The organism is Amycolatopsis sp. lyj-109 (assembly GCF_046548995.1).
GTDB lineage: Bacteria > Actinomycetota > Actinomycetes > Mycobacteriales > Pseudonocardiaceae > Amycolatopsis.
In genome coordinates, this window is record NZ_JAJPWR010000017.1 from 1 (window position 1) to 115343 (window position 115343).

95 protein-coding genes and 1 pseudogene (1 of these 96 running past the window's edge) are annotated in these 115343 nt (G+C 71.4%); 44 read left to right on the top strand and 52 right to left on the bottom strand.

The window, feature by feature from the left end; genetic code table 11:
• Positions 1 to 108: 108 nt before the first annotated feature.
• From ACLJQF_RS32520 to ACLJQF_RS32535, 4 genes are read left to right on the top strand one after another with little or no spacing between them, the layout of a single operon-like run.
• Entirely contained in the window at positions 109 to 1164 is a 1056-nt protein-coding gene (locus tag ACLJQF_RS32520; protein ID WP_410614160.1) for a rhamnogalacturonan acetylesterase, read from the top strand.
• Between the two features lie 18 nt (positions 1165 to 1182).
• The gene (locus ACLJQF_RS32525; protein ID WP_410614161.1) at positions 1183 to 3000 is read left to right on the top strand and encodes a rhamnogalacturonan lyase; all 1818 of its coding nucleotides are present in this window, start codon (positions 1183 to 1185) and stop codon (positions 2998 to 3000) included.
• Positions 3000 to 5183, top strand: coding sequence for a glycoside hydrolase family 2 TIM barrel-domain containing protein (locus ACLJQF_RS32530; RefSeq protein WP_410614162.1), 2184 nt, complete (start codon positions 3000 to 3002; stop codon positions 5181 to 5183). Before ACLJQF_RS32525 ends, ACLJQF_RS32530 begins: the two co-directional genes overlap by 1 nt.
• A gap of 12 nt (positions 5184 to 5195) precedes the next feature.
• Positions 5196 to 6509, top strand: coding sequence for a right-handed parallel beta-helix repeat-containing protein (locus tag ACLJQF_RS32535; protein WP_410614163.1), 1314 nt, complete (start codon positions 5196 to 5198; stop codon positions 6507 to 6509).
• A gap of 8 nt (positions 6510 to 6517) precedes the next feature.
• Here the strand turns inward: ACLJQF_RS32535 and ACLJQF_RS32540 are convergent, their stop codons facing one another.
• Entirely contained in the window at positions 6518 to 7573 is a 1056-nt protein-coding gene (locus ACLJQF_RS32540; RefSeq protein WP_410614164.1) for a glycosyl hydrolase 53 family protein, read from the bottom strand.
• 194 nt (positions 7574 to 7767) lie between these two features.
• Between ACLJQF_RS32540 and ACLJQF_RS32545 the strand changes: the two genes are divergently transcribed.
• From ACLJQF_RS32545 to ACLJQF_RS32560, 4 genes are all read left to right on the top strand, one after another.
• Positions 7768 to 8166: a hypothetical protein gene (locus tag ACLJQF_RS32545; protein WP_410614165.1), complete on the top strand. Its 399-nt coding sequence runs from the start codon at positions 7768 to 7770 to the stop codon at positions 8164 to 8166.
• Positions 8167 to 8226: 60 nt separating this feature from the next.
• A complete protein-coding gene (locus ACLJQF_RS32550) occupies positions 8227 to 8631 on the top strand; it encodes a VOC family protein (protein WP_410614166.1) in 405 nt (134 codons plus the stop codon).
• Between the two features lie 84 nt (positions 8632 to 8715).
• Positions 8716 to 8871 carry a hypothetical protein gene (locus ACLJQF_RS32555; RefSeq protein ID WP_410614167.1) on the top strand — a complete coding sequence of 52 codons (156 nt, stop codon included), beginning with the start codon at positions 8716 to 8718 and terminating at the stop codon, positions 8869 to 8871.
• Positions 8868 to 9806: an anti-sigma factor RsbA family regulatory protein gene (locus ACLJQF_RS32560; protein WP_410614168.1), complete on the top strand. Its 939-nt coding sequence runs from the start codon at positions 8868 to 8870 to the stop codon at positions 9804 to 9806. The genes ACLJQF_RS32555 and ACLJQF_RS32560 overlap by 4 nt, the downstream gene beginning before the upstream one ends.
• Positions 9807 to 9917: 111 nt before the next feature.
• On the opposite strand, the gene ACLJQF_RS32565 is transcribed toward ACLJQF_RS32560, so the two are convergent.
• Positions 9918 to 10859: a lysyl oxidase family protein gene (locus ACLJQF_RS32565; RefSeq protein WP_410614169.1), complete on the bottom strand. Its 942-nt coding sequence runs from the start codon at positions 10857 to 10859 to the stop codon at positions 9918 to 9920.
• Positions 10860 to 11022: 163 nt separating this feature from the next.
• Between ACLJQF_RS32565 and wecB the strand changes: the two genes are divergently transcribed.
• Positions 11023 to 12183 carry a non-hydrolyzing UDP-N-acetylglucosamine 2-epimerase gene (gene wecB, locus ACLJQF_RS32570; RefSeq protein ID WP_410614170.1) on the top strand — a complete coding sequence of 387 codons (1161 nt, stop codon included), beginning with the start codon at positions 11023 to 11025 and terminating at the stop codon, positions 12181 to 12183.
• A 133-nt stretch (positions 12184 to 12316) separates the two neighbouring features.
• Here the strand turns inward: wecB and ACLJQF_RS32575 are convergent, their stop codons facing one another.
• Both ACLJQF_RS32575 and ACLJQF_RS32580 read right to left on the bottom strand, forming a co-directional pair.
• Positions 12317 to 13624: an NAD(P)/FAD-dependent oxidoreductase gene (locus tag ACLJQF_RS32575; protein WP_410614171.1), complete on the bottom strand. Its 1308-nt coding sequence runs from the start codon at positions 13622 to 13624 to the stop codon at positions 12317 to 12319.
• Positions 13625 to 13628: 4 nt separating this feature from the next.
• Positions 13629 to 14444: a glycosyltransferase gene (locus ACLJQF_RS32580; RefSeq protein ID WP_410614172.1), complete on the bottom strand. Its 816-nt coding sequence runs from the start codon at positions 14442 to 14444 to the stop codon at positions 13629 to 13631.
• A 312-nt stretch (positions 14445 to 14756) separates the two neighbouring features.
• Here ACLJQF_RS32580 and ACLJQF_RS32585 point away from each other — a divergent pair, with 312 nt between their 5' ends.
• Entirely contained in the window at positions 14757 to 16187 is a 1431-nt protein-coding gene (locus tag ACLJQF_RS32585; RefSeq protein WP_410614173.1) for an exopolysaccharide biosynthesis polyprenyl glycosylphosphotransferase, read from the top strand.
• Positions 16169 to 17527 carry a putative glycoside hydrolase family 15 protein gene (locus ACLJQF_RS32590; RefSeq protein WP_410614174.1) on the top strand — a complete coding sequence of 453 codons (1359 nt, stop codon included), beginning with the start codon at positions 16169 to 16171 and terminating at the stop codon, positions 17525 to 17527. The genes ACLJQF_RS32585 and ACLJQF_RS32590 overlap by 19 nt, the downstream gene beginning before the upstream one ends.
• Positions 17528 to 17663: 136 nt before the next feature.
• Here the strand turns inward: ACLJQF_RS32590 and ACLJQF_RS32595 are convergent, their stop codons facing one another.
• The 9 genes from ACLJQF_RS32595 to ACLJQF_RS32635 are packed head-to-tail and all read right to left on the bottom strand — an operon-like array spanning position 17664 to position 27539.
• Positions 17664 to 18794, bottom strand: a complete 1131-nt coding sequence (locus tag ACLJQF_RS32595; protein WP_410614175.1) for a glycosyltransferase family 4 protein — start codon at positions 18792 to 18794, stop codon at positions 17664 to 17666.
• Entirely contained in the window at positions 18791 to 19900 is a 1110-nt protein-coding gene (locus tag ACLJQF_RS32600) for a glycosyltransferase (RefSeq protein ID WP_410614176.1), read from the bottom strand. The genes ACLJQF_RS32595 and ACLJQF_RS32600 overlap by 4 nt, the downstream gene beginning before the upstream one ends.
• Positions 19897 to 21321 carry an oligosaccharide flippase family protein gene (locus ACLJQF_RS32605; protein WP_410614177.1) on the bottom strand — a complete coding sequence of 475 codons (1425 nt, stop codon included), beginning with the start codon at positions 21319 to 21321 and terminating at the stop codon, positions 19897 to 19899. The genes ACLJQF_RS32600 and ACLJQF_RS32605 overlap by 4 nt, the downstream gene beginning before the upstream one ends.
• Entirely contained in the window at positions 21318 to 22589 is a 1272-nt protein-coding gene (locus ACLJQF_RS32610; protein ID WP_410614178.1) for a glycosyltransferase 87 family protein, read from the bottom strand. Before ACLJQF_RS32610 ends, ACLJQF_RS32605 begins: the two co-directional genes overlap by 4 nt.
• Positions 22586 to 23434 carry a hypothetical protein gene (locus tag ACLJQF_RS32615; protein ID WP_410614179.1) on the bottom strand — a complete coding sequence of 283 codons (849 nt, stop codon included), beginning with the start codon at positions 23432 to 23434 and terminating at the stop codon, positions 22586 to 22588. The genes ACLJQF_RS32610 and ACLJQF_RS32615 overlap by 4 nt, the downstream gene beginning before the upstream one ends.
• On the bottom strand, positions 23431 to 24483 hold the full coding sequence (locus tag ACLJQF_RS32620; protein WP_410614180.1) for a glycosyltransferase: 1053 nt from the start codon (positions 24481 to 24483) through the stop codon (positions 23431 to 23433). The genes ACLJQF_RS32615 and ACLJQF_RS32620 overlap by 4 nt, the downstream gene beginning before the upstream one ends.
• Positions 24458 to 25744: an O-antigen ligase family protein gene (locus tag ACLJQF_RS32625; protein ID WP_410614181.1), complete on the bottom strand. Its 1287-nt coding sequence runs from the start codon at positions 25742 to 25744 to the stop codon at positions 24458 to 24460. The genes ACLJQF_RS32620 and ACLJQF_RS32625 overlap by 26 nt, the downstream gene beginning before the upstream one ends.
• Positions 25741 to 26706, bottom strand: coding sequence for a polysaccharide deacetylase family protein (locus tag ACLJQF_RS32630; protein WP_410614182.1), 966 nt, complete (start codon positions 26704 to 26706; stop codon positions 25741 to 25743). The genes ACLJQF_RS32625 and ACLJQF_RS32630 overlap by 4 nt, the downstream gene beginning before the upstream one ends.
• Positions 26703 to 27539 (bottom strand): hypothetical protein, encoded by an 837-nt coding sequence (locus ACLJQF_RS32635; RefSeq protein WP_410614183.1) that lies wholly within the window; start codon positions 27537 to 27539, stop codon positions 26703 to 26705. The genes ACLJQF_RS32630 and ACLJQF_RS32635 overlap by 4 nt, the downstream gene beginning before the upstream one ends.
• 412 nt (positions 27540 to 27951) lie before the next feature.
• Between ACLJQF_RS32635 and ACLJQF_RS32640 the strand changes: the two genes are divergently transcribed.
• The 3 genes from ACLJQF_RS32640 to ACLJQF_RS32650 all read left to right on the top strand — a co-directional run bounded on the left by ACLJQF_RS32640 (position 27952) and on the right by ACLJQF_RS32650 (position 29484).
• Positions 27952 to 28308, top strand: a complete 357-nt coding sequence (locus ACLJQF_RS32640; protein WP_410614184.1) for a hypothetical protein — start codon at positions 27952 to 27954, stop codon at positions 28306 to 28308.
• A gap of 106 nt (positions 28309 to 28414) precedes the next feature.
• Positions 28415 to 28765 (top strand): hypothetical protein, encoded by a 351-nt coding sequence (locus tag ACLJQF_RS32645; RefSeq protein WP_410614185.1) that lies wholly within the window; start codon positions 28415 to 28417, stop codon positions 28763 to 28765.
• Between the two features lie 365 nt (positions 28766 to 29130).
• Complete coding sequence (locus tag ACLJQF_RS32650; RefSeq protein ID WP_410614186.1) at positions 29131 to 29484, top strand: hypothetical protein; 354 nt, start codon at positions 29131 to 29133, stop codon at positions 29482 to 29484.
• Between the two features lie 278 nt (positions 29485 to 29762).
• Here ACLJQF_RS32650 and ACLJQF_RS32655 read toward each other — a convergent pair whose 3' ends face one another.
• Positions 29763 to 31391 carry a glycoside hydrolase family 27 protein gene (locus ACLJQF_RS32655; protein ID WP_410614187.1) on the bottom strand — a complete coding sequence of 543 codons (1629 nt, stop codon included), beginning with the start codon at positions 31389 to 31391 and terminating at the stop codon, positions 29763 to 29765.
• A 305-nt stretch (positions 31392 to 31696) separates the two neighbouring features.
• On the opposite strand from ACLJQF_RS32655, the gene ACLJQF_RS32660 reads away from it, so the two are divergent.
• The 3 genes from ACLJQF_RS32660 to ACLJQF_RS32670 all read left to right on the top strand — a co-directional run bounded on the left by ACLJQF_RS32660 (position 31697) and on the right by ACLJQF_RS32670 (position 36189).
• Positions 31697 to 34573: a glycoside hydrolase family 9 protein gene (locus ACLJQF_RS32660; protein WP_410614188.1), complete on the top strand. Its 2877-nt coding sequence runs from the start codon at positions 31697 to 31699 to the stop codon at positions 34571 to 34573.
• Positions 34574 to 34741: 168 nt separating this feature from the next.
• Positions 34742 to 35467 (top strand): ABC transporter ATP-binding protein, encoded by a 726-nt coding sequence (locus ACLJQF_RS32665; RefSeq protein WP_410614189.1) that lies wholly within the window; start codon positions 34742 to 34744, stop codon positions 35465 to 35467.
• On the top strand, positions 35464 to 36189 hold the full coding sequence (locus ACLJQF_RS32670; protein ID WP_410614190.1) for an ABC transporter permease: 726 nt from the start codon (positions 35464 to 35466) through the stop codon (positions 36187 to 36189). The genes ACLJQF_RS32665 and ACLJQF_RS32670 overlap by 4 nt, the downstream gene beginning before the upstream one ends.
• Before the next feature lie 113 nt (positions 36190 to 36302).
• On the opposite strand, the gene ACLJQF_RS32675 is transcribed toward ACLJQF_RS32670, so the two are convergent.
• On the bottom strand, positions 36303 to 37502 hold the full coding sequence (locus ACLJQF_RS32675) for a glycoside hydrolase family 5 protein (RefSeq protein ID WP_410614191.1): 1200 nt from the start codon (positions 37500 to 37502) through the stop codon (positions 36303 to 36305).
• Positions 37503 to 37808: 306 nt separating this feature from the next.
• On the opposite strand from ACLJQF_RS32675, the gene ACLJQF_RS32680 reads away from it, so the two are divergent.
• Positions 37809 to 38795, top strand: coding sequence for an ArsR/SmtB family transcription factor (locus tag ACLJQF_RS32680; RefSeq protein WP_410614192.1), 987 nt, complete (start codon positions 37809 to 37811; stop codon positions 38793 to 38795).
• Between the two features lie 8 nt (positions 38796 to 38803).
• On the opposite strand, the gene ACLJQF_RS32685 is transcribed toward ACLJQF_RS32680, so the two are convergent.
• Positions 38804 to 42025: a BTAD domain-containing putative transcriptional regulator gene (locus ACLJQF_RS32685; protein WP_410614193.1), complete on the bottom strand. Its 3222-nt coding sequence runs from the start codon at positions 42023 to 42025 to the stop codon at positions 38804 to 38806.
• Positions 42026 to 42237: 212 nt separating this feature from the next.
• On the opposite strand from ACLJQF_RS32685, the gene lanL reads away from it, so the two are divergent.
• The 10 genes and pseudogenes from lanL to ACLJQF_RS32735 all read left to right on the top strand — a co-directional run bounded on the left by lanL (position 42238) and on the right by ACLJQF_RS32735 (position 53227).
• The gene (gene lanL, locus ACLJQF_RS32690; RefSeq protein ID WP_410614194.1) at positions 42238 to 44970 is read left to right on the top strand and encodes a class IV lanthionine synthetase LanL; all 2733 of its coding nucleotides are present in this window, start codon (positions 42238 to 42240) and stop codon (positions 44968 to 44970) included.
• The gene (locus ACLJQF_RS32695) at positions 44967 to 46799 is read left to right on the top strand and encodes an alpha/beta hydrolase family protein (protein ID WP_410614195.1); all 1833 of its coding nucleotides are present in this window, start codon (positions 44967 to 44969) and stop codon (positions 46797 to 46799) included. Before lanL ends, ACLJQF_RS32695 begins: the two co-directional genes overlap by 4 nt.
• 271 nt (positions 46800 to 47070) lie before the next feature.
• Entirely contained in the window at positions 47071 to 47226 is a 156-nt protein-coding gene (locus ACLJQF_RS32700) for a hypothetical protein (protein WP_410614196.1), read from the top strand.
• 45 nt (positions 47227 to 47271) lie between these two features.
• Positions 47272 to 47406, top strand: coding sequence for a hypothetical protein (locus ACLJQF_RS32705; RefSeq protein ID WP_410614197.1), 135 nt, complete (start codon positions 47272 to 47274; stop codon positions 47404 to 47406).
• A 107-nt stretch (positions 47407 to 47513) separates the two neighbouring features.
• Positions 47514 to 49217: an ABC transporter ATP-binding protein gene (locus ACLJQF_RS32710; protein ID WP_410614198.1), complete on the top strand. Its 1704-nt coding sequence runs from the start codon at positions 47514 to 47516 to the stop codon at positions 49215 to 49217.
• The gene (locus ACLJQF_RS32715; protein WP_410614199.1) at positions 49214 to 50926 is read left to right on the top strand and encodes an ATP-binding cassette domain-containing protein; all 1713 of its coding nucleotides are present in this window, start codon (positions 49214 to 49216) and stop codon (positions 50924 to 50926) included. The genes ACLJQF_RS32710 and ACLJQF_RS32715 overlap by 4 nt, the downstream gene beginning before the upstream one ends.
• A gap of 120 nt (positions 50927 to 51046) precedes the next feature.
• Entirely contained in the window at positions 51047 to 51397 is a 351-nt protein-coding gene (locus ACLJQF_RS32720) for a UBP-type zinc finger domain-containing protein (protein WP_410614200.1), read from the top strand.
• 149 nt (positions 51398 to 51546) lie between these two features.
• A pseudogene (locus ACLJQF_RS32725) lies at positions 51547 to 51744 on the top strand (ATP-binding cassette domain-containing protein); the annotation flags it as partial.
• A 20-nt stretch (positions 51745 to 51764) separates the two neighbouring features.
• Positions 51765 to 52562: a sensor histidine kinase gene (locus ACLJQF_RS32730; RefSeq protein WP_410614201.1), complete on the top strand. Its 798-nt coding sequence runs from the start codon at positions 51765 to 51767 to the stop codon at positions 52560 to 52562.
• Positions 52559 to 53227 (top strand): response regulator, encoded by a 669-nt coding sequence (locus ACLJQF_RS32735; protein WP_410614202.1) that lies wholly within the window; start codon positions 52559 to 52561, stop codon positions 53225 to 53227. Before ACLJQF_RS32730 ends, ACLJQF_RS32735 begins: the two co-directional genes overlap by 4 nt.
• A 12-nt stretch (positions 53228 to 53239) precedes the next feature.
• Here ACLJQF_RS32735 and ACLJQF_RS32740 read toward each other — a convergent pair whose 3' ends face one another.
• Complete coding sequence (locus ACLJQF_RS32740) at positions 53240 to 54523, bottom strand: aKG-HExxH-type peptide beta-hydroxylase (protein ID WP_410614203.1); 1284 nt, start codon at positions 54521 to 54523, stop codon at positions 53240 to 53242.
• Positions 54520 to 55737, bottom strand: coding sequence for an FxsB family cyclophane-forming radical SAM/SPASM peptide maturase (locus ACLJQF_RS32745; protein ID WP_410614204.1), 1218 nt, complete (start codon positions 55735 to 55737; stop codon positions 54520 to 54522). The genes ACLJQF_RS32740 and ACLJQF_RS32745 overlap by 4 nt, the downstream gene beginning before the upstream one ends.
• A gap of 127 nt (positions 55738 to 55864) precedes the next feature.
• On the opposite strand from ACLJQF_RS32745, the gene fxsA reads away from it, so the two are divergent.
• The 4 genes from fxsA to ACLJQF_RS32765 all read left to right on the top strand — a co-directional run bounded on the left by fxsA (position 55865) and on the right by ACLJQF_RS32765 (position 62134).
• Entirely contained in the window at positions 55865 to 56032 is a 168-nt protein-coding gene (fxsA, locus tag ACLJQF_RS32750; RefSeq protein ID WP_310971163.1) for an FxSxx-COOH cyclophane-containing RiPP peptide, read from the top strand.
• Positions 56033 to 56087: 55 nt separating this feature from the next.
• Positions 56088 to 59807: an FxSxx-COOH system tetratricopeptide repeat protein gene (fxsT, locus tag ACLJQF_RS32755; protein ID WP_410614205.1), complete on the top strand. Its 3720-nt coding sequence runs from the start codon at positions 56088 to 56090 to the stop codon at positions 59805 to 59807.
• Positions 59808 to 59842: 35 nt separating this feature from the next.
• Positions 59843 to 60832: a hypothetical protein gene (locus ACLJQF_RS32760; protein WP_410614206.1), complete on the top strand. Its 990-nt coding sequence runs from the start codon at positions 59843 to 59845 to the stop codon at positions 60830 to 60832.
• A 93-nt stretch (positions 60833 to 60925) separates the two neighbouring features.
• A complete protein-coding gene (locus tag ACLJQF_RS32765) occupies positions 60926 to 62134 on the top strand; it encodes a hypothetical protein (protein ID WP_410614207.1) in 1209 nt (402 codons plus the stop codon).
• Here ACLJQF_RS32765 and ACLJQF_RS32770 read toward each other — a convergent pair.
• From ACLJQF_RS32770 to ACLJQF_RS32790, 5 genes are all read right to left on the bottom strand, one after another.
• Entirely contained in the window at positions 62064 to 64328 is a 2265-nt protein-coding gene (locus tag ACLJQF_RS32770; RefSeq protein WP_410614208.1) for a hypothetical protein, read from the bottom strand. The two genes, ACLJQF_RS32765 and ACLJQF_RS32770, sit on opposite strands and share 71 nt — an antisense overlap.
• A 4-nt stretch (positions 64329 to 64332) precedes the next feature.
• Positions 64333 to 65310 (bottom strand): hypothetical protein, encoded by a 978-nt coding sequence (locus tag ACLJQF_RS32775; RefSeq protein ID WP_410614209.1) that lies wholly within the window; start codon positions 65308 to 65310, stop codon positions 64333 to 64335.
• Complete coding sequence (locus ACLJQF_RS32780; protein WP_410614210.1) at positions 65307 to 66320, bottom strand: hypothetical protein; 1014 nt, start codon at positions 66318 to 66320, stop codon at positions 65307 to 65309. Before ACLJQF_RS32780 ends, ACLJQF_RS32775 begins: the two co-directional genes overlap by 4 nt.
• Positions 66321 to 66553: 233 nt before the next feature.
• Positions 66554 to 67318, bottom strand: a complete 765-nt coding sequence (locus ACLJQF_RS32785; protein WP_410614211.1) for a DUF1206 domain-containing protein — start codon at positions 67316 to 67318, stop codon at positions 66554 to 66556.
• Positions 67319 to 67471: 153 nt separating this feature from the next.
• Positions 67472 to 70258 (bottom strand): ABC transporter substrate-binding protein, encoded by a 2787-nt coding sequence (locus ACLJQF_RS32790; RefSeq protein ID WP_410614212.1) that lies wholly within the window; start codon positions 70256 to 70258, stop codon positions 67472 to 67474.
• A gap of 138 nt (positions 70259 to 70396) precedes the next feature.
• Here ACLJQF_RS32790 and ACLJQF_RS32795 point away from each other — a divergent pair, with 138 nt between their 5' ends.
• The 4 genes from ACLJQF_RS32795 to ACLJQF_RS32810 all read left to right on the top strand — a co-directional run bounded on the left by ACLJQF_RS32795 (position 70397) and on the right by ACLJQF_RS32810 (position 77702).
• Complete coding sequence (locus ACLJQF_RS32795) at positions 70397 to 71737, top strand: DUF4041 domain-containing protein (protein ID WP_410614213.1); 1341 nt, start codon at positions 70397 to 70399, stop codon at positions 71735 to 71737.
• A 3-nt stretch (positions 71738 to 71740) separates the two neighbouring features.
• Complete coding sequence (locus tag ACLJQF_RS32800; RefSeq protein ID WP_410614214.1) at positions 71741 to 72313, top strand: DUF2510 domain-containing protein; 573 nt, start codon at positions 71741 to 71743, stop codon at positions 72311 to 72313.
• Between the two features lie 69 nt (positions 72314 to 72382).
• Positions 72383 to 76552, top strand: coding sequence for a hypothetical protein (locus ACLJQF_RS32805; protein WP_410614215.1), 4170 nt, complete (start codon positions 72383 to 72385; stop codon positions 76550 to 76552).
• Positions 76553 to 76637: 85 nt separating this feature from the next.
• The gene (locus tag ACLJQF_RS32810; RefSeq protein ID WP_410614216.1) at positions 76638 to 77702 is read left to right on the top strand and encodes a TIGR01777 family oxidoreductase; all 1065 of its coding nucleotides are present in this window, start codon (positions 76638 to 76640) and stop codon (positions 77700 to 77702) included.
• Between the two features lie 322 nt (positions 77703 to 78024).
• Here the strand turns inward: ACLJQF_RS32810 and ACLJQF_RS32815 are convergent, their stop codons facing one another.
• Entirely contained in the window at positions 78025 to 78480 is a 456-nt protein-coding gene (locus tag ACLJQF_RS32815) for a VOC family protein (RefSeq protein ID WP_410614361.1), read from the bottom strand.
• A 146-nt stretch (positions 78481 to 78626) separates the two neighbouring features.
• Here ACLJQF_RS32815 and ACLJQF_RS32820 point away from each other — a divergent pair, with 146 nt between their 5' ends.
• Positions 78627 to 79532 carry a LysR family transcriptional regulator gene (locus tag ACLJQF_RS32820; RefSeq protein ID WP_410614217.1) on the top strand — a complete coding sequence of 302 codons (906 nt, stop codon included), beginning with the start codon at positions 78627 to 78629 and terminating at the stop codon, positions 79530 to 79532.
• Between the two features lie 3 nt (positions 79533 to 79535).
• Here ACLJQF_RS32820 and ACLJQF_RS32825 read toward each other — a convergent pair whose 3' ends face one another.
• The 17 genes from ACLJQF_RS32825 to ACLJQF_RS32905 form a co-directional block, all read right to left on the bottom strand.
• On the bottom strand, positions 79536 to 80153 hold the full coding sequence (locus tag ACLJQF_RS32825) for a TfuA-like protein (RefSeq protein ID WP_410614218.1): 618 nt from the start codon (positions 80151 to 80153) through the stop codon (positions 79536 to 79538).
• Positions 80153 to 81358: a YcaO-like family protein gene (locus tag ACLJQF_RS32830; protein ID WP_410614219.1), complete on the bottom strand. Its 1206-nt coding sequence runs from the start codon at positions 81356 to 81358 to the stop codon at positions 80153 to 80155. The genes ACLJQF_RS32825 and ACLJQF_RS32830 overlap by 1 nt, the downstream gene beginning before the upstream one ends.
• Before the next feature lie 86 nt (positions 81359 to 81444).
• A complete protein-coding gene (locus ACLJQF_RS32835; RefSeq protein ID WP_410614220.1) occupies positions 81445 to 81606 on the bottom strand; it encodes a hypothetical protein in 162 nt (53 codons plus the stop codon).
• Positions 81607 to 81653: 47 nt separating this feature from the next.
• Positions 81654 to 82562 (bottom strand): phytanoyl-CoA dioxygenase family protein, encoded by a 909-nt coding sequence (locus tag ACLJQF_RS32840; protein ID WP_410614221.1) that lies wholly within the window; start codon positions 82560 to 82562, stop codon positions 81654 to 81656.
• Positions 82563 to 82606: 44 nt separating this feature from the next.
• Positions 82607 to 83356 (bottom strand): class I SAM-dependent methyltransferase, encoded by a 750-nt coding sequence (locus tag ACLJQF_RS32845; protein WP_410614222.1) that lies wholly within the window; start codon positions 83354 to 83356, stop codon positions 82607 to 82609.
• Positions 83353 to 84630: an MFS transporter gene (locus tag ACLJQF_RS32850; protein ID WP_410614223.1), complete on the bottom strand. Its 1278-nt coding sequence runs from the start codon at positions 84628 to 84630 to the stop codon at positions 83353 to 83355. Before ACLJQF_RS32850 ends, ACLJQF_RS32845 begins: the two co-directional genes overlap by 4 nt.
• Before the next feature lie 16 nt (positions 84631 to 84646).
• Positions 84647 to 86179 carry an amino acid adenylation domain-containing protein gene (locus ACLJQF_RS32855; RefSeq protein WP_410614224.1) on the bottom strand — a complete coding sequence of 511 codons (1533 nt, stop codon included), beginning with the start codon at positions 86177 to 86179 and terminating at the stop codon, positions 84647 to 84649.
• Positions 86179 to 86394, bottom strand: coding sequence for an acyl carrier protein (locus tag ACLJQF_RS32860; protein WP_410614225.1), 216 nt, complete (start codon positions 86392 to 86394; stop codon positions 86179 to 86181). The genes ACLJQF_RS32855 and ACLJQF_RS32860 overlap by 1 nt, the downstream gene beginning before the upstream one ends.
• A 26-nt stretch (positions 86395 to 86420) precedes the next feature.
• The gene (locus tag ACLJQF_RS32865) at positions 86421 to 87533 is read right to left on the bottom strand and encodes an acyl-CoA dehydrogenase family protein (protein WP_410614226.1); all 1113 of its coding nucleotides are present in this window, start codon (positions 87531 to 87533) and stop codon (positions 86421 to 86423) included.
• Positions 87530 to 87946, bottom strand: a complete 417-nt coding sequence (locus ACLJQF_RS32870; protein WP_410614227.1) for a hypothetical protein — start codon at positions 87944 to 87946, stop codon at positions 87530 to 87532. The genes ACLJQF_RS32865 and ACLJQF_RS32870 overlap by 4 nt, the downstream gene beginning before the upstream one ends.
• Before the next feature lie 10 nt (positions 87947 to 87956).
• Complete coding sequence (locus ACLJQF_RS32875; RefSeq protein ID WP_410614228.1) at positions 87957 to 88235, bottom strand: hypothetical protein; 279 nt, start codon at positions 88233 to 88235, stop codon at positions 87957 to 87959.
• Positions 88217 to 88993, bottom strand: coding sequence for a hypothetical protein (locus ACLJQF_RS32880; protein WP_410614229.1), 777 nt, complete (start codon positions 88991 to 88993; stop codon positions 88217 to 88219). The genes ACLJQF_RS32875 and ACLJQF_RS32880 overlap by 19 nt, the downstream gene beginning before the upstream one ends.
• Positions 88994 to 89006: 13 nt before the next feature.
• The gene (locus tag ACLJQF_RS32885) at positions 89007 to 90332 is read right to left on the bottom strand and encodes a hypothetical protein (protein ID WP_410614230.1); all 1326 of its coding nucleotides are present in this window, start codon (positions 90330 to 90332) and stop codon (positions 89007 to 89009) included.
• 12 nt (positions 90333 to 90344) lie between these two features.
• On the bottom strand, positions 90345 to 91463 hold the full coding sequence (locus tag ACLJQF_RS32890) for a YcaO-like family protein (RefSeq protein ID WP_410614231.1): 1119 nt from the start codon (positions 91461 to 91463) through the stop codon (positions 90345 to 90347).
• Positions 91456 to 92703 carry a TfuA-like protein gene (locus ACLJQF_RS32895; protein ID WP_410614232.1) on the bottom strand — a complete coding sequence of 416 codons (1248 nt, stop codon included), beginning with the start codon at positions 92701 to 92703 and terminating at the stop codon, positions 91456 to 91458. The genes ACLJQF_RS32890 and ACLJQF_RS32895 overlap by 8 nt, the downstream gene beginning before the upstream one ends.
• A 91-nt stretch (positions 92704 to 92794) precedes the next feature.
• Positions 92795 to 92920, bottom strand: coding sequence for a hypothetical protein (locus ACLJQF_RS32900; RefSeq protein ID WP_360271263.1), 126 nt, complete (start codon positions 92918 to 92920; stop codon positions 92795 to 92797).
• 393 nt (positions 92921 to 93313) lie between these two features.
• Positions 93314 to 93493: a hypothetical protein gene (locus tag ACLJQF_RS32905; RefSeq protein WP_410614233.1), complete on the bottom strand. Its 180-nt coding sequence runs from the start codon at positions 93491 to 93493 to the stop codon at positions 93314 to 93316.
• A 39-nt stretch (positions 93494 to 93532) separates the two neighbouring features.
• On the opposite strand from ACLJQF_RS32905, the gene ACLJQF_RS32910 reads away from it, so the two are divergent.
• The gene (locus tag ACLJQF_RS32910; protein ID WP_410614234.1) at positions 93533 to 94276 is read left to right on the top strand and encodes a cupin-like domain-containing protein; all 744 of its coding nucleotides are present in this window, start codon (positions 93533 to 93535) and stop codon (positions 94274 to 94276) included.
• Between the two features lie 71 nt (positions 94277 to 94347).
• Here the strand turns inward: ACLJQF_RS32910 and ACLJQF_RS32915 are convergent, their stop codons facing one another.
• Complete coding sequence (locus ACLJQF_RS32915) at positions 94348 to 95241, bottom strand: LysR family transcriptional regulator (RefSeq protein ID WP_410614235.1); 894 nt, start codon at positions 95239 to 95241, stop codon at positions 94348 to 94350.
• A gap of 187 nt (positions 95242 to 95428) precedes the next feature.
• Between ACLJQF_RS32915 and ACLJQF_RS32920 the strand changes: the two genes are divergently transcribed.
• The 3 genes from ACLJQF_RS32920 to ACLJQF_RS32930 all read left to right on the top strand — a co-directional run bounded on the left by ACLJQF_RS32920 (position 95429) and on the right by ACLJQF_RS32930 (position 97810).
• Positions 95429 to 96364, top strand: a complete 936-nt coding sequence (locus ACLJQF_RS32920) for an SDR family oxidoreductase (protein ID WP_410614236.1) — start codon at positions 95429 to 95431, stop codon at positions 96362 to 96364.
• 61 nt (positions 96365 to 96425) lie between these two features.
• Complete coding sequence (locus ACLJQF_RS32925) at positions 96426 to 97160, top strand: SDR family NAD(P)-dependent oxidoreductase (protein ID WP_410614237.1); 735 nt, start codon at positions 96426 to 96428, stop codon at positions 97158 to 97160.
• Positions 97161 to 97186: 26 nt separating this feature from the next.
• Positions 97187 to 97810 (top strand): NADPH-dependent F420 reductase, encoded by a 624-nt coding sequence (locus ACLJQF_RS32930; protein ID WP_410614238.1) that lies wholly within the window; start codon positions 97187 to 97189, stop codon positions 97808 to 97810.
• On the opposite strand, the gene ACLJQF_RS32935 is transcribed toward ACLJQF_RS32930, so the two are convergent.
• Genes ACLJQF_RS32935 through ACLJQF_RS32950 form a run of 4 tightly spaced genes read right to left on the bottom strand, consistent with a single transcriptional unit; the run spans position 97800 to position 103081 of the window.
• Positions 97800 to 98333 (bottom strand): nucleoside 2-deoxyribosyltransferase domain-containing protein, encoded by a 534-nt coding sequence (locus tag ACLJQF_RS32935; RefSeq protein WP_410614239.1) that lies wholly within the window; start codon positions 98331 to 98333, stop codon positions 97800 to 97802. The genes ACLJQF_RS32930 and ACLJQF_RS32935 overlap by 11 nt on opposite strands.
• Positions 98326 to 98754 (bottom strand): HIT family protein, encoded by a 429-nt coding sequence (locus ACLJQF_RS32940; RefSeq protein WP_410614240.1) that lies wholly within the window; start codon positions 98752 to 98754, stop codon positions 98326 to 98328. Before ACLJQF_RS32940 ends, ACLJQF_RS32935 begins: the two co-directional genes overlap by 8 nt.
• A complete protein-coding gene (locus tag ACLJQF_RS32945) occupies positions 98751 to 100136 on the bottom strand; it encodes an alpha/beta hydrolase (protein WP_410614241.1) in 1386 nt (461 codons plus the stop codon). Before ACLJQF_RS32945 ends, ACLJQF_RS32940 begins: the two co-directional genes overlap by 4 nt.
• On the bottom strand, positions 100133 to 103081 hold the full coding sequence (locus tag ACLJQF_RS32950) for a CHAT domain-containing protein (RefSeq protein WP_410614242.1): 2949 nt from the start codon (positions 103079 to 103081) through the stop codon (positions 100133 to 100135). Before ACLJQF_RS32950 ends, ACLJQF_RS32945 begins: the two co-directional genes overlap by 4 nt.
• Before the next feature lie 212 nt (positions 103082 to 103293).
• Here ACLJQF_RS32950 and ACLJQF_RS32955 point away from each other — a divergent pair, with 212 nt between their 5' ends.
• Entirely contained in the window at positions 103294 to 106410 is a 3117-nt protein-coding gene (locus ACLJQF_RS32955) for a tetratricopeptide repeat protein (RefSeq protein WP_410614243.1), read from the top strand.
• Positions 106411 to 106457: 47 nt separating this feature from the next.
• Here the strand turns inward: ACLJQF_RS32955 and ACLJQF_RS32960 are convergent, their stop codons facing one another.
• Genes ACLJQF_RS32960 through ACLJQF_RS32970 form a run of 3 tightly spaced genes read right to left on the bottom strand, consistent with a single transcriptional unit; the run spans position 106458 to position 110611 of the window.
• Positions 106458 to 107363, bottom strand: a complete 906-nt coding sequence (locus tag ACLJQF_RS32960) for a type II CAAX prenyl endopeptidase Rce1 family protein (protein ID WP_410614244.1) — start codon at positions 107361 to 107363, stop codon at positions 106458 to 106460.
• A gap of 33 nt (positions 107364 to 107396) precedes the next feature.
• Positions 107397 to 109862, bottom strand: coding sequence for an ABC transporter permease (locus ACLJQF_RS32965; RefSeq protein ID WP_410614245.1), 2466 nt, complete (start codon positions 109860 to 109862; stop codon positions 107397 to 107399).
• The gene (locus ACLJQF_RS32970) at positions 109862 to 110611 is read right to left on the bottom strand and encodes an ABC transporter ATP-binding protein (RefSeq protein ID WP_410614246.1); all 750 of its coding nucleotides are present in this window, start codon (positions 110609 to 110611) and stop codon (positions 109862 to 109864) included. The genes ACLJQF_RS32965 and ACLJQF_RS32970 overlap by 1 nt, the downstream gene beginning before the upstream one ends.
• Positions 110612 to 110772: 161 nt before the next feature.
• Between ACLJQF_RS32970 and ACLJQF_RS32975 the strand changes: the two genes are divergently transcribed.
• Both ACLJQF_RS32975 and ACLJQF_RS32980 read left to right on the top strand, forming a co-directional pair.
• Positions 110773 to 111978 carry a sensor histidine kinase gene (locus ACLJQF_RS32975; RefSeq protein ID WP_410614247.1) on the top strand — a complete coding sequence of 402 codons (1206 nt, stop codon included), beginning with the start codon at positions 110773 to 110775 and terminating at the stop codon, positions 111976 to 111978.
• The gene (locus ACLJQF_RS32980) at positions 111969 to 112604 is read left to right on the top strand and encodes a LuxR C-terminal-related transcriptional regulator (RefSeq protein WP_410614248.1); all 636 of its coding nucleotides are present in this window, start codon (positions 111969 to 111971) and stop codon (positions 112602 to 112604) included. The genes ACLJQF_RS32975 and ACLJQF_RS32980 overlap by 10 nt, the downstream gene beginning before the upstream one ends.
• On the opposite strand, the gene ACLJQF_RS32985 is transcribed toward ACLJQF_RS32980, so the two are convergent.
• The 3 genes from ACLJQF_RS32985 to ACLJQF_RS32995 form a co-directional block, all read right to left on the bottom strand.
• On the bottom strand, positions 112594 to 114099 hold the full coding sequence (locus ACLJQF_RS32985; RefSeq protein WP_410614249.1) for an MFS transporter: 1506 nt from the start codon (positions 114097 to 114099) through the stop codon (positions 112594 to 112596). The two genes, ACLJQF_RS32980 and ACLJQF_RS32985, sit on opposite strands and share 11 nt — an antisense overlap.
• A complete protein-coding gene (locus tag ACLJQF_RS32990; RefSeq protein WP_410614250.1) occupies positions 114096 to 114782 on the bottom strand; it encodes an LppX_LprAFG lipoprotein in 687 nt (228 codons plus the stop codon). The genes ACLJQF_RS32985 and ACLJQF_RS32990 overlap by 4 nt, the downstream gene beginning before the upstream one ends.
• Before the next feature lie 235 nt (positions 114783 to 115017).
• Positions 115018 to 115343, bottom strand: the 3' portion of a protein-coding gene (locus ACLJQF_RS32995; protein ID WP_410614251.1) for an NADP-dependent oxidoreductase. It continues 574 nt past the right edge of the window; only the last 326 of its 900 coding nucleotides appear in the window; its start codon lies off the right edge, out of view — the gene reads right to left on this strand; the stop codon is at positions 115018 to 115020.

The following is a 115343-nucleotide window of genomic DNA, read 5'->3' on the forward strand; positions in this document are numbered from 1 at the left end:
CGAGCGCTTCGCGAGCTACCTGGCCGCCCACGGCTCGTGAGTGGTAATTCGGGTTCTAACCCGAATTACCACTCACGACCAGCCGCGGCAGACCACAAAGGAGTCCTCATGTCTCTCAGGCAGCGAGTGGTGATTCTCGCCGGCCTGGCCGCGGCCACCCTGGTTCCCGCACCGGTGGTGGCCGCGGCCGTCCAGAAAGCGCTTCCCGCTCAGTGTTCGGGCACGGCCCCGATCAAGTGCCACTTCGCCGTATCGCCGGGAAACTACGACGTCACCGTCGGCCTCGGCAGCACGACGAAGGCGGCCGTCACGTCGATGTCGGTGGAAGCGCGCCGTCAGGTCCTGAACGCCGTCTCGACCACCGCGGGTCAGGTCGTCTCCACGACCGTCACGGTCAACGTGCGCAACCCCGAGGGACAGCCCACCGGGCAAGGGGGCACGGGCACCGCGGGCCTGGACATCACCTTCGGCGGCAGCGCACCCGCGATCGGCTCGCTGACCGTGACGGCGGCCGCATCCCCGCTGGTGACGTACCTGGCGGGTGACTCGACGGTCTGCGACCAGCCGGTGGCGCCCTACACCGGCTGGGGCCAGGTCCTGCCCACGAGCGTGCGCAGCGGCGCGGTGATCGCCAACTACGCGGACTCCGGCGAGAGTTCGGGCAGCTTCCTGTCGAACAGCAAACTGTTCCCCACGCTCAAGCCGCTGATCAAGAGCAAGGACCTGGTACTCATCCAGTTCGGGCACAACGACAAGCAGACGTCGGCGACGGCGTTCCGCGACAACCTCACGAAGCTGGTCAACGGCGTCCGGGAGCGCGGCGGCATCCCGGTGCTGGTGACGCCACCGGTGCGGCGGCTGTTCAGCGGCACCAAGCTGACCTCGACCGCCTTGCACGTCAACGGCGTGGGCGTGGACCTGCCCGCGGTGATCCGGGCGCTGGGCAGCAGTGCGAACGTGCCGGTGCTCGACCTGACGGCCAAGAGCAAGGCCCTCGTGGAGTCCCTCGGCCCGTCCGCGTCGCAGAAGCTCTACCTGACCCAGGCCACCGACGGCGTCACCGACAACACGCACTTCTCGGCGTACGGGGCGACGCAGATGTCGAACCTCGTGGTGCAGGGCGTTCGCGAAAAGAACCTCCCGCTCGTCGCCTACCTCCGCTGAACCGGGAACGGAGCAACCATGCGCACATTCGGCAGGCGGCTCGTCGTGGCCGCCGTGGGGGTGGTCGCGGCGGGCCTGGTGCCCGCTGCGGCCACCGGCGCGGCCGCCGCGCCGCAGATCGACAGGCTGAACCGCGGGGTGGTCAGCGTCCACACCGCACAGGGCAACACCGTCGGCTGGCGCCTGCTCGCCGACGACCCGCCCGGCGTGGCGTTCGCCGTCTACCGCGACGGCACCAGGGTGACCGCGGCGCCCGTCAGCGGGCCGACGAGCTTCGTGGACACGGGCGCGCCCGCGGGAGCCCGGTACACCGTGCGCGCGGTGGTCGGCGGGGTCGAGCGGATGTCGGCTTTCGCCGCGGAGGAGTCGCTGACCCTGGCCGCGGGTGCCGCCGCGAGCACCCGGGACGTCCCGATCCAGCCGCCGCCCGGGGGCACGACCCCGTCCGGCGAGAGCTACACCTACACCGCGAACGACGCCAGTGCCGGTGACCTCGACGGCGACGGCCAGTACGAGCTCGTGCTGAAGTGGGATCCGACCAATTCCAAGGACAACTCGCAGTCCGGGTACACCGGCAACGTCTACGTCGACGCCTACCGGCTCGACGGCACCCGTCTCTGGCGGATCGACCTCGGGCGCAACATCCGCGCCGGCGCGCACTACACGCAGTTCCAGGTCTTCGACTTCGACGGCGACGGCAAGGCCGAAGTCGCGATGAAGACCGCGGACGGCACCCGGTCGGGCACCGGCCAGGTGATCGGCAGCGCGAGCGCCGACTACCGCAACTCGAGCGGGTACGTCCTGTCCGGCCCGGAGTTCCTGACCGTGTTCGGCGGGCAGACCGGCGCCGCGGTGGCCACGGTGAACTACGACCCGCCGCGCGGCACGGTGTCCTCGTGGGGTGACAGCTACGGCAACCGGGTGGACCGGTTCCTCGCCGGGACCGCCTACCTGGACGGGTCCCGTCCGAGCCTGATCATGAGCCGCGGGTACTACACCCGGACCGTGATCGCGGCCTGGGATTTCCGCGGTGGCGCGCTCACCGAGCGGTGGAAGTTCGACTCGAACTCGGCCGGCTCGCAGTACGCCGGCCAGGGCGACCACCAGCTGGCCATCGCGGACGCCGACGGCGACGGCCGGGACGAGATCGTCTTCGGCGCGATGGCGATCGACGACAACGGCAGTCCACTGTGGAACACGCGCAACGGCCACGGCGACGCCATGCACGTCGGCGACCTGATCCCCACGCGGGCCGGGCTGGAAGAGTTCAAAGTGGACGAAGACAAGGCCAAGCCGGCCGCCTGGATGGCCGACGCGAGGACCGGTCAGATCATCTGGCAGAACGCGTCCTGCACCTGCGACAACGGCCGCGGCGTCTCGGATGACATCTACGCCGGCAGCCCCGGTGCCGAGTCGTGGTCGTCCGCGGTGTCCGGGCTGCTGAACACCGGTGGCCAGAACATCGGGCGCAAGCCGTCGTCGACGAACTTCGTCATCTGGTGGGACGGCGACGCCCAGCGCGAGCTGCTGGACGCCACCCACATCGACAAGTACGGCACCGGCGGGGACACCCGGCTGCTGACCGGCTCCGGCGTGCACGCGAACAACGGCACGAAGAACACGCCGTCGCTGCAGGCCGACCTGTTCGGCGACTGGCGCGAGGAGGTCATCTGGCCGACGTCGGACAACCGGGCGCTGCGGATCTACTCGACGACGGACCCGACGAGCATCTCGCACGTGTCGCTGATGCAGGACCGGCAGTACCGGGAGGCCGTGGCCTGGCAGAACACGGCCTACAACCAGCCGCCGCACCCGAGTTTCGCGATGGCCCGGTGATGGCCGTGGCGACGCTCCGGAAACTCGCCGCCGCTGTGCTGGCGCTCGTGATCGTGCCGCTGACCGTGGTGTCCGGCACGGCCGACGCGGCCAACCGGTACCGGACGGTCACCGACTTCGACACCGGCTGGCTGTTCAACTACGGAGACGCCGGTGGCGCCGGTGGTGCGTCCTACGACGACGGTGGCTGGCGCAAGCTGAGCGTGCCGCACGACTGGAGCATCGAGGGCAAGAACCCGCCGGCGAACCCGTTCTCGCAGTCCGCGCCGAGCACCGGCCGGGGTGGGTACCTGCCGTCGGGCATCGGCTGGTACCGCAAGCACTTCTCGCTGGCCGGGGTGCCCGCGGGCCGTCGGGTCTTGCTGGAGTTCGACGGCGTGATGGCCAACGCGAGCGTGTACGTCAACGGGACGCTGATCGGTACTCACCCGTACGGCTACACCAGCTTCCGCTACGACATCACAGCGGCAGCAAAGCCGGGTGGCGACAACGTGGTGGCGGTCAAGACGGACACGACGTCGCAGCCCGCGTCGCGCTTCTACACCGGCGCCGGGATCTACCGCGACGTCCGGCTGATCGCGACCGATCCGGTGCACGTCGGCCAGTGGGCCACCCGGGTCACGACGCCGAACGCGAACACCGTGCACGCGGAGACCACGGTGGTCAACGAAGGCAGTGCGGCGGCGAGCGTCAGCGTCCAGGGCGTGCTCACCGATCCGGGCGGCGCGGTGCTGCCCGCGGTGACGACGGCGGCCAGGACCATCGCGGCGGGGGCGTCGGCGGCCTTCGCCTACGACATCCCGGTGAGCAACCCGAAGCTGTGGGACCTGGCGAACCCGAACCTGTACTCGCTGGCCACGAACGTCCTGGTGGGCGGCACCGTGGTGGACGACGACGTCACGTCGGTCGGCATCCGGACGCTGACGTTCAGCGCGTCGACGGGCATGAGTCTCAACGGCAAGAGCGTGAAGTTCCAGGGGGTCGCGCTGCACCAGGACCTGCACGGGCTCGGGATGGCGGCCCCGCAGCGGGCCGTGCAGCGGCGGCTGGCGCAGCTGAAGGCGCTCGGGGTGAACGCCATCCGCACCGCGCACGACCCGCCGAGCCCGGCGTTCCTCGACCTCACCGACCGGATGGGGTTCCTGGTCCTCGACGAGTTCTTCGACGTCTGGACCCAGCACAAGTACACCGACGTCGGCGACTACGCGACGTACTTCAACCGGACGGCGCCCGCACCGACCGGGACACCGGCGGTGCCCGGCGCGAGCGGCTCGGTGCCGTGGTACCAGGTGGACGCGACCAGCGTGGTCATGCGCGACCGCAACCACCCGAGTGTGGCGATGTGGAGCACCGGCAACGAGATCCGCGACCCGATCGCGACCCGGACACCGCTGCTGACCCGGATGGTCTCGATCGCGCACAGCCTCGATCCGGGCCGTCCGGTGACCCAGGCGCTGTTCCGGCCGGGCGACAGCGGCGACGTCACCGGGGCCACCCGCACGATCGTGGACGTCTTCGGCGGCAACTACCGCCCCGACGAGGTCATCCAGGCCGCGAAGACGGCTCCGGCGCGGGCGGGGCTGTTCACCGAGATGGGCACCGACACCTCGGCGTGGACGACGGTCCGCAACAACCCGATGGTCACCGGCCTGTTCCTGTGGACGGGTGCGGCGTACCTGGGGGAGGCCGACGGGCTGTGGCCGCGCGGCGAGTCCGATTTCGGGCTGCTGGACGGGGTCGGCACGGTCCGGCCGATAGGGTACTCGTGGCAGCGCACGTGGGGTGCGCCCACGACGTCGCCCCCGGCGAACGGCACCACGGCGAACCGGGTGCTGCTGTCGCCGGACCACAGCACCGTGTCGACCGATGTGGACGACGTCTCGTACGTGAAGGCGACCGTCGCCGATGCTTCCGGCCGAGTGGTGACCGGCTCTTCGGCGCCGATCACGTTCACGGTGAGCGGGCCGGGCGTGCTGGTGGCGGTCGACAGCGGGAGCCCGGTGCAGGAGACCTTCCGCGGCCCGGTGCGGAAGGCCTACCAGGGCGTCGCGTATGCCCTGGTGCGCGCGACGGGCGCGGGCACCATCACGGTGACCGCGAGTGCGGCCGGGCTGACCCCCGGCACGACGACGCTGACCGGCACCACGGCGCCGTTCGTCCCGTGTTCCGGCAGCTGCAACTGACTGGGAGTGTGCATGAAAACCGTTGCCTTGCTCGTGCTGTCCGCGGCCGTGGTGGTCGCGGGCGCTCCGGTGGCCGCCGGCAGCCCGGCGGCCGGGAAGACCTACTACGTCGCTCCGGCGGGCAACGACAGCGCCGCCGGGACGCAAGCCGCGCCCTGGGCGTCGGTCGCGCACGCCCAGGCCGTCGCGCAGGCCGGTGACACGGTGTACCTCCGCGGTGGCACCTACACCTATTCGCGCGCGAACAAGGCCTGCGCGAGCCAGACCGACCGGGTGGACGCGATCACGCTGAACAAGAGCGGCAGCTCGGGCAACCCGATCCGCTACTGGGCCTACCCCGGCGAAACGCCCGTCTTCGACTTCTCCCGCGTCAGCGACAACTGCCGGATCAAGGGCTTCGACGTCACCGGCAGCTACGTCCACCTCAAGGGGCTGGAGGTCAAGGGCGTCCCCCAGAACAACAACCTGAACCACGAATCGTGGGGCATCTGGATCTCCGGGAGCAACAACACGTTCGAAGCGCTCGACCTGCACCACAACATGGGACCCGGGTTGTTCATCCAGGACGGCGGCGGCAACCTCGTCGTCAATTCCGATTCCCACGACAACTACGACCCGCGCACGTCCAACGGAGCCGGGGAAAGCGCCGACGGATTCGGCGCGCACATCTCCGCCAACCACCCGGGCAACGTCTTCCGCGGCTGCCGCGCGTGGTGGAACTCCGACGACGGGTTCGACCTGATCAACGCCTTTTCGTCGGTGACCATCGAGAACTCGTGGGCGTGGCGCAACGGCTACCTGCCGCAGACGACCACGCCGTCCGGCAACGGAAACGGCTTCAAGATGGGCGGCTACGGCGGCAAGTACGTCAGCAACGGCGTCAAGCACTACGTGCGCACATCGGTGGCGTTCAACAACAAGGCAGCGGGCTTCTACGCCAACCACCACACGCTGGCCAACGACTACTTCAACAACACCAGCTACAACAACCACCCGGACTACAACATGCTCGGCATCACCTCGAGCGGCGGGGCGACCGGGCTGGGTACGTTGCGCAACAACGTCGCCTACGCGGGGACGTTGACGTCGAACATGTCCGGCACTTCCGCCGCGGCGAACTCCTGGAACCTGGGCGTGCCGATGTCGGACGCGCAGTTCCGGAGCGTGTCGACGTCCGGTTGGGACGCGCGTCGCCAAGCCGACGGCAGCCTGCCGGTGCTGCCGAACCTCCGCCTGGCGGCGGGCAGCGGCCTGATCGACAAGGGCACCGACGTCGGCCTTCCCTACCACGGCAGCGCACCCGACGTCGGCGCCTTCGAGTCCTGAACGGACGGTCAGGCCTCCCTGAAGCCGTCCATGATGGCGGTGGGCTTGCGGGTGGCGGAGTCCCAGGCGACGTTGGCGTAGCCGGTGAACGGGGAATAGCCCTCCGGCTCCCAGTAGAACAGGCCCTGGCCGCCGGTGCTCTTGAGCGCGCCGAGGTAGGCCACCAGCGAGGCCTTGGTGGCCGAAACCTTGGTCACCGGGCCGCCGAACTCGCTCTGGAGGAACGGTTTCCCGTACTGGCCGGAAATCTTCTGCATGTTCGCGACGATCCCGGCGGCCAGGTTCGCGCTGCCGTAGGAGGAGAACACGGACATGTCCCACTTGCCGCCGTTGCCGGCGTAGCGGCTGAAGAAGGTCTGCATCGAGTCGTACTTCTGCGGCTGGGCGAGGTGGATGCACACCGTGGAGCCCGGCGACACCTGCTTGACCTGGTTGTACGCGGCGTTGAGCAGGCCGGTCATCTGCGCCCCGTTGGAGACGCTGCCGACCGGGTGGCAGATACCGCTGTTGATCTCGTTGCCGATCTGCACCCAGGTCGGGAGGACGTTGTTGCTCTTCATGACGCTCATGGTCTGGTTGACGTAGGAGTTCATGGCGGACAGCATCTGGTTGTAGCTCAGGTTCTTCCACGCGGCGGGCGGGTTCTGGACGCCGACGGAGTTCCAGGTGTCGCCGAACATGTAGTCCAGCATGATGGACATGCCCGCGGCCTTGACCCGCTTGGCCAGCGCGGCGACCTCGGTGATGCCGCAGTGGCCGTCGGTGGCGCTGCCGGACGGGTTGACGAACGTGCGCAGGCGGATCGCGGTGATGCCGTATCCCTTGAGGATGGTCAGCAGGTCCTGCGCCTGCCCGGCGGCGTTCTTCCAGGTGTAGCCGTGGGCTTCCATCTGCGGGGCCCAGCTGATGTCGGCGCCCTTGAAGAACGCGGCCTCGGGGACGGCGGCCACCGCCGCGGCCGGGGCGGTCGCGCCCAGGACGAGCGCGCCGGCACCGGCGGCCGCTCCGCGCAACACGGTGCGACGGCCGAGCCCGGCCGGCACGATTTCCGGTTTTTCGTTCATGGGATGAGCTCCTTCGGCGTGATACGCACTGGTCTCGTAAAAAGGAAACCGCAATGGCGAGATCGAAGCAAGACTCCGTCGACGATTTCCGGAAAGCGCTTTCAGGCCAGGTCTTCGACGGGCGACCTCGACGGCCGGACGGAGATCAACTAGGGTGGGTGGTGCCTGGGGGAAGGCGAGGACGAGGAGCGACCGTGCCCACATTGACCGAATTGCCCCGGTGGACGATTCGGACCTCCGGCGACCAGGCCACCTTCACCCCCGTCCCCGAAAGCCGTGGCCTCGAGGCGCCGCGGGTCCGGGGCGGGCTGGCCCTGCGTGAGGAGGACCTCCCCGGCTTCGCCAAGGCGCTCGGCGAGGTGATGAAGCTGCCGACCTACTGGACCGCGCGGGCCCGGGCGGGCCGGTTGAGCCTCGACGGCGACCCCACCTGGTCGGAACCCCGGCACGACCCGGAAGACGGCTTCGTCCACGTCGCCGGGCCGTGCGACCCACCGCGGCCGGAGCCGGGCGGCTCGTTCACCGTGCACCTGGCCGACATCCGGGCCCTGCGCGTGCGGATCGCCGCCTACCTGCACCAGCGGGAGTGGTGAGCCCGCCGGGCGGGTAACCGGGGTGCGGCACGCAGCCGCCGGCAGGACGGGGAGACGACCATGGCCATCAGGCTGGGCAGCACGGTGATCAACTGCACGGACCTGGACACGATGACCCGCTTCTGGTCCGCGGCGCTGGGCCTCGAGCCGGCGTCCGAGGCCGGCGACTTCCGCCTGTTGCGCGGTCCGCACGTCAACCTGTCACTGCAACGGTCCTCGACGCCGGTGTCGGCGCGCGACCAGATGCACCTGGACCTCTACGCCGACGACCAGCGGCGCGAGGTGGACCGGCTCGTCGGCCTGGGAGCGCGGTTCGTGCGCCACGTCGACGACGACCCGGCCGACGACTGGGTCGTCCTGGCCGACCCGGAGGACAACCTGTTCTGCGTCTGCGTGAAACCGGCGGCCGAGGTCCGCGACCCGGCAGCGCGGGCGGGAACGCCGGGAGCCGGCCCGGCGGCGTAGTCTCGGGTCCGTGCTGATGCCGACCGAGCGTGACCGCGGACCGTCCGCGCGGGCCCGCGACCACGGGTGCCAGGGTTACCGGCGATGCGGCGACTTCGTGGCGCACGCGCCGTCACTCCGGGTGACGAGGCCGCGCTGACCGGCCGGCTGCGGGCAGACGAGGGCCCGAGTACCGGCCTCGCCTGCATCGACCACCGCCGGCCGGGCCTGGCCGGCGTGCGCGTGGAGCGTGCGGCGTGAGCGCCGGCCGGGACCGGGGGTACGACCACGCCGCCGTGCACTACAGCGGCGACGACGAACTGCTCGCTGTCGCGGTGCCGTTCCTGGAAGGCGGACTGGCCGCGGGCGAGCCGACGGTGGTGTCGATGGAGCCGGAACGCGCCGAGCTGGTGCGCGCCGCCCTACCGCCGTCGGCGCGGGTCGAGTACCTGTCCATTGGTGACCTGTACGAGCGCCCGGCCGCGGCGATCAAGTCCTACCGCAAGCTGATGGCGGGGTTCGTCGACGGCGGCGCGGCCGGGATCCGCGTCTTCGGCGAGCTCCCGCGGACCGCGATCGACTCGTCCTGGGACTGGTGGGCCCGCTACGAGTCGGCGGTCAACCACGCCTACGACGAGTTCCCGCTGCGCGGCATGTGCGCCTACGACACCCGCACGACACCGCGGCACGTCCTCGACGACGTGGCCAGGACGCACCCGTTCGTCGCGACTCCCGGCGGCCACCACCCGAACACCGGCTACGTCGACCCGCCGTCGTTCCTGGCGGACCCGCGGCCGATGAAGCCCCTCCCCATCGAAGGCACGGCCCCGCTGGCCGAGCTGACGGACCCCCGGCCCGCGGACGCCCGCCGGGCGGTGCTGGCGACGGCGCCGGTGGACCTGCCCGCGGCCGAGGTGGACGACCTCGTGCTGGCGGTCAGCGAGATCGTGGACAACGCCCTGCGCTACGGCCGGCCGCCGGTCCGCGTGCGGGTCTGGGCCGGGGCCGGGCAGATGGTCGTTTCGGTGCACGACGCCGGTGCGGGGCCGGGGGACCCGTTCGCCGGCCTGCTGCCCGCGGACCGGAGCATCGGCGGCCGGGGGTTGTGGATCGTGCACCAGATCTGCAGCCAAGTGACGTTGCACCGCGACGAGACCGGCTTCACGGCTCGCCTCACGGCGGGCCGCCCCTGGTAGCGCGCGGTCCGCACCCTTCCAGCGTCGCATCCCCGGCCGCCGGTGCCTTGAATGACTCATTCCTGGCGTCCCACGTCTTGAATGAGTCATTCAAGACGTCGGTGGCGGGGCTCAGGCGCAGCGGGGCCGGCCCGGGCAACTCCGCAGCAGCTTGACGATCGGCGCAGCCGGGACCGTCCCATCCGCCTTCGGCATCCCCTGCGGCCACGAAATCGACAACGCGATCGCCGAAGAATTGTTGCCGTAGTCGGTCTCCAGCAGCGTCCGGTCCGCGTTCACCGTGTTCACCAGGTCGTACGTCCCGGTCGGGACGCGGGTGATGTCCAGCCACTGGAAGTCGACCGTGAACTTGTAGTCGTCGCCCGCCCCGACCGAAATCCCTTCGAGCACCTCGAGCGCGGTGGGCTCGTGGTGGCGGCACATGTTGTCGCGCAGGGTTTCGGCGAGGTCGGCGTCCGGGCCCGCGTCGCCCGGCACGTTCGGCAGCCGGCCCGCGTCGTGCACCTGGAACCGGTCGCCGAGGCAGAAGCCGTTCTTGCGGTCGGTGACCACCGTCTTGCCCTGCCGCGAAACCAGCGCGAAGTGCTCGAAGTTCATCAGGTGCCAGTGCTGGTGGGCGAGGGCCGGTTCGTAGTACGTGAACGCCCCGGTGCCGCGCTGCGCCGCCGCGTAACTGCCCGGGATCGACCCGTCCGTTCCGTTGCGCAACGCCTGCCGGACGGTCATCGTCTCCTGCTTCGTGCTCTCGCGGCGGCCGTACAGCAGGAGCGGCCCGTCGCCGACGTTCTCCTCCGCGCTGGTGAACCGCAGCCGGACGGCCTTCGCCACCGACGGCGCGACGCAGCGGCCGTTGGGCGCCGCCGGGTCGATCACCAGGCACACGTCCCAGGCCGTGCACAGCGGGAGCTCGCCCGAACTGCCGCCGGCACACCCCGGCGGCGCCTGGCGGAGGTCGGGGAGCAGGAGGTTCGGTGCCGCGTCGGCTCGGGGAGCGGAGGCGGAAACGGTGGCCGCGAGCGCCGCGAGCGCCAGTGCCGCGAATTTCTTGAGCAAGAGCGGGGCCGTCCTGTCCGGTATTCCGAGCACGCCCATTCTAGGGCGTCCGCATTTCCGTCGAGCGACACCGTGTCGTCACCCGATGGACTGAGTCGCCACCGATTTCCCGGTTCCGGTGAGTAGCGTGCGGCGAACTCATCGCCCGAAAGGACCGCACCGCATGTCGACGACCACCACAGATTTCCGTGCCGCCACCGGGAGTTCCCCGGCGGCGATACCCGCCGGAACCGGGGGAATCACGCTGGTCTGCGGCACGCGGCCGGAACTGATCAAACTCGCCCCGCTGATGCGGGTGTTCGGCGACGAGTGCGCGGTCGTCTACACGGGACAGCACTACGACCGGTCGCTCTACTCACGCATCCGCGCGGACCTGCCGCCGTCCGACCGGTTCCACGAACTCGGCGTGGGTGCCGGCCGCCGCGGCGGTCAGCTCGGCCGGACGGTCAGCGCGGTCGACGAGCTGCTGGCGGACCGGCCCGGCCGGGCGGTGGTCGTCCAGGGCGACACGACGTCCGCGCTCGCCGGCGCGCTGGCGGCCAACGCGCACGATCTCCCGCTGGTGCACGTCGAAGCCGGGCTGCGCAGCCACGACCGGGCGATGCCCGAAGAGCACAACCGCGTGCTGATCGACCACCTCGCCGACCTGTGCTGCGCGCCGACCGAGCTCAACCGCGCCCAGCTCCTGGCGGAAAACGTGCCGGACGACCGGATCGCCGTCACCGGCAACACCGTCGTCGAGGCGCTGCAGGCCGCGCTCCCGACCACCGAGGACCGGCGGGCGGTGCTGGCGGCCCGCGGGCTGGAGCGGGACCGGTTCGTGCTGGCCACCATCCACCGCCCGGAGAACGTCGACGACGCCGGGCAGCTGGCGACGATCCTGCGCGAGCTGGGCCGCCTGCCGCTGCCGGTGGTGTTCCCGCTGCACCCGCGCACGGCCAAGAGCATCGAGGCGTTCGGCCTGCGGCACCTGCTCGACCCGCTCGTCGAGCTGGAACCCCAGGCCTACCCGGCGTTCCTCGCGCTGGCCGCGGAGGCGGCGGTGCTCGTGTCGGATTCCGGTGGCATCCAAGAGGAAGCGAGTGTCCTCAAGCGACCGGTGGTGGTGGTCCGGCGCAGCACCGAGCGCCCCGAGATCGCCGGGACGTTCGGAACGCGGGTGCTGCCCGGGCCGGCGATCGGCGCGGAGGTCGCCCGGTGGCTCGACGACGTGGCCGGCCACCGGGACCGCCTCCGGCACCTCCCGTCACCGTACGGCGACGGATCCGCCTCCGCCCGGATCGTGACCGCCCTGGCCACCCTCCTCGACCACTCCACCGGTTGACCCGCCCCGCGGACACCGTGTCGTCCGCCCAGGCACGCGTGTCGTCCATCCAGGTACGCGTGTCGTCCGCCCGACTGGACGACACGCGTACTCAGCTGGACGACACGCGTACTCAGTCGGACGACACGATCGGTCAGCGCGCCGGCGCGACCGCGGGCTGCGCCGCCAGCACGTCGACGACGTCGTTCGCGAGGGTGACGCTCGAATTCCAGCTCGTGACGTCCGGGTAGACGTGGGCGGTGGTGGCCAGCAGGAGGCCGGTGCCGTCCACGGTCACCGGTGGGCGTGCGGCCCGGTAGCCGAGCGGGTACACCGGTTCCACGAACGGCGCCTTGAACACCCGCACCTCTTCGATGTCGTCCGCGCCGAGTTCCGGGTACAGGCCGCGCAGCTGTGCCGACCAGCGGGCCGCGATCGCGGCGTCGTCTTCGAGGTACAGCGGCGAGTCGCGGTCGGTGTAGTGCATGACGTACACGAGGTGCCGTCCGCCGGTGGTGCCGGCGAGTGCGGACATCGCGACGACCCCGTCGAACTCGGTGCCCGAGTGCAGCACCGGCGTCCAGTAGTGCTCGGTGACCGGCCGGCGGAGGAAGAACACGCCGGTGACCACGCCCTGGTACGGCAGGTCGGTGGTGGGCAGCCGGGCGGCGAGCGCGTCGTCGGCGATGCTCCGCAGCAGGGGCAGCGGGACGGTCGAGACGACGTGGTCGGCGTCGAGGACCTCGCCGCCGGTCAGGGTGAGCACCGAGCGGCCGCCGGTGCTGTGCAGCCGCCGGACCGGGGTTTCCGTGCGCACGGTGCCGCCGGCCCGCTCGATCGACGTCCGCAGCGCGTCGATGACGGTCTGGTAGCCGCCGTCCGGGTAGCCGCGGGTGGCGACGTTGCGCTCGCGGCCCAGCCGCTGCCACAGGTACAGCGCCGGAACGTCCCCGAAGGACGGTCCGAACTTCGACCCGAACATCGGCGCGAAGAGCCGTTCCCAGACGACGTCGCCGTAGAGCCCGCGCAGCCAGTCCTCGGTGCGCAGCGTGTCCAGGTCGCGGCCCCGCCCCAACCGGCGCAGCAGCAGCGAAACCACGCCGAAGCGCACGCGGTCGGGCAGCCGCAGCGGGGAGAAGCGGAGCAGGTCGAGGGCGGAGTTGAACGGGTGGTGGCGGCCGTCGACGACCATGCCCATCGTCGTTTCGCGCCACCGCACGCCGTCCCGCAGGCCCAGTTCGCCGAGCAGGGCCAGCAGGCTCGCGTCCGACGGCATGATGCAGTGGTAGAAGCGCTCGACCCACTGGTCGCCGTGGGCGAAGAAGGTGCCGAGGCCGCCGAGCTGGTCGCTGCTTTCCAGCAGGGTCACGCGGGTGCCGCGGTGGGCGAGGCGGTGGGCGGCGGCGAGGCCGCAGATGCCGCCGCCGATCACGGCGACGTGCGGGGAGTCGGGTGGGGTCACCGGGTCACAGCTTCCGGTAGGGCGCCGGGCTGAGCCGGTCGCGGACGAGCAGTTTCAGGTATTGCACGACGGTCCGCCGCAGCTTCAGCTTGCTGGGTCCCTGTTTGCGGTCGTACCGCAGGGCCAGCGGGACCTCGGTGATCACCGGGTGGCAGTGACGCAGCTTGAGCAGCAGCTCCACCATGCAGGCGAACCCCTGCTCCTCGATGAGCCGCTCGCCCCAGTGCGCGGACGCGCGCGCCAGCAGCGACGCCCGGTAGGCGCGGTAGCCGCTGGTGAAGTCCCGGACGCCGTCGACGTCGAGGGCGCGGTGGAACAGCTGGGCCGCACCGCGGGACAGCAGCCGCCGCCCGAACGGGGCGGTCCGGTCGTCGCCGCCCGGGACGAACCGGGAGCAGATGGCGACGTCCGCGCCGGCGGTGATCTCCGCCTGCAGCGCGCAGATCAGCGCCGGGTCGTGCGTGTCGTCGGCGTCCATCACGACGACGATGTCGTCGGGGCTCGCGTCTTCCAGCGCCGCCCGGAGCCCGGACTGGACCGCGCGGCCGAGCCCGAGGTTCACCAGGTGCCGCACGACGCGGACGTCGAGCCCGCCGTAGCCCGCCTCGGCCACGGCGATCGTGGCGTCGGCGGATCCGTCGTCGACGACCCAGACGGTGACCTGCTCGGTGCGGGCCACGTCGGCGAGCCGGCGCAGCAGCGGCGGCAGGGACGCTTCTTCGTTGAACGCGGGCAGCACGACGTGCGCCCGTCCGCCGGTCCGTCCCCCGGTGGGATCCAGTTCGGACAGTGTCGCCAGGGTGCTCTCTTCGCGTGCCACGGTTCCCCTCGTCTGGTTGTCCTCGTCTTTGCCGTCACCCGGCCGGAATCGGGTTGGTGCGGCCGTCGAGTCATATTCGGCTATGTTGTGTGGTTTCTTTAGTGGCCCCAAAAGTCCCTCGGAAGGATGCGCGTCATCGGAACTACTAGGTGTTTCCTGAAATCACCGGATCGGGTTGGTAGCTCGCCCCGATCGAGTGCATTTCCGGGACTTCTTGGGAAAGTTCACTCGATCGAGTCGGTGTTGCCTCGAATGGCTGAGTCGTGAAGAAAGCGAGAATGGAACCCTCATGTCAAGTAGAGGTCGAGACCGGTGACTGAACTCAGAGACACGGTCGTCACCGAAGCGGTGCCGGCGCAGCGGCGGGTCCGGCCGGGTGACCGGCCGCGGGACGCCGTCCGCACCCGTCCCCTCCTCGCCCGGGTCAACGCCGTGGCCGTGCTGCTCGTCGCCGTCGACGGCGCCGCCTGGCTGGCCGCGGTGCTGCGGACGAGCCCCGGCCCGGCGTGCGCGGCGGTGACCGCGGTGGCCCTCGCGGGCGCCCGGGTGACCGGCCGCGTCCACCGTCGCCGCCTCTGGCTGTCCTGGCTGCAGGACCTCCCGCGCTCGGTCACCGCCACCGCGCTGGCGTTCGCGCTCGTCACCGGCTTCGGCCTGGTGGCCGGTATGGACGGCGACGACACGGCGCGGATGCAGGAAGTCGTGCTGTGCTTCGCCGTGCTCAGCGAAGCCGCCCGCCCGGCGGTCTTCGCGTTCGGCCGGTGGGGACGCCGGCGGCTGCGGCGCTGCGACCGGGCGGTCGTCGTGGGCTCCGGCCGGATCGGCGGCGAACTGGTCCGCACCATGCTGGAGCACCCGGAGTTCGGGCTGCTGCCGGTCGGCGTCGCGGCGTCCGGCCCGGAGCCGGTGCCCTCCGGGCTGCCGGTCGAGCGGATCGACGGCGACCTCACCGGCGCCATCGCCCGGCTGGGCGCGGGCACGGTGATCCTCGCGCCCGCCGACGACCGCGACCGCGCGATCGTCGACGCCGCCATCAGCGCGCACCGCCTCGGGTGCGTCACCCTGGTGCTGCCGCACCTGTTCGAGCTCTGCCCCGACGGGCCGGGCGTCGACCGGCTCCGCAGCTACCCGCTGGTGTGGCTGGGCGGCGCACCGACCCGGCGGCCGAGCTGGTGGGTCAAGCGCGCCGTCGAGACCACGCTGGCCGCGGCCGCGCTCGTCGTCCTCGCCCCGGTCATCGCGGTCTGCGCGCTCGCCGTCGCGGTGGAGAGCGGGTTTCCGGTCTTCTTCCGGCAGGTGCGGGTCGGGATGGACGGCGGCACGTTCGTGCTCTTCAAGCTGCGCAGCGTGCGGCAGGCCGTGGTCGACGATTCGCAGACGCGCTGGTCGGTCGCCGGCGACCGCCGGGTCGGCCCGGTCGGCCGCTTCCTGCGACGGTCCTCTTTGGACGAACTGCCGCAGCTGTGGAACGTCGTGCGCGGCGACATGTCGCTGGTCGGCCCGCGCCCGGAGCGGCCGGTGTTCGTGCACGAGTTCTCCGCCGTCCACGACCTGTACTGGGCCCGGCACCGGGTGCCGACCGGGCTGACCGGGCTGGCGCAGGTGCACGGCCTGCGCGGGGACACCTCGATCGCGGACCGGGCGCGCTACGACAACTACTACATCGCGAACTGGTCGTTGTGGCTGGACCTCAAGATCATCATCCTCACGGTGGGAGAACTGCTGTGCCGAAGGCAACGCTGATCCGCCGGCACCCGGCGGTGTCCTTGGCGGCCACCGCCGTGCTGCTGGCGAGCTGCCTGGCGGGCTGCGTCGCCAGCTCGGCGCAGGAGCTCTCGGCGCCGCCGCCGAAGCCCCTCGCCCCCTGCGCCTGGTGGTACGGGATCGGCGAGCCGCCGACGTCGCAGGAGATCGAGCTGGCGGCCAAGCGCTACCAGGTCGTCGTGCTCAACGCCGACCAGGGCACGGCCATGCGCCGCCTGCACCAGCTCAACCCGCGGGTGAAGGTGCTGGTGTACAAGGACCTGTCGAGCACCCGCAACTACCCGGGCACGGTCGACGGCGGCCAGGACGCGGTCTTCCTGCCGAGCGGAATCGGCTACGTCGCGGCGCAGGAGCACCACCCGGACTGGTTCGCCGTGGACGGCAAGGGGCGGCGGATCGAGTGGCAGGGCTACCCGCGGCACTGGCAGATGACGGTGTGGAACCCCGACTACCAGCAGGCCTGGACGGACGCCGTCGTCGCGGAAGTGAAGCGCGAGGGCTGGGACGGCGTGCTCGCGGACAACGACTTCAACTCCCTGAGCCACTATTCGCCCGCGGTGCTCGCGGGCACCGCGAACGTCGCGGAGACCGACCGCAAGCTCCGCGACGGCCTGGACGCGTTCCTGACCAAGGCCGGTGACGCCCTCACGAACGCGGACAAGCTGCTGGTGCCCAACGTGTCCGAGACGCACCTCCTGCCGGGCCGGTGGACCGCGCACTCCCGGTTCGGCGGCGCGATGGAGGAGAACTTCGGGTTCCGCGAGAACGGCGGCACCGGCGGCCTGCTGACCTTCCGCGGCAACGAGTTCCAGGAACTACGCGCGCAGGCCGCACTCGGCGAGTCCCTGCTGCTGCTGGTCACGCGGACGCACAACGCGCGTGAGGAACGGTCCGGCTACGCGAGCGCGGCCCTGCTCGCGGGCCCCCGCACGTGCTGGACCCGGGCGACGACGGACGACTACCGCGACCCGGAGTGGTCGTCGTTGCAGGACAGCGGCCTGGGGGAGGCGATCGACGCGGCCAGCAGGCTGCCGAACGGCGTCTGGTCCAGGACGTTCACCCACGGCTGGGTCGCGGTCAACACGACGGCCGCAACCCAGACGGTGGTCCCCCCAGAGGGCTTGGTCAAACCAGGCGCCCCCACCCCCACCCCCACCCCCACCCCTTCGGCTACCCCCACGTCCACCCCAACCCCGCCCCCGCTCACGATCGAAGCCGCGGACGCGGTAATCCTGGTAGACCCGCAACAACTCGCAAAACGAGGAACCTGGCGGGTCACCCGCGACGAGTTCCGCATCGGCCGCCTCTGGGCCCGCTGACCAGCCCGCGTGTCGACCCTCCAATCACGCGAGTCGACCCTCCAATCACGCGAGTCGACCCCCCAATCACGCGTGTCGATCCTCCAATCACGCGAAGCCCGTGATCGGAGGGCCATCACACGTGATTGAAGGGCCATCACACGTGATTGGAGGGTCGACACGATGGCTTCAGCCGGGCGTAGAGGTCCAGGTGACGGCGGGCGCAGGCCTCCGGGCGGTAGCGGGCGTGGGCGCGTTCGGCGAGGAGACGGCCGAGGCGGGCCGGGTCCGGCTCGGCGAACAGCGCGCGTAGCCGCGAGGCGAGGGCCGGGACGTCGCCCGGTGGGGCGAGGAACGCCGGTCCGCCCGGGACGTCGAGCATGGCGGGGACGCCGCCGGTGGCCGTCGCCAGGACCGGCTTGCCCGCGGCCATCGCTTCGGCCACCACCAGCGGCTGCTGCTCTATTGTGGACGGCAGGACCAGCGCGTCGGCCGTTGCGAGCAGGGCGGGGACGTCCGGCCGGAAGCCGAGGAACGTGACGCGCCCCGCCAGCGGCGGCTGCTGGGCGGCCCGTTCCGCCGCCGCCCGCTCCGGGCCGTCGCCGATCACCGTCAGCCGCCCGTCCAGAGGCAGCACGCCGGGCACGCTCAACGCGGCCAGCAGGTCGAGCACCCCCTTGCGCTCCACCAGAAGCCCGGCGAAGACGAGGTGCCGCACCGGCCCGCGCGGTGGCGCGGGCGAGGCGAGCGCGACGCAGTTGTCGACGTGCACCAGCCGCCCGGCGGGCACCCGCAGCCGACGGCGCAGGAACGTCCCCATCGCGGAAGCCGGCACGACCGTCCGGTCCAGGACGCGGGCGACGACGGCGTCCGCGGCCAGCACCGTCCGCGTGTACGCCGAGGGCCCGGCGGCCCCGCGAGAACCCCGGAACCACGGCTCCGCGACGTCGTCGGGCACGCCGTGGTAGGTCTGCACCAGCGCCGGCCGGGGGCCGCGGGCGAACCGCAGGCCCGCGATCACCAAGCCCGCGCGCCGGTCCTGCGCGTGCACGACGTCGGGCCGCCACGCCCGGAGCGCCGCCCGCGCGCGCCCCGCCGCCGCGAGGTCCTCCTTGTCCGACACCGCCAGTTCCTCGTGGTGGCCGTCGAGCAGCGCGGCGCCCCGCGCGGGCACGGGACCGAAGACGCGGACGTCGTGGCCGTCGGCGGCGAGGGTCGCGGCCAGCCGGACGGTGACGTCCACCGGGCCGCCGCGGTCCTGGGTGAGCAGATAGGCGATGCGGGTCACGAGAGGCGCTCCGACGGGGTGAGTTTGTCGACGAGGGCGGCGATCTGGTCGGTCATCCGCCCCCGGTCGAAGGACAGTTCCACCCGGCGGCGGCCGCGTTCGCCTTCGCGCCGGGCCAGTCCCGGGTCGGCCAGGCGCGCGGCGACGGCCTCGGCGAGCAGGCCGACGTCGCCGGGTGGCAGCACCGCGCCCGCGTCCGCGACGCTCTGGCGCACCCCGCCGACGTCGAACCCGACGACCGGCCGGGCGCACGCCATCGCTTCCAGCGGCACCAGCGCCATTCCTTCGGCGCGGGAGGGCAGGACGACGACGTCGGCGGCGGTGTACCAGGCCGCCGGCTCGTCGGTGTGCCCCGTCCAGTGCACGGACGCGTGCTGCGCCACCGGGTGCCGCTCGCGCCAGACCGGCCCCATGGGCCCGTCGCCGGCGAAGACGAGCTGCGCGCCGGGCAGCCGCCGCAGCACCTCCGGCCACGCCGACAGCAGCTGGTCCTGGCCCTTGAACTCGGCCAGCCGGCCGAGGCAGACGGCGATCGGTGCGTGCTCGGGCAGCCCGAGCCGCCGCCGCGCGGCCGTCCGGTCGCCGGGGACGAACCGGGTGGTGTCGACGCCGTTGCATACGACGTCCGCCTCGGCGGTCACCCCGGCGGCCCGGCCGGCGGCGAGCTCGTCGTCGCTGACGCACACGAGCAGGTCGGTCCACCGCGACGCGAGACGCTCCCACGCGGCGCACGCGCGGCGCAGGGGCCCGCTCGCCGACTCGAAGGACCACATGTGCGGCTGGAACACCGTCGGGCGGCCGCCGCGCACGGCCAGCCGCCCGGCCAGGCCGGCCTTGGAACTGTGGAGGTGGACGACGTCCGGGTCGAGGTCGTCCAGGAGCCGCCGCAGCCGCAGCGCTTCGGTGATCGAGCCGGGCCCGGGCGCGCGGCCCGCAGTCCAGCCACGAACGTCGATGCCGACGTCCCGGGCGCGTTCGGCGAGCCAGCCGGAGGGCGGGCAGGCGATCGTGACGGACCAGCCGCGGTCCCGTTGGGCCACCGCGAGTTCCAGCACGACCACGGCGACGCCCGCGGTCACGGGCTGGGAGACGTGCACGAGCCTCATCGCAGGCCTCCCCGGCGCAGTTCCGCAAGCGCGCCGCGCTGCAGCAGCAGGGTCGCCCCGGCGTACCCGGCGACGAGGACCGCGGCCTCGGCCACCACCCCCGGCGGCGAGTCCCCGAACCACCGCCCCACGGCCACCGCGGGCACCGCGCCCGCTACGCAAGCCAGCGCGACGCGCGCCGACATCCCGCCCAGCTCCGCCGCCGACGGCGCCACGTCCAGCCCGGCCAGCACCCGCCAGGCGAGCGGCACCACCAGCCACGCCGCCCCGCACTGGACCAGGGCGACCGCCCCGATCCCGGCGTGGGTCAGCACCACCAGCCCCACCGCGAGCAGCACCAGGTGCGTCGTCTCGAGGGCCAGGTACGGCCGGACGTGCCCGGTCGCCTTCACCGCCTGGTACCAGATCTGCAGCAGGCAGATCCCCACGCCGTAGCCGGACAGCAGCACGAGCGGGCCGGCCGCCCCCGCCCACCGCTCGCCCAGCAGCACGACGTGGTCGGCGAGGACCGCGAGCGCCAGGTAGAGGCCGCCGGTCACCACGAGCACCGCGCGGGTGAACCGGGTGACCGCCCCGGTGAGCGGCGCCCCCTCGCGCCGCAGCCGCGTGAACACCGGGAAAGCGACCGCGCCGAGCACGACCGCCACCATGATGTACGGCACCCAGGCGAGCCGGTACGCCACCGAGTAGACGCCGACCGCGTCCGGCCCGAGCACGTGCCCCACCGCGAAGTAGTCCAGGTTGACCAGCAGCGCGCCGACGACCGCGGCCGGCCCCACGACGGCCACCCAGTCCAGCACTTCGCGCGCCGCCGCGGTGTCCCAGCACGGCCGGACCCCGCCGCGAGCGAGCGCGCCGAGCAGCGGCTGCGACACCGCCGTGGCCAGCAGGCCGAGGACCAGCGACAGCGGCCCGGCGCCGCACGCGGCGAGCACGACCGTCAGCGCCGCGCCCAGCACCGCGCTGCCGCCGTCGGGCAGGAGCCGTCGCCGGAAGTCGAGCTCGCGGTGCATCAGCCCCATCTGCACGCCGCCCGCGGCCGAGAACGGCAGGCCGAGCGCGGCCAGCCGGACCAGCCCTTCGGCGTCCGGCGTGCCGAGCAACGCCGTGAGCGGCCCGGCCACGGCCACCAGCGCGACGGCCAGGACGATGCCGGCACCGACGCTCAGCGTGAGCACCGTGCCCGCCGTCCGCCGCGGATCGTGTTCGGTGCGGCCGATGACGTCGTAGACGCCGATCGACTGGACGACCTGGCCGAGGTTGACCAGCGCCACCGCGAGCGCCACGGCGCCGAGCTGGCCCTCGGTGAGCAGGGCGGCCAGCACCAGCGTGACCAGCATCTGGCTGCTCTTGCTGACGAGGTTGACCACGCCCAGCCACAGCGAGCCGCGGACCGCGCGGCTCCCGAGCGCGGTCGTCACGCGACCCTCCTCGCGGCGACCACGGCGAGAACCCACGCGATGACCACCGCGGCACCGTCCACGGTGACCGACGTCCGCGGCCCGAACAATCTGTCCACTGTGTACAGATGAGCGAAGGGGACGGCGAGCGCGAGGACGGCGAGCCCGCCCGAGGTCCACCCCGGCTCGGCCCGGTGCCGCCACCACAGCGCGGCCACGACGGCCATCGCGGGCACGGCGATCAGCACGTCACCGGGCTGGTGCACCACGCAGACCACGACGGCGAGCAGGGTCAGCAGATCGGCGACGGGCTCTTTCGTCCTCCGGATGAGCAGCGCGCTCGCGACGAGCACACCGGCCAGAACCACCAGCTCGGAGGGCGTCCAGCCGGTGACGCGGAACAGCACCGCGGCGACGTCGATGCGTTGCGCGGTGACGGAATCCACCGCGCCGTAGGCGGTGCCGCGGGCGTGGGCGAGGTTCGCGACGACGACGTCGAGGAACGGCCCGATGCCCCCGCCCCGCACGACGAGGAGCACGACGACCGGCAGGCTGGCGGCCGCCGCGATGGCGGTGCCGAGCAGCGCGACCCGCCGCGAGCCGCGGGCGAACAGCAGGACGGCCAGCGGAAAGCCGTACTGCGGTTTCAGCCAGGCGAGCGCGAGCGCGACGGCCGCCCACCCGGGCCGGTCGCGCCGGGCGAGCAGGGCACCGGCCGCGCCGAGCGCGATCAGCGGGTTGATCTGGCCGACGTAGAGCTGGGCCTTCCCGACCTGGCTGGTCACGAGCAGCGCGGCGACGACGGCGGTGGTGACCGCGAACGGCACGGGAACGTACCGCCGGACGGCGTGGGCGGTCAGTGCGGCGAGCGCGACCAGCAGCAGCAGCGAGAAGAACGTGAACGCGATGGCGCCGGCGCGGTAGCCGGGCAATGCGAACGGCGCGTGCAGCAGCAGGTGGTAGGGCTGGTACAGGTTGAAGTCCTGACGCACGGGCCAGTGCGCGAACATCGCGGCGGGGTCGTAGGGATTGCCGCCGGCGAGGAATTCGCGGATGGGGAAGTAGAGGGCGTCGCGGAAGTCCTGCAACCGTTCCTCGCCGAGGACGGCGGGGGTGGGCAGCGGGACCTGCCAGGAGGGCTTGAGGGCGTGCCAGGCGCTCAGGGTTCCGGCGAGGGTCGCGAGCAGGAGGACGAGCCGCTGCTTCGGGGACGTGCGGGTGACGGGCGCGAGCCGATGCTTCGGGGACGTGCGCGTCGAGGCGGGGACGGTGTCCTGTCTCGAGGTCATGCCAGCACCACCGCCACCAGTACCGCGTCCGGCGGCAGCACGCCGACCGTCGCGGTCAGGTCGGCCTGGTGCCGCCCCGCCGCCGTCACGGCCACCACCGAGGCGCCCTCGCCACGTTCCTCCGGCAGCCCGGCCGCCACCTTGGCCGCCGTCTCGGTCAGCTCCGGCGTCACCGGCAGCACCCGGACCGGCCGCCCGGCCGCGCGGCACAGCACCGCCAGCCGGTCGGCCGCCGCCGGGTCCTCCTCCCGCAGGACCGCCACCGGCCGATGCACTCCCGCCGCCGCCAGCGCGCGGCGCACCGGGCCCGGGCCCGCGCCGGCCGGTGTCAGCCGGCGCAGGGCCGCCGTCGCCAGCCCGGCCGCGACCGCGCCGACCAGCGCCAGCCCGCCGACCAGGGGCACGTCCGGCGCCACCGTGACCACGTCCGGCCGCGAATCCAGCGTCCGCAGCTTCCCGGCCGGCGCGAGCAGATCCGCGTCGATCATCGCCTTGCCCAGCGCCATCGCCGCCGCGCCCGCCTGCTCCGGCGAGGCCGCGCGCACCGACAGCCGGGCCAGGCCGGATGCCGGGACCAGCTCGACCGACACGTGCCCGGCCAGCTCGTCGGGTGTGTACCCGGAAACCGGCGCCGCCGCCTGCAGCACCGACGGGCTGCGAGCCAGCTCGACCAGCGCCGGCAACGCCAGCGACACGACCTCGCCGTACGGCGCACCGTCCGCCGCGGCGGGGCCGGCGAGCAGGCTCACCCGGCCCTGGTACTCCGCGCCGCGCGTCAGGCCGACGAGCAACACGAGCGCCCCCACCAGCAGCGCCACGGCGACACTCGGGACAACAGACTTCATCGGGCACCTCGGAGCAACTCGTCGTAGGACTTCATGAGCCGGTGCGGGTCGTAGTCGCGTTCGACGGCCCGGATTCCTTCCGCGGCCGCGGTTTCCCGCCTCGCCGGGTCGAACAGCAGCGCGGTCAGCGCCGCGGCCGTCGCCGCCGGATCCGACGGCGGCACCACGATCCCGCCGCCACCGGCGAGGACCCCGCCGATGCCGCCGACGTCCGTCGCGACCACCGGCCGCCCGGCCGCCATCGACTCCAGGACCGCCAGAGGCAGGCCTTCCCAGTCGCTGGTCAGCACCGTGACGTCGGCCGCGGCGAGCAGGTCCGGCACGTCCGCGCGGGTGCCGAGGAACTCGACCCGGCGACCCAGCGCCTGGGCCCGGCGCTCCAGTTCCGGACGCAGGCTGCCGTCGCCGGCCAGCCACAGCACGGCGTCGCCGTCGACCGCGGCCCAGGCGTCCAGCAGCACGTCGTGGCGCTTCTGCGGTTCGAGGCGGGCCAGGCACAACGCGACCGGCGTCCGCGCCGGGACGCCCAGGGATGCGCGGATCTCCGCACGGCCGAACACCGGTGGCCGCGGGAACACCGCGTTGGGGATCACCGCCGGACGCTCCAGCCCCGCCGCCGTCAGCCGGTCCGCGGTGGCCGCGGAGACCGCGACGACCCGGCCGGACGTGCGGCGCAGGATCCGGGCCGCGGCGGGGTAGTCCTCGTCGGCGACGCCGTGGAAGACGGTGAGCGGCCGCCGCCCGGGTGCGAGCGCGAGGCGGGCCACCAGGCTCGCGCCGACGTTGTGGGCCAGCACGACGTCGGGCCGGAACCGCGAAATCGCGCGGCGGGTCGCCCAGGCCGCCTTCAGCACGCCCGCCTTGCTGCGGCGGGCGAGAGGTACGGGAAACGTCGGCGTGCCGGCCGCGGCCAGCGCGTCGGCGCGGAAACCCCCGCCACTGGCGACGGCGGACACCCAGCCGTACTCCTCGCCGCGGGCCACCATGCCGGCCACGAGCGTCTCCGCCCCGCCCGCCCCCATCTCACTGATCACGTGCAGCACCCGCATCGGCGCCTCCCTCTCCTTCTCTGACCCGGGCTTCGGCCGCGACGGCGAGCGCGGCCAGCGACCACAACGGCAGGTAGTACTGCTCGGACAGGAACGTCGAGGTGACCAGCACGGCGAGCAGCGACGCCTGGATCGCGACCGCTTCGGTGCGTCGCGGCCCGGGGCCGGCCAGCCGGACCGTCCGCTCGCTCGCCACCGCGGCGACGCCGACCACCCCGGCGAACAGTGCGAACCCGGGCAGGCCCAGTTCCGCGGCGACCTCGAGGTACATGTTGTGCGCCACCGGGGTCTGCTCGTCGACCTCGGCGTTGTGCGACTCGGCGGCGTAGTGCTCGCGGAACCCGCCGGGGCCGACGCCGAGCACCGGGTGGGCGGTCAGCATCCGGGCCGCCGCCTGCCAGCGCAGCTCTCGCGTGTCCACATTGGACGCGGCGATGAAGCTCTTCTCCTGCAGCGCCCGGTCCAGCTGCGGCCCGGCGAACGCCCACGCGCCCAGCCCGAGCGCGGCCACCGCCGCGGCCGTGGCGGCGAGCACCCGCCACGACAGCACCCGGCGCAGCAGCAGCCAGCCGACCGCGGCGGTCAGGCCGAGCGCGCCGCCGCGGGAGAACGTCGCCGTCGCACCGGCCACCAGGACGATGCCCGCGGCCGCCAGGAGGAATCCCCGGCCCCGGCGGTGCAGCGCCGCGAGCAGGGGGACGGCGGCGACGAGGAAGTAGGCCAGGTCGTTCGGGTCCGGCTGCGGCCCGCTCGCGCGGGCTTCGCCCTCGGCGACCAGGCTGTAGAGGGCGCCCGCGCCGGCGACGGTGGCGCCCGCGGCCGCCGCCAGCAGCAGCCAGCGGATCGGCACCTCCCGGCTCGCGACGTCGGCGAGTGCCGCGGTGACCACCAGGAACGGCAGCCAGCGCACGGTGTATTCGGCGGTGAACCCGCCCGCCGCGTGCATGGCCGCGGTCGCCGCCAGCACGACGGCGAGCAGCGCGAGGACCGCGTGCAGCGGCGCCGGCCGGGGCGGCTGCCGCCGGCGGATCCGCACGGCGAGCCAGACCACGGTGAGCAGTGCGGGCGCGACCTTGCCGAGCTGGCTCTGCACGGCCGTCAGGTAGCCCTCGACCGGCGCCAGGGCGACGGTCGCGCAGGCAAGGACCCGCAGCCCGGACGTCTTGAATGACTCATTCAGGGCATCCGACGCCCTGAATGAGTCATTCAAGACGTCGCTCGGGTCGTCGCAGCGGCGGCCCGACCGGGCTTCGCCGGTCATCTCCCGATGTCCAACCTGGTCACCGGCCGGGTCCGCCGCACGGTCGTCCGGCTGACGTACTCCCCGGTGCCGACGACGTCGAAGTGCTCCCGCAGCGCGGCGAGCACCCAGCCGAGCCAGGCCACCTTCCGCGCCCCCGGCGTCGCCATGCCGGGGAAGAACTCCATCCCGGGTGCGTCGGCGGCCCCGAGGACGTCGGTGGGGTGCAGCAGCAGCGACGGCGAAACCCCGCGGGCCAGGCAGAGCCGCAGCGCCGTCCGGAAGTACCCGCGGGCCAGCCGCGGCGAGATCTCGTGCAGCTGCAGGAGGTACGAGCCGTGGATCGGCGTGCGCAGCAGCGGCATCGTCGTCACCGGCAGCTCGACCAGCGCGCTGCCCCCGCACGTCTGCCAGCGGTAGGCGTGCACCGGCGCCAGCACCCGCGAGACGCCGCCGAACAGCTCGCCGAGCCCTTCGTCCGAGGTCTTCGCCGTGCGGTTGTGGTAGGCGCGGGCCAGCGGGCCGATCCACGTCGGCAGCGTGCTGGCGTCGTAGGCGTAGCCACGCTCGGCGAGCAGTTCGACCAGGTCGCGCGTCACGCTGTAGCCGGGGCCGCGGAACCCGCTCGGCCGGGGCGCGCCCGCGGCGGTGATCGCGTCTTCGGTCCGGCTCAGCTCGTCCTCGAGCCGGTCGCGGGAGTAGCGGTGCAGCCAGGGTTCGTGGCCGAAGGAGTGGTTGGCCACCTCGTGGCCGGCGGCGGCGATTTCGGCGACCGCCTTGGCGCCGTCTTCGCGGACGACGTCGGCGCCCACCACGAAGACCGTCGTGGTCAGGCCCTGTCCGCCGAGGATCTCCAGCAGCCGCGGCACCGCGGACGGCAGGAAACTGGGCCGGTCCCGCCAGCCCGGATCACCGTGGGTCTTGAGGTAGGCCCACAGGTTGTCGAGGTCGACCGAGACGCTCGCGAGCGGCCGCGGCGTCACGCGGCTTCCCCGGCGAGGGCCGGCGCGGCGGCGCGCGACTGCACGCCCAGCAGCAGGACACCGCACACGACCACGGCGAGCCCGGTGGCGACCCACGGCCCTTGCCCGGCGACGACGTGGTCGCCGAGGACGGCGATGCCGGTGACCGACGCCAGCACGATCGTGGTCGCGTCCGCGGTGGCCACGACCGCCGCCGCCGGCCCGCGCTGCAGGGCGGCCGCCATCGAAGCCTGGCCGAGCACGGCCGCCGCCAGCATCAGCCAGGTCAGCGGGTTCCCCGGCAGGGCGGCGAGGTCGAGGTGAGCGAGTGTCCGGCTGGCGACCGCCACGACGGCGAACGCGACCCCGGACAGGATCGCCGCCGGCAGGAACGTCCCCGACCGGCCCGCGGGGACCATGGCCAGCCCGGTCCCGAGCACCACGACCACCAGCGCGGCGACCCCGGCGGGCGAGAGGTCGGTGGCGACCGAGGCCGACGCCGACCCGGCCAGCAGGACCAGCCCGAACGCCAGCAGCACCAGCGTCATCGCTTCCCCGGTGCGGATCCGCCAGCCGAGGACGACGACCCCGAACGCCGTCGCCAGCCCGATCGCCGACGACGACGCGGCCTGGACCAGGTACAGCGGCAGGGAAGCCCGCGCGAAGAACGCGAGCGCGAAACCGCCCACCTGACCGGCGAAACCCAGCAGGTACAGGCGATCGGCGGCGAGCCGGGCCAGCAGGCCCAGCCCCGTGCCCGGCCGGTTCCCGGCCCGCCGCGCGGCGACGCTCTGCGCGACGATCCCCACCGCGTAGAGCACCGCGGACGCCACGAGTACCGCGTAATCCACCACGAACGACTCCTCACGTCCCGCACCGCGAACCGGATGACCCGGCAAAGCGTAGGAACGCGGACGGGGCTTCACTTTCGAAGGATGGGGTTCGGGAATTCGTCACGCTCCGAGACGGATTCGCCGATCATCGGCAACCCCAAAGCGTGACGCATCGCGGTGTCTCGGTAGGTAGAACACGTTGCGTAGTAACGGTTCGTTGATCACCCGGGCGGCCATCGCGAGCCTTCCGGGCGGGCCACCCGTTCGAGCTATCCGGACCCCGGTCAGGGGTTCGCGCACCCCACACGATCGGTGAACCGGCTGGAATGCGCGGCGACCCGTCAGTACGTTTTTCCCACCGAGGCGGAACAATGCATTGAATGCCGCCTTGGCAATCGACTTGTCGAGTTCATTGTCCTATTGAGGAGAATCCATGCTGAAGAAGATCGGTTTTGTCGCCGCCGCGATGGCGGCCGGCGCATTCGTCACCGGCGGGATCGCGGCCGCCGGCACGCCGGACGAGGAGCACGGCAACCACGGCTTCGACCACGCCGGTCAGGTCGGCCTGGTGAACCTGAACAACACCGACGCGCTGCACAACGTCAACGGCACGCTGGGCTTCTGCGGCAACGACGTCAACGTGCTCGGCGTCCAGGTGCCGGTCCACGACTCGCTCAACGGCATCGGCGTGCCGATCCTGTCGCCGGGAGCGAGCGAGGCCAGCGGCGAGTCGCCGTACAACTGCGCCTCCAGCGGGCTCGCCGACGGCGGCACCAGCCAGGGCGACTGAAGTTTTCCGCCACGGCGGAAAGAAATGATTTCCGGAATGGCGCGGCTTCGGTTCGCGCCGTGAAGTACCGCCCCGTGCCGGGGTGGCAGTTGAGGAGTTCTTTCTCGTGATCAAGCAGCTCGGATTCGTCGCGACCGCACTGGCCGCCGGGTTGGCCGCGTTCGGCGGCTCCGCCTCCGCGACCACCGTCACCGTCGAGGGTCACCCGGTCGACCACAGCGAGCAGTTCGGCCTGGCCAACGTGCAGAGCCTCGATGCGCTGCACAACGCGAACCTGGTCGGCGGCGTCTGCGACGACACCGTCAACGTGCTCGGGGTGCAGGTCCCGGTGCACGACGTCGCCCAGGGCGTCGGCGTCCCGATCCTGTCGCCGGGGGCGCACGAGGCCGACGGCGCGTCGCCGTCGAACTGCGCCAGTGGCAGCATCGCGGACGGCGGGACGGCCCAGGGCCACTGACCGGACCGGCAGGAAGAAGCCGCCGCGTGGACGCTCGTCCGCGCGGCGGCTTTTCTCTGTGCGAAGATGAGTTCCGTGTGTCCAAGCCTACGGCTTTTCGCGCGATTCCGTTGCGTTTCTTCGGGTGATTGCGACGTGAACGAACGTGCGAATAAGCATCGCTTTCCCGAAAACGGTTTTCCGGCCGATAAACGCCACTGACCCGATCGGGCCAATGCAGCCCGGTCAGCGGCTTGTGGTGCGCACCCGATGGTGGCGCGAAGTGGAATCGGTCCCATTCTCTCAGTACGTTTCCCTCACACGGGACGGAGAACACACACCTCGCCACCGTCCTGTCCGATGCACCGACTGATCGAGGAGAACAAATGCTGAAGAAGGTTGGTTTCGTCACGGCTGCCATGGCGGCCGGCGCATTCCTGGCCGGTGGCGTCGCGGCCGCCGGTACGCCGGACGGCCACGACCACCACCACGGTGGGCACACCGGCCAGCTCGGCCTGCTGAACCTGAACAACACCGACGCGCTGCGCAACGTCAACGGCACGCTCGGCGTGTGCGGCAACGACGTCAACGTGCTCGGCGTCCAGGTGCCGATCCACGACTCGCTCAACGGCATCGGCGTGCCGATCCTGTCGCCGGGCGAGCACGAGGCCGGCGGCGAGTCCCCGTACAACTGCGCCTCGGGCGGTATCGCCGACGGCGGCACCAGCCAGGGCCACTGAGTCCCCGCGCCACGGCTGCCCGTTGTGTGTGCGGAAGCCGGCCGAGGTGCGGAATCCGGCGCCGCGCCTGACGTCGTGCGGCGTGCCCGGAACAGGCGATCCGTACCCCGTTATCACTCCGTTACCGCCCGCGCGTTACCGCCGCCGTCCGCTCTCACCGGCCAACTCACCACCCGGACCGGCCAACTCGCCGGCACGTGGTGAGTTGGCCGTTCCGGTGTGTGAGTTGGCCGGTGCGAGCGGTGAGTTGGCCGTTCCTGCCCCGGCGAGGTGACCGATCAGGCGCGGCCCCACTTCTGGTTCGCCTGGCCGTTGCAGGACCACAGGATCGCGCGGCTTCCGTTGGCGGTCGCGGCGCCCTCGACGTCGAGGCACAGTCCTGATTGGACGTTGCGGATCGTGCCGTCCGAGCCGAGCGTCCACTGCTGGTTGTTCTGGCCCGTGCACGAGCGGCTGAACACGCGAGTCCCGCTGGTGGTGCCGTCGAGGCACTTGTCGCCGAAGACGCGGATTTCGCCGTTGGCCCAGGTGGTCCACAGCTGGTTGGCGGCGGTCTGGCAGTCCCAGATCAGCGTGCCCGCGCCGGACGCCGTCGAAGCGTTGTCGACGTCGAGGCAGCGGTTCGAGCCGGTGCCGCGCAGCCGCGACGTCGTGGCGGCGAGCGGGGTGCCGCCGGAGACGCGGTAGGCGGCGACGCCGTGCGCGGGCACGCTCGCGCTGATCGTGCCGCCGGAGGCCGACGTGCCGCCGGTCCACAGGTCGGTCAAGGTGAACGACGTCCCGGACAGCCCGATCTGCGCCGCGGTGGTGCTGATGGTCGTGGTGCCGCTGCCGCGGTTGAGCAGGCCGATGGCTACGGACCCGTCGGACAGCGGCTTGGCGAAGACCTCGACGTTGCCGTCGTCGCGCACCCGGCGGCCGCCGGCACCGAGGCTGTCCTGGTCGACCGCCAGCAGACGGGGGTTGCGCAGGACGGCGCTGATGTCGGCGGACATGGTGCGGATGTCGTTGCCCGCCATGAGCGGTGCGGCCATCAGAGCCCAGAGGGCGAAGTGGGCGCGGGATTCGGTCAGCGACAGGCCGGGCCGGCCGACGACGAGCATGTCCGGGTCGTTCCAGTGTCCGGGACCGGCCTGCGCGGCCAGCGGGGCGGTGACGTCGAGGACGTTGCCGACGCCCATCGGGTAGCTGTTGGTGTTGCCGTTCTGCCAGATGTCGAGCAGGTCTTCGGTGGTGCGCCACAGGTCGGCGACCTGGCCCCAGTCGTACTTGTCGCCGGTGATGGCGTGGTAGCTGTTGGGGTTGATGCTGTAGACGATGGGCCGGCCGGTGGCGCGCACGGCGTCGCGCATGAGGCCGAACCGGGTGACCTGCTCGTCGCGGGTGCCGGCGGGGGAGCACCAGTCGTACTTCAGGTAGTCGACGCCCCAGGAGGCGAAGGTGCGGGCGTCCTGGGCTTCGTGGCCCTGACTGCCGGTGGAGCCGGGGTAGGTGCCGGTGCGCTGGGCGCACGTGCGGTCGGTGGGCACCTGGTAGATGCCGAACTTCAGGCCGCGGGCGTGGATGTAGTCGCCGAGGGCCTTCATGCCGCTGGGGAACTTCGAGGCGTTGCCGCGCAGGTTGCCCTGGGCGTCGCGGTTCGGGTCGAACCAGCAGTCGTCGACGACGACGTACTGGTAGCCCGCGTCGCGCATGCCGGAGGAGACCATCGCGTCGGCCGCTTGGTGGATGGTGGACTCGGAGACGTTGCAGCCGAAGCTGTTCCAGCTGTTCCAGCCCAGCGGCGGGGTCACCGCCGGGCTCCCGGGCGCGGCGACGGCGGCGCCCGGGACCGCGGCGGACAACGACAGCGCGGCGGCCGTCGCAGCTAGCAGGTGCAGGACCCGTGAACGGGTTCGAGCGGGCATCGTTGCCCCTTTCCGGACGAGGAACCGAGAGTTAGCGTTAACATTTTTGGTTTCGCTGACTGCGGTGAAACTTTCCGAAAATTTCGCTGTGACCGACCCGGTGACCACGTATGTATAGACGAAGGCAGGTACCGCGTCCACCCTCCGTTCGCGATCATTGCCAAAGCCGCGCACGCATGATTACAGTCCCTTGTCTGGGAGCGCTCCCACTGCAGTGACATCCGAGGCTCCGCCTCGGGCCGGGGGCTCCGCCACCCGGAGCCCCCGAAAGACTTACGCCGGGCTCGACGACGAGGAGATGGCGAATGCGGGCAAGGAAATTCCGGGCTGGTCTGGTGTTACTGGCGGTGACGGCGCTCGGGCTGACGACGAGTTCCGTTCCCGCGTCCGCCGCGGACTACGAGCGGCTGCTCAACGGCACCTTCGCCAGCGGCACCCTCGACCCCTGGTGGGCCGGGTCCGGTACCACCGGCCGCGTCACCGGCGGGGAGTTCTGCACCGACGTCACCGGCGGCACGGCCAACGGCTACGACGCGCTGGCCGGCCAGAACGGCGTTCCCTTCGAGGCGGGGCAGCAGTACACGCTGAAGTTCGACGCGCACGCGACGGCCACCCAGCAGATCTCCGCCGTCGCCGGCGAGGCCGTCTCGCCCTACCGGCAGATCTCCCGCACCGACCTGACGGTCACGCCCACGACCCAGCACTTCACCGTCACCTTCACGTCCACTTTGGACTTCCCGAACGCGGGCAACGGCCAGCTCGCCTTCTGGTTCGGCGGCCAGGCGGCGAACAACACCGTGTGCCTGGACAACATTTCGCTGATCGGCGGCGTGATCCCGCCCGGCGGCCTGCCGCCGACGAGCGGCATCCGGGTGAACCAGGAAAGTTACACCCCCGGCCTACCCAAGCACGCCACGGTGATCAGCAGCTCGGCGACGCCGGTGCCGTGGACGTTGCGCAACGCCGCCGGCACCGCGGTGGCCACCGGCCAGACCCGGCCCCGCGGCGCGGACGCCGCCTCCGGCGAGAACGTCCACGACATCGACTTCTCCGCCTACGACACCGCGGGCACCGGCTACACCCTCGCCGTCGGCTCCGAGGCGAGCTTCCCGTTCGACATCTCCGCGGACGGCCTCAAGAAGCTGCGCTACGACTCGCTGGCGTTCTTCTACCACCAGCGCAGCGGGATCGCGATCGACGCCCAGTACGTCGGAGCCACCTACGCGCGGCCCGCGGGACACGTGAACGTCGCGCCGAACCAGGGCGACAACAACGTCCCCTGCCGCTCGGACCTGAACTGCGGCTACACGCTCGACGTCCGAGGCGGCTGGTACGACGCGGGTGACCACGGCAAGTACGTCGTCAACGGCGGCATCGCGACCTGGGAGCTGCTCGACGAGTACGAACGCGCGCTGAAGCTGGGCGACGCGAGCGCCCTGGGCGACGGGAAGCTGGCCATCCCGGAGCGGGCCAACGGCGTTCCCGACATCCTCGACGAAGCCCGCTGGGAGGTCGACTTCCTGCTCTCCATGCAGGTGCCCGACGGCAAGCCGAACGCGGGCATGGTGCACCACAAGATCCACGACGCGGCGTGGACCGCCCTGCCCACCCGGCCCGAGCTGGACAGCCAGCCGCGCCGGCTCTCCCCGCCGAGCACGGCGGCCACGCTGAACATGGCCGCGGTCGCGGCGCAGGCGTCCCGGCTGTGGCGGACCATCGACCCGGCGTACTCGGCGAAGCTGCTCACCGCGGCCGAGAAGGCCTATGCCGCGGCGAAGGCCAACCCGAACCTGCTCGCCGACCCCAACGACGGCACCGGCGGCGGAACCTACAGCGACAACACCGTGACCGACGAGTTCTACTGGGCGGCCGCGGAGCTGTTCGCGACGACGGCGAAGAGCGGGTACCGCACCGACGTCACCGGATCCGCGCTCTACCGCGGCGTCAGCTTCAATACCCACGGCTTCGACTGGGGCTCGACGGGTGCGCTCGGCGACATCACCCTGGCCCTGGTGCCCACCGACCTGCCCGCGGCGGACGTCGCGGCGATCAAGACGGCGATCACCACCACCGCCGACAGCCACCTTGCCCAGATGTCGGGCATGGGCTACCCGGCGCCCTACCGCACCGCCGACGGCACGTACGAGTGGGGATCCAACGGCCTGGTGGCCAACAACGGCGTGGTCCTCGCCCTGGCCTACGACTTCACCAAGCTGGACAAGTACCGCAACGGCGCGTTCCAGGCCATGGACTACCTGCTCGGCCGCAACCCCGCGAACTACTCCTACGTCGCCGGCCACGGCGACCAGGCGGTGCAGAACGTGCACCACCGGTTCTGGGCGCACCAGCTGGACCCGTCGCTGCCGACCGCGCCGCCCGGGGCGCTCTCCGGCGGGCCCAACAGCGGCCTGCAGGACCCGACCGCGGCCCGGCTGCTCGCCGGCTGCGCGCCCCAGCGCTGCTTCGTCGACGACATCCAGGCGTACTCGGTGAACGAGGTCGCCGTCAACTGGAACTCGGCGCTGGCCTGGCTGGCGAACTGGACCGCGGAGAAGTCGCCGTCCGCGGTGGACACGACCGCCCCGGCCGCGGCCGGCAAGCCCGCCGTGTCCGCGGTGTCCGCCACCGGCGCGACGGTGACCTGGACGGCGTCCTCGGACGCCGAAAGCGGGATCAAGAACTACGACGTCGTGAGCGTGACCGGCTCGGCCCGCAAGGTCCTCGCCACCGTGACCGGGACGAGCGCGACCTTGACGGGGCTGTCGCCGTCGACCGCCTACACCCTGGTCGTGGTGGCCCGCAACGGCGCGGGTCTGACCGGCCCGGATTCGGCGTCGACGCAGTTCACGACCCTGCCGGACGCTTCGGGTGGCGGCTGCGCGGTGACTTACACGTCGTACAACTGGTCCGGCGGCTTCACCGCATCCCTCACGCTGACCAACACCGGGACCACGGCGTGGTCGGACTGGACGGTGAAGTTCGCCTTCGCGGCCGGCCAGAAGGTGACCCAGGGCTGGTCGGCGACGTGGTCGCAGTCGGGCGCCGGAGTGACCGCCAAGGCGCTGTCGTGGAACGCCGCGGTGGCGCCGGGCAAGTCGGTCTCGATCGGCTTCAACGGCAGCTACACGGGCAGCAACCCGGCTCCGTCGTCCTTCTCGGTGAACGGGAAGACGTGCGGGTGACGCCCGTTCCGGTCGCTCGATCGGCGAACGGACGGAGAGTCCGCTAACGTCACATCTGCGGGCAGGTGCGCCTCCTCCCCCCTCGGCGCATCTGCCCGCACTTTTCTCCTCTTGTCTCCGCTCGCACCGGCGCTCACCATGAGTGGTCCGGGGCGGAAGGAGGACGCCGTGGACGAGCCGGCGATCGTCGTGGATGACCTGCGCGTCCACCGCGGCGGCGAAGAGGTGCTGCGCGACATCGGGTTCACCGTGCGGCGCGGGACGGTGACCGGCCTGCTGGGGCCGAACGGCTGCGGCAAGAGCACGCTGATGCGCTCGATCGTCGGCGTCCAGATCGTCGAATCCGGGCGCGTGGACGTGCTCGGCCGGCCCGCGGGCCACCCTGAGCTGCGCCACCGGATCGGCTACGCGACCCAGGACCCGGCGATCTACGCGGACCTGACGGTGACCGAGGCCCTGCGCTACTTCGCCGCGGTGCTCGGCACGCCTTCGTCGGACGTGGACCGGGTGATCACCCAGACGGGCCTCACCGCGTCCGCCCGCGTTTTGGTCGGCCGCCTTTCCGGTGGTCAGCGCGGCCGGGCCAACCTGGCGGTGGCGCTGCTGGGCACGCCCGAGCTGCTGGTGCTGGACGAGCCCACGGTCGGCTCCGACCCCGAGCTGCGCGACGAGCTCTGGAAGCTGTTCCACGACCTGGCGGCCACCGGCGTCACGCTGCTGATCTCCAGCCACGTCATGGACGAAGCCGCCCGCTGCGACGACCTCCTGCTGCTGCACCGCGGCAAGGTCCTCGCCCGCGGCACCCCGGAGGCGCTGCGGGCCCGGACCGGCGCGCCCGATCTCGAGCAGGCGTTCCTGCGCCTGATCAAGGGACGTGCGGAGGCCACGCGATGAGCGCGCTGCCCACCACCCGCCGGATCCTCACCCAGCTGCGGCACGACCCGCGCACGATCGTGCTGCTCGTCGCGGTGCCCAGCGTGCTGATGATCCTGCTGCGGTACGTGCTCAACTCGGAGCAGCGGTTCAGCGCGGTCGCGCCGGCGTTGCTCGGGATCTTCCCGTTCACGATCATGTTCCTGCTCACCTCGGTGACCACGTTGCGCGAGCGCACGACGGGGACGTTGACGCGCCTGATGACGCTGCCGATCGGCAAGTTCGACCTGCTCCTCGGCTACGCGCTGGCGTTCGGCCTGCTGGCGACCCTGCAGGTGGTCGTGGCGGCCGGGATCTCCCTGACCTGGCTCGGGCTGGACATCGCCGGCTCGGTCTGGGTCCTGCTGCTCGTCGTGGTGCTGGACGCGCTGCTCGGCACGGCTCTCGGCCTGTTCGTCAGCGCGTTCGCCCGTACGGAGTTCCAGGCGATCCAGTTCCTGCCGGTGTTCGTGCTGCCGCAGTTCCTGCTGTGCGGCCTGTTCGTGCCGCGCGGCGAGATGGGCTGGGTGCTCGGGGCGGTCTCGGACGTGCTGCCGCTGTCGTACGCCGTGGACGCGCTCACGCAGGTGACCCGCTCGGCCGAGGTCGACGGCACCCTGGTCCGCAACATCGGGATCATCGCGGGCTGCGCGGTCCTCGCGCTGCTGCTGGGTGCGGCGACCCTGCGCCGCCGCACGCCCTGAGCGGCTTCTCGGGGGGCTCCGGGTGGCGGAGCCCCCGGCTCGGGGCGAAGCCCCGGATGTCACAGCCCGCTGGTGCCGAAGTCCCGGATGTCCGGGCCGAACGGGGCCGGTGGTCATCGACTGGCGAGGCCGGCCTTGATGGCATCGATGATGCCTTGCTGGGTCACCGCGAAGGAGCGCCGGTCGAACAGGCCGAGGCCGTATTGGCCGTTGTGGCCGTTGTCCCAGTAGACGGTGGCGGCGCCGTACTTCTTCGACGTCGAGACGACGGCACGCGCGAAGTCGGCGCGGTACCGGTTGTTCGAGGAATCGAACGCCGACTTGTCGACCGACCCGTATTCGCCGACGACGACCGGGTAACCCTTCGCGACGAACGCGTCGCGCACCAGTTTCAGCTGGGCGTCGAGGTAGTCTTCCTGCCCCCACGTCGACTTCTTCGACGGATTGGTCGCGCCCCGGCCCCACTGGGTGATGTTACCGTTTTCCTCGCCGGCGAAGTCCCACGGGCTGTAGTAGTGGACGGAAATCATGATCCGTTTTTCGCTCGCGGGAATGCTGGGGGAGCGGAACTGGTCGGTGGGCAGCTGGAAGCCGTAGTTGCCGGTGGTGTAATCGATATTGGTGTTCCAGCCGGGAACGAGCAGCCACCGGGAACTGTTGTTCCCGCCGGTCCTGCGCACGGTGTCGACGAAGATCTGGTTGTAGGCGTTGATGTTCGAGTAGCACGGCTGGGTCGGGTTGCCGTACTGGCCGTCGAACTCCTCGTTCATGGACTCCAGGACCAGGTGCTGGTCGTAGCCGGCGAACCGGGCCGCGACCTGCTGCCAGACCTTCTGGTACTTGGCCTTGATGGTGCTCTGGTTGCCGGAGTCGCAGATCAGCCAGGAGCCGTTGACGGTCTTGTAGCCGTCGCCGTGCATGTTGATCAGCACGTACAGGCCGCGCCGGTAGGCGTAGTCGACGACCTGCTGGACCCGGTTCAGCCAGGCGGTGTTCACCGGGTAGTTCGGGCCGGTGCCGACGTAGTTGAGGTAGGAGACGGGAATCCGGATGGTTTTGAACCCGGAGGCCTTGACTTTGTCGATGAGCGCCTGCGTGACGGTCGGCTGACCCCACGCGGTTTCACTGGGAACACCGTTGCTGCTGGCTTCCAGCTGATTCCCCAGATTCCACCCGGCACCCATGTCGGCAACGATCTGCGCGGCATTCAGCTGCGTGGCGGCGCTGGCCGGATTCGGCCCGGAGACACCTGCGGTGACGGCCAGTGCGGCGGCAAGGAAGACGGACCGGAGCTTCGTTGCTCTCGAAGTCATGACGGATACCTCTCATGCCCATTGGTGGACATATTCCAACATGATCGATACCACTCGTCAATCCTCCTCGTCGATTAAATCGTTTCCCGCGGAAGGTGGGGATCGAAGTAATCGAATAATCGAGAGAATCGACATCATTCGATGGTGGACGCCTGAGCCAAGGCCGGGCGGATGTCCAAGGACTGGACGCAGCTGCTGAACCAGGAGCGCGCGGGCTACGGTGTCGCTCGATCGGCCGTGACCGTCCGCCGGGCCATACAGCTGTGTATGGCGAGTGCATGGCACCCTCCGTGATCATCTCCCGCCATGGGGAGACACGGGAATACGCTGCGCATCCATTTCGAGACCGACGATCTCGCTCGCACCAGGATCCTCGACAAGCCGGATCCGCTGTGGGAGACCCTGCTCAGCTTGCACCTGCTCCAGGGGAGTGCCGGCCAGCCGGTGTTCGGCGAGTGGCGGTCCCGGGTACGGCGAAGCCTCGACCGGTCGGCGGGGCTGCTGTTCGCGCTGGCCCCGCCGCGCGGTTACTCGGTGGATTTCCTCACCCCGGGGGCGGGCGCGGGCGACCTCGAGTCCGGGCTCGACGACGTCCTCGGCACGCCCCGTTCACTGCTGGCCGCCGACCTCACGGAGCTGGCCGCCGCCCGGCCCCTGCCGTCGTGGGCTCCTTCGCTCGCGGCGGGTGAGCTGGACATCCTGCACGAACTCGGCGACGCGATCCGGCGGTACTTCTCGGTCGCGATCCGGCCGCACTGGCCGGCCATCGTCAGCCAGGCCCGGGCAGACCGGTTGCAGCGCGGCGAAATCGTGGTCGACGGCGGGGTCGAGGCGCTGCTGTCGACCTTGCACCCGATGGTGCGGTGGCAGTCCCCGGCACTGGAGATCGACTACCCGGTGGACCAGGACCTACACCTCGGCGGCCGGGGTCTCCTGCTCGTCCCGTCCCTGTTCTGCTGGCAGTCGCCGGTCACGCTGCTGGACGCCGCTCGGCAGCCGGTGCTCGTCTACCCGATCGACCGGCGCCCCGGCTGGTTCGCCGGGGGTGCGCCGGTCCAGGGGGTGACCGCGTTGCTGGGCCGGACTCGCGCCGCGGTGCTCGACGCCATCTGCGCCAAGCCGCTGCTTTCCACCACCGAAGTCGCGGCCGAGCTCGGAATCTCCCTGGCCGGAGCCAGCCAGCACGCCACCGTGCTGCGAGATTCGGGGTTGATCGTCACGGACCGGGCCGGCGGGGCGGCCCGGCACCGGCCGACGACGTTCGGCTCCGCGTTGCTGACGGTGAGCGCGTAGCGACCGGATCAGTGCGTTCGCGAGCCCGTGTCGCCTGCCCGGTCCGAGAGGATCTTGTCGAGGACGACGAGCGCGCGTTCCTCGCCGACCAGGTGCCCGCTCGCCCGCAGGTCCGCGAGCGCCCGCGAAGCGTGGTCGTTGGCCGTGACCGGGTCCCCGGCCGCGGCCAGCGCTTCCGCGAGGAGTATCCGCGCGTGCCCGGCGAGCAGGCCGAAGCCGCTTCGCTCGGCTTTCCGCAGGGCGAGTGACGCGTAGTCGGCGGCCGCCCGCGGATCGGACGCGGCGAGGCCGAGCGTCGCGACGATCTCCCCGCGGCGGTAACCGATCCGGTGCGACAGGTTCAGCGCTTCGAGGAAATATCCGTGTCCGGATTCCGCCCCGGCCGCCTTGGCCTGCACGTCGCCGAGCGCGCACAACGCATCTGCCTCGAACCTGAGGTTGTCGGCGTCTCGCGCGGCGCGAAGAGCTTCGTGGGCGCAGGAACGCGCGGGCGTGACGCCGCCGACGGCGAGGTGGACCGCGGCCAGCCGGACCAGGACGTCTGCTTCGTCGTCCCGCGAGCCGAGCTCACGGAGGTTCTCCCGGGCCTCGATGAGGACTTCGAGTGCCAGGTTCAGCGCACCGGTCAAGCGGTAGGCGCAGCCGAGGTTGCACAGGGCGATGGCGGCCGCGTGCGGGGAACCGAGCTGCCGGCAGATGCCGAGTGCGCGCTCGTTGTGGCGAATGCCTTCGGCGAGGTGGCCGCGTTCGATGAGCACCGCACCCAGATTGATCAGGCCGTTGGCGATGCGGAGCGGGTCGCCGCGCTCCTCGGTCGCGGCGAGCGCGGCCGTGAAGTGCTCGGCGGCCCGGTCGAGCTGCCCCAGGTCGAGGTGGACGACGCCCAGTGCGTGCAGCACCGAGTCTTCGCCGTCGCGAGCGCCGCTGACCCGGTAGGACTCCTGGGCCGCCTCGAGTTCCGCGAGAGCCCGGCCGTAGTTGCCCCGGCTCCAGGCCAAGGCGCCGAGACTGTGCTGCATGGCGCCGATCGCGTGCCGGTTGCCCGCCTGCTCCGCCGCCGCGAGCCCGGTGGTCGCCGCGGCTTCCCATTCCGCGTCCAGCCGGTGCGAATGGAAGAACCCGCGCAGGACGTCCGCCAGCCGCCAGGCGTAGGCGAGCGGACCGTGTTCGGCGGTCCACCGGATCGCTGCCAGCACGTTCGCCTGCTCGGCGAGCAGCCAGTTCCGGGCCTCGGGCAGCTCGAACGGCTGCTCGTGGGGTGTCTCGACGGGCAGCCGGAGGAAGTCGGGGTGGAGGGCGGCCGCCGCGCGGTCCGCAGTACGGAGGTAGTGGTCGAACAGCCGGACCAGCGCCTCGTCCCGGACGGATCCGGGGAGCCGTTCGGCGGCGCGTTCCACCGCATAGTCCCGGAGCAGGTCGTGCAGGCCGAACTGCCCGCCAGGCCGGGACTGGACGAGGTGACCGGCGACGAGTTCCCCGAGTGCCCGCCGGGTCGCCCCGGTGTCCCGGTTCGCGAGAGTTGCCGCGGCGGCGAGGCCGATGCCGGGCCCCGGCACGAGTCCGAGCAGGCAGAACAACCGGGAGGCCTCGGCCGAGACAGCGTCGTAGGACAGGTCGAAGGCACCGCGGAGGCCGAGCCGCTCGTCTCCCGGCACGCTCAACCGGGCGACGAGCCCGGCGCCGGCCAGCTCCGCGCGGTAGCCGGCCAGCGACTGGCCGGGCCACAGCACCAGGTTCGCGGCGACGATGCGCAGGGCCAGCGGCAGGCCGGCGCACAGCTCGGCGAGTTCCCGGGCCGCGGCCACGTCCGCCGCGATCCGGTCCACCCCGACGACCGCGGTGAGCAACGCGAGGGAATCGGCCGTCGAGAGCTCGTCCACGGTGAGCGAAGCGGCGCCGAGTGTGGTCTCCACGCCGGCGAGCCGGTGCCTGCTGGTGATCAGGACCGCGCAGCCGGGGTCGCCCGGCAGCAACCACCGGACTTGAGCGGCGGAGGCGGCGTTGTCGAGGACGACGAGGAGCCGCCTGCCGGACAGCGCCGAACGGTACAGCGCGGCCGCGTCGGCGAGGTCGGCGGGCACGCGGGCGGGCGGGACGCCGAGCGCGTGCAGGAACCGGGTGAGGACCTCGAGCTCGGCAAGGGCGGGGGTGGCCGAAGGGCCGTGGAGGTCGACGAACAGCTGCCCGTCGGGAAACGCCGTCGCGGCGCGGTGCGCCCAGTGCAGGGCCAGCGTCGTCTTGCCCGCACCGGCCGGCCCGACGACCATGGCGACCGGCGGGGCACCGCCCGGCTCGTGCCGGATCAGCAGTTCGTCGAGCGCCGACAGCTGGCCGGCCCGGCCGACGACGGTGGCGGTGTCCGGGGGAAGCTGCCGCGGCCGGATCCAGGTTTGCCGCTGCGGATCGAGGGGCAGGTCGAGGGCGGGATCGCCGGCGAGGATGGTGCGGTGCGTCCGGCGCAGCCCGGGACCGGGCTCGATGCCGAGCTGCTCGACCAGCACCGTGCGGGCTCGCCGGTACGTGGTGAGGGCCAAGTCGGTCCGTCCGCCGCGGTGCTGGGCCAGCATGAGCAGTTCCCACGGCCGTTCCCGGAACGGCGCCGTGCCGGTCAGGGTGCGCAGCTCCGCGGCCGCGATGTCGTTGCACCCCAGGTCGAGCCAAGCCTGGGCGCGGTTCTCGGCGACGCGCAGGCGCAGCTCGTCGAGCTGTTCGAGATCCGGGCGCAGTGGCTGCGGCGCTTCCAGTCCATTGAGGACAGGTCCCCGCCACAGCTCGAGCGCGGCGGTCAGGTGCTCGACGGCGAGGGCGGGCAGCCCCGTGCCGAGCTGGCTGCCGCCCAGTTCGGCGAGCCGGGCGAACCGCTCGGAGTCGAGCTCGTCGTCGCCGACCGTGAGCTGATAGCCACCCTGGTCCGTGCGCAGCCGGTCCGTCCCGGCGGGATCCGCGGTGCCGAGCACGCGCCGCAGTTCGGCCACATAGGACTGGAGATTGGCCACGGCGGACTTGGGCGGCCGGGCACCCCACAGCTGATCGACCAGCGAGTCGGTCGGCACGGTCGTGTTGGCCTTGAACAGGAGCACCGCGAGCAGCAGCCGGGCTTTGCGCCGCTTGACGATCAGCGTGCCGCCGGTGTCGTCGAGGACTTCGAGGCAGCCGAGCACGCGAAACCGCAGTGGAGTGTCCCCGGGTGCGGTCAGAGTGATACCGATCGTGCACCATCCCCCCGGCATGTGCGCCGACCTGCCTGTTTCGGCCTCCTCGCCCGGAAGATGCCGATACGCCCCGATGCTAGCAGAGCGTCGGCGGCACCACGGCCTTCTCGACGAGCACCGCGGCCGGCTTCAGGGAGGCTTGAAACCCCGTGCGAAGCCGCTCGCCCTTCTATACGGTTTTGGCAACTGGGGTTGTTCGTGATCGTGGTTCGATGTTGATGGGGGTCAGCATGGCTGGACAAAATGTGCTCGAAGAAACTTCCGAGGGTTCTTACCTCGATGATTTCCTGCGTATCCGGGACGAAGTCGTTCCGTTGCATGGATGGGCGCACCTTCCGGACGAAGTCTGGTGTTATGTGCGGCCGCCGGGAAGAGTGACGCAGCCGCAAGGGTGGAAGATCCATTTGTCCGCGACGCCGCGATCGGCGGTGGCGGTGCTGGAAGCCGCGGCACGCGTGCTGCTGGAACGCCAGGTCACCTTCAAGTTCGCCAAAGGGCTGCCGCAGCTGCGCATGCTGCTCTCGGTCCGGTGCGACCGCGGTACGGGCGGGAAGTTCATCACCGTCTACCCGACCGGCGCCGAAGAGTTCGCCGAACTGCTCGAAGTGCTGCACCAGGCGACCGAAGGCCTGGAGGGGCCGGCGATCCTCTCGGACCGCCGCTACCGGCCGGGCAGTCTCGTGCACTACCGCTACGGCGGGTTCTCGGGCGAGCAGCAGGTGCTCGACGCGGACGGTTCGTTCGTGCCGATGCTGGTCTCCCCGGGCGGAGGCTGGGTCCAGGACAAGCGGCAGGCGTGGTATTCGCCGCCGTCATGGGCGCCGGCGCCGATTGTCGAAGCGGTCTCCGAGCGCAAGGAATCCGAGCGCGGCAAATCCCAGGTGAAACTCGACGACAGATTTGTCGTCTATGAGGCCATCCGGCATTCCAACCGCGGCGGTGTTTATCGCGCGATAGACGAGCGGACCGGCCGGAAAGTGGTCGTGAAGGAAGCCCGGCCGTTCATCGCCGCGGAAATCGACGGCACCGACGCGCGGGATTTCCTGCGCAACGAATACGAGGTGCTGCGGCTGCTCGAGCCACTGGGCGTGGCGGTCCGGCCGGTGGCGCTGTTCGACTACCAAGGGCACGTCTTCCTCGCGGAGGAGCAGGTGGACGGCATCACGTTGCGATCGTGGGTCGAGCAGGAGATGCGGCCCTCGGCCGAGCGGGTGATGGCACTGGACCGGGTGCTGCCACTGGCGAAGCAGCTGGTCGATCTGGTCTCGGCTGTGCACGACAAGGGATTCGTCTTCCGCGACTTCACCCCCAACAACGTGATGGTCACGCCGGAGGAGGACCTGGTCGTCATCGACACCGAGTTCGTCGCGGTGCCCGGGCAGCTGGTCACCAGGGTGATGACGATGTCCTACAACGCGCCGGAGGAGCTGACCGGGCCTGCCCGCTACCCGGCCCCGGAGCAGGTCGCCGATCTCTACAGCCTCGGCGCCTCGCTGTTCTACCTGGCCACCGGGGCGCATGCCGTGCTGCCCAGGGACGAGCCCGGTGCGGGCGGATCCGCGCGGCCGCACAACGACCGCATCGAATTCCTGGTGCGCTCGATGTCGACGCACAGCCCGGCGTTGGCCGCACTGGCACCGATCGTGCTCGGGCTCACCAGGGAGCTGCCGGCCGAGAGGACGCCGCTGCACCGGGTCCGCGAGCTGCTCGACACCGTCGTGGCGCCGGCGGAACGCCCGGTGCCGGGGCGGCTCGGTGCGGGTGAGCAGCGCCGCCTGCTGACCGACGGCGTCGCGCACCTGGTGGGGGCGATGACACCGGGCGCGCGGCAGCTGTGGCCGGTCAACCCGCTGGAAGGGCGGCTCTTCGATCCCAACAGCCTGCAGGCCGGTGCCGCCGGGCCGATCGAACTGCTGCGTCGCCGGGTCGTGGCGACGGGCGACGAGGACCTGCGCTCGGCGCTCGGTACCGCGGCCCGCTGGCTGGACCGCCGCCTGAACAACGACCCGCGGGTGCTTCCCGGGCTGTACTTCGGCCGGGCCGGGACGTTCTGGGCGTTGTACGAGGCGGCGCGGGAACTCGGCGACGAGGAGATGATGGCCAGAGCGGTCCGGCGCGCCAAGACCATGCCGGTGAAGTGGACCAACCCGGACATCACCCACGGAGTCGCCGGAGGCGGCCTGGCCCAGCTGCACCTGTGGCGCCGGACCGGGGACGAGGAGCTGCTGCGGCGCGTGCTGCTCTGCGTGGACTCGGTCCTGGCCACGAAAGCGCCGGACGAGGTCGTCTGGCCCATCATGGACGGTCCGCAGGCCCAGGCGGCCGGGCTGACGCACTACGGGTTCGCCCACGGCGTCGCCGGGGTGTGCGCGTTCCTGCTGATCGTCGGCCGCGAGCTGGACCGCCCCGAGCTGACCCGGCTGGCGGCCGACGGCGGCGACTACCTGATTTCGCTCGCCACGCGCCACGGCGAGGGCGCCAGCTGGCCGACGGCGCAGGCGGCGGCCGACGGCGCGGCGCGGTTCGACGGCGTTTGCTGGTGGTGCAGTGGCGCGCCCGGCATCGGCACCTTCCTGATCCGGCTGTGGCGCGCGACCGGCGACCAGCGGTACCTGGACACCGCGCACCAGGCGGCGATCGCGACGCGGGCGGAGAAGTGGCTGCTGGCACCCAGTCACTGCCACGGCCTCGCCGGCAACGGCGAGTTCCTCCTGGACATGGCGGCGGCCACCGGCGACGACCGGTACCGCGAGTGGGCCGAAGAGTACGCGCTCGCCCTCTACCGGCTCAGCAGCGAGCGCGAGGGCAAGCTCGTGCTGCTCGACGACAGCCTGACGTCCGTCAGCTACAGCTACAACGTGGGGATGAGCGGCCCGCTGGGGCTGCTGCACCGGCTGCGCCACGGCGGTCAGCGCTGGTGGATGGTCGACGACTTCGAGTTGCCGTCGGGAGCCGGGCGATGACCTCGACGGCAACTCGGCCACACCTGTGGCCGACGCTGATCTCGTTGCGCTCGAGGATCGCCTTCCGGTACTCCGCGACCGGCCGGACCGCCGCCGGTCTGTTCACGGACGGGCGCGGCAAGCTGCTCTGCGAATTCTGGCGGCTGGGCACGGGCATGCCGGGGGACTGCAGCAGGCTGCCGGGGTTCGAGGTGGCGGCGAGCAACGCCGATCTGACCGGCATCCCGTCGGAGGCCGTGCCGTTCGACGACGGCTCGGTGCTGTTCGCCGGGGAGCCGGGCCTGTCCTTGGTCGAGCCCGGTGGGCGGCGGCGCGACGGTGGGCGGCTGCCGTTCCGGCCCGAGGTGATCGCGGCGGCTCCGGACGGCAGCAGGCGGGTGCTCTTCCTCGGCCGGGAAGGAACGCCGGACGGCAAGTGCACGGCGTGGCTCTGGGCCGGACCGGACGAGCCGGCGCGGCGGCTGGGTGAGCTGCCCGCGTTGCTCCTGCGCGGTGGCGGCTGGCTGGACCGGGCCGGCACCGAGTTCGTGGTCAACCGCAGGCGCGGCGCGGGTGTCCGGCCGGCGGTCCTCGACCTTTCCGCCGTCGGGGAACTCACCGACCTGCCGATCTTGCCCGGAAGCGAAGGCGACATCGCGTGGCTGACCGCGCCGTCGGGCCGGGAAGTCCTGCTCAGCAGCGAATTCGACGGCGAGCACCGGCTGCGGTCGTGGCGGCTCGGCCGGAGTGCGACCGAGTTCCCCGCCACGCGAGGGCTGGCCGGAGTGGTGACGCCGATGGCCATGCGCCCCCGGGGTGGCGCGGTCGCCCTGCACGTCCGTGACGGCCTGCGGGAACAGGTCGTGGAACTCGACACGGACACCGGAGCGGTTCGGCGGCTCGCCGGCCCCGGCGAGCGGGCGTCCGGCATCATGGCCTGGTCGGAGCCGGGCGACGGCGAGCGGCTGTGGAGCTTGACGGCGGGCGCCGGCTACCCGGGGCGGATCATCGGCCACGGACCGCGGGACTGGATCGAGATCCACGACGGCACTCCGGCGGGACAGTACGACGGCTGGGCACCGAGCGGGCTGGAACGCTTCCCCGGCGCCGAAGCGGAGATCGAGGCCGTCGTCTGCGGACACGAGGACTGGCGCACCGCACGCGCCGTCGTGGTCGCGCTGCACGGCGGGCCCGCCGCGCGCTGGTCCTTGAAGTTCTCGCAGCTGTTCCAGCTCTTCGCGGACCAGGGCGTGACCGTGATCGCGCCGAACCCGCGGGGCAGTACCGGATACGGGGACGAATTCCACCACCTGATCACCGGTGCCTGGGCCGGCCCGGACCTGGCCGATGTGCTGGCCTTGGGCCGCTACGTGCGGCAGCAGCGGGACGACGAGAGCCTGATCCTCTTCGGCGCCAGCTACGGGGCCTACCTGGCCCTGCTGGCCGCGTCGATCGAACCGCGCGCGTGGTCGCGGGTGCTGGCGATCGCGCCGATGTTGTCCGCTGCCCGGTTGTACCCGGAAGCTTCGGCCGAAGTCCGGGCGATGATCGACCGGCTCGACGGCAGGCGGCCGGTGGCCGACGCGCTGGGTTCGCGGGACGTGCTCGACCGCGTCGCCGAGCTCGAAGCACCGTTGCTGGTCGTGCACGGAGACGCGGACCCGCGGATACCGGTGACCCAGTCGCGCGTGCTCGTGGACCGGCTCACCGGTCTGGGCCGCCGGGCCGGTGCCGACTTCGGGTACGTCGAGGTGGCGGGCGGTGGCCATGCGCCGCTCGACGGTTCCGCGGAACTGCACCACGCCGCGGCGCGCTTCATCGGGCACGGCGAAATGCCGGCTCGCTCTTGACTTCCGGCGGTTCGCGCGCCGGTCGATCCGAGACTGGGGGGAGGAGGTGAATGAACTTGTCGATCAACGTGGAGTCCTTGCAGGAGCTGGAATCCAGGGAGGAGATCGGTCTGGAGGGCTGCCCGATCCTGGGTAGCTGCTGCGGCCCGGGCCCGTTTCCCATCGTTACCACCATCTTCACTTGCTTCGGGTGCACCTTCACCATCTGACGGGTGATGGGCGCCGACTTGCGAAAGAAGTGACGATGCCGACGCAAAGGAGGTGAACGTATATGTCCCTCGCCGTTGAGCTTCTTCAGGAGTTCGAGTCGACCGAGCAGCTCGGGCTGCAGGCGGAAGACTGCTGCTGGCACTCGCTGACCGGTACTTGCCCGATCTTCAACACGAGCGGGTTGACGACCTGCCACAGCTGTACCAACACGAACTGAGCAGGGTTCGTCCCTGTCCCGACGATCGTTGAGAGGAGGTCAATCATGGCAGTTCGCATCGACGCCTTGCAGGAGCTTCCGGCGCAGGAGATGGCGACGCCGGAAGGTTGCTGTGGCTTCGCCAGCTACATCACCTGTCCCTGGGACACCTTCGACTACGCCGAAGTGATGCCTGGCTGACACGCGGGCAACTGGTGAAGCGAGAGGACCGGCTGCGCCGAAGGCGTGCGCGCCCCTGGCGCAGCCGGTCCTTGTTCCGAATCGGTATCGATGGAGAGGGGGGCACGATGGCACTGCCGGTCAACCGGCTGCTGATCCGGATCCTGCGCGCGAATCTGCTTTCCGGTGCGGCGTACCTTACCGTGTCCATAGTGGATTCCGCGACGGCGATCCTCATCCCGGTGACCTTGGCGGCCGTCGTCGACGCGGCACTCGGCCACACCGCCACGTCGGCTCCGTTGGTGTGGATGGCCGTTCTGCTCGTCCTGGCCACCGGTGCGGAAGCCTGGCGTGAGCTGATCGGCGTGCGAACTTCGACCAGGGCGAGCGCGCGGCTGCGGCATCACCTTGCCGGACACGTGCTGCGGCTCGACGGGAGCAGTCGGAACCGCCTCCCCGCCGGCGATCTGCTGACGAGGCTGGTGGAGGGAACCGCGGAGACGGCTCGGCTGGTGCCGGTCGTGGTGGGCACGGTGGTTTCGGCGCTGACCTCGGTCGCCGGTGTCCTTGCCCTGTTCATGATCGACTACCGGGTGGGGCTCGTCTTCGTGCTCGGGGCCCCGGCGGTGTGGTGGCTCGCCAAGGGTTTCTTCCGCCGTACCGCCGAGCTGACCACGGAATACCAGCAGCACCAGGGCAAGCTGGCGACCCGGATGGTCGATGCGCTGTGCGGCGTCCGCACGATCCGGGCCACCGGCACGGTCGAACAGGAGATCGGCCGGGTGCTGGCCCCGCTGCCCGCGCTGCGCGCGCATGGCGTGCGTTTCTGGCTCGCGCAGCGGGACATGGGCTGGCGGCTGGCGCTGGTCGCGCCGGCGTTGCAGATCGGCGCACTGGCCGTGGCGGGGTACGGGGTGTCGACCGGCACGGTCACTCCGGGCGGGCTCGTCGCCATCACCGGCTACCTCGGTTTTGCCATGGGGATTTTTCGGCAGGCTGCCGTGCTTGCCCAGTTCGGCCGGGTCCGAGGTTCCGCGGAACGCCTGGTCGAGGTGCTGTGTGCGCCGGTGTCGAAGTCGGGGGAATCGCTGTTTCCCGAAGGCGGCGGGGTGGTGACCATCGAGGGGGTACGAGTGTCGGACGGGGATCGTGTCGTGCTGGACGAGGTCGACCTGGAGATTCCCGCGGGCTCTTCGGCCGCCGTCGTCGGCCGGTCAGGAGCGGGAAAATCGGCGCTGGCCGCGGTCGCGGGCGGACTGCGGACACCGGATTCCGGCCGGGTGCTGATCGACGGGGTCGACCTCGCCGACGCGGACCCGGCCCGGCTTCGCGAGGTAGTGGCCTACGCGTTCGAGCGACCTGTCCTGCTCGGCCGGACCGTGCGGGACGCCGTCGGATACGGGGATCGGGGCGTGGACCCCGCCGCGATCACGGACGCCCTGCGGGACAGCAATTCCGCCTCGTTCGTGGCCAGGCTGCCGGATCGTGAGCTGACCCGGGTCGGCGAACTCCGGCTGTCGGGGGGCGAGTCGCAGCGGCTCGGGCTCGCGCGCGCGTTCTGCCGTGAAACCCGGGTGCTGATCCTCGACGACGCTCTGTCCAGTGTGGACACGGTGACCGAAGCGCAGATCTCGCAGGCACTCGAGCGGCGGCACTGGACCAGGCTGGTCGTGGCCCACCGGATGTCGACCGCGGCTCGCGCCGACAAGGTGATCTGGCTCGACGACGGTCGCGTGGCGGCGGTGGGGACGCACCAGGACCTGCTTGCTCGCCGGGGCTACCGCGAGCTGTTCGGGCACGAGGGCGCGAATGTGGTGGAGGTGCCGGCGTGACGAGAGCGCGCGGGTGGGTGTCGATCTGGCCGGTCTTCGTCGCCGAACGCCGTTCGCTGCTCCTGCTGGCTTGCTGGTCGGTGCTGGAAATGGTGCCCGTGCTCGCGTCCGGCCAGCTCGTCGCGCTGGCGACGGACACGGGGTTCCTGACGGGCCGATTCGGGCTCGGCCTGATCTGGCTCGCCTGCTACGGCGGTGCCCTGGTGCTCGGCGCGGTGGGCACCCGGCAGGTGATGCGTCCGCTCGCCGAGGTGGTCGAAGCGGTGCGCGACCGGCTGGTGCACGCGGTGGTGGCCGGGAGCCTGCGGGAAGCGGTGACCGGCGGGGCCGCGGCCGGGACGAGCGTGGTGACCACGCTGACCCGGCAGACGGAGACCGTGCGGCAGATGGTCGCGGCCCTGCTGATGATCGTGCGCACGGTGGTGTTTTCCGTGGTCGCCGTGCTGGTCGGGCTGCTGACCCTGGCGCCGGTGCTGGCCTGGATCACGGCGGGTGCGCTCACACTGGCCATGGTGCTGCTCGGCTTGCTTTCGCCGAGGCTGAAGCGGCGCTATCTGGCCTCCATGCTAGTCGAGGAGCGGCTGGCCGGAGAATCGGGCGAAGTGCTGTCGGGCTTGCGCGATGTCGCCGCGTGCGGCGCGCGGACGGTCGCGGGAAGGCAGGTCGGCGACGTGGTCGACGCGCAGGCGGCCGCGTCGATGGCGACCGCGCGCACCGGGGCGTGGCGGATCGGGATCATCGCGATCGGTGCGCGGCTGCCGTTGGTGGCCGCGCTGGCGCTGGCGCCGGGGCTCGTCTCGTCCGGGGCGGCGACACCGGGGGAAATCCTCGGTGCCGCGACTTACCTCGTCGTGGGCTTGGAGCCCGCGCTGCGGTCGATCGTCGGCACGCTCGGCAACGTCGGCCTGCAGCTCGGCGTGCTGCTCGACCGGCTCGCGGCCATCGGCGCGAGCCGGGCGCAACCCGGCCGGACCGGGGCGGCGGCCACAGGCTTCGACCTGGAGCTCGATGCCATCACGTTCGCGTACGGGCCGGATTCGGAGCCGATCGTGGCCGGCCTCGATCTGCGGATCGAGCACGGCGATCACCTGGTGATCGTGGGCCCGAGCGGGATCGGGAAGTCCACGGTGGCGGCGTTGATCGCCGGCCTCGAGTGGCCGCAGTCGGGGACGATCCGGCTCGGCGGCGTGCCGCTCGCCGCGCTGTCGGCCTGGTCGCTGCGGGAGAAAGTCGTCCTGGTCCCGCAGGAATCGTACGTGTTCTCCGGGACTCTGCGGGAGAACCTGTGTTACCTCGCCCCGGCGGCGGACGACCTCGAACTGGACCGCGTCGTCGGCGAACTCGGGCTCACGCACCTCGTCGGCAGGCTCGGCGGATACGACGCGGAGATCGAGGAGGCCGGCTCGCTGTCCGAAGGCGAGCGTCAGCTGATCACCCTGGCCAGGGTATTCCTTTCCGGCGCGGAGGTGGTGGTGCTCGACGAGGCGACCTGCCACCTCGACCCGCAGGCCGAGGCCCGCGCCGAACAGGCGTTCGCCGCGCGCGGAGGCACCCTGATCGTGATCGCGCACCGGATCAGCTCGGCGGCCCGCGCCCGCCGGATCCTGCTCCTCGACGGGACCGACGCCACGGTCGGCGATCACGAGACGCTGGTGCGGGTTTCTCCGTTGTACGCCGATCTCACCGGGCGATGGGCGGCGGTGCACTGAACCGTCCGGGCGAGTGGCACCGCGGCCTCGGCACGGGCCTGCCGAAGCTGCGACTCGACCGCCGTCGCGCCTAAAGTGGGCAGGAAAGTGGGCAGGGCCCGTCGAGCAAGAGGAGTGCGGATGCAAGGCGTTGATCCTTCGGTCCCGCCGAGTGGCACCGGATGCGCGGACTGCGATGCCGCCGATCCGCAGGGCTGGTGGTTCCACCTCCGCCGCTGTGCCGAATGCGGGCACATCGGGTGCTGCGATTCCTCGCCCGGCCAGCACGCCAGCGGCCACGCCGCCGCCAGTGGGCACCGGCTGGCGCGCAGCTTCGAGCCCGGCGAAGAGTGGTTCTGGGACTACGGCGAAGAGACGCTCTACGAATCCGGGCCCGCGCTCGCCGCTCCGGAACACCGGCCGCTCACCCAAGCCGTCCCCGGGCCCGCCGGACGGGTGCCCGCCGACTGGACGCAGCACCTGCACCAGTAACCATTCTTGTCTCGTCGGCAACCAGCGACTACCGCGCCGTGGCCGCCGTCCCGGATTCCTCCGGCGGTACCACGGATCGCGCCGGTTCCGCTCCTAGCGTGGGATCAGACGGGCCGGACGCCGGCCCGCGCGACCACAGGGGACGGACCATGATCGAGGCACTCCAGCTCACCAAGCGGTACGGGGAAAAGACCGCGGTCGACCACCTGGACTTCACCGTCCGGCCCGGCGCCGTCACCGGCTTCCTCGGCCCGAACGGCGCGGGCAAGTCCACCACGATGCGGATGATCATCGGGCTGGACGCGCCGACCAGCGGCTCGGTCCGCGTCAACGGCCGCCCCTACGCCCGGCGGTGCGGGTCTCCGCGGTGGTGTCGGTCTGGGGCGCGCTGTTCTTCCTGATCAGCACGGCGATCGCGGCGGCCGCGCTGGGGTTCGCGGTGCGGATCCGGCGGGCCCAGCTGGTGAACCTGCGTGAGCGCGCGGCCCGGCTGGAGGTCGAACGCGACCAGCGCAGCAGGCTGGCCACCGCCACCGAACGCACGCGGGTGGCCCGGGAGATGCACGACATCATCGGCCACAACCTGTCCGTCATCATCAGCCTGGCCGACGGCGGTGCGTACGCGGCCGAGGCCACGCCGGAGCGGAGCCGGGAAGCGCTCCGGCTCGTCGGGGAGTCCGGCCGCCAGGCGCTGGGCGAGCTCCGGCGCATGCTGGGCGTCCTGCGCGAGCAGGCGGCGGCCCCGGAGCTGCACCCGCAGCCCCGGATCGCCGACATCGAGGCGTTGTGCGGCCGGCTGCGCGCGGCCGGGCCGGTGGTGGTCCACCGCTCCGGCGGCGACCTGGAAGCCCTGGACCAGGGGGTGCAGCTGATGGCGTACCGCATCGTCCAGGAGGCGCTCACCAACACGCTGAAGCACGCCGGCCCCGGCACGCGCGTCGACGTCACCCTGACCGTCGAAGGCGCGCAGCTGGGGATCGGCGTCCAGGACACCGGCCCGCCCGCGGGCAGCCGGCCGGCCGGCTGCGAAGGGCACGGGCTCACCGGGATGAGAGAGCGCGCGGCGCTCTACGGCGGCACCCTCACCGCGGGTCCCACGCCCGGCGGCGGCTGGGTGGTCCGGGCGGTCCTCGACGTCACCCCGCTGCCCGGGAGCCCGGCGTGATCAGCGTGCTCATCGTGGACGACCAGGCCCTGCAGCGGTTCGGCTTCCGGATGCTGCTGGAGGCGACACCCGACACGGAGGTGGTGGGCGAGGCCGCGCACGGGACCGAAGCGGTGCGCCGGGCGGCCGAGCTGCGCCCCGACATCGTCCTGATGGACATCCGCATGCCGGGCATGGACGGCATCGAAGCCACCCGCCACATCGTCGCCGGCGGCGGGCGGTCGAGGGTCCTGGCGCTGACGACGTTCGACCTGGACGAGTACGCGCACGCGGCGCTGCGGGCGGGCGCGAGCGGGTTCCTCCTGAAGGACGCGCACCCGGAGGAACTGCTGGCCGGAATCCGCGCGGTGGCCCGGGGTGACGCGGTCGTCGCCCCGGCCCTGACCCGGCGGCTCCTCGACGCCTACGCCCGGCATCTGCCGTCGGCGTCCACGGGGCGGCCGGACCCGCGCTGGGAGGCGCTGACGGACCGCGAGCGCGAGATCCTGATCGCGATCGGCCAGGGCCGGACGAACGGCGAGATCGCCGGGGAGCTGGTCCTGTCGGAGTCGACGGTCAAGACCCACGTGGGCCGGGTACTGGCGAAGATCGACGCCCGCGACCGCATCCAGGCGGTGATCATCGCCTACGACCTGGGCCTGACCCGCCCCCACGACGCCGGCTGATCCCGGTCCGCGTCACGGCCTCGCCCACTGCTCGCGGTGGGCCGCCCGCAGCGCTTCGGCTTCTGCACGAGCCGATGCGGAGACCCGGTGCCGTGACCACTCCGCCAGCGTCCCGGCCATGTGCGTGAGCACGGTCCGGCCGGGTCCGGTGAACTCCGGCCGGCCGGCGAGCAGCGATACGGTCTCGGTCGTGGCCGCCAGCCAACGGGCGAACTCCACCTCGGCCTCGTGCACCCGCTCGGGGTCCGTGTCGAGCTCGCGTTGCCGGCCCCAGAAACCGACCACGCCGACGTAGGCGTATGCGCCGTGGAGAAGTCCGAGCAGGGGCCGCGGGTCCTGGCGCCAAGGCGCGTAAAAGCGTGGGGACGATGAGGTTTCCAGCAGCGGCAGGACGTCGAGCAGTCCGGTCAGCTTCGCGTGCTGGACTTCGTGCACCAGCGTGAGTGCGGCCGCGCGGGCGTCGTCCGGCAGTGACAGGAGAACGCACCCGAACGCGTCCGCCAAGGTGGCGCTCGCCGGATCCGGCCCGGTCTGCCGCAGCGGGGTGGCGGTGTGCACCGTCTCGATGACCGCTTCGGCGGTGCCGTGCCGGCGCAGCAGCTCGATGCCACCGGACAGCACCCGGCTCCACTTCTCCGCCTGGCGGCTGCCGACGCGCAGGAGATCTCCGGCGAACGGCTGGGGCAGCGAGCCCAGGCCCCACCGATCGAGCGTGATCGTCTTCGGGCCCAGCCGAGCCGAAACCAGGGGTGACCACCCCGGCGCGGGCACGTGGAACCCGGCGGGCAGGCGCACCCGGTGGCCGCCGGCGTGGACCAGGCACCCGTCGCCGTCCGGCCGGATCCGGATGCCGCGCCCGCCACGTGCGATCGTGCCCAGCGAAGGCAAGTGGGTCGACGCACCGGGAGCCGTGGTCAGCTCCGCCGGGATCCCCGCCCGCACCGCCGCCGCGGCCGCCACGTTGGCGAGCGACGAAGGCGGAAATCGGGTTCCGCCGTGCACCAGCTCCCGGGCCGCGCCGATCGCCCACATCGACACTTCCGGTTCACCGAGCACTCGCGCTACCGCGTCCGCGGCGTGGCGGTGCGCCTCGCTCAGGACGCGGCACGCGCGCTCGACCAGCGGAGCGTCCGGATGGCCGAGCCGGTCGGCCTCGGTCGCCAGGAACCTGAGGGCGAGGAGTGTCCGGCTCCGGCCGGCCCGGCGCAGCAGCCGGATGGCCTCCCGCCCGCCGCCTCCGCCGGCGATCCGGACGAAGGCTTCCGCCGGAAGCCGGTATGGCAGGGTGCCGATCACCGCGCCGCTCCCGCGGTGCGCAGGGCAGTCACGTCCCGGCGCAGCGCTTCGCGGACGTGCCGGATCAACGCCCCGAGATCCGGGCTGTAAACGGACGGATTCGCAAACCCGGTGCCGGCCCGGTACCGGTGCGCGCGCAGGCCCCCTCCGCACACCCGCGCCACATCGCAGGGTTCGCAGGCCGCCGGGAGACCGCTCTTCCCGAGCTGCTGTGCCCGCACGACGGGCAACTCGAGAACGTCGTCGAAAGAATGGGAACGGATGTGGAGGCCGGTGGCGGCCGCGCCGGGGTAGGTCGATTTGAGCGTGTCGGACAACTCGATGCTGCCGTCCGTCTCGACCACCGCCATACCCAGCGGAGCCAGGCCGAGGCCTTCGACCCTCGGTGTGCCGCCGAACAATCCGTGGATGATCTCTTCGAACATTCGCACACCGGTTTCCCGGACGGGGGCGCCGTACCAGCGATCGAAGGCCGCGATCAGCCAATCTCCATACGGCGTTGCCGGCGACCGCAGCGGACGCCCGGGCGGTGGCGTCGTCCAGTTCCCGTGCGGCAGGAGGAAATCGATCATGGGTGGCTCGTGTGCGATCAGGGCTTCGTAGGTCGCGACCGGGTCGGCGGCCAGGTCGATCGTGGCGAGAATGCCCGCGAAATACGGCCGGAGATCCGGTTCCCGGAAGAGGCGCAGCCGGTCGACCACCACTGCGTGGCTGCTTCTGCCACGGCGGTCACGGCGGCGATCCTGGCTCCGCGGCAGGCCGTCCAGGCTCACCCCGAACCTGACGCCGAGTTCGGCGAGACACCGGACCCGGCGCTCGGTCAGCAGTGTTCCGTTCGTTTGCACGGTCACCAGCGCGTGAACCCGGCTGCCGAGCGCCGCGCGCACGGTCCGCACACACCGGGCGAGTGCGGCGGTCCCCGCCAGCATCGGCTCGCCGCCGTGGAGGACCACCCGGATCTCGGGCAATCCATGATGGCGGGCGTGCTCGGCGATGCGGCCGGCCGTGATGTCGACGAGTTCGTCGGAAAGCACCTTGGGCCGGGTGCGCCAACCCTGATCGGCCATTGTGTACACATAGCAGTAATCGCAGGTCAAATTGCATCTGCTGTGCACCTTGATCACAAACTGGCGCAACGGACGTGGCGGGATCGGCCACGATTCCTTCATCTTCTTCCCTCCGCAGGACGACCCTGTCGCGCGCTGTTCCGCCAAGTGGCTGGACAAATCCATGACAACGAGTGAATCGGGGGACGAGCGGCGGTCACCGGCGCTTCCGGCTTGATATGCTACCGGCCTGTTCAGCTACGCGGGGTGACGATATTGTTCCGGAGGCGCCGAGGTGGTCCATGGTCCGGATATCGATTCCGATCTCGTTGACGTCGCCGATCTGTCACTGGAGGAACTGGAAGAGCTGCCCGACACCGTCCTGCGCGCGAGTCTCCGCCGGCTGCTGGCCGCGCCGGACTCCGAGGCGCAGTTGTTCTCGATGTTCTCCAACAGCTCCTAGCCGCGATCTTCGTTTCCCTGTAATGGCCCGCAGCTGCCCAGCGACCTGAGTAGAGATGACCAGTCACCGAAACCCGTCAGCGGCTCCGAGGCGCCCCACCCCGCTCATCGCGTTCGTTTCCGCCGACGACGCCGTGGACCGGGCCGGTGCCGTCGCGAACGCCGCGTGCTTGATCGCCGGCCACGGACACTCCGTGCTGGCGCTGGATCTGCCCGAGGCGATCCATCAGGTCGCCGACTACCTGCGCCCGTTCGCCGCCGAGCGAGGGGCTTCGCGCGAGCTGGCCGGTGCCGCGCTGGACCGGGAGTTCACCTCGGCGTTCGGCCTGACGGAGCTGCGGGAAACCATCCAGACCCGGTACACGATCCAGCCGGGTCTGGGCTTGATCGACGTGCTGACGCTGCCGGGACTGGACCGGCAACGGCAGACGTGGCGGGCGGCGGCGAGGCAGGGGGATCCGGCTCGGCTTCGCCGGGCGTTCACGGAGTCGGCCTACGAATACGTCCTCGTCAACGCACCTTCCCTGCTCGAGCAGTCGGACGAAGACGCCGGGGCGATCTTCAAGTCGATCGCCACGGTGTGCGACGTCGCCGTGGTGGGCTTCTCCCACCGCGAAGCCTCAGTGCGCGAGGCGGTGCGAATCGGGGAGTCCCTCCGCCGCCGGGCTCCCGGCGGCATCCAGATCGTGCCCCTCGGCTTCGGTATCGCCACCGGACAACACGACGCGGCCTTCGCCGGCCTGCTCGCGAGCAACCCGCGGCCGGGCCGGGTCCTGGCGCTGCCGGAGTTCAGCACGCCGGCGCCGGTGCTCGCGGCACTGCTGGACAAGCCGGAGCTGGTCGCCGCGCACAGCGCGCTGGCGGGTGCCTTGACCGCCGGCGCGGTGACCGGCTTGGGGCCCCTTTCGCAGCCGGCTCTCGACCGCTATCGCCGGGCGACCGGCTTCGCCGCCGGGGTGTCGCCCCGATTCTTGGTCGCCTACACCGCGGTGGACCGGTTGTGGGCCGACTGGCTGATCACGAACTTGAGTGCCGGCGGCGCCCAGGTCGGCACGGTCCGCGCCGACGCGGCTTGGCTCGACGGATCGGAGCCGGTCGAGCTGATCGTTTTCGGCAGCCAGGCCTTCACTGCGTCCGGCGAACGCGAGGAGGCGGCCGAGCTGGCCGATCGGGCGGCCGCCTGTACCGAAGTGGTGGTGGACGGCTCGGCGCTGGCGCTGCCCGGCGCGACGGCGTTGCGGCTCGACGGGCTCGAACCGCACGACGCCGCCGTGCGGCTGCGCAGCTTCTTCGGCCTGCACCGGCCGGTCCCGGACGGGGTCCCGGCGGCCGGTGGCATCGCGCGGCACCCGGACGAGGAGCCGGGTCTGACGAACCTGCCGCCTGCTCGTCCGCAGCACATCGGCCGGACGGAGGCGCTGGAGGAGGTTCGCGATCGGTTGCTGAGCGGTCCGGGGCCGGTCCGGATCGGGGGCGGGCCGGGGTGCGGCAAGACCGCGTTGGCGCGGGAATACGCCTACCGGTTCGCCAACGCCTACGACGTCGTGTGGTGGATCTCCGCCCACGATCGCGAGTCCACGCTCGCCGGGCTGGTCACGCTGTGCCGGGAGCTGCGAGCCGGGACCGTCGTGGACGTCCCCGGCCCGCTGCGCCTGCCCGCTTCCGAGCTCATCACGCCGAAGTGGCTCCTGATCTTCGACGACGGTGACACGCCGGAGGCGTACGCAGATCTGCTGCCGCCGCCGGGCCGGTGCCACGTGATCGTCACGGCCGCGGCGGACGGTGACGTCGAGGTGGCCCCGTTCGCCGCCGCCGAGGCCGCGGTCTTCATGCGGCGGCGCCTGCCGTGGCTGACCGAGGCAACGCAGCTCGCCGAACTGGCAGGTGCACTCGGGCACAGCCCGCTGGCGATGGAACTCTCCGCGGCGTGGCTCACCGAGGTGCTCACCACCAGCGCGATCAACCCGGAGTCCACGAGCGCCGAGACGCGCACGGCCGTCGGCAAGCACATCGGCCAACTGGCGAGCCGGGCGCCCGGCTCGGACGCGGTCGCCGCGGTCCTCGACGTCATCACCACCGGCCTGCGGGATTCGCGGACGGGCCGGATGACGGTGCTGCTGGCCCGGTTCTGCTCGCTGTTGTCGCCGGAAGGCATCAGCTTGGCCCTGCTGCGGTCGAAAGAGGTCCGCCAGGAACTGATCAAAGCCGGCGGCCAGGACGCCGCCCGGCTCGCCGTGGACGCGGCCGAGCTGGACGTCTTCCTGGCTCGTGGGGCACGGCTGGGACTCTTCCGGGTCGATTGGGGCCTGGCCCGCACGCTCACGCTCGAGCGGGTGATCCGGCAGATGCTGCGGGAGTCCCTGCCGCTCGGGTTCGGCGCCCTCCTGCGAGGTCACGTCCTGATCGCCCTGGCCGCCTACAGCCCGACCGAACAAGAACTGGACCAGCCGCACGCGAGGGCGCGTTTCGCCGAACTGAACCGGCACATCATGTCGGCCGGCGCGCAGCAAAGCGATGACTCGACGGTCCGTCAATGGCTTGTCAACCAGGCGAAATACCTCTACCGCACCGGCGAGCCCGATATCTGGGAAGTGGCCGTCGAGCCGGCCCGGGAGGGGTACGAGCGATGGCTGGCGGCGCACTCGGAATCCGATCCGTACGTGTGCATGCTGGCGAGCCAGCTCGCCAACCTCTACCGCGAGCTCGGTCGCTACGAGGAGGCGCTGCAAATGGACTCACGCGCCTTGGAAGTCCAGCGCCTGCACCAAGGACGCGCCCACTACCGGTCGCTCCTGGCCGCCCGGGGGCTGAGCGCCGACCTCCGTGCGCTCGGCAGGCTGGCGGACGCCGTCGACGAGGACATCGCCACGCTGCACGGCCTCCGGCGGGCGTTCGGGGAAGACCATCCGCAGACACTCGACGCGGAGAACAACCTGGCCGCGGCCCAGTTCCACGCCGGGGACATCGCTGCCGCGTGCCGGAACGGGCAGGTGCACTTCGACCGCCGTGAGCGGCTTTTCGGCCGGGATGACCCGCGCAACTGGCAGGCCCTCGCCAACCTGGGTGTCTACCAGCGGGCGATGGGGCGGTTCGACGATTCGATCGCCACCCTCATCCGGGCCCACGGGCTCGCGGCGGCGCTCCGGCCGGAGCCGAAGCAAGCGCGTCCGACGGTGAGCTGGCAGTGGTCGATCAGCGAACGCCTCGCGTCGGGCCGCGCGGCCACCACGGCCACCACGGCCAAGAGCCGCAACGGTGAGGCGCTGACCGCGTTCCGCGACCTGCTCGGTGACCGGCACCTGCAGGTCGTGGCCTGCAAGCTCAGCTACGCCAACGCGCAACGGCAGGTCGGCGAGTTCGATCACGCGCTCACCGGCACCGCCGAGTGCATCGAGGTGCTGAACGCCACGGACGGCCACGCCCACGACGTCGCGATCTGCCGCGTGATGCTGGCGCTCGCGCTCGTGGGAGCCGGCCACACCGACGAGGCCGTCGCGCCGATCCAGGAGGGCGTGCGGGCCTTGACCGCGCACGTCGGTCCGCCTCATCCGCTGAGCCTGGCCGCCGGCGTGGACCTCGCCGTCGTCCTGGCTTTCGCCGGCCGGTTCGACGAGGCTCTCGACGCGGCACGCGAAGCCTCCGAAGCGTGCAATGATTTTCTGCCGGGCATGCATTACTACCGTGACATCGCCGCGTCGAACCTTCGGCAGCTCGGCGCGGGCGGCGCGGGTCTCGATGGCTTGCGCACCCTCGATCTGGACATCTCGATGCCATGAGCCACGAGCGCGAAGAAACGACGAGGGGGCCCGAAATGGCGCCGAGCGGCGGCGGTACTCCGGAGCTCACCACCCACGTGGGCAAACACCTGCCCGACCAGCGCGAGGACACGCTGTTCCGGATCTGCTCGCGCACGATGACGGACGCGTCCGGGTTGCACCACCTGGCCTATTACACCGATCGCGTCCTGGATTTCGCGCTGGATCAGCTCGACGCGCCCGAAGTGGCGTTGCCGCCGGCCGGAGAAGAACCCCGGGCCGGATTGCGCAGGCTGGGCCGGCAGCTGTGCGGGGCGTTCGAGCAACTGGACGACCGGCTGCGAAGCGCGTACACCGGGGCGCTCATCCGGACCGTGATCCGCACGGACGACGCCGAGATCGTCTGCGACCCGGTGGTGCGGACCCAATACGTCGTCGGTGTCGGGTACACCGGTGATCGCGACGGCTACATCGACGAGGCGAACGACGTCGACCGGTCCCTCGCTCGCCTGATCACGGAACTCCGGGCCGAGGTCGGGCTTTCCAGCCAGAACCTGGGCGGATTCGAAACCGAGGCAGCGGAGGTTCCCGCCCGCGAGCCGGTCGTCGCGCACGTCACGAACAGGGGCTCACTGCCGGCTTCGGTCGAACAGGCCTGCACCGGCGCTTTGAACCCGGTCGACCTGCATTTCGTCGCCTACTGCGTGGACGACGAAGTCATCTTCCTCGCCGACGTCTTCGACCACGCGGCCTTGAGCATGTATTTCGCGGGCTCGATCACGCCCGGCTACCGGCGTGCCTTTTACCGGAAGCTTTCCGAGCAGCTGTGCGAAATTCGCACCCAGCTGAACCGGGTGACCGCACTGCTGCTGCGTGGCCGGCTCAAGCGAGTGGTGCTCGACGTCGAACAAGGGGCCGTTTACTACTACCGGGTCACCCGGCGGGCGCACCTCGTCGGGGTCACGTTGCACCAGCCCAAGGTCTACCACGCCGACTTGCGCATGGCGCAGCTCGCGACCGAATGCGAACACCACCCCACGGTGTGAACCCGGAGCGATTACCGGCAAACGGCTCTCGTGATCTCGCCGATCCGGCCGATATCATCGATAGGATACCGCAGCCAACGTGGGGAATCGGACATGAGCGTCGGCAGAGGCGCGATGTTGCTGGCCGTACTCGGTTCCGGCTGGCTGGCCGGCCACGTGCTCGGGACCGGCTACGTCTTCCTCACCCCCGGCTATCACCTGCTGGTGATTTCCCTGCTGGCGGTGGGCCTTTACGGCAGCACCCGCGATATCGACATCTCCGAGCTGCGGCAGAACCGCCGGACCGTGGTGCTCGCCCTTTCGGCCGGCGTGACGGCGAAAGTCGTCCTGATCGCGGCGGTCATGGTGTTGCTGTATCCGGCTCCCGCCAGCATCGTGCTGGGGGTCGCGGTGGCCCAGATCGATCCGCTCGCCGTGGCCGCGGCTCAGCGCCAGACCCGGATGTCGTCCTCCACCCGCGCGGTGCTCAACGCGTGGGCGGCGTTCGACGACCCGGTCACCGTCCTGTTGACCGTGTACCTGTCGATGTTCGCGCTCAACCGCGGTGGGGGCGGTGTCGCGGCCCTCGCCTCGCCGGCGGCCACCTTCGGTTTCGACGTCCTGCTCAACCTCGCCTTCGCGGGCGGCGCGCTGGTGGGGTGGTGGATCACGCGACGGGCCGGGCTTCACGCCTGGCTGGCCTCCGGGAGCTCGCCGGCGCGATACGCACAGGCGTGCGTCGCCGTCCTGGCACTGGCTTACGGCGTGGTCGGCGTGCTCGGGTCGTTGCTGCTGGGCATCGCGCTGATCGGGCTCTTCTTCCGCCCGTACCTCGAGTGGCGCCGCACTTCGGCCGGCATCGTGTTCGGCGCTCTTCTGGTGGCGACGGCCGCGCTCGGGTTGGTGCTGGCCGGAACGGCCGGGACCTTGACGTGGGCCACCCTCGTCAAGGGTGTGGTCCTCGGAACGACCGCGTATGCGGCGCAGATGGTGACCGGCTGGTTGCTGTCCAGGGGACGCAGCCGGTTCGACCGGCTGCACCTCGCGCTGAGCCAGCAGAACGGCCTGACCGCGATCGTGCTCGCCCTGGTTCTCGAGCCCGACTTCCCCGGCGCGGTGGCCGTCATCGCACCGGCGATCGTGGTGACCAACGGGCTCTACTACCTCGGCGGCGTGTTCGTGCGACGCGTGGAACGCCGCGAGGGCCCGGAACCGGACGACGCTGCCGCGGCCGGCCGGCCGGACCGCACCGTCACGGAGCGGAAAGCTCGGCGAGCACCATCTCCCGAACCTTCCCTCCCAAGGTCCGGTACTGCTCGGTGAATTCGGTGACCTGCTGGTGCACCAGCTGCATGCTGAGCTGCTTCGGGATGGGGTCCGCCTCGCCTTCGGCCACCAGTTGCACCAGCGGGGCGATCTGGCTCAGCGGCATCGTTTCGGCCACCCGCTCGTAGGTCCGGCAGAGCGCGTCGAGGCGGCTGCGTGCCTTGCCCGGCCGGCGGGCCGCGGGGCCGTCCGTGGCATACCAGCTCGCCGCCGCGTTCGAGAAGGAGATGATCCACCGCCGCAGCATCGAGACGGTACCGGCGGCCTCGTAGACGCCCTTGGTGGCCAGGCGGTTCAGCATCTGCGTGACCCGGCGGTAATGCTCGCTCGCGTCCTCCGCACGGCCGAGGACGCGGTCGAACAGCGTGTCCGGGTACCCGAGCCGGTCGAGCCCCGCCAACGCGTCGTGGAACACCTCGGCGACGGATTCGGGAAAAGGCTGGCCGGCGGGATCGTCGGGAAAGGTGCTCCGGACGAGGTTGACGACGTTCGTCCGCTCGCGCAGCGTCGTCAGCTCGTTCGAAGTCTCCTCGCTGAGCCTGCTGACATCACGGTCGAGCTTTTCCATCATCTGGCGGGTGGTGGCGTTGGCCAGGTCGATGCGGACCAGCCATTCCCGGATCGCGTCCAGCGGACTTCCGGTGTAGCGCTGCCGAAGTGATCTCAGGAGAGGCTGGAAGTCCTCGGTGAACGACCTGGGGTCGTACCGCACGGGTTTGTCGAGGACGTGCGCGGTCAGCTGCTGGGCGGCGTCGGCGTCGAGGACGTTGGCGACGACCAGGACGACTTCGACGGTTTCGCGCGCGGAACGCACCGCGCGCGACCGGATCACGAGGTCGTCGACGTCACCGGTGAAGACCGACTCCGCGACCAGGACCGCGAATCCGGAGTCCGGTCCGGCCTCGATCCAGAAGTCGACGAAGGAATCGCGATTACCGACGTACTGATCGGTGCTGTACGAGATGTTTTCCCGGACGAGCAGGTCCCGGATGGCGGCGGTCACCTCACCGGTGGTCACGTACCCGGATCGATCACGCATCGCCTCTTCGACCATGAGCGTGTCGACTGCTGCCCGCCGCTGCTCCACCGCGGTGCGGTAGAGCGCGTGGCAGAGGTTGATGATCTGCCGGGGATTGCCGTTGACCAGTTTCACCATGCGCTCGACGGCAGCGTGCGGGAACTCCACATACGGCAGATCGCTCTCCCGCCGCTGCGCGAGGTCGGCGAACACGGAGACCTGGCTCGCGAGCAGGGGCGGCATGGGGATCACGGTGCCGATGCGCTGCGCGACATCCGGTTCCAGCTCGCGCCGGAACTCCGGGAGACCACTGAGGACCAGGAACGACCCGGCGGCCTGGAAGACCTGCAGCAGCCGTTGCAGTGCCTTGTTCACCGGCGTGGCGATGTCGCGTCCGGTGAGGACCTTGTCGATCTCGTCGACGACGAGGACGAACGGCCTGCCCTTGCGCCCGTGGAGCAACGCGAACACGCCGAGCGCGTCGAGCGCGGCCACTTCGTCGTCGATGCGGTGGGTGACGCCGCGTTCGACCAGCGCGGCATGGGGAGCGCTGCCGTTGAACCAGTCCCACACGACGTCGTCGAAGCCCGGACGCAGAAGCAGTGCGAGCGCAGTGGCATACGCCTGGTTGTCGGTGATGCTGCGGAGCTCGTCCTTCAGATCCTGGGTCACCTGGCGCAGCAACGCGCTTTCCATCATCTGATAGCCGCCGACGACGTCGTCGGGTTCGATCTCCCGGTTGCGCACCAGCGCCGCGATGTCGACCGTGGTCCCGGTGGACAGTGAATCGGCGACGACATCGGCGTAGAAGTCGTTGACGCGAGCGCGGATTCCTTCGCGGCCGAGGTTGGCGATGAACCGGCGGTACAACCCGGTGAACTGATCGGAAGCGACATCGAGGTACATGGCACTCGCCGACGGGGACTCCGCATGGGTCACCTGGACGAGCCGCACGCCGAGGTACGTCTTTCCGGTTCCGTGGTCACCGGAAACGGCGATGACGTTGCCCGCGCCCGCCAGTGGCGTCGACGCCAGGTACTGCCGCAGTTCCTGTTCGGCCTTGCGCACCGCGGAGGTCTCGATCATCGGGTGGTGCGCCACCGCGTCGGTGGTGATGGCCACCGCGACCGCGGAGAACGGGTTGCCGGCGTACTGATTGCCGTTTCCGGTCATCGTCTCATCTCCGTGCCCGCATGTTGTTGATCCAATTCATCGTATAGTCGGTCATGTCGTCTTTGGTAATCGTGGTATCGTTCGTGTAGTTCGTGAAAGTTCTTCGTGCATGGTCGTACACCCCCGTCAGATGGCCTTGCAGGGCGGCGACCGTCGTGTTCGGCCACGCGGCCAGGTATTCGACGAGTTCCTTGTGCAGGCTGGGGAAATCGCAGTCCCGTTTCCGCTGCTCCGTCCGGGTCGCGATGAAGAGTTCCACGTCCGCCGGGCTCAGCGTGCCGACGGACACGGTCGCGGGCGGCATGTCCGTGGTCTGGCCGGCGCCGATGCGGCTGAGTTCGTTCGTGCTCATCACCGCCTCCGCGAAGAAGACGATCCGCGAACCCGGCATCTGCAGGTAGCGTTCCACCTCCGCGCGCATGTCCGACGCGGGAAGCAGCAGGATTGGCACGACGTCCTCCCGGTCCTTGTCCGCCATGGCGGCGGCCAGTTCCGCGTAGACCTCGTGCGGGGCGCCGGCCGCCGGTCCGAGCAGGTCGTCCCGGGCCGAACCCTCGATGAAATCGCCGGCGGCCAGCTTTTTCACGAGACCCGAACAGACCCGCCCCATCCGCGCCTTGATGTCGATGACCGCGCCGTCCAGCCCCTGGTTCAGCGCGTCCACTTCCTTGGCGAGGTCGAAGATTTTCCCCTGCAGCCCGACTTTCCCGAGTTCTTCCTCGAGCCAGTGGGCGCACATGTTCCGCAATGCGGATTTCCCGCAGCCGGATTCGCCGCCCACCAGAGCGAGCCGGCAGGCTTCCTTGAGCAGCTGTGGACTGGCGAACTGGTCCTTGAACTGCTGGAAAGCCGGCGCGTAATTGTCGATTTCGACGTAGAGCCCGGCATGGTCCGGTTCGCGCCACGGGCACAACACGCTTCTCGGGGCGTCCTCGCGGCCGGGTATGACGAACGGGTTGACTCTCCGATGTGCGGCCGTCACGGGGCCACCACCGTCGGCGGTGACCGGACCAGTGCGCTGTCGTCGCCGCTCGCCAGTGCGTCGGCCACCGAGAAGCCGGTGTCCGTCACAACGGCGACCTGCTTCCGCAACCGGTCGATGTGCTCCACCCGGGCGGCGCGCTCCGTGCTCGCTCTCAGGTCGCGGTCGAAGCCGGGTCTGAGGTCGCCGGTGCGCAGCAACGTCAAGACTTCCGTGACCCGGAGCCAGCCCGGCTTCCGCTCGGCAAGGGCGTTGAGCCGGCCGGCCAGAGCGTCGCGGGCGGCGTCTGCCTCGGCGGCGACGGACGACTCGACGGGAGGCTTCTTCCAAGCGTCGAGGAGCTTGTTGGCGGCGTCGCCATAGACCGTGACGAGCTCACGCAGCTCCTTGGCATCGACTTGCCCCACCGCGGCGGCATTCTGCCGGCGTGTGCCCGCATAGGCGAGCGCCGCACTGAGAATCGCGGTCAGCAGGGGAAGGATGACGCCGGCCGGTCCGCTGACACCGCCGGCCGGCGCGGCCGGTTTTCCCAGGGCGCCGGTCAGGGCATCGCACGTCCTGGCGAAATCGTCCGGTTTTTCCTGTCGCCAGCTCGGCGGCGGGCTCGAGGTGCCGCCGGACACGATGGACTTCGCCGAGCTGGCGTCGTTCGCGACCCCGAGAGCCACAGCGGCCTCGGCGAGTGCCTGCCGCTGTCCCGGTTGCAGGCAGAAAACGTCCCGGGTGTCCCGAGTGGCCTGCGAAGTAAGCAAATTGGGCAGCACGAGCCAGCCCACCACGACCAGCAGGGCAACGGCCAGCGCGCCGATGACGGCCCATTTCCGGATGGTCACAGCCCGGATCCGGCGCGTCGCCGACGGCGGGGTTGTGGTGGTCACGGCGTCCCCTCTGCAGTTGCTGCGGCTCCGCCTGGAGTCGTGCAGCGCGTGCGCGTCGTTACCGATTCGCCCACCATGGTAGCGAGGATGCAGGTTTCGAATACAGACTCCATCGCCGAACTGCACGTGCATTTCGGCGGCTACTCACTTAGCGACAAGTTGTCCACGATTTGTCATCTCTGGCAATGATCGGTAACTGTGTCCGTAGCGGCACGCTGACCAGGGTGAACGTGATCGAGAACGGCATTTCGATCTTGGGTGTGGATGTGTTCGGTGTGAAAGAAAACTCTTGGGTCGGCGAAGCGGTGTCATCCAATGGAAACCTGGTCGCGAGCAGGGATCTCCGGATTGCGCTCGGCCGCGCGTCACAGCCGGCGAAACCGGGCCTCCAGCAGCGCGAACACGCCGAACACCGCGATCCCCGCCGCCAGTGCCAGCAGCAGCGCCTGCCCGTACGGCTGCACGGCCAGCGTCTTCAACGCCGGATCCAGGCCGCCGGCCTTGGCGGGGTCGTAGCGGACGGCCGCCAGGATGAACATCGCCCCCACTGTCGCGTACAGGACGCCCACCGCGCACCAGCCGATCTGGCCGAGGCGGGTGGTCGACCGCCGCAGAGTCCGGGACGCGCCGCCGAAGTCGAGGTCGTGGAGGAACTTCTTCCGCGCTCCCCGGTAGGCGAGCCACCCCGCGATCACGATGACCAGTACGCCCGCCGCGATCACCGCGACCGCGCCCCACGGCCGGCTCAGCACGCTCGCGACCACCGATCCCGCCTTGCCGGAACCACCCACCGCCGTCTTGCCCGCGCTGTAGGCGACGAGGCCGTACAGCACCACTTCGACGCCGCTGACCGTCCGCCGCACCCACCGCCGCCGGGGTTCCGCGTGCCGGTGGCCGGTGACCGCCTCGGCGAGCTGCCAGAGCGCCAGTACGCCGGTGCCGGCGGCGACCAGCCAGAGCAGCCACGCGCCGCCCTCGGAGGCGACGAGCTGCAGCGCGCCCGCCTTGTCGGCTCGCTCGTTGTCGCCGAGCGCCACCTGGGCGGCCAGCCACGCGACGATCAGGTGCACCGCCGCATAGCAGGTCAACCCGATCCGGGCAAGCAGGCTGAAAACTCTCAGTTCGGGCATGAAGATGAGTTTTGCTCACCTTGGCCGGTTGTGCTGGATGACCGCAGCTGGTCGTGAGTGGTAATTCGGGTTCTAACCCGAATTACCACTCACGACCACCGGCCACGGCAAACGGTGACTTTGCCCAGGTCGAGCACAGTGTCCCCTGTAGTACTAGGGGTCGGGCGGGCACCAGGTGTCCGAGGTGGGCCCGTCGGCGGCGCCGCAGAAGCCGTGCACCGACTTGTCGACTTCGCCGCCGGACACGCCCATCACCGCGACCGGCTTGTTCTGGGGCACGTTCCGGCTGATGTCGCCGCCGTAGTCGATGGTGCCGGTGACGGCTTCGAGGTACTTGTTGACCTGCTTGGCACCCGGGCGCGAGGTGTGGATGGCGGTGATCTCCCGCCAGATCGCGCCCGGCGTCACCGGGATCTCGGCCGCCGTCTCGCGCAGGTACGCCGCCGCGACGATCATCACCTGCGCGGCGTCGTAGGCCAGCGCGGCGTGGCCGTCGTACGACCGGCCCTCCGGTGTCCGCTCGAACGGGAACAGCGTCTGGTCGAGCGTCGTGTAGAAGTCGAGCGCGGCGCCACTCGGCTCGGTGACCGGCGCGGTGGCGAACGACAGGTAGTAGTAGGACAGCGCGCGGTTGCGCCGGCGTTCGCCCTGGTCGGCGACGAACCGCGTGACGTCGTCGTCGCCGATCACGGTGGCCCGGCTGCCGCACTGGGCGGCGCTGCTGAGGAACTGGCCGAAGTCGGGCACGCCCCGGCCGGCGAAGAACGCCATGCCGTCGTAGGAACAGGTGTCCCGCCCGGCCGCGCCGGCGTTGCCCAGCAGCGTCTCGCCGTAACGCACGTGCGAAGGCGGCCCGCCGAGGCCCCCGTCCGGCGTGAACGCCCGCGCTTCGGCCTGGAAATGCTTGTCGCGGAAGGACTTCAGGACGTCGTCACGCAGGTTGGTGCTGTACACGTCGGCGTCGTCGTCGGAGTAGTAGACGCGGACCACGCGCGGGCCCGGCAGCTGCTCGGCGAACCCGGCCGCCACCGCGGCCTCACGCCGGTTCTGCGGGGTCACCTGGAAGTACATCGGGTTCAGGTCGGCCAGCGGGTCCGCGGACAGCGTCGAGGCGACCATCGGCAGCCCGGCGTTGGTCAGCGCGGCGATCGTCTGCTGGGTCGGCGTGCTGCTCAGGTCCAGCCCGACCACCCCGACGATGCTGCTGTCCTGCTGGGCCTGCAGCCGCAGCTGGTTCGCCACCCGCACGCCTTCGCGCATGTTGCGGCCCGCGTTGGCGATGAGCAGCCGGACGATCGGGTCGGCCGAACCCGGCGCGTTCAGCTGCCGCAGCTGGGCGACCGCGAACCCTTCCAGCGATTCGCGTTCGGTGGTCAGCCCCTCCGCCAGGTTGTTGGACGAGGTCAGCGCCTCCAGCACGACGAGCGTGATGTACGGCCGCTCCGGGTGGTCTTCGTGCAGTCGCTCGGCGCGGTGGTTCTGGTCCAGCACGACCGCCTCGACCTGCCGGATCGTCGCGTCCGACGGCTGGAAGACGTCCTGGGAGCCGTCCGTGACGCCGACGCACTCGCTGCCCGTCCAGGTCAGCCACGGGTTGTCCGAACCGCAGTGCTCGGCGTAGGTGTCGTGGGTGCGGTAGACGACGAACCCGGCGACCAGCGCGACGACCACGACCGGCACGCCGATCCGCGTCCACCGGCTCGCCCACCACGGCGGCCGCACCTGCCTGCGGAACCGGTAGTCGCTGCCGAGGGTCTGCAGCATCTGCCGGACCTTCGGCTCGTCGTCCTCGCCGGCCGGCCGGACACCGACCGGCAGGTACCAGGCGGTCGGCCGGCGCTCCCGCCGGTCGCGTTCGAGCTGGTTCTGCCAGGCCACGTACGCGGCCCGCGCCTGCTCGGCCTGGAACTGCGGGCGGTGCGGGGTCGGCTCGGCGTCCGGCGGCGGCGCGGGGCTGGCGCTGACGACCAGCATCGGGTCGAACAGCCCGACCTGGTTGCGGACCGAGTTGACCAGCTCCAGCAGCCGGTAGCCGCCGTTGCCGACGCTGACCTCGTCCAGCAGCAGCACGGGGTAGGTCATCCGGCGCCGCCGCCACACCCGCCACGGCCGCAGCCGGTAGGCGCGCCGCAGATCTTCGAGAAAGGCGTTGAGCAGCAGGCGGCAGACGTATTCGGGGGCCTCTTCCTGCCACTGCCCCTCGGTGAGCCGCCGGGCGAACCGGACGAAACTGCCGGACATCTCGGGAGCCAGGTGCGGCTGCCGCAGGAACCAGCGGTACCGCCCGGACAGCAGGGGCGCCCGCCCGGTGACGGCGACCCGGAAGGTCAGCAGGGTCAGCCCGCGCACGAGCAGCGAGAAGACCTTCCAGATGCCCTGGTTCTCGGGCAGCTGCTTGACGGCGTCCTCGGCGGAGGAGCTGAACCGCTCGGCGAGGCTGATCCGCCGGATGGCCCGCCGCAGCACCCCATCGGGATCCTCGCGGCCGTCGTAGTCCTGCAGCATCAGCCAGTAGACGAGGTCGAACAGCGGAAAGGGCAGCCGGCTGGTGTGCGCGGTCGCACTGTCGCCGAGTTCTTTCCGCGCCTCCCGCAGGATGTCCCGGACGACGGTGACGGAATCGGCGGTCGCGGGCCCGGCTTCGTCCCGCCCTTCGTGCGCGGCGAGGTCCGGCCGCGCGTACCGGATGCTGCCCTGCGGTTTCGCGGTCTTGAGCCGTTCCGCAACGGCGGCGAGCACCTCCCCGCTTTCCGGTGGCCGCACGAGGCACACCATGGGCAGGCCCCGCCGTTCGGACCGTTCGTCCTGGTGGTCGCCCCACTCGCACTGTTCGTCGAGTTTCCGCGGCCGGTCCCCGAGCCGCGGCCGCAGGCACAGGGCCCCGATCAGTTTGACCAGTACGTCGGCGCCGACAAATCCGAGCGGCCCTGTTCTCCCCATCGAGACAGAATGGCACATTTCCGGTGGAACCGGTTCCGCAGATTTACCGTCATCGGCGTAACAAGCCGACGAGTGCCGACGATCTCAGATGAGCCGTTCGGTCCGAGGTGACCGGAAACCGGGGTGAGGGGAGCAGCGGTGGCTTTGTTCGGTGGCCGGGAGAACGCGGATCTGGCCGCGCTGCAGCAGCAGCTCGGCGCCGCGCACGCGACGATCGCGGAGTTGCGGGGATGGGTCACCCACTTGCGCGGGGCGGAGACGCCGGCTCTCGAGGCGGACCTGCGACTGCTGCGATCGGCGGTCGATCGGACGAAGCAGGAGAACGCCTCACTGACCGCCTCATTCGATCAGCTGAGATCCGAGGCCGCGGCGTGGCAGTCGAGGCTGGTCGAGACACGGGAACTCGCACTGCTCCAGGAAGTCGGCGTCTACGAATACGCCCATCCCCTGGATGACGCCGTCGCCTACAAGGACGAGCTGAAGCGGCTGCGCGACCAGATCAAGGCCGAGGTACGGGGCAACGCGGTGAGCTGCCAGGTCGACTGGGCCGTCAACGGCTCGGTGAAAGAGGGGCAGAAGCTCGGCCGCGACATGGCCAAGCTGATGCTGCGCGCCTACAACGCCGAAGCCGACAACGCCGTCCGTGTGGTCAAGCCGCACACCCGCGAGGCGGTGAAGAAGCGCCTGTCGACCACACGCGACACGATCGGCCGGCTCGGCGTGCTGATGCGGATCGCCGTTTCGGACAGCTATCACCGGCTTCGGCTCCACGAAATCGACCTGACTTCGGACTACCTCGTGAAGGTCGAGGCCGAGCGGGAAGAAGCCCGGGCGGAACGCGAGCGCCTCCGCGAAGAGGCCAAGGTGATGAAGGAAATCGAGCGGGAGCGCGCCCGCCTGGCCAAGGAACGGAGCCACTACGCCACGGCGATCGCCAAGCTCGAAGCGAAGGGCGATCTCGACGGCGTCGCGCAAGCGCGTGCGCAGCTGACGTCGATCGACGAGGCCATCGCCGGGGTCGAACTGCGCGCCGCCAACGTCCGGGTGGGGCACGTCTACGTCATTTCCAACATCGGGGCGTTCGGCCCGAACGTGGTCAAGATCGGCATGACCCGGCGGCAGGAGCCGCTCGACCGGGTCCGCGAGCTCGGCGACGCGTCTGTTCCGTTCCGCTTCGACGTCCACGCCCTGGTCTTCTCCGACGACGCGGTGTCGCTGGAAACCGAACTGCACCGGCGGCTGAGCCGGCAGCGCGTCAACCTCGTCAACATGCGGCGGGAGTTCTTCTACGCCACCCCGGCTGAGGTGAAGGCGCAACTGCTCGCCATCCGGAACGCCCACCTCGTCCAGTACACCGACACGCCGGAGGCCGTCGAGTGGCGTGCGTCCGACCCGAGCCGACGTGGCGTGGATGCGCCGGCGCTGTCGGCCGCAGCGGTGCACGCGGACGGCGACCTGTCCGACGACGGTGGTGAGTGAGTGGTGACCCAGCCCCCGACGACCCCGGCCCGTGCACCCGGGTGGTTCACCGACCCGCTCGACGAGCGGCTGACGCGCTACTGGGACGGGCGGCGTTGGACCTTCCACACCGCCGACCGCCCGAGGGCCGTTCAGCGGGCCGAGGCACCTAAGCCTCCCGAGGCGCCGCCCGCCCTCCGGCCGGACATCGCGCAGGCGGTCAGCCGGGTGAGCGGCCTGCTCGTCGGCTCGATGAAGGAGGTCAACCTCCTGGCGGGCTTCCTCCGTCCCGAGGAGCGGGTCCTGGCCCTGACCGGCGCGCAGGGGGAGGGATTCGGGGTCCTCGCCTGCACCACCCAGCGGCTCCTGTTCCTCTTCGTCGGCATCGTGCGCAAGCAGGTTCTCGAGGTCGACTGGAACCAGGCCAAGGCGGCGGTATACAACCGCTCGACCAAATTCCTCGCGGTGTACACCACTCGCCCGACGAAGCGCGCCGTTCCGGCCATGGCCATCCGAGTGAACAACGTGTCCGACGCACACGCCATCGTCAACGCGGCGGAAGCGGCGTCGGCGGCACCTCGCCTCGACGTCGTCTGACGGTGTATCTGCCGTCCGCGGCGGCGCTCTTGAGTTCTGGCCGGATGCCGGAGATCGACGGAGGGCGCCATGCCGGAGCAAACCGAGTCCCGACCCGTTCTGGCGGACGGCGCCCTCGTCGACCGCGATCGGGGTGAGCCCGTCGCCGGTGTGCGGCTCGGCGTCCAGGTGCGGCTCGGGGACGGCTGCGCACACGACGTCGCCGCCGGAATCACCGACGCCGACGGCAAGTTCGCCCTGACCCTCGACGACGGCGTCGCCGGCTGGCTCGTCCGGGTCGTCACCTGCGGCGAAGGCGAACCGGTGACGATCATCGGCACGCTCGGCGACCGGCCGCCCGAGGAGCTGGCCACCACCCGGCTGGGTGAATTCCTGCAGCTGACCCTCGACGTCCCGGCGGCCCAAGTCGACTGGGCCGCCCTCAACCGCCCCGGCGAAGGCCGCATCGACGAACTCCTCGCCCAGGTCCGCGACCCCGCCGTCGTGCCCGACCAAGCCGTCCGCGTCCGTGCCGTCGCCGAACTCGAGGCGGCTTTCCTCGACCCCTCCGGCACCCTGAGCCAGTTGGGCCCGCTCCCGCCGTGGCCGGTTCTCACCCACGACCTGGCCGCCTACGAAACGAGCCTCGGTGACCACGCGGGCGCCGAACCGGTCCAGCAGGCGCTGCGGGAGCTGCACACCCGGCTGGACAGCTTCGCCGATCTGTCCCAAGTGGACTGGCCGATCGACTTCGGCGCCTTGGGGCAGACCGGCATTTCCGACGTCCTCAACAAGTACGCCGACCGCTTCACCACCGACCGCCTCCTCGACGGCCCGCTGATCGGCGCGCTCACCTCGGCCATCGGCTACCGCGACTACCTCCTCGGCGTGTGGGCGAAGCTGTGCGCCTACGACGACTACTGGCTCCAGCAAGGCGGCGAAAAGCCCCTCACCGGCGCCCAGGCGCGTGCCCAGCTCACCGCCCGCTTCCACCAGGACTTCACCACCCGCGACACGATGGAGAAACCGGCCGGCGAACTCGCGATCGGCGTCGTCGTCCGCATCCTCACCGAGCCGGCCCCGACCGGCTACGGCCTGCCCGCCGCCTCCCTCCCCGAGCGCGGCGAGGCCGATGCGCGGTCCTATTTGGACAGCCTGATCGTCCTTTCCGGAGTGCCGGCGCGCGAACTCGGCCTGCGGTTCCGGATCGACCTGACCCGGCCCGTCCAGGCGACGAGCACGCCGGTCGCCGAGAACACCGCGACGCTGCTGGGCTTCTTCCGCGACAGTTTCCAGTCGGCGCCGGATCCCTTCCACACCCCGCCGGACGTGCGGAACCGCACGATCATCCCGGACGTCCAGCGCGGCCGGGCGCCGTTCTTCCTGGAGTACGAAGAATGGCTGGCCGCGACCGCTCCGTTCCACCCCGAAAACGTCCTGTCCATCGCCCGCTCCCTGCGCGCCGGTGCCCTCGCCGCCATCAAGCCCGCCGGCGGGCAGACCTGGCAGGTGAAGGCGGTCGCGGTGTTCGCCGACATCGCGAAGATCGACAAGCTGCTGCTGCAGGGCGAGTACCCGCAGGCACTGGCCCTGCTCGACTCGACGACGTCCGCGGCCCTCGTGCTGATCAAGGAACAACAGCAGGCCGGCTACCCGCTGGACCCGCCCATGCTGGCCCGCAAGCGGCTGCCGGTCACCACCAAAGCACAGCTGACGGCGTTCGAACGCTTCCTCGGGACGTCCTACGGCTTCCCGTTCCCGGGCGACCTGACCAGCAAGCGCCTGACCGCCGCCCTGGTGCTGTACGCGATGTACTTCGCCTGGGTGTGGCGCTCGGACGTGCTGCTCGCCGTCGGCCGCTTCACCGAGGCCGCGAAGTGCCTCGAAGGCTTGAGCGGTGTCGCCATCGGCGCCGCGGCGCAGGACGATCCGGCCGGGTACCTGACGTTCCAGAACGCCGGCGTGCCCGAGCTGTACACCGACGGGCCGCTGCCGTCCACACTGGACCGTTCCGGGAAAGCCCAGGTGGTGCAACCCGATATCGCCGAACCGGATTCGGTCCCGTACGGCAGCACGTTCGACGACTACAGCCAGTTCCGGCCGCCGAAGATCGCCGCGAACCTGCACCGCGTCGACCGCCGGTTCCTGCTGCTGCGCCTGGGCATGGTGCTCCTCGAATGGGCGGACGCCCTGTTCCGCGCCGACGATCCGGCGAGCACGGCGCGAGCGCGGGAGCTCTACAAGGCCGTGTTGTGGCTGCACGGCGACGACCCGCGGGTGGGACCGTCCTGGCAGGGCGGCGTCCCCGGCGGTTACGTTGCCGCGTCGGCGAACCCGGCCGTCGTCGCGCAGGTCGCCCGCGCCCGGCTGGGCTTCACCCGGATCGAGGCTGGGCTGAACTACTTCGGCGGCACCGAATCGACCGTCCCGGTGCAGCGCTACCGCACCCTCAAGGACGCCGCCGACCGGTTCGCCGCGCTGGCGAAGGCCGCCGAACGCGACTTCCTCGCCGCCACCGGGCACCTCGAAGACCTCGCCATCGAACGGCTGCGCACCTCCAACCTGCTCGCCAAGGCCACCGCGCAGAAAGCGATCGCCGGCGAGCAGGCGCAGATCGCCGGCTACCAGGTCCTGCTCGCCCAGCAGCAGGTCGCCGACGTCGAAGCGCAGATCACGGCGAAGAAAGCCGAGATCGCCGACCACGACAGCTTCTTCGGGCAGCTGTCGGACTTCGCGTCCGGCCTGACCAAGACGTTCACCGGGCTGCCGGGTTTCGCCACCAAAGGCGTCGGCGAAGGCTTCGCCGCCGAACTCGGGCTGGGCGACGCGTCGGCGTCCGGCCTGCTCGGGCTCGGCGCGGGCGCGTCCGTGCTCGCCGGCTTCGGCGCGTTCTACTACGCCGGCTACACCAGCATGTCCGGCATGGCCGCCGCCTACAGCGGCCGCGCCGGCGAACTGAAGCGCCTCCAAGACGTCGCCCTGCCGCTGGCCAAGGGCAACGTCGACGCCAAGCAGCGGGAGGTGACCATCGCCAAGCTGCAGGCCACCATCGCCGACGCCGACATCCGCCTCGCGAACGACCTGCTCGCCTTCACCACCCTGCGCCTGCTCAACGCCGAGTTCTGGACGGCCGTCACCCAGGTGCTGCGCCGCGTCCTGCGCCGCTACCTCGACCTCGGCGCCTGGGCCGGCTGGCTCGCCGAACGCGCCCTCGCCTTCGAACAGGACCGGCGCCTGCGCATCGTCCGGATGGACTACCTGGCCCGCGACCTCTCCGGGGTGACCGGCGCCGACCAGCTCCAAGGCGACCTCGCCGAACTCGAGGCCGCCCGGATCGCCGGCGAACGCGCGCTGGTCCCGTACCGCTGCGTGCTGTCGCTGGCCGAGGAGTTCCCGCTCGCGTTCGGGGCACTGAAAGCCCGCGGACGGTGTTCGTTCGCCACGTCGGAAAGTGCCGCACGCGCGTTCTTCCCCGGCACGTTCGGCCACCGCGTCCGGAGCCTCGCCGTCGAAGTCCGGATGCTCACCGCGGGCCGGCGCGTCCGCGGCACGCTGGTCAACCACGGCGTATCGCAGGCCAGCACGGACGAAACCCTCACGACCCGCCCGTTGCTCCGGTTCGCCGACGCCATCGCCGTCTCGGAAAGCGGCACGCCGGCCGCCGAAGGCCACGACGTCCTCGGCCCGTTCGAAGGCATCGGCCTCGACACGGGCTGGACCCTCCACCTCGACCGCGACGCGGGTGCGTGGGACACGATCACCGACATCGTCATCCGGATCGACGGGCTCGCCCGTTTCTCGGACACCCTCCGCCAGACCCCGGCCACGCCCGCCGCCGGCCGGCTCCTACTGGTCTCCGCGGCCCGGTTCGCCCCGGACGCACTGGCGGCGATCCGGGCGGCCGGCGGGGGTCCGGTGGAACTCGATTTCGCCAAGGTGCCCTACCCCGCGGCGGAGCAGAACCGCCGCGTCGCCAACGTGTTCGTCGCCCTGCCGGGCAGCACGGGCCCGACGGTCTCGGCCACCCTCGACCTGACGGGCGCGGCGGCCGCGTTCACGTGCGAGGCCGGGATCGCGCTCTCCAACGGCGAACCCCTCCGCCTGCCCGGCAGCCCGTCGCCCGACCAGCCGCTCAACGTCGCCATCGGGGAGCCGGTCGAGCAGCCGTGGCGCTTCACCCTGTCCGCCGATCCCGGCGCCGACCTGACCGGCCTGCAGGATTTCGTCGTCGGCATCGAATACACCGCCGACCCGCTTTAGCCCTGGCGGTTTTCGGCGAGCGCGACGGCGATCACCCTCGTACGCTTCGCCGCACAGTGCATCGTCTGCGCATCGAGAGGTGATCGTGGCCAGGGTCTTTCGCTCGGTCGGCCGGTCGGCGGCGACCGGCCACGCCGACACCCCGGCGCCCGAAGCGTTCCTGCGCTCGATGTCCGCCGACCGCGACCGCCGGCTGGCCGACGACCTGGCCGCGCACCGGCGCTATCGGCACGAGCCGCTGACGGTCGCCGTGACCGGGGCGAGCGGTCTCGTCGGGACGGCACTGACGGCGCTGCTGACCACCGGGGGCCACCAGGTCGTCCGGCTGGTGCGGCGGGCCGCCGAGACGCCCGGCGAGCGGACGTGGCAGCCGGAGGAACCTGCCGCGGACCTGCTCGCCGGCGTCGACGCGGTCGTGCACCTGGCCGGCGCCCCGCTCGCCGGCCGGTTCGACGACGGGCACCGGCGGGCCGTGCGCGACAGCCGGATCGAGCCGACGCGGGCGCTCGCGGACCTGGCCGCACGCACGCCCGGCGGGCCGAAGGTGTTCGTCTCGGCGTCCGCGGTCGGCTACTACGGACCCGGCCGCGCCGACGAGGTGGTCACGGAGGAAAGCGAACGCGGGCCGGGGTTTCTCGCCGACGTCGTCGCCGGCTGGGAGGCGGCCACCGAACCGGCGTCGACGGCGGGTCTCCGCGTGGTCCGGGTACGCACCGGCCTGGTGCTGAGCCCCCGCGGCGGCCTGCTGCGGCTGCACTACCCGTTGTTCGCCGCCGGGCTGGGCGGCCCCCTCGGCACGGGACGGCAGTGGATGCCGTGGATCGGCATCGACGACCTGGCCGACGTCTACCTGCGGGCCCTGACCGGCTCCGTCCTCAGTGGACCGGTCAACGCGGTGAGCCCGGAACCGGTGCGCAACGCCGAGTACGCGCGCACGCTGGGCAGCGTGCTGAAGCGGCCGACGCTGCCCGAGCTGCCGTCGAGCGGCCCACGCCTGCTCCTCGGCGAGGACGGCGCCCGCGAGCTCGCGCTCGCCGCCCAGCGCGTGGAGCCGCGAAGGCTGGCCGAGGCCGGCCACGAGTTCCGCCACCCCCGCCTGGCCGACGCGCTGGGCCACCTGTTCGGCACGGCGACCGAACCGGTCGGCTAGCGTCGCGCGTCCGAGATTCTTTGACAGCGCGGCGACGAGTGCAAAGGTCTTGAATGAGTCATTCAGGACCTCCGAAGACCTGAATGACTCATTCAAGACGTTTGGTTCGGGTTGCTGCGCCCCCACATCCTCACAGTGGCGTTCGGTGCGTTGGACGCACCCAACGCCACCCTCATCCTGACGGGCCCGCCCGCCGAACGCGACCGGCCCAGGCGAGCGGCTTTTGCCGCTGCGCTTCGTGAACGAATCCGGAGTGGGAGCACGCGGACGCGACCAGTCGGGGGACGATCCGTGACCGGATGCGGCCAGGTCGAAGCATCGGTCACCCGGCCGCCTCGGCCAGCGCGACCAGGATGCCCGCCGGGCCACGCAGGTAGCAGAGCCGGTAGCTGTTTTCGTACTGCACCAGCTCGCCGAGGAGCTCGGCGCCGTGCGGCCGCAGGCGCTCGACGACGTCCTCGATGTCTTCGACGGCGAACATGATCCGATGCGCGCCCAGGGTGTTCGCCGGAGCTTTCGGTTCTCCGGCCCGGATCGACGGCGAGTGGTACTTGGTCAGCTCGAGCCGTCCGTGGCCGTCCGGGGTGCGCATCATCGCGATGTCCGACCGGACGCCCTCCAGCCCGACGAGGCGATCGACCTCGCGGCCCTCGACGGTCGCCTCGCCTTCCAGCTCCAGGCCGAGTTCGGCGAAGAACGCCTTGGCGGCCTCGAGGTCGTCGACGACGATGGCGATGTTGTCCAGCCGCTGGATCGTCCCGCGGGTGCCGGTCACGATGATCTCCGTTCAGTCGTAGCAGCGATGGGGCCCGACCCGACGCGGCAGATGTCGCACCCTGATCGGGGTGTCCCGGCCAGCGTTCCGCAGGCCGACTCATTCGTCCAATGATGATGTTTGAGCTCACTCATAGGTACCCTTGATGAATGCTGGATGTCCTGCGGTTACGGGTGCTCGCGGCGATCGCCGCGCACGGCTCGGTCACCAAGGCGGCCAAACACCTGAACTACTCGCAGCCCGCCGTCAGCCACCACCTGGCGAAGCTGGAGGCCGAGACCGGGGCCCGGCTGGTCCAGCGGGTCGGCCGGGGCATCCGCCTCACCCCGGAGGGGGAGCACCTGGCCCGCCGTGCCACCGAGATCGTCGGCCGGGTCGACGCGGCCGCCGCGGAACTGTCCGCGCTGGTGGGCCTGCGCACCGGCCGCGTCCGGCTCGCCGGCTTCCAGTCGGCGCTGGCCGCGCTGGTGCCGCACGCCGCGGGCACCCTGCGCCGCGACCATCCCGGCATCGAACTGCAGCTGACCGAGGCCCACCCGCGGGTGGCACTGGACCTGCTGCGAGCCGGCCGGATCGACGTCGCGCTCGTCTTCCGCTACGACGAGCCCGCCCCCGGCGACATCCGCGCCACGCACCTGTTCGACGATCCGATGTACCTGCTCAGCCTGCAGCCCGGCCAAACCCTGGAAGCCAACCGCGACGCGGCTTGGATAGCGGGCTGCGAGAACTGCCGCCGCGAGTTCCTCGAGGCCTGCGGCAAGGCGGGTTTCACCCCACCCATCGCGTACACCAGCGACGACATCATCGTCCAGCAGGCCCTGGTCGCGGCGGGCATGGGCGTGACAACCATGCCGGGCCTGGCCCTGCGCACCCACCACGCCCCCGGGATCGCGGCCACCGAGCTCCCCGATTTCCGCCGCCACGTCTACCTGGCCACCTACGGCGACCCACCGGACCCACCCGCGACGGCGGCCTTCGTGCGCGCACTGCGCCAAGCCGTCCGGCAAACCCACCCCGGCGAACCACCCGTACCGGATCCGTCCCCAGTGGATTGACGGTCACCGTACCGGGGCGGCGCGCTCCCAGGGCCGTTCCGCGAGGAACCGCACGAGGTCCAGTCTCTTCAGGCGGAACGCGTCGAACCCGGCCAACGACCGGTCGGGCTGCCCGGCTTCGCGGAGCAGTTCGCGCAGCGCTTCCAGCGTCCGCTCGGCGTACCACCGCTGCTTCAGGCTCTCGAGGATCCGGTCGTGTTCCGGCAGTTCCAGGGACAGCAGGAACTCCCGGATGTGGATCAGCGGTTCGGACAACGGACGGTACGGTGCTTCTTCCTCGTGGACCAGTGCGACTTCGTCGTCGTCGAAGTCGGCGCAGCCCGCGTAGCGTTCGTAGACGGCTCCGAAGCCACGCATGCCCAGGTGGTGCATCTCCGCCGCGCGAATGGCTCCCATCGAACACAACCCCCAGACCGTCCAGCCCGCATCCAGTGCCTCGCGGATCTCCGCGTGCCCGACCGACGGATAGGCGTGGAAGGTGCCGTCGGCGATGGCGACCGTGCCGGGTCCGGTCGCGCGGACCAGGTCGCGCAGGTCGCCCCGCCGGACCGGGGGCCGGACGTCGATGCCGCCCGGCAACTGCAGTCCGTGGGCGGTGGGCCCCACGTAGAGCGTCAGCATCACCGGTCTCCCCGGGATTCGGCGAACCGGGCGAGCCGTGGGCCGACCCGGCGCAGGACCGGCCGGAACACCTCCAGGCCGGGCACGATCACGCGGACGACGGCCAGGGGGTCGTCCGGCAGGCTCAGCACCACCCGCAGCGCCTGGGACAACCCTCGGCGCCGCAAAGCAGCGGTGATCTCGTCGATCACCTCCGCCGGGCCGGCCGTGGCGATCGGTGGGCACACGATGTCGGAGTACCGGACCGTTCCGGTGGGGTCGAGCACCCGGGTGCGGGCCCCGGCGACCGTTTCGCGCTCGACGCCGGGTTCCTGCTGTGCGAAGTACTCGTGCCGGTTGACCAGGTCGTCGCGGCCGCCGTGGATGAACGACAGCCGGGACTGCGCCGCCTCGGCCAGCGCCCGGACGGCGGCGATTTCGGTGATCAGGTGCAGCCCGGCGCCGTGCGCGATCGTGATCGGCGCGTCGTCGGAGGGCTCCAGCACGAAACCGTCGAAGTAGGGGAAACCGAATTCGCCGGGCGTGTACCGCAGGACCGCCTCCAAGCCCGACGCGGCGAAGCGGTCCGCCAGCTGCCGCAGGTCGGGCCCGCACGAGCCGAGGTCGACCAGCCGGGAGTCGTCTCGCACGTAGTTGAACGACCGCACGTCGCGTTCCAGCAGCTCGAACAGCCCGTGCACGGTCGCTTCGGCCACCGAATTGCCCGAACAGAGCCCGTTCGAACCGGTCCCGAAGACGGCTTGCCCGTCGTCCGGCGGCATCGGGTTGAACACCAGTTCCGCCGGGATAAGCACCGGTTCGCCGGTGCCGATGTCGTGGGCACGGACGCACGCGATCGGCTCCTCGGGGGCGACGGGCCGCCCGAGCACCGGACACAGCTGGACGAACTCGAACCGGGCCGTGGCCTGGGCCTGGATCGCACGCGGGGTCGAGACCACGACTTCGACGTCGTTGTTGCGCGGTTCGGCTCTGGCGAACTCGATCGCCTCCATGTAGGCGCCGACGCGGGCTTCTTCCCGGTGCACCCCTTTGCCCGCGTTGACGCACAGCGTCCGGGAATCCGGGCGGATGGCGGCGAAGACGGGCACGCCGATGCAGTCCAGCCAGGTGGTGTCGGTGACCCGGACGATGCCCAGTCGCTCGGCCATCACCTGTGCCTTCGCCAGCGTCTCCGCCAGCGGCGCGATCCGAAGACTGGACGTCATGCGATACATCGATCCCCCTGGAAATGTTGTCCGGGAACCTGTTTCCGGCGTTCCGGAACGCCGGAAACAGGTGGCTCACCGCCGGGTCACCACCTGATCAAGAACTCGGTCGGATCGACGGAGTCCGCCTCGTGAAAGGCGTAGAAGCCCGCCCTGGCCGCGTGTTCGTCCGCCAGGACACGGGTGACGCGCTCGGTCACGCCGGAGTCCAGGGCGAAGCCGTCGGACACTGCACTCTTGTCGTTCATGGATTTCCCTCCCTTCGGTTCGTTCGCACTCGGACGGCGAACGTCTGCTACCGCTTGACCGTGCCTTCGCGCAGCCGGTCGATCATCCGGCGCGTGGCGTCCAGCGGGGACTCGGTTTCGCCGCCCACGGCCGGGGTGATCGCGTTGTTGCGCACCGCGATCTGCTCGTTCCACTCCGCCTGACCGGCGAAGGGGATCGTTTCGCCGGGGACGTAAGCCGGGTACTGGCGATAGGTGTTCGTCCCGTCGGCGGGCTTGCCGCGGACGAGGATCGGGTCGAGGTACAGGCCGTCGCTGAGGATCCGCGTGCTCGCCGGGATGTACCCGATGTCCAGGCCGCAGCGGCGGCGCGGTGAGGTGTTCGGCTCCGAGCAGTGCAGGATGTTCGGGTGGTGGATCTCGACGTCGCCCGGGTTGAGCTCGACGTCGACGATTCCCGCCCGCTCGGACCATTCGCGGACGAGGTCCTCCTCGGAGGAGGAGAACAGCATGTTCGGCGAGTCCGTCTTCCGCGTCGGCTGGTAGAGGGGCAGGCGATGGCTGCCGGGGATCACGCGCAGGCAGCCGTTCTCCCTCGTGCACTCGTCGACGGCGACCCACACCGTCAGCGCGTGCATCGGGTCGAGCTTCCAGTAGGCCCCGTCCTGGTGCCACAGCACCGGCTGCCCGTCGAACGGCGGCTTGCAGATGTAGTGGGCGGTGAAGCAGGCGATGTCCGGGCCGAGGAAGAACTCGGCGATGTCCACCAGACGGGGATCGGAGACGAGCCGTACCCAGAACGCGTCGTTGCGGATCAGCGGGTGGTGGAAGTGCTCCGGACGCAGGTCCGGGTAGCGCTCGGTGAGCCACGCGACGTGGGCTTTGGTCTCTTCGAGCAGGTCCGGCGGCACTGCGTTCCGGATGATGCTGAAACCCTGCTCCTCGTATTCCGCTGCTGCTTTCTCCAAAGTGTTCAACGGTGACTCCTTGACTTGCGGACGTGTGTTTCCTCCCCAGCGCCTCATTCGAGGATGAAATGCGCCAAGTACTGGTGTCCGGATCGGACGACGTCGGTCAGCCGCCACGGGGTCGGTCCGGCGAGGTCTGCCAGCTCGGGGACCGACAGCGTCAGGTAGTCGAACCACGAGGTCGCCACGACACCGTGGCGCAGGCGGAAGCGTTGCTGGCCGGGCAGCCGTCCGCGTTCCCGGTTCCGGTCGAGATAGGCCACGTGCCACGGGCTGCGCAGCGAGTACGGGTCGTTGGCGACCCCGAGCAGCTTGCCGCCGGGCGCCGTCACCGCGGCCAGCCTGGTGAGCAGGTCCGGCGCCTTCTCCCGGCTCTCCAACAGGCCGATGTTCTGGCCGCCCAGCAGAATGGTGTCGAAGCGGCCCAGCGTGGCGTCGACGTCCTGGACGGCCAGCTCGCGGACGTCCACCCCGCGCTCGCGCGCCACCGCCGCCGCACCCGCGGACGGTTCGATGCCGAGCACGTCGAGCCCGCGGTCCCGCAGGTGCAGTGCGTGGCGGCCCGGGCCGCACCCGACGTCGAGTACCCGCCCGGTCGCGCGCTCGGCGGCGGCCCGGTCCGGGACACCCCACCGTTCGAACGGCGCGAAGTACACCGACAGGTCGTTCACGATGAGCAGTCCGTCGTCGCGCTCCAGGGTTTCGTGACCCAGGCCGGTCACGACCGGCCGGTCCCGCCACGCCCGGGTGACCGCGTTGCCGAAAGCGTCCCCGATCGTCAGCTCGGTCAGCATCGACGTCATCGTTCGACCTCCCACTCCGCAGGCAGGGTCCGGTGCCCGGCCAGCGGCGACGTGAGCAGCACGACCAGCGGGCCGGTCATCACCAGCACGCCGAGCCACAGCGCGGCGGGCAGGGTCCACGCGCTCGCGACGAGGCCGCCGAGCAGCGCACCCAGGGGGGTCGCCCCTTGGGTGACCACGCTGTTGGCCGCCGATACGCGGCCCAGGAATTCGTTCGGCGTCACCCGGGCGCGAATGCCGGCCGCGGCCACGGACCGGCCGACGATGACGAACCCGATCAAGACCTCCGCCAGCCCGGCCAGCGGGATCGCCGCGGGCCGCAGGATCCCGGCCAGGGGAGCAGCCAGCACGGCGACCGGTGCCAACGCCGAAAACACCAGTGTCATCCGGACCTCGCCGAACCTGCGGCGCAGTTTCGGTGCCACCAGGGAGGCCACCACCCCGGCGATCGCGCCCGCCGTCGAGAGCAGGCCGAAGCCCCACGGCGGGATGGCGATGTCGCGCAGGAGGTACAGCGGGAACTGGGACAGCATGATCCCGGCCCCGAGGTTGATCAGCGCCGCCTGCGTGAGGAACACCCGCAGCAGCGGGTGGCCGAACAACATCCGGACGCCGGCGACGATCTCCCGGCGGAAGCTGCGCTGTGCGGGCGGTGCCGGGCTCTTGTCCTGGGGATGGAGCCGGCTCACCAGCAGCACGGAGCACAAGTGGGCCAGCGCGGCGAACAGGTAGAGCAGCGGCGCCGCGAAGGCTTGGGTCAGTGCGCCCGCCACGCCGGGCGACACCGCCTGGATCGTGTTCTCGGACGTCTGCAGCCGGGCGTTCGCGTCCGCGATGGCGCGTTTCGGCAGCAGATAGGGCAGCACGCTGGTGTGCGCGACGTCGAAGAACACGCTCGCGACGCTCACCACGAAGGCGACCACGACGAGCTGTGCCACCGACAGCACACCCAGCAGGTAGGCCGCCGGGACACTGCCGAACGCCACGACGTAGGCCAGGTCGGCCGAGATCAGCACCCGGCGCTTGGGCCACCGGTCCACCCACACCCCGGCCGGCAGCCCGAGCAGCAGGTAGCCCGAGCGGGCCGCGACGAACACCAGGCTCATGGCCAGCGGCCCGGCGCCCAGCAGCAGGACCGCCGTGATCGGCAGGGCGAACCCGGCGACCTGGGCCGCCGAGTACCGGAACCCGTTCGCGGCCCAGAGCCACCGGAACGCCGGGACCCGCAGGACCTCCACGTCTTCCGGGGTCACGCCCTCGGTGGCTGATCGCACTTCTTCCGTCCTTTTCTCAGCGGACCGGGACGAACCCGGCGACATCGTCCAGCGACGGCTGCGCGGCGAGGCCGGCCAGGCGGTTCCGGTCGGCCTTGCCGTTGGCGTTGCGGGGCAGTTCCCCGGCGACCGCGACGATCCGTTCGGGGATCATGTAGTGCGGGACCCGGTCGGCCAGCAATCGCGGCAACGCACGCGCGACCTCCTCGGGTGCGTCGACGAACGCGGTGATCACGGTGCTGACCACGGGCTGGGGTGTCGCCACCACGACGCATTCGCGGACACCGTCGACGGCGCGCAGGTGCCGCTCGATTTCGCCGAGCTCGACGCGGTAGCCCCGGGACTTGATCTGCCCGTCGCGCCGGCCGATGAACGCCAGCTCGCCGGTCTCGTCCGCCCGGACGTGGTCGCCGGTGGCGTACCACCGGCGGCCGTCCGCCGTACTGACGAACGCCCGTGCGGTGTCGTCCGGGTCGAGGTAGCCGGCCATCATCGTGGCCCCCCGGACGAGCAGCTCCCCGGGCTCGCCCGGTGCCACGGGAGTGCGGGCGGGATCGACGACGAGCACGTCGGTCCCGGGCAGCGGCCGGCCGATCGGGACCTCGCCCGCCGGCGGTATCTTCCGCGTTCGCAGCTCGTGGAACGTCGCGACGTTGCTCTCGGTCGGCCCGTAGACGTTCAGGAACCGGGCTCGGGGCCAGGCGTCGAGCAGGGCGTTCATGTCGGCGGGTTGCATCACCTCGCCGCCGAAGACGACCGCCCGGAGCGCGGTCAGCCCGGGCATCAGCTCGCGGCCGCGGCGGGTCAGCCACGCCATCGTCGAGGTCACCGCGTAGAGCACCGTGGCGCCGGCCTCGCGGCAGAACTCCAGGTAGGTCGCGGGAAAGGTGGCCGCGGTCGCCGGGACGAGCGCGACGGCGGCGCCGACCCGAGCGGCGCCGAACAGGTGCAGGGTCGACGGGTCGAAATGCAGCGGAGCCGAGTTGACGACGACGTCGCCGGTGGTCAGCTCCAGCTCGGCGACGGACCAGTCGACGAACGCCTGCGCGCTGCGGTGGGTGTGCACGACCCCCTTGGGGCGTCCCGTGCTGCCGGAGGTGTGCAGGACGTAGGCCAGATCCGGCAGCGCCGGCCGCGGCGCGGTGCCCGGGACGGCGAACCACAATGCGCCGGTCAGCGGCTGCCAGTCCAGGTCCGCGCCCGCTTCGGCCCACTGGTCGCGGGCGGCCGTGTCGACCACCAGGGCTCGCGGCCGGCAAGCCTCGACGATCAGCCGGGCCCGGGCGATCGGGCCGTCCGGGTCCACCGGCACGTACCCGGCCTTCGCCCGCAGGATGCCGTGGACCACCGCCACCGCGGTGGCGTTCTTCGCGCCGTGCCAGACCACGCAGTCGCCCTCGGCGACCCCGCGGGCGGTCAGCGCCTGGGCGATCGCTTCGGCGGCCGCGGCCAGCTCCGCGTACGTCAGGGTCGTGGCGCCGTCCAGCACCGCGGGCCGGTCGCCGTGGCGGTCCGCGGTCCTCCGGAGGTCGTCATCCAGCCTGTTCATCAGTACCCTTTGGCGGCCAGGAAAGCGCGGATCGCGGTGATGGTCTCGAAGTTGCGGGGCAGCACCTCGGTGTCGCGGATGCGGACGCCGAGGTCGTGCTCCAGGCGAGAGACGACCTTCAGCAGCGACAGCGAGTCGATGATGCGCTCGGCGATCAGCGGCAGGTCGTCGGTCAGCTCGATGCCCGGCGCGACGTCCTGCACCGCGCTTCGCACCGTGGTCAGTACGGTGTCTTGCGTTGTCACAATCCCAGCCCTTCGGCGATGATCTTGATCTGCATGTCGGAGGTTCCCGAGTAGTACCGGCTGGCGACCGCGTCGGCGGTCAGCTGTGCCACGCCGGTCTCGGGCAGCAGCGCGTAGCCACCGTACACATCGGACAGTTCGGCGCAGAAGCTGCCGAACTCGCTGCTCACCAGGAGTTTGGTCAACGACGATCGGGCGTGATCCAGCGTGCCCGCGTCCGCCTGCCGCGCCGTGCCGTGGAGGATCTCGCGCGCGGTGGTCAGGCTCAGGTGCATGCGCACGATCCGGGCGCGGATGGTGTCGTACGAGGAGAGCGGTCCGCCGCCTTGCTCGCGGGTCTTGACGTGCTCGACGGCCCGGCGCACCGCGCGGGCCATCAGGCCGAGCACCGGAGCCAGGATGAACGCCCGCTCGATACGCATGGCGCGCATCAGCACCGCGAACCCGCCGCCGGCACCGCCGAGGCACGCTGCCGCGGGCACGATGACGTCGTCCAGGTGCAGGGTGCTCAGCTTGGCGCCGGGCAGGGCGGACTTCTCGATGTCCGGGCCGACGGTCAGGCCCGCCGCGGACTTCGGGACCAGGAACGCGCTGAGCGCGCCCAGCGGGTTTCCCTCGCCGCTTCGTGCGAGCACGAGGAAAAGGTCGGCGATCGGGCCGTTGGTGACGAACATCTTGGTGCCGTCGAGAGACCACGAGCCGGAGTCCGACTGCTTCGCCGTGGTCCGCAACGACAGCAGGTCCGATCCGGCGTCGTACTCGGTGGCCGCGAAGGCACCGATCAGTTCTCCGGACATCGCGGCATCGAGGTACGCGGAGCGCTGCTCGGCCGTCCCGAACGCCGCCAGCGGATCCTGGCAGGCCCACAGGTGGGCGGACATCGCGAACGGCAGGCCGGACTCCCCGGTCTCCTCGGCGATCGCCTCCATCGCCCGGCAGGTCGCCTCGTAGCCGGCGCCGGCGCCGCCGAACTCGGTGCCCACCGGCAGGGAAAACAGGCCCTGTGCGCCCGCGCTGCGCCAGGCGCCGGGGCGGTCCGCGGCGTGCGCGGCCCAGGTGCGCAGCCCCGCGAGCCAAGTGGTGTACTCACGGCCTTCGGGCACGGTCATCGGCGTACGTCCTCGGAGACGGCCCACTTGAACGCGTGGTGGGATTCGACGAGCCCGAACCGCGCCATCGCCGAGGGCCGGTATTCGGGTGGGGTGAGGGCGATCAGCTCGACCCGGCGTCCCGCGCCCAGCGATTCCGACAGCCAGCCGAAGATGTCCTCCGTGACGCCGTGCCCGCGGAAGCGCGCGCGGATCTTCATGTCGTGCAGGAGGACCCGTGGGGCGGCACCCGGGCGGATCCGGCCGAGCTCGGTCAGCGAGAACGCCGCGACCGGCTCGCCGGCCAGTTCGGCGACGTAGTGCGTGGTGCCCGATACCGGGGTCGCCAGCCGGGCCGTGAGTTCGGTGGTCTCGCCGTGGGGGTGGAACAGCCGCAGCGCGCCGGTGTCCTCGGGCGTGGCCGGGCGGACCACGCATGATCCGCTAACCACCGGCCACCGCCGACATGATCAGAACGCTGCTGCGCGGCGGCACCGTCAGGCCGTCGGCCGGCAGGTCGCGGACGTTGTCCTCGCCCAAGTAGATGCTGACGAACGGCAGGACCTTCCCGGCGCCGTCGACGAGCCGCTTCTGCAACTGCGGGTGGCGGGTGTGGATCTGGGCGAGCACTTCGTCCAGAGTTCCACTGTGGACGGTGAAGTTCCGTTCGTTCGCCGCGAAGCGCGCCAGCGGCGCCGAAAGGGTTACCTGGACGTCGGACATGCGCTGTTCCTTTCGCTCGCGGCGATTCCACGGTGGGCTTCCCAGTCGTGTTTCGCTTCCGCCAGCTGGGTTTCGTAGTCGGCGTCGGAGATGAACCCGTGGCCGCGGCCGTCACGCAGGATTCGCGCCCGGACGTTCGGCTGCCCGTCGAGGGCGGCCATGATCGGCTTCAGGTGCTTCAGGCCGAAGTAGGAGTCCTTCTCCGACAGCATCGCGTGCAGGTACTTGTCGCCGGACCAGTGTTCGAGCACGCTGGTCGTGACCTCGGGCGAGCCCCAGCCGGGCAGCCCGAGGTAGGGGACGGCTTCGCGGTGCCACTGCGGCAGGATCACCGGGTCGTTGTGCGGCGAGACGACGAACGCGAGCCCTTCGCCCTCGGAACGCACGCAGTACCGGAGTGCGGCGTACCCGCCCGAGGAGAGCCCGTGCCACACGGTGCCGCGCAACCCGAACCGAGCCAGCAGCTCCTGCTGCAGCTCGAAGATCCGGGGCCGGAACTCGTCCTCGCCCAGCAGGAACCAGCCACAGCCCGAGTCCGGGGTGACGAAGTGGATCGGGTCGGACAGGAACAGGCACACCGCGTCCTGCCAGCCGCGCCACTGCTTGCGCGCGAACACCGGGGGCACGTGCCGCTCGATCGCGCTGAAGCCGTGGAACAGGACGTGCAGGTACGGGTCCGCCGGCTCCTCGGGCTCGTTGACCAGGTACTCGAGCCGGTAGCCCGCCCGGTGGATGAACCGGTCACGCCGGGTGCTCACATCGACCTCCCCCTCAGCCGAGGTAGTGCTTCGTGAAACTTCTGGGCACGATCGCCGGGAACAGCAGCACGGTTCGCCGCGGTGGCGGCTGACTCGCGCGGGTGCTCGGCACCAGCTCGCCGTCGCCCGGTTCGACCACTCTGGGCGCCAGCGTGGCGCCGTACCGGTTGGCCGTGGCTTCGAGCCGGCGGACGACGGATTCGTGCACGGCGTTCTCCGGCCTGGTCGCCTGGTACAGGAACTCGGGCCGGACGGCGTCCAGCAACGGAGCCGGGATCCGGTCCGGCAGCGTGAGCACGTAGTACCGGGGCCAGTCGGCGAGCAGGCGGCGTTGCAGCCACGACCGGCCGAACGGCCGCAGGCTGGAGAACATCGCGAAGCTCCACTCGAGTTTCGCGCCGGTCAGCACCAGCGCGAAGTTCACGGCGAACAGCGCGCCGACGAGGACGTGCACCAGCGTGCCGGTCCAGTCCGCCCGGCCGGCGGGCGCCCCGAGCGCGATCGCGCACACGGCACCGAACGTCGCACCCTGGAAGAGGTCCTTGGCGAGGAAGCCCGGCGTCCGGCCGCCGGCCGCCGAGCGGCCGAGCAGCACCGCGAACGCCGCGGACACCGGGATCGCGGCCCACCAGCCGCTGCTCACCGGCGGCACCGCCACCCCACCGGGCCCGGCGGCCAAAGCGATCGCCCACAGCACCATGGCCACGGTCGAAAACCCGAAGTTGCCGGAGACGCCGAAGGCCAGGTGCATCGCGACGGCCAGCACCAGGCCCACCCGAGCGAGACCGGGATCGAGCAGGCACAGGCCGGTGCCGAACTCGGCGAGGATCACCAGCACGGGCACCGGCCGCAGCAGCGCCGGTGGCACGCGCAGGCCGAGAAGGCCCAGGTAGAAGCGGGTGACGACGCGGCCGGCGCTGCGTGCCGTGCACAGGTATTCCGGGTTGAGCTTGAACAGCGCCGCCGAGAAGTAGAGCCCGGCCAGCAGATCCCTCGCGACCACGGCGTGCGCCGACGGCGGCGCGAACGCCAGCACGACGAGGGTCACCACGCCGAGCCAGCAGTGGTTGGCCAGCCGTCGCTGGACCGTGCCCAGCCAGCACAACACGCACGCCAGCGCCACGAGCGGTCCGGCGGACCCCGGGAGCGCGACGACGGCCGCCAGCGCCGCCGGGAGCGCGACGACCTGGCCCGTCCAGGTCAGCCAGGCCGGCGCGCCGACGGCGAAGACCGGGGCGTAGCTGAGGTGTGCCCCCTGGAAACCCTGTTCCCACAGCCGGCCGAGCTGGTGGGCCAGCAGGCCCGCGACGACCAGCGCAGGTGGTCCGAGTGCGGTCATCCGGCGTCCCCATCAGGCAGCGAGCATCCGGCCGTCGGTGTACACCAGCCCGGGGCAGACCACCTTGACCACGTGGAACAGCTCCGGCCTGGTCGACAGGTCGACCACGAGCGGAGTGCGGGCGGTCGCCGACTCGATCCGGGCCGTGGCTTTCGCGAGCTCTTCCTCCCAGCCATCGAACCCCTCCGGGTACTCGTGCCGAACTTCGGCGAGCGGTGTGGTGCCGGGCCGGAAGCCCGGGTCCGCGGTCGCGGCGGCGTCCATGGCGAAGTCGGACGGGATGTCGTCCCTCGTCGAGGTGATTTCGGTCAGCCGGCTCTGTACCGCTTCGGTGATCGCCCGCGACAGCGCGACGCTCGGGTCCGGGTGGGTACCGGAGCCCGAACAGACGACCGGGAACAGCGGGGACCAGACCCGGGCGGCGAACGTCGGCAGCCCGAACCGGTTGCGCAGGTGGACGAGCTCGAACTCGGCGCCCGCGGTGCGCAGCCGGTCCAGCAGTGCGGTCAGGTGCGGATCGTCGATGGCCGCCGGGTCCAGGTGCTGTCCCGCGGCTGTGGTCGTCAGCACGTCTCGTTCGACGGCCTCGCAGAGCGCGTGCAGGCACGCTTCGGCGAAGGTGTTGCCCGAGGCGAGCCCGGTGCTGCTCGTCTGGAAGATCCGCGGCCGCCGGAAGTGCTCGCCGCTGTAGGAGAGCCGGACGACGTCGAGCGGTACCGGCACTTCGGCCCCGCCGGCCAGGGACCGGGCGGTGAGCCACTGCAGGGGGAGAGCGTCCAGGGCCAGGCCGGTGTCCCGGACGTTCAGGTCGGTGAGGCGGTAGGGCAGGTCCAGCCGGCCCGGAAGCTCGGTGAAGGACCGCGGCGCGGGCCGTTCGGCGTGCCACAGCTCGATCGACTCCAGGACCGCGGACAGCTTCGCCAGGAGCGGGGTGGCGCCCTTGCCCTGGGACACCGCCAGCGTCTCGGACTCCGGCCGGATCGCGATGAAGACCGGGATGCCGATGTCGTCGAGCCGGGTCACGTCGGCGACCCGGGTGATGCCGAACTCCGTCAGCAAGGGCTCGACGCGGGCCCAGGTGGTTTCGGGAGCCACGGCCCGGTGGGTTCCCGGCACCAGCGTGTCAGACACCGGCAGGCTCCTTTGCGTCGGTGAGGTACCCGATCACGAAGGGACGCAGAGCGGCTCCGGCTTGGCGCAGGGACAGCAGTCCGCGACGGCCGCATTCGGCAGCGGGCTCCCGTCCCGGCCAGATCTCGGCGAGCAGCCGGGCACACGTCGCCTCCGGGATCTGCGTCAAGCTGCGATCGGGGTGTTCGGCCAGGTGCCGCCGGGTCGCCGTGAGCCAGGCCTCGGCGGTCGAGCGGTCTTCGGCGGTTTCGCCGGCCAGGAGCAGTTCCCGCTGCCGCCGGTTGCCGAGGTCCGGAAGCGGGCGGATGACGGCGGTGACCCGGTGGTGCGAGGCCGCGTCGGCGAGCCAGTCCCGCGCCTGCGGCCCCAGCGTCGCGCGCACGTGTGCGGTGAAGTCCCCCGGCTCGTGGCTGCGGTGCAGGAAGTCCCACCACACCGCGGGAAAATCGGAGTTGAACAGCTGCTGGTACGCCAGCCGGTGGTGGGGCGCCGGCCGGTGGTCGTCGGTGGCGAACCGGGACCGCCAGCGACGGTGGTACTCGGTGCGCCAGTCCCGGGTGCGCGCGCCGGCCGGCTCAGCGTGCGGAAGATCCCGGGTACCCGCGAGCCGGACCGCCTCGAGGGTGTCGCGGCGTTTCTGGTCGAAGGCCGCCGGATCGTCGTCCCAGCGGGTGCGGCACCAGCGGGCGAACCGCTCCGCGCCGGCGCTCTCCGCGACGGCGAGAACTCGTGCGGGTGTCCGCGTCGGGTAGTACACGTCCTCCCAGGCCGCCATCAGGCCCATGGCCACCGAGGACTCGATGACGCCTTCGTCTTCGGCGGCGAGGACCGCGGCGTAAAGATTGACGAGGGGCACGTTCACCCCGGCGCGCGAACCGGCTTCGGCGTGGGCGACGGCCACCGCGTCGTCTCCGTCGAACACGCCGTCCCGGTACCACCGGTAGACCTGCCCGATACCGGTCATGCCGGTACCCGGCAGCTCGGCGGCGCGGAGCGCACCGATGCTTGCGGCCCCCAGGACCTGCACGCCGCGGGCCAGGGCGTCAAGAATTTCCTTGTGCCGCAACGCAAGTCGATGGTGGTAAGTGCCGTCGACGATGACGACGGTGTCTCCGGCGCCGATGTCCGGCGAGAACAGGTCGCCGTGCTCGACCGGCCCGTGCAGGACGGCGTCCGGCCGGTGGTGCAGCAGAAGAGGTTCGGGGCACGACGGCCCGGCGAACACGTGAACAGCCCCCATGCCCCGCCCCCCACTACTGCTCAGTCGCTCCGAACCCGCCACGCGGGCCCAGCGGTACGAGTTCGGAAAACCGTGCGCTGACGCCAGGACGTCAGTCCTTGACCTCGCTGTCGGTGATGGTCAGCGGGGTGTCGCCGAAGAGCGTCTCGAAGTTGTCCTTCGTGAGTTCCTCGACCGCGCTCGGTGCTTCGTGCATCTCGCGGGTTTCTGCAGGCATGGCTTCTCCCATCGATGACTTACAAGGAAAAGGGTCATGGGTGCAATAACCTTCGATTAGAGCCGGTTTTCGAAACAACCAACCCCCGAAGAGACCCGCCTCGATGACCCCATTCGAGGCTTGATCAAAAACGAAGCTACCACAGCCTTCGGTGATCGTCTAGCGAGATTGGTGGACGATCCGAAAGTTCCCAACAACGGTTCGAATGTCCGATATGACGGGTCATAAAACCGACATTCCGAAGTGTTTGCTACGCCGAGTATTGGTTTCGGCCGGGCGTTGATCCAACCGGGTGATCATGGGCTTTCGGTCGGTGTGACCGGCGCGTGTTTGACGATCATCCACCTGCTGTGCCAGGCTCGATGGCACGGGGACGAAGGTGAAGTCGTTCGCTCAGGGGGAAATGTGGTCGGTTTCGCGGATATTCTGGCGCCACTGGACGTGGCTGATTTCCTGCAGGGTCACTGGCCTGGACGCGCGTTTGTGCGACCCGCCGGACCAACGGATTTCGATCTGACGACCGAAATCCCTGAGCTGGCCGACGCGGCCCGGACGCTGGAGGCTTTCGGGCATCCGGTGTCGTTGCTACGAAAGAACGGGCCACACGCATCGGTGCCCACCGGCCGAGACGCCCTGCCCGCACTCCGCGCCGGTTTCACCTGCTATCTGCGCCGCGTCGAGCGCGCCTTTCCGGCCCTGCCGGACCTGCTCGGCGACGCGTGCCGGTGGCTGGGTCTGCCACCCGGCTCGATGACGGCGGAGATCTTCTGCTCGAGCGGCGAAAGCGGCGTCGCCATGCACAGCGACTTCGACGTCAACTTCGCGTTCCTGCTTTCCGGGCGGAAGCGGTGGAAGCTCGCGGAGAACACCAGCATCGTCAACCAGACGAGCATGTGCTTCGCGGGCGACCGGACCCAGCCGGATCCGGCGCAGCTCGGGTACGCCGACCACCCGTTCCCGGTGACCATGCCCGCCGACGCGACCGAGGTGACCGTCGAGGGGGGTGGTCTGGTCTTCGTTCCCCGGGGGTGGTGGCACGAGACGTACTCGTCGGGTGACTGCCTCCAGCTCAACCTCGTGATCAAGGGGCCGTACTGGGTGAACGTCCTGGGCAGCGCGCTCAAGAACCACCTGCTCGCGGATCCGGGCTGGCGCGGCTACGCGTACGGGATCGCCGGAGAGGGCTCCCGGCGGGAAGAGGCGGTCGAGACGTTCGCCGGGCTGCTCGCCGGCCTCCGCGGCACCCTGCTGAGCGAAGATCCGCGGGCGCTGGCCGAACGGTTGCTGGCCGAGCTCGACGCGGAGACCCTGACGACCGGCTCCACCCGGCAGTCCGCCCAGCGCGCCGACCGCTGAGTTCTGCAGGTGTGGCCGGAGGAATTTCACCATGACGACGTCTTGCGGTTGACCGCGTCCCACCCGCGTGCTCACTCCACGGCAGCCGCACCCGAATCGTAGTTCCCGCATTCCGCGGTGATCTCGGCCGTCGCCTGCGCCGCCGCGAAGAAGTCTTCGGCCAGCGGCGAGGTGCGTGCTGCCGCCACGGCGAGGCACACCTGGTCGGGCGCGAGTTCCGGGATGGGTACGTAGCTGATGTCCGGACGCGAGTAGAACACGGTCGCCGAACGCCCCACGAACGAGATGCCCCGGCCGGCCGCGACGTGCTCGAGCGTCTCCTCCACCCCGCGCACCCGCAGCCCGGAGTCGGCGTGCGGGCGCCGGGTGGGCTGCGTGCCCGGGCCGGCGTGCCAGACCACCGGTTCGCCGGCCAGATCGGCCTCGGTGACCTCCTCCTTGCCGGCCAACCGGTGGCCGGCGGGCAGCACCACCATGAGCGGCTCGGTGTACAGGGGAGTCAGGCGCAGGCCGGTTTCGTCGATGGGCAGCCGCACATAGCCGACGTCGACGCGGCCGTCGAGCAGCATCGGGGCCTGGTCGTCCCATTCCATCCGCTGCACGTCCACGACCACGTCCGGATGCCGGGCCTCGAACACCCGTGTCGCCGGGATGGCCGGGATGCCGGCCCGGAAGCCGACCACCAGCCGCCGGCTGCCGCGGGCGGCCACGGCCACCCGGCGGCGGACCGCGTGCGCGGAGGCGAGCAGCGGACCGGCGTCGGCGAGCAGTTGCCGGCCCGCGTCGGTCAGCTCCACGCCGTGGCGATCCCTGGTGAACAGCGAGGCGCCGAGATCCTGCTCCAGCGCGCGGATCTGGCGGCTGAGCGCGGGCTGCGCGATGTGCAGCTCGTCGGCGGCCCGGCCGAAGTGCAACCGATCGGCCACGGCGACGAAGTAGCGCAGCTTGCGCAGGTCCAGATCCATGGATCCTCCCGGGCCGGTGATGCCTTCAGGTTATCACCACGACCGAAAGAAGTCTTGGACGCCGGATCGGGCCGGTGGCATCGTCAATGGGGACGAGCGAATTCGACCCAGGAATTCGACCCAGTAATTCGACCTCGGAATTGCGGGCAGCACTTGTCGCGCCACCTCATTCACAAGGAGCAGTAGCGTGCGCGTTTTCGTCACCGGCGGGACCGGCCACGCCGGTTCGCACATCATCCCCGAGCTCATCGCCGCCGGGCACGAGGTCACCGGCCTGGCCCGGTCGGACGCGGCTGCCGCGGCGGTGTCCGCGCTCGGCGCGAAGGTGCGCCGCGGCGACCTCGAGGACCTCGACGGGCTCAAGGCGGCGGCCGCGGATTCCGACGGCGTCATCCACGTCGCGCACCGGCAGGACCTGCTCCCCTCCGGCGGGATCGACGCCGTGGCCGCCGCGGAGCTCCCGATCGTGCTCGCGTACGGCGAAGCGCTCGCGGGAACCGGAAAACCGCTGGTCGCGGCCGGGAGCATCGGCTCGCCCGGGAACCTGGGCCGCCCGGTCACCGAGGAGGACCCGGCCCTTCCCGGCGGCGACGAGTACCAGGGCACCCTGCGGGTGCGCAACGTCGTGGAAACCGCCGTGGTCGGCCTCGCCGGGCGGGGAGTGCGGTCTTCGGTCGTGCGGATCGCCAACATCGCGCACAGCACGACCGATCGGGCCGGCTTTCTCGTGCAGCTGATCGCGCTGGCCAAGGAGAAGGGCTTCGCCGGCTACCCCGGAGACGGCGCGAACCTGTGGAACGCCGTGCACGTCCGCGATGCCGCCTCCGTGTTCCGCCTGGCGCTGGAGAAGGGGCCGGCCGGCCGGTATTGGCACGCGGTCGGGGACGGCGGCATCCCGCTGCGCGAGATCGCCGAGGCCATCGGCAGCCGCCTGGGTCTGCCCGCCGTGAGCGTTCCCGCGGACGTACTGATGGTGCCGGGATACTTCGGTTTCCTCGCGAACATCGTCACCCAGAGCTACCCGGCGGCCAACCTCGTCACCCGCCGGACCCTCGGCTGGGAACCCGCTCGGCCCGGCCTGCTCGCCGATTTGGACAACGGCCATTACTTCTCCGCCCGCTGACACTGCGGCCGGAGCAGAATCGCAAAGATTTTCGGATACCCCTCAATTCGACGGAGTGATCGTGGGAAAGCTCGATGGCAAGGTAGCGGTGATCACCGGCGGATCCACCGGCATGGCACTGGCCGGCGCCAAACTGTTCGTCGAAGAAGGAGCGCACGTCTTCATCCAGGCCCGGCGGCAGGAAGCACTGGACGCCGCCGTCGAGCTGATCGGCGGCAACGTCACCGCCGTCCAGGGTGACGCGGCCGACCTGGCCGACCTGGACCGCCTGTACGACACCGTCAAGCGGGAAAAGGGCTCGATCGACGTGCTGTGGGCCAGCGCCGGGATGGGCGAACCCGCGCCCCTCGGCGAGATCACCGAGGAACAGTTCCACCGCACCTTCTGGCTCAACGCGCGGGGCACCCTGTTCACCGTGCAGAAGGCACTGCCGCTGCTCAACGACAACGGCTCGATCCTCATGACCGGCTCCAACGCCTCCCTCGGCGCCTTCCCCGGCTGGAGCCTCTACGCGGGAAGCAAAGCCGTCCAGCAGGCCTGGGCGCGCGTCTGGCTCAACGAACTGCGCGACCGCAGGATCCGGGTCAACGTCCTGACCCCCGGCCAGGTCGCCACCGCCAAACAGGAAGAACTGTTCGACGAGGCGACCAGGGCCGCATTCGAGTCGCTCATCCCCCGCGGGGAAATGGGCCGCCCCGAAGAAATCGCCACCGTCGCCCTGTTCCTCGCCTCCGACGACTCCAGCTACGTCAACGGCCTGGAACTGGTCACCGACGGCGGCACCACCGCCATCTGAACCACCCACGAGAAAGAGCACACCTCATGAGCAGCATCACCCTCATCGGTACCGGGAACATGGCTCGTACCATCGGCACGCTCGCGGTCGCGGGCGGCAACACCGTCGAAGTCATGGGACGCGATCAGGCCAAGGCCGATGCCCTGGCCAAGGCGCTGGGCGGCGGCGCGACGAGCGGCGAATGGGGCGCCGTCCCGGCCGGGGACATCGTCATCACGGCCCTGTTGGCCGACGGTGTCGTTCCGGTCGTCGCCGAGTACGGAGCCGCCCTCGCGGGCAAGGCCATCGTCGACATCAGCAACCCGTTCAACGCCACGGTCGACGGACTGGCCCACCACGAGGAGACCTCGATTGCGCAGGAAGCCGCCAAGGTGGCCCCGGCCGGCGCCGGCGTGGTGAAGGCCTTCAACACCATCTTCCGCGGTGTCCTGGAGCAGGGCCGCCCCAATGTCTTCCTCGCCGGCGACGATGCGCAGGCCAAGGCGAGCGTGGCGGCCTTCGTCGAGAGCCTCGGGCTGCGGCCGCTGGACGTCGGCGGCCTGAAGATGGCGCACTGGCTGGAAGGAATGGGCCTGGTCACGATGGGCCTCGCCGGCAACGGGGTCGGCCACTGGGACTTCGCCCTCGGCGTCGACGAATTCACCGGCTGAGCCCCCGGGGCCTCGCCCGGTCGTCGGCCGCCGCGTTCTCGCTGCGGGTCACGATGGACAGCGCGGCCGCCACCGTGCCGGCCAGCGTCTCGGACACCGGCACGCCGTGCCGGTGGGCGACGTAGATCAGGTACCGGTTCCGCTCGGGGTTCGCGCAGTCCGGCGGACAGCCGAGGACCGCACGGCCGGTGGTCACGTCGAGGCCGAACTCCACGTTCGTGGTCATCCCGGGCATCGAGACCATGTCCCGGGGAATCCAGAACAGGATCGCGCCGGCCCGCGCCCGCGCCTCGGTCTCCCAGCCCACCTGGTCGTCGTAGTGCGCGGCACGCTTGCCGCCGCGCGACTCCGGCGACAGGACGGTCAGGGGCCTCCCGCCGCGCTGGGCGGCCAGCTCCCGGACGGCCGCCGGCCGCCAGGACGGCACCGCGTCGCCGAGCCGGGGCGTCGGGCCGGCCAGGAACACCGACGGCCCCGCCTCGGGAATCGGCTCGCGGGCCATGACCAGGGTGAGCTCACGCATCGGTGGCCTCCCGCCGTGGGGTCCACGGCAGCGGCAGGCCGTCGCCCGCCGCTCGCGGGACCACGTGGATGTGCAGGTGGAACACGGTCTGCGTCGCGGCCGAGCCCCGGCTGGTGATGATGTTCGCCGCCTGGTGCTCGCCCAGCAGTTCGGCGGCGCAGGCCATCGTGCGCGCGGAGACCGCGGGGTCGACGCCGGCGTCCGCCACGTGGGCACGGGGGATCACGAGCACGTGCCCGTCGTTCACCCCGCCCCGGGGCCGGACGGCGATGACCTCGCCCCGGCGGCGGTCACCGCGCAGGAACTCGACCCAGTGGCGGGCGCTCCACCGGGGTGCCCGCCACCGCCGCACGACGGTGGCCGGCGCCGCGCCGGCGGCGATGTCGCAGAACACGCAGCCGGGAACCCTGGCGCCGCTCACGACTTGAAGACCCAGTAGCGCTCCGCGCCGCGGTCGACCGGGTCGAGGAAGAAGCGCCGCTCCTGCGGCGGTGCACCGGTCTCCAGCAGGCGATCGATGTCGGCGAGGATGGACGTGCCGTCTCCGATGTAGGAGTGGCCGAGCAGGTTCGTGTCGGCTTCCGACGCGTCCACGCTGACCACCGGCCCCACGACGAGGACCTCCGGGTCGGTGTCGCCCGCTCGCTGGTAGCCGTGGACGAGCTTCGACGCGCGCAGGGCGAGGTCCTTCGACGAAGCGTAGAGCGTGACCTGCCGCGCGCGAACCGTGACTCTCGGGGACAGCTGCCGGAACACGTCGGCGTCGATGTCGGGCGCCGCGAGCACGACCTGGTCCAGCCGGCTGGTGTCCACATCGGACATGTCGCGCAGTGCGTCGGTGACGACCCGGTTGCCCATGCTGTGCGCGATCACGTGCACGGTCTCGACATCGGCGCCGTCGAGGAGGGTGCGCAGGAACGCCTCGAAGTGCGGAACCGTCCACAGTGCATTGTTCTCGTCCCGCGGGTAGTCGAGGACCTTGCCGCCCGAAGGCCAGCTGTAGAGGACCGCGGCGCCGCGGAAACGCAGGTCGAAGACGATCTGGGCGGTCCGCAGCACGGCCGCGTCGAAGCTCACGTTGTAGCCGTGCACGAAGACCAGCGCGGCTCGGCGGCCGGTCTCGGTGAAGCGCCGGGCGAGTGCCGCGGAGAACGCGCCGTCGTCGTCGAAGTGCTCGGCGCCGCGGAACGTCAGGTGCTTGGCCGGGTCGGCGGCGAACTCGAGCTTCCACCACTGGGGTGTCTCGACCGCACCCCGGCGGTGACCGGGCGGGATGGACACGTCGACCTGCCCGAACCGCAGCGGCCCGCGCCCGGCCCCGAACATGGTCGCCGGACCGGCCTTCGCCGTCCTCTCCCGGTCGGTCGCGAAGAACACCGGGACGACGTAGCGGGCGTCCGAAGGCTGTTCTTCCGCGGGGGCGTCGGCCGGGTCGCGTTCTTCGGCCGGGCGTCGCTCACGATGGGAGTAGGTCGGGTCGGCCGGCCGCGGCACGACCACGCCGACCAGGTCTCCCTGGGCCAGGACCACGCCGGTGAACCCGGCCGGCCGGGGCGCCGTCGCGAGGTCGTGGACGGGGGAGCGCGGCTCCTCGTCCAGTTCGAGTGCCTCGGCGAGCTCCTCCTCGGTGCCGGCGTCGGTGAGCAGCCAGCGGACCTTGTCGACGCGGAGGGCGAACCACTGCGGTTCGCCGTGCACGGTGCGGTGCACCACGGCGTGCCGGAACGCGGGATAGGTTTCCAGGTGGTCGCGGGCCTCGCCCGCGGTCATCGTCGCGTCCAGGACGAGTGCCGGTTCGATCATCGTGCCGCTCCCAACGGATCCGGGTGCCCGGTCACCTCGAAGGCGCCCCAGTGCACCACCCCGGCGAACGGGCGTTCACCGGGCGCGTAGGTCCGCGTGAACCGCGCGCGCACGGCCGCGAGCTGTTCGGCGTTGTGGACATCCGCGGTGAGCCAGTGCGCCACGACCTGCGTCGTGACGTCGTCCCGCAACCATCGTCGCGCGGCCGCCAAGGCATCCGACAGCGGCTGACCGTCCCGGACGCAGCGGGTGAGCACGTCCGAAACGAGCATCGCCGCGGCGATGTCGTCGACCGACCAGCGCGGCGCGAGCACGCTGCGGGCACCCGCCGCGACGAGCGCGGACGGCAGGTTGACGAAGTCGTTGCTCTTGTCGGGATGGACGTTCCCGATCTGGCACGCCGACAGCACGACCAGGCGCGCGGTGCGCCGGTCCGGCCGGGCGAGCAGGTCACGGACGGTCAGCGCGCCGCCCTCCCGGCCGGCGCAAACGAGTCCTGAGTCGAGCGGTTCCTGCCAGTCGCAGTAGGCGTGCCCGATGAAGTGGAAGACGTCGGCTTGCCCGAGCGCCGCCAGCACCCGGGCCTTGGTGGCGCGGCGTCCTCGGAGGGCGCGGTTGTGCCCGGCGAACAACGCCCGGCTGACCGCGGCTTCCACGGAGCAGCAGGCGATGCTGTCGTCCTCGGTCGGATTCTCGGCCTGCAGCAGGAAAAGCGGTCGCCCGGCCGGCTTGCGGCGGGCCGGCGCGGCGAGCGACGGGGCGACGCTCACGCCGAGTGGCTCGCCGCCCGGCCACCGATCCGGCGCGGCCGCCGCGACCGGCAGTTCACTGCACCCCACGGACGGCAGGAGCACGATCCGCGGCACCGCGTCGCCGACGGCGTCGAGGATCCGTGGCCACAGCCGCGCGCGCAGGGCCGCGACGACCCGGCCCAGGTCGTCCGCCCATTCCGGCCCGGACGCCTGCCAGCGCCCGTACGCGCCGTAGAAGGGGATGTCGCCGGGCGCGCCGAGGACGGCGTCGGCGATGGCGTCCACCGCGCGTCCCCCGGTTCCGGCCCGGACCACCTTCCCGGCCTGGCCGAGGAACAGCCCCTGCAGGTCGGACGCGGTGAGGTCGAGGTGGAAGGCGCAGCGCAGCGTTGGCTCGCCGTCGCCGGGCCGGGCGGCCACGACGCCGAGTCCGCGGGGGAACGCGCCGCACCAGACGACCGCGGTCCCCGGCGTCGTGGCTTCGCGCAGCTGCCGCACGACGTCGTCCGGGCCCTCGGGAACGACCGTCCGGAAGTAGCGGTTCCTGGCCAGTTCGAGCCAGCCGAGTGCTTCGCGGCCGTCGCCGGCGACGATCGCGGCTTCGATGGCCTGCCCGTAGAAGTCGGCTTTGTGCACCGCCCACCGGCGTTGCCCGTCCGCGGTGGTGAACCCGGCGCGGCGTCGTTCCAGCTCGGCGATCGTCCGGCGGAACGCGGCTTTGGCCTCGGGCCAGCGGCCCCGCAGCGACGCCACCAGTGCCGGCACACCGGTCACCCACTCGACGTCCGGCGGCGGGTGGTCCGGTCCGAGCCGGGCGACCTCGGCGGCGTGCCGTTCCGCGTCGTCGAGCCGGCCCAGCGCGGTGCAGGCCAGCGCCGCCTGCACCGCGGAGACGACCAGCCCGGCCCGGTCTTCGATCCGCCGTTGTTCCTCGATCGCGGCTTCGTGCAGCGGCAAGCCGGTTTCCGGCCGGCGCAGGCCGGCCGAATAGACGGTGCCGATCTTGTTCACGGTGCGAGCGTGCAGCGCCGGATCCGCCTTGTCCGACCGATCCGCCACCGAGCCGAGCAGGTCGAGCGCCTCGTCGTACTGGCCGGCCACCAGGGCGCATTCGCCGAGTGCGTAGGCGGCCGCGAGCTCGATGTGGGGAAACAGGTCACGGCCGGCTTCCGCCATGACCGGCCGCAACTGCCGGCGTGCCGCCTCGACGTCGCCGTCGTTAAGGCTTTTCGCGCCGTCGGCGAGCCGAAGCGCCAGGGCGGCGCCGTCGTCCAGGTCGTCGGCGCGCGCCTGCTGTCGTCGTGCCGCGTCGGGGTGGCCGTGCACGGCAAGAGACCACGCGAGAAGACGACGGTCACGCGCCTCGTTTTCGACGCCGCAGTCCGTACCGGCCGCGAGCGCGACCGCGGTGTCGTAGACGTCGACGCAGGCCGGATCGCCCTCGGCGGCCGGCTCGAACGCGGAGCGGGCCGCCCGCCGTACGGCGTACCGCAGGGCGGTGGCGGCGTCCCCGGCTTCCGTGCCGCGCGCGAGCCGATCGATCACGACGGGCCGGATCAGCTCGGCGGCCTGCACCGGCTCGTCCAGTTCCAGCAGGCCGGTGCCGGCGATGAGCGCTGCCGCCTCAGCGTCGGCGACCGCTTCGCAGCGCTCGTAGAGGAGCTTGGCCAAGCGTGCGTGCTCCACCGCGTCGGTCCACCGCTCCAGCCGGGCGGCGCAGCGCGCCAGCCGCAGCAGGAGCGCCGCTTGCAAGGTGACGGGCCCGGACTCGGCGGCTTTGCGGAAGCCGGCGCTGAATGAGTTTGCCGCGTACCTCGCGTCGTGCCCCATCAGCTCGCCGAGCCGCAGGTAACACCGCGCGCAGAATTCGGCGTCCGCGCCGCTGTCCGCGGCCAGGCGCAGGACCACCGGTTCCAGCTCGGCCGCGGAGCCGTCCGGCCGGGAGCCGATGTACAGCACGGCGGCGAGCCGGTGCAGGTCGGTCACCTCCGGCCGCCGCAGCGCGGTGACCGCCTGGTCGAGCGGAACGTCCTGGTCCAGCACGGCTCGGGCGGCGGCGACGACTTCGCGCAAGATCACCACCGAAGGCACCCCGTCCGCGGGCCACCAGGCGTGCACCAGGTGCTCGACCTCGAGCACCCGGGCTGACCGCGCCACCGCGTCGCCGGACAGGAAGGACTCGATGTCGTCCATACTTCTGAGTCGCCGGCAGGTGCGGCACAGTTACCCGGACCGGTTTGCGGTGCGTGATCTACAAAACCGGGTTTGCCGCTACGATCACCGGGCCGCCGGACTCCGCCCGGCGCGGGGTTCGCACGGCCGGCTGCTCTGTTCGGACCAGTGACGTATCCCCGCACCGGGCCGGTGCGTCCTCTACGGCGGAACGTGGCTGTGCGGAGGGCCGGATGGCGGGTCGGCAGGCCCCGGACATCGATATCCGGGTGCTGGGACCGTTCGAAGTCGAGGCCGGCGGTGGTCTGCTCGATCCTGGCGGTCCGCGGCTGAGGGCGACGCTGGCGCTGCTCGCGGCGTACGCCGGCCGGCCGGTCAGCGTGTCCCTGATCGTCTCCGAGCTCTGGGGTCCCGAGCCGCCACCGGACGCCGAGCGGACGGTCCGCACCTACGTCTCCCGGTTGCGCCGGGCACTGCCGGCGGTGGCGCCGCTGATCCGCACCCGGACGCCGGGATATGTCCTGGTGGAACCGGAAACCGTCGACGTGGTGCGGTTCCGGCAGCTGGCCCGGGACGGGCACACGGCGCTCGTCGGCGGTTCGGCCGAGGTCGCTCGTGAACGGCTGAGCTCGGCGCTGGGGCTGTGGCGGGGAACGGCGTACCACGAGTTCGACGGGGTCGCCGCCCTGGAATCGGAGCGGACGCGGCTGACGCGGGAACGTCTCGATGTCGTCCAGGACCGCATCGACGCCGATCTGTCGGTCGGGCTCGGGGGAGAGCTCATCGCCGAGCTGACGGACCTGACCACGGCCCACGCCGGCCACGAACGGCTGTGGGGGCAGCTGATGACGGCCCTGTACCGGGCGGGGCGGCAGGCGGACGCGCTGGACGCCTTCCGGCGAGCCCAGCACGAGCTGGTCGAGCGCGCCGGCGTGGACCCGTCTCCCGCGCTGACCGAACTCCAGCGCCGGATCCTTGCGCACGATTCCCGGCTGCTCGCGGCCGCCCGGTCGGAGCCGGCGCCCGCGCGACCGGCTCAGCTGCCGCCCGCGGTGCCGGGATTCATCGGACGCGACGGCGAGCTCGCGGCCCTCGACGTCGTCGCGGAGGATCCGGAGGTGAGCGCCGTCGTCGCGATCTGCGGCACGGCGGGGGTGGGCAAGACGGCACTGGCGGTGCGCTGGTCGCACCGCGTCGCGGCCCGGTTTCCGGACGGGCAGCTCTACGTCGACCTGCAGGGCTTCGACCCCGACGGCGCGCTGCCGGCCGAAGAGGCCCTCCGCGGGTTCCTGACCGCGTTCGGCGTCACCGATCACCAACCCGGCACCCTGCCGGAGCAGGTCGCGCGGTACCGGAGCCTGACCGCCGGAAAACGCGTGCTGGTGGTGCTCGACAACGCACGCGACGCCGCGCACGTCCGCCCGCTGCTCCCGGCCGGGCCCGGCAGCGCGGTGGTCGTCACCAGCCGCGATTCCCTGGCCGGGCTGGTGGCCCGCGACGGTGCCCGCCGGATCGGGCTGGACGTGCTGGGCGGGGACGAGTCGGTCGAACTGCTGCGGCAGCTCATCGGCGACCGGATCGCCGGGCCGGCGGAGCTGCAGGACCTTGCCGCGCACTGCGCCCGCCTTCCGCTCGCGCTGCGGGTCGCGGCCGAACTCGTCGCCCGGCGCGGCCGGGTGGGACTCGAGGACCTCGCCGACGAGCGGCACCGGCTGGACATGCTGGAGGCCGGAGCCGACGCCGAGACCGCCGTGCGGGCCGTGTTCTCGTGGTCGGAACGGCACCTGCCACCGGCGGCGAACCGCCTGTTCTGGTTGCTCGGCCTGCACCCCGGGCAGGCCGCCGACAGCGAGGCGATCGCCGCGCTCGCCGGGGTCGGCACCCGTGGTGGCCGGCAGCTGCTCGACGTACTGGCCGGCGCCCACCTCGTGGAGGTCGCCGGCCCGAACCGCTGGCGGATGCACGACCTGTTGCGGGCCTTCGCCCGGGAACGCGCCGACCAACTGCTCCCCGAACCCGACCGGCGAAGCGCCCTGAAGAACCTCTACGAGTTCTACCTGTCGCACGCACTGGCCGCGATGGACGCCGTGTTCCCGGAAACCGTGCGGTGGCGCCACGAGGAGGCCGAGCCGGCGCGGCCCGCGCCGACCTCGGCGGTCGCCGCGAAGTCGTGGCTGGACACCGAACGGTTGACCCTCGTCGCGATCACGCGCACCGCGGACGGCGAACTTTCCGCTTATGCCGTCAAGCTGGCGCGGGCGATCGACCAGTACCTGAGCGTCGGCTACTACAACGCGGACGCGTTTTCCGTGCACCGGCGCGCGCTCTGGGCGGCCGAGCGGCTCGGTGATCAGTCCGGGCAGGCGCGCGGCCTGCTGGAACTCGGGCGGTCGCACGCCCGGTCGGGCAACTACGGGGACGCCGACGAGCACTATCGGCGCGCGCTGGAGCTGTTCCGGCGGCTCGGCGACCTCGCGGGCGAGGCGCGTGCGCTGATCGCGCTGGGCCACAACGAAGGCCGGGTCCGCCGCTACCACGACGCGCTCGCCAGCTACGGCCGGGCACTCACCCTCAGCCGCGAAGCCGGCGATCGCGTCCAGGAGGCCGTCGCGCTGGCCAGCACCGGCCAGGTGCACCACAGCATGGGCCGGCACGAGGACGCGGTGTCGTGCTACCGGCAGGCCGCCACGATCTACGAGGAAACCGGCCAGCGCGTCGGTCAGGGCCGGATCCTCAACGACCTCGGCAGCGCCCTGCAGAGCTACGGACGGCTGACCGAGGCCTACGACCACCACCAGCGTGCCCTGCGGATCCTGCACGACATCGGCGACCGCGCGGCCGAAGCGATCTCGCACACCGACCTCGGCCGGATCCACTCCCGCTGGGGCCGCCACGCCGAGGCCCTGGAGCACCACCGCCAGGCGATCGCCGTGTTCCGGCGGATCGGTGACCCGGTCGGCGAAACGGAAGTGCTCGTCAACCTCGGCAGCGCCTACGAGCTCATGGGCCGGCACACCGACGCGGCCGACGCGCACCAGCAGGCCCAGACCCTGGCCGCAAAGCTCGGCGACCGGCGGCTCGAATGCACCGCTCTCAACGGGCAGGGCCGGGTCGCCTGCGCGACCGGCCGGTACGGCGAAGCCCTCGGATACCACCACCAGGCCCTGACCCACGCCCGGACGATCGAAGATCGTGAGCAAGAAGCCCGCTCACTCGACGGGATGGCCGAGGCGCACGTTCGTTCCGGCGCGGGTGCGGAGGCGCGCCGGCTCTGGTCGGCGGCGCTCCGGATCTACGAGGACCTGAGCATGCCGGACGCTGCCGACATCCGGCACCGGCTTCTCGGGTGACCGAGCCCTGGCCGGACTCGGCCAGGGCGTCGCCGCACGGTCGGTGGTCACCGGCCCGGCGACTCCGGTACTTCGGGGCTCCGGTACCCGAGCCGGCCTCGCGTGGCGATGAGGACGACCGCGGCGGCCACGCCCGACGAGACCAGGAACGTCAGCGCGATGTCGTCGACGGTCGTGCTGGGGAAGAGCTCGGTCCACGCGATCGACATGGTGTTGTTGACGCTGGTGTGCACGAGCATCGCGATGGGCAGGCTTTCGCCGCTGCGGTTGAACACCCACGTCATCAGGATGCTGAAGAGGGTCGTGGTCGCGATGAACTCGACGATCGTCCAGACGGTCACGTCCGGCCAGTGGCCCCACTCCGAGAAGAACAGCGGCACGTGCCACAGGCCCCATAGCGGTCCCAGGATGAGCGTGCCGCGCAGCGGCCCGAACTTGGGTTGCAGGTGGGGCAGGGCGAAGTCGCGCCAGCCGGGCTCTTCGGCGAGGCCCGTCGTGACCAGCTGCAGCACCAGGCCGGGGACCAGGGCCACGAACACCATCGCGCTCGGGAGGTGGATGTCACCGCCGTTGAGCGCGAAGCTCGTCACGACGAGCGCCGCCGGCACGCCGAGGATCGAGCCGACGTACCAGCGCCAGTTCACGTTCCACTTCAGCAGCCGGCCGGCCCAGCGCTGCAGGCCCGGGCGGCCGTGGGCGGCCGCGGTGACGACGAACGCCGCCAGGATCGGGCCGAGGTAGGCGCCGGGCAGCACACCGAGCAGCTGGGTGGTGCCCAGGATCTTCGGGAAGTCGAAGTCCGGCTCGACGCCGAGGCCGGTTTTGCCCAGGATGTACGGCGTCCACGCGATCCAGCTGAGTGCGAACGCGAGGGTGAAGAAGCTGACGAGCGGGTTCCGGGCGATCAGGCCACGGATTCCGCTGTGCGGCGCGGTTTTCTGCGGAATTGCCACGACGATCCTTTCTCGAGTGTCTGGTGTGGACGGTTATTCGCCGACGCGCATCGCCGCGACGGCCGCCGGGCGAAGGGCGAACCGGGTGGGGATCGCGATGGCGCCCCAGCCGAGGAGGGCCGCGGTCGCGACGATGCCGAGGTAGACCAACGGCGGTACGGCGGGGATGGCGGCGCCGGTCAGGCTGAGGCTGATCCCGACCAGCGGCGGCAGCGCGGCCAGCGAGCCGAGCACGACCGCGGCCACGACGACGACGGCCGCTTCACGCCGCGTCATGGCCCGGACCTGACGGGGTTTCGCCCCGACCAGCCGCAGCAGCGCGAACTCGCGGATCCGGGCGCCGGTGGCCAGGACCAGGATGTTCACCACCGCGATCGCGATGAAGGCGATCAGCACGAGGTTGAGCAGCAGGTTCACCGTGGACTGCGCGCCCGCGGCGTCGTTCTGCGCCGTCGCGAACGACTTCCGGTCGGTGACGCGGATTTCCGGGTACGTCCGCAGGAAATCGGCTCCCGGCGCACCCGCGACCAGGATCTCGTCGTCGAGCCCGCTCGTGGTGTGCCCGGCGACGGCGTCGTGCGGCAGCGTCAGGTCACCGAACCCGAGGCCGCTGCCGTAGATCGCGACGACGCGGGCGTGGTGGGGAGTGCCGTCGCCGAGCCGCATCGTGACCGTCTTGCCGAGGTCCACCCCGAACGTGCCCGCCGCGTTCTCGCTCACGGCGACGGCGTCCCCGGTGAGAGCGTCCAGGTTGCCCCGGCGCACGTCGAGGTTCAGCACCCGGCCGAGCCCGTCCGGGGTGACGCCTTGCGCGGAGTAGGCCTCGGTCATCGGCTCACCGAACATCTGCGAAGTGACCAGAACCTGCGTTCGCACCACGGAAACGGCCGCGGCCACCCCCGGCGCTCGCCGGACCGCGCCGGCCACGGCGGGGGCGATGCCGCCGTCGGCCACGAGCACGTGGTCGGCGAGCAGGCCGGTCTCGGTCTGGTGCTGTGCCGCGGCCGCGGTGGTCGTCACGGTGAAGATCTGCACCGCCGCCAGCGTCACGCCCATGATCAGCGGGGTGGTCGCGGCACCGAGCCGACGGGCGCGGGCGCGGGTGTTGGCCCCGGCGAGGAAGCCGGTGGACCCGTGGCGCAGCCCGAGCGCGCCGAGCACCGACGCGGTCGCGGTGAGCAGCCGCGGGCCGAGCAGCGCGATGGCGACGACCAGCAGCAGTGCCGACGACGCCGCGCCGGCCGTCCCCGCCGTTCCGCTGATCACCAGCGGGAGCGCGATGCCCGCCACAGTCCCGGCGATCGCGAGCAGCCAGCCCGTGAGCACCCGGCCGCGGCCGAGCTTGGGCGGTTCGACGGCGGCTTCGCCCAGCGCGTCGACCGGGCTGATCCGCGCCGCGCGGCGGGCGGCGATCAGGCCGGCCGCGACCGCGGACAGCACGGACCCCACGACCGCGGCGACGATCGGGAGCGGGCCGATCACGAACCCGAAGCCCGTGGGGATCGAGCCGTAGCGGACGAACACGCCGTGCAGCCACAGGCTCAGCGCGATCCCGGGTCCCACGCCGAGTACGGCCGCCACCGCGGACACCAGCGCGGACTCGATGCCGATCAGCCGGTAGATGTGCCCCGGCCCCGCCGCGATCGCCCGCAGGAGGGCGAATTCGCGACGGCGCTGCTGGACGGCCAGGCCGAGGGTGCTGGCGACCACCAGCAGGACGACCATCAGCATCGTCCCGCCGAACGAGGCCGCGACGACCGTCAAGAACGAGCGCGCCGCACCGACGTCGAGGAACTCGGCCGCGGCCCGGTCGTCGCCGGTGGCCGTCGTCACTCCCGGCACGGCCGCGCCGATCCGCCGCGCGAGGTCCGCTTCGTCGACGCCGGGCGCGGCCAGCACCGCGACGGCGTCGACCGTGTCCGGCCGGCCGGCGGCGACGCGGGCCTGTTCGTCGGTGAAGAACGCCGACGGCTGCCCGGCCGCGATGGTGCCGACCACTCGGTACGACGACGCGACCCCGCCGACCGTCACTTCGGCGACATCGCCGACGCGCCCAGCGTCGAGCACCACTTCGCCGGGTCGCTCCGGGGCCCGGCCGCCGGTGAGCGTGCCCGCGCCGAGCCGCGTCGACGACCACCCGTGGGCGACGAGCGGAGTCGATCCGGCGGGCCCGCGCAGGCCGGCCCGCACGCTCACATCGGGCACCACCGCGGCGACTCCGGGCACCCGGGCGATGTCGGCGGCGCGGGCGGCGGGCAGCGGAACGCGCTCGGCGAACCGCTGGTCTGGTTCGTCCGCTGTGGACAGTGCCTGCTCGGCGGTGACGACCACCGCGGCGGTGGCGTAGCGCTGCGGCGGGATTCCCGAGCGCAGCCCGGATTCGAGCAGGACGCCGCTCGCGGTGATCAGGGCGGAACCGGCGAACACCGCGACGAACGCGGCGGCGAACGCCGTCCGGCGCGCGCGGATCGTCTGCCAGGCCAAGGCGAACATGCTCATCACCACTCCCCGAGGTGGGTCATGCGCTGGGCGATCCGCTCCGGGGTCGCGCCGGTCAGCTCGCCGGCGATCCGGCCGTCGGCGAGGAACACCACGGTGTCCGCGTACGAGGCCGCGACCGGGTCGTGCGTCACCATCAGCGCCGTCTGGCCCCACCGGTCCACCGTCTGGCGCAGGGTGCCGAGCACCTGCCGCGCGGTGCGGGTGTCCAGCGCGCCCGTCGGCTCGTCGAGGAACACCACTTCGGGCCGGGTGACCAGGGCTCGCGCGATCGCGACGCGCTGCTGCTGACCACCGGAAAGCTTGCTCGGGCGGCGGTCGAGGGGGACGTCCAGCTCGACCGACCGGACGACCTCGGCGAGGAACACCGGGTCGAACCGCTGGTTGCCCAGGCGCAGCGGGAGCACGATGTTCTGCTCGACCGTGAGCGCGTCCAGGAGGTTGTAGGACTGGAAGACGAAACCGATCCGCTCCCGCCGCAACGCGGTCAGCTCGGACTCGCGGCGCCCGGTCAGCTCGGTGTCGCCCAGCAGGATGCGGCCCGATGTGGGCCGGTCCAGGCCGGCGGCGCAGTGCAGGAAAGTGCTCTTGCCCGACCCGGACGGGCCCATGATCGCCGTGAAGCTCCCGCGCCGCAGGCCGAGGGTCACGTCCTCGAGCGCGGTCACGGCGGCGTCGCCCTTGCCGTAGGTCTTCGCCACCGACTCCATCCGCACCGCGTACTCGAGCCCGTTCGCGACCGCTGTCATGGCCGGTTTCCTTTCCTCTGGAATCTGGTGATCCAGACGCTATGAGCGGGCGGGGTGCGGCACACGGGGCTGGGATCCCGAACCGGGGGTGTAGCCAGCTACACCCCCTCGGGGGGTTCAGTAGAGTCCGGACACGGCACCGCAGGCCCCGGGGAGCGGCGATGAGGACAGGGATCAGACGCAGCACCGGCGCGACCGCGGTGCTGGTGTCCGGGCTGCAGACCGCGCTGCCCGCGTTGGCCGGCGTGCTCGTCGTGCCGCTGCTGGTGCTGCTGCTGCCGTTCGTGCCGGCGGTGACCAAGCCGGTGCGGGCACTGGCCGGGCTCGAACGCGAGCGGGCCGGGCGGCACCTCGGGTACCGGCTGCCCGAGGCCGCCCACGCCGAGACCGGCGGCCGGTGGCGCGCGGTCCGGGATCCGGCCACCTGGCGTGACCTGCTCTGGCTGGTCGGCCACGGCCTGGCGGGCACGTTCCTCGGCCTGACCGGGCTCGCGCTGTGGCCCGCGATCGTGTTCAGCGCGTTGCTGCCCGCGTACTGGTGGCTGTTCCCGCCGAACACGTTCACCGGGATGTTCGTCCTCCTCGGGACGTGGCCCGAAGCGCTCACGCTGCCCCTGCTGCAGGCCGCGACCTACGCCGCCGCGGTGTACTGGCTGGTGCCGCTGATCGCCCGCGGCCAGCTCCGGCTCGCGCGTTCGCTGCTCGGGCCGAGCGACGCCGAGGTGCTGGCCCAGCAGGTCGAGACCCTCACCCGGACCCGGGCCGAGGCACTGGAGTCGCACGGCGCCGAGTTGCGTCGCATCGAGCGCGACCTGCACGACGGGATCCAGGCGCAGCTGGTCGCCGTCGCGGTGCGGATCGGTCTCGCCGAACGCACCCTGGGGGCCGAACCGGAGAGCCCGGCGACGGCGTTGCTCCGGGACGCCAGGACGGGGATCGAGGACTCCCTGGGCTCCCTCCGCGACATCATCCGCGGCATCTACCCGCCGATCCTCGCCGACCGGGGGCTGAGCGGCGCCGTCCACGCACTGGCCGGCGGGCAGCGCATCCCGGTCACGGTCCGCGTGCCCGACGACCTGCCCCGGCCACCGGCGGCGATCGAGGCGGCGGCATACTTCGTCGTCGCCGAGTCGCTGACCAACGTCACGAAGCACAGCACGGCCGCGCACGCCGAAGTGATCCTCGACGGCGACGGGCACAGCCTGCGCGTCACGGTCCGCGACGACGGCCGGGGCGGCGCCGACGCCGAGGGCGGGAGCGGGTTGTCCGGCATCCGGCGCCGGGTCGCCGGGCTGGACGGAACCGCCCGGATCGACAGTCCGGTCAACGTGGGAACGACGATCGAGGTACTGCTGCCATGCGCATAGTGCTCGCCGAGGACAACGCACTCCTGCGGGAGGGGATCTCGCTGCTGGTCAAGAGCGCGGGGCACGATATCGTCGGGATCGCGGCCAGCGGCCCGGAGATCCTGCCGACGCTGCTGGCGCACCGGCCGGACATCGCGGTGCTCGACGTCCGGATGCCCCCGACCTTCCGCGACGAAGGCCTGCGCGCGGCGATCGCGGCCCGCGAGCACCTTCCCGGGCTGCCGGTGCTGGTGCTGTCCCAGTACGTGGAGCAGGCCTACGCGAAGGAACTGCTGGCGACCGGCGCGGCCGGTACGGGGTACCTGCTCAAGGACCGGGTCGGCCGGGTCGAGGAGTTCCTGGACGCACTCCAGCGCGTCGCGGCCGGGGGCACCGCGCTCGACCCCGAGGTGGTGGCCCAGCTGATGAACAAGCGTGACCCGCTGGACAGTCTCACCGCCCGGGAGCAGGAGGTGCTGCACCTCATGGCGCAGGGCCACGACAACCTTTCGATCGCCAGGGACCTGGTCGTCACCGAACGTGCGGTGACCAAGCACATCGGCAACATCTTCCGCAAGCTCGGCCTGCCCACCAGCGACAGCGGTCACCGGCGGGTGCTGGCCGTGCTCGCCTACGTCAACGCCTGAGCCGGCGGCCGTCGCCGATGAACCCGGCGACGGCCGCGCCTGCCAGGCAGACCGTGGACGTGATCAGGAAGATCGCGCGGTATTCGGTCAGCAGCGCCTCGCGGACCGCGCCGAGGTAGCCGGCGAGTGCTCGGTCGTAGGCCGGTTGGGACGGGAACAGGATCCGGAGCGGCGGGTTCAGCGACGCGGTCAACGTGTGGAAGTAGTGCAGGCCGAAGGCGGACACGGCGGCGACGCCGACCAGCATGCCGGTCATCCGCGCGACCACGACCGCGGCCGACGCGACGCCGTGCTGGGCGCGCGGCACCGCACGCAGCGCGACCGCCGACAGCGGGGCGATGACCAGGCCGAGCCCCAGTCCGGCAAGCGCCAGGTCGACGTCGAGGCGCGGCAGCCCCAGGACGGACCTGGCCGCGAGCACGTCGGCCGGCCAGCGGGACATCAGCAGGTAGCCGCCGGCCGCGATCAGCATCCCGGCACCGGCGATCCAGCGTTCGCCGACCCGCGTGGCGAGCAGGCCGCCGAGCAGCGCACCGACCGGCAGCGCGACCAGGAACCTCAGGAGGAGCTCGACACTGCCGCCGTCGTCGCGGCCGAGCAACGTCTGCGCGAACAGGTCGACGTCGACCAGGGTGATCATCAACGCCGCCCCCGCGGCGACGCTCGTCCCGAGCGCGGTGAGGAACGGCCGCAGTGACACGGTCGCCGTGTCGATGAGCCGGACCTCGGCGCGCGACTCCCACCAGAGGAACGCGACCAGGCTGAGCCCGGCGCCGATCAGGAACGGCACTCCCCACGGCGGCAGCACCTGCTCGCGCGGGTTCGGGTTGTCCAGACCGATGACGAGCAACGCCAGCGTGAGCGCCAGCAGCAGGGCACCACCGAAGTCCACGCGCGGCCGCTCGGCGGGTTTGCCGCCACGCACGGAAACCTGCACCGCGACGGCGGCCAGCACGGTCAGCGGGACGTTCACCCAGAACACGCCGCGCCAGCCGGTCGCGGCGGCCAGCCCGATGCCGTAAAGAGGCCCGAGCACACTGCCGAGCTCCTGCGCGGCACCGACGGCTCCCAGCACGGCGGAGCGGCGATTCCCCGGCCACAGGTCCGCGGCCAGCGCGAGGGTCACCGGAAGCAGCGCGCCCCCGGCGGTTCCCTGGATCACCCGGCCCACGACCAGTACCGGCACCGTGCCGGCCAGCGCGGTGACGACCGACCCGGCGAGGAAACCGCCGAGGCAGGCCTGCAGCAGCAGCTTGCGGCCGAACCGGTCGGAGAACTGGCCGAGCAGCGGCATCGCGGCGACGTAGCCGAGCAGGTAGCCCGTGATGACCGGCGTGACCAGTTCCAGCCGGTTCACCGGAACGCCCAGGTCGTCGATGATCTGCCGCAGCAGGCCGACCACGACATAGGTGTCCAGCGCGCCGAGCAGCACGGCGAGACCGCCGGCGCCGACCGCGAGCGCACGGCCGCCGCGCGAGCCGGTCAGCCCGGTCACGCCGGCGCGGTGACGGTGACCGGCTTGTCCACGTCGGACAGCGTCACGTCCACGCTGGCGCCGCCCGGGTACCCCAGCGAAGCCTTGACCGGCAGGTGGCCGCCGTCCTGGCGGAGCCAGAAAGTGGCGTTCACAGTCGAGGCCGTCCCCGGCACCAACGCGATCAGCGCGTCCTTCGGAACCGTCCCCGCGACGCGGTACGTCGGCGTGCCGCCGACGTCTTCCGTGCCTTCCGTGTTCGGTCCCTGGACCGCGGACAGCACCTTGGGGATGCCGCGCTGCGGGTCGAGGATCGCGGACGGGTCGTAGATCGAGGAGCTGAGCGCCGCGGGGATCTGCTGGAACCCGCCGGTGGGTCCTTTGATGTACAGCGAGCCGTTCACCAGGACGAACTGGGCGTCGACGACCTGGCCCAGCAGTTCCAGCGTGCCGGTGCCCTTCGCGCCGCCGCCGTTGGCCTTGGTCAGGTCACCGTCGAGGCTGTGCACGCTCAGGCCCGGCACGGTGCCGTTGACCTTCAGCGTGAAGTGCGTGCTGGTGACGCCGCCCGCTGCCGACGCGCTGTCCTTGAGCAGGGCACCGGCGTCGGGCAGCGACGCGCCACCGCCCGAGCCCGAGGAGCAGCCGGTGACGATCGCCGCGCTCAAGGCCACCGCCGCGAGCAGGGTACGCCGCAGAATCATGCGTTCACCCTAGATCAGGAGCCGTACTCCGGACCAGCCGGCAGTGGTCTACAAAGGACGCAATGCAGCTCCGGCCGATGGGGGCGAAGAGCCCTCAACCTCATCCAGTTGGACGGCCGCTCGGCCGGCGCGCCGGGTACCGGCGCGGGGCCAAGCTCCACAGGGTGATGGTGTCCCGGCAGTGGAGCGGGCAGCCCCGAGCCGTCGTGCCTCCCCAGCCGGGCCGGGCGCTGAGCTACGGCCGCAGGACGAGCTTCCCGGCGGCGTGACCGCTCGCGCTCAGCTCCTGCGCCTTCGCGGCGTCCTCCAGCGGAAGGCTCTGCGCGATGCGCACCGTGAGCTTGCCGTCGGCTGCGAGGCGGGCGTACTCGCCGAGGCGGGCACCGAACGGGGCGCCGGGGCCGGAGAAGGTGACGCCCAGCTCGGCGGCCTTCGGATCGGCGATGGTGACGATCCGGTCGGTGCCGCCGCGCAGGCCGATCGACAGCTCCAGGGCGCCTGCCCCCGCGGCGTCGTACACGGCGTCGATGCCCTGCGGTGCGGCCTCGCGGACCCGGTCGG

Coding starts and splice junctions, on each gene's coding strand:
- ACLJQF_RS32535 (WP_410614163.1), top strand. CDS start 5,196: ATGAAAACCGTTGCCTTGCTCGTGCTGTCCGCGGCCGTGGTGGTCGCG.
- ACLJQF_RS32670 (WP_410614190.1), top strand. CDS start 35,464: ATGAGCGCGCTGCCCACCACCCGCCGGATCCTCACCCAGCTGCGGCAC.
- ACLJQF_RS32550 (WP_410614166.1), top strand. CDS start 8,227: ATGGCCATCAGGCTGGGCAGCACGGTGATCAACTGCACGGACCTGGAC.
- ACLJQF_RS32975 (WP_410614247.1), top strand. CDS start 110,773: ATGAGGACAGGGATCAGACGCAGCACCGGCGCGACCGCGGTGCTGGTG.
- ACLJQF_RS32865 (WP_410614226.1), bottom strand. CDS start 87,533: ATGACCGTGCCCGAAGGCCGTGAGTACACCACTTGGCTCGCGGGGCTG.
- ACLJQF_RS32950 (WP_410614242.1), bottom strand. CDS start 103,081: ATGGACGACATCGAGTCCTTCCTGTCCGGCGACGCGGTGGCGCGGTCA.
- ACLJQF_RS32900 (WP_360271263.1), bottom strand. CDS start 92,920: ATGCCTGCAGAAACCCGCGAGATGCACGAAGCACCGAGCGCGGTCGAG.
- fxsT (WP_410614205.1), top strand. CDS start 56,088: ATGACCAGTCACCGAAACCCGTCAGCGGCTCCGAGGCGCCCCACCCCG.
- ACLJQF_RS32805 (WP_410614215.1), top strand. CDS start 72,383: ATGCCGGAGCAAACCGAGTCCCGACCCGTTCTGGCGGACGGCGCCCTC.
- ACLJQF_RS32710 (WP_410614198.1), top strand. CDS start 47,514: ATGGCACTGCCGGTCAACCGGCTGCTGATCCGGATCCTGCGCGCGAAT.
- ACLJQF_RS32855 (WP_410614224.1), bottom strand. CDS start 86,179: ATGAACAGGCTGGATGACGACCTCCGGAGGACCGCGGACCGCCACGGC.
- ACLJQF_RS32955 (WP_410614243.1), top strand. CDS start 103,294: ATGGCGGGTCGGCAGGCCCCGGACATCGATATCCGGGTGCTGGGACCG.
- lanL (WP_410614194.1), top strand. CDS start 42,238: ATGGCTGGACAAAATGTGCTCGAAGAAACTTCCGAGGGTTCTTACCTC.
- ACLJQF_RS32720 (WP_410614200.1), top strand. CDS start 51,047: ATGCAAGGCGTTGATCCTTCGGTCCCGCCGAGTGGCACCGGATGCGCG.
- ACLJQF_RS32915 (WP_410614235.1), bottom strand. CDS start 95,241: ATGGATCTGGACCTGCGCAAGCTGCGCTACTTCGTCGCCGTGGCCGAT.
- ACLJQF_RS32820 (WP_410614217.1), top strand. CDS start 78,627: ATGCTGGATGTCCTGCGGTTACGGGTGCTCGCGGCGATCGCCGCGCAC.
- ACLJQF_RS32685 (WP_410614193.1), bottom strand. CDS start 42,025: ATGCCGGGGGGATGGTGCACGATCGGTATCACTCTGACCGCACCCGGG.
- ACLJQF_RS32650 (WP_410614186.1), top strand. CDS start 29,131: ATGCTGAAGAAGGTTGGTTTCGTCACGGCTGCCATGGCGGCCGGCGCA.
- ACLJQF_RS32530 (WP_410614162.1), top strand. CDS start 3,000: ATGGCCGTGGCGACGCTCCGGAAACTCGCCGCCGCTGTGCTGGCGCTC.
- ACLJQF_RS32705 (WP_410614197.1), top strand. CDS start 47,272: ATGGCAGTTCGCATCGACGCCTTGCAGGAGCTTCCGGCGCAGGAGATG.
- ACLJQF_RS32770 (WP_410614208.1), bottom strand. CDS start 64,328: ATGACCGGAAACGGCAATCAGTACGCCGGCAACCCGTTCTCCGCGGTC.
- ACLJQF_RS32615 (WP_410614179.1), bottom strand. CDS start 23,434: ATGAAGTCTGTTGTCCCGAGTGTCGCCGTGGCGCTGCTGGTGGGGGCG.
- ACLJQF_RS32655 (WP_410614187.1), bottom strand. CDS start 31,391: ATGCCCGCTCGAACCCGTTCACGGGTCCTGCACCTGCTAGCTGCGACG.
- ACLJQF_RS32765 (WP_410614207.1), top strand. CDS start 60,926: ATGAGCGTCGGCAGAGGCGCGATGTTGCTGGCCGTACTCGGTTCCGGC.
- ACLJQF_RS32620 (WP_410614180.1), bottom strand. CDS start 24,483: ATGCGGGTGCTGCACGTGATCAGTGAGATGGGGGCGGGCGGGGCGGAG.
- ACLJQF_RS32930 (WP_410614238.1), top strand. CDS start 97,187: ATGAGCAGCATCACCCTCATCGGTACCGGGAACATGGCTCGTACCATC.
- ACLJQF_RS32520 (WP_410614160.1), top strand. CDS start 109: ATGTCTCTCAGGCAGCGAGTGGTGATTCTCGCCGGCCTGGCCGCGGCC.
- ACLJQF_RS32785 (WP_410614211.1), bottom strand. CDS start 67,318: ATGCCCGAACTGAGAGTTTTCAGCCTGCTTGCCCGGATCGGGTTGACC.
- ACLJQF_RS32675 (WP_410614191.1), bottom strand. CDS start 37,502: ATGACTTCGAGAGCAACGAAGCTCCGGTCCGTCTTCCTTGCCGCCGCA.
- ACLJQF_RS32980 (WP_410614248.1), top strand. CDS start 111,969: ATGCGCATAGTGCTCGCCGAGGACAACGCACTCCTGCGGGAGGGGATC.
- ACLJQF_RS32990 (WP_410614250.1), bottom strand. CDS start 114,782: ATGATTCTGCGGCGTACCCTGCTCGCGGCGGTGGCCTTGAGCGCGGCG.
- ACLJQF_RS32695 (WP_410614195.1), top strand. CDS start 44,967: ATGACCTCGACGGCAACTCGGCCACACCTGTGGCCGACGCTGATCTCG.
- ACLJQF_RS32875 (WP_410614228.1), bottom strand. CDS start 88,235: ATGTCCGACGTCCAGGTAACCCTTTCGGCGCCGCTGGCGCGCTTCGCG.
- wecB (WP_410614170.1), top strand. CDS start 11,023: ATGTCGACGACCACCACAGATTTCCGTGCCGCCACCGGGAGTTCCCCG.
- ACLJQF_RS32935 (WP_410614239.1), bottom strand. CDS start 98,333: ATGCGTGAGCTCACCCTGGTCATGGCCCGCGAGCCGATTCCCGAGGCG.
- ACLJQF_RS32825 (WP_410614218.1), bottom strand. CDS start 80,153: ATGCTGACGCTCTACGTGGGGCCCACCGCCCACGGACTGCAGTTGCCG.
- ACLJQF_RS32660 (WP_410614188.1), top strand. CDS start 31,697: ATGCGGGCAAGGAAATTCCGGGCTGGTCTGGTGTTACTGGCGGTGACG.
- ACLJQF_RS32970 (WP_410614246.1), bottom strand. CDS start 110,611: ATGACAGCGGTCGCGAACGGGCTCGAGTACGCGGTGCGGATGGAGTCG.
- ACLJQF_RS32610 (WP_410614178.1), bottom strand. CDS start 22,589: ATGACCTCGAGACAGGACACCGTCCCCGCCTCGACGCGCACGTCCCCG.
- ACLJQF_RS32790 (WP_410614212.1), bottom strand. CDS start 70,258: ATGGGGAGAACAGGGCCGCTCGGATTTGTCGGCGCCGACGTACTGGTC.
- ACLJQF_RS32555 (WP_410614167.1), top strand. CDS start 8,716: ATGCGGCGACTTCGTGGCGCACGCGCCGTCACTCCGGGTGACGAGGCC.
- ACLJQF_RS32780 (WP_410614210.1), bottom strand. CDS start 66,320: ATGCACGTGCAGTTCGGCGATGGAGTCTGTATTCGAAACCTGCATCCT.
- ACLJQF_RS32830 (WP_410614219.1), bottom strand. CDS start 81,358: ATGACGTCCAGTCTTCGGATCGCGCCGCTGGCGGAGACGCTGGCGAAG.
- ACLJQF_RS32600 (WP_410614176.1), bottom strand. CDS start 19,900: ATGAGGCTCGTGCACGTCTCCCAGCCCGTGACCGCGGGCGTCGCCGTG.
- ACLJQF_RS32845 (WP_410614222.1), bottom strand. CDS start 83,356: ATGACGTCGATGCTGACCGAGCTGACGATCGGGGACGCTTTCGGCAAC.
- ACLJQF_RS32700 (WP_410614196.1), top strand. CDS start 47,071: ATGTCCCTCGCCGTTGAGCTTCTTCAGGAGTTCGAGTCGACCGAGCAG.
- ACLJQF_RS32760 (WP_410614206.1), top strand. CDS start 59,843: ATGGCGCCGAGCGGCGGCGGTACTCCGGAGCTCACCACCCACGTGGGC.
- ACLJQF_RS32945 (WP_410614241.1), bottom strand. CDS start 100,136: ATGATCGAACCGGCACTCGTCCTGGACGCGACGATGACCGCGGGCGAG.
- ACLJQF_RS32835 (WP_410614220.1), bottom strand. CDS start 81,606: ATGAACGACAAGAGTGCAGTGTCCGACGGCTTCGCCCTGGACTCCGGC.
- ACLJQF_RS32540 (WP_410614164.1), bottom strand. CDS start 7,573: ATGAACGAAAAACCGGAAATCGTGCCGGCCGGGCTCGGCCGTCGCACC.
- ACLJQF_RS32905 (WP_410614233.1), bottom strand. CDS start 93,493: ATGCCCGAAAGCCTCCAGCGTCCGGGCCGCGTCGGCCAGCTCAGGGAT.
- ACLJQF_RS32885 (WP_410614230.1), bottom strand. CDS start 90,332: ATGACCGCACTCGGACCACCTGCGCTGGTCGTCGCGGGCCTGCTGGCC.
- ACLJQF_RS32680 (WP_410614192.1), top strand. CDS start 37,809: ATGGGGAGACACGGGAATACGCTGCGCATCCATTTCGAGACCGACGAT.
- ACLJQF_RS32965 (WP_410614245.1), bottom strand. CDS start 109,862: ATGAGCATGTTCGCCTTGGCCTGGCAGACGATCCGCGCGCGCCGGACG.
- ACLJQF_RS32640 (WP_410614184.1), top strand. CDS start 27,952: ATGCTGAAGAAGATCGGTTTTGTCGCCGCCGCGATGGCGGCCGGCGCA.
- ACLJQF_RS32625 (WP_410614181.1), bottom strand. CDS start 25,744: ATGACCGGCGAAGCCCGGTCGGGCCGCCGCTGCGACGACCCGAGCGAC.
- ACLJQF_RS32895 (WP_410614232.1), bottom strand. CDS start 92,703: ATGGGGGCTGTTCACGTGTTCGCCGGGCCGTCGTGCCCCGAACCTCTT.
- ACLJQF_RS32525 (WP_410614161.1), top strand. CDS start 1,183: ATGCGCACATTCGGCAGGCGGCTCGTCGTGGCCGCCGTGGGGGTGGTC.